This window comes from Bartonella sp. AC158YNML, assembly GCF_042196725.1.
Classification (GTDB): Bacteria; Pseudomonadota; Alphaproteobacteria; order Rhizobiales; family Rhizobiaceae; genus Bartonella.
Genome location: NZ_JBHIQU010000001.1, coordinates 173,014 through 288,356, shown reverse-complemented (window position 1 = coordinate 288,356; position 115,343 = coordinate 173,014). Strand labels below are relative to the sequence as shown.

The window sequence follows — 115,343 nt, the reverse complement described above, 5'->3', positions numbered from 1 at the left end:
CATCACGACCATCCAAAGAAGACCAACACTCACGTGAAGACCATGGGTGCCAACCAAAGCAAAAAATGCTGACCAATAAGCAGAAAGTATCTCCCGTCCAAAAAGCTGTAAACCTGTTGCAGGATCAATACCCGCATAAGCATTTGGATCGAAATAAAAAACCTCACTCAAAAGTTCATGAAATTCGTAAAGTTCCATACCAATGAAGCAACACCCCAATACAAAGGTAATAGCCATCCATAAACGCACACCACTGATGTTATTTTTATGTGCTTGTACCATTGCAAAGCCATAAGTGACGGATGAAAACAACAAGAAAGCAGTCTCAACCAAAACAAACTTTAAATCTATAAACTCACTGCCCGCTTTACCACCACCATAAGAAGCAGAAAAAACAGCAAAACTTGAAAACAGTGTCGAAAACAGGATTAAGTCTGAAAGAATATAAACCCAAAAACCAAACGTCATTACCGAGCTACTATCGTGGTGAAGTTCATCTATAGTACTCGCGTTATTCATTGTTACAGCACTCATACTGTCACTCCTTGTTCTTTAAGAACAGCCGTAAAGGCATCTTCAGTTTTTTGCACTTCTTCAGCTGGAATATAGTAACCATGATGATCACCTGTTAATGAATGACACACAAGCGTTGCAATAAAACCAATCAGTCCAACAGCAGCAAGCCACCAAATATGCCAAACAAGTGCAAAACCAACAACTAATAAGAAGAATCCCGCAATAATTCCAGCCGATGTATTCGACGGCATATGAATTTTTGTGAATCCACTTGTCGGACGTTGATAACCACTTTTCTTCATATTCCAATAAGCATCATCAGACTGTATCTTTGGAAGGAGGGCAAAATTGTAGGCAGGAGGCGGTGAAGAGGTAAACCATTCAAGTGTACGTGCATCACCCCAAGAATCATTCAACGTTACCGGTAGGTGACCTTTATGCTTAATACCATACCAAATCGCCAAAACAACCTGTAACACAAAACAAAGGATACCAAGCAAGATAATAAAAGCACCTAGAGCAGCAATAATAAACATCGGCTGCCAACTAGGTTCCATGTAATGCTGGAGACGACGTGTTGCACCCATTAAACCAAGCGCATAAACAGGGAAAAACGCAAGGTAAAAACCAATAAACCAACACCAGAAAGATGCAATACCTAGTATGCGATTTGGTTTATAACCAAAAGCTTTTGGAAACCAAAAAGCAAGCCCTGCTAAATAAGCGAAAACCACACCTCCAATAATTGTATGATGGAAATGCGCTATCAAAAAGAGCGAATTATGAAACTGCCAATCTGCAGGAACAATAGATAATAAAACACCAGTTAACCCACCACCAACAAACGTAAAGATCATTCCCATGCACCAAAGCATTGGAGGCTCAAAGCGAATCCGACCTTTATACATCGTGAGCAGCCAATTAAAGACTTTTACACCTGTTGGAACTGCGATGATCATCGTAGCAATACTAAAGAAGGTATTTACAGCTTCACCACCACCCATTGTAAAGAAATGATGTCCCCAAACAAGAAGCGAAAGAATCAAAATAACCACCATGGCCCATATCATGGAAGTATAACCAAAGAGGCGTTTTGAAGAAAAAGTTGAGACAACTTCAGACACAATGCCAAAAGCAGGAACAACCAAAACATACACTTCAGGGTGACCAAAAACCCAAACATAATTAATCCACACCATTGGATTTCCACCACCAACGTTAGTAAAGAAATTCATGTTCAAATAACGATCACATGCCAAGAGCGCAAAAGCAACAGTTAAGACAGGATAAATAACTACAATAAGAACATTACTGACAAAAGCGCTCCAACAAAAAATAGGCATTTTCATCATTGTCATTCCAGGAGCACGCATTTTAATCATCGTTGCAATAAAATTCACTGATCCCATTGTTGTTGCAATACCAGAAAGCTGAAGAGACCATAAATAATAATCTACCCCTGTATCTGGACTCGTTTGTAATTCTGTAAAAGGTGGATACATCAACCAACCACCACGACCAAAATTACCAACACCTAGGGATATATTAATCAAAATCGCCCCAGCTGCCGTAATCCAAAAACCCAGATTATTTGCAAAGGGAAAAGCAACATCACGCGCACCAATTTGAAGCGGTATAAGATAATTAAAAAGACCAAATAAAATAGGCGTAGCCATGAAAAAAATCATGATCGTACCATGCGCCGAAAAAATTTGATCAAAATGCTCAGGAGGTAAATAACCTGCTGTTTCACTCCCAAGAGCTAAAGCTTGATGCGTTCGCATCATAAGTGCATCCGCAAAACCGCGAACAAGCATAATAATTCCAAGAACTATATACATTATGCCTATGCGCTTATGGTCAACAGTTGTAATCCAATTTCGCCATAAAATTCCCCACCACCCAAGCGCTGTCAGAGCAACGACAGCAATTAAACCAACCAAAACAATCGCAATACATGTATACAAAACGATCGGTTCATGTGCAAGCGCATGAAAAGCACCTGCCGTAGGATCTGTAAGTCTTCCAAACATTTCTCAACCCATTTCAAATGAAATTTAAGTTTAAAAGAAACCTTATATTAAAAATATTAAAAGGGCTCTTTCTCTATTGACCCTTTAAATAACATCAGGATCAAATACTGAACACAGTGCACCCCATAGCGTCTGAGCAGCAGCACGTTTCATTAAATCTTCATTACACACCGTATTTTCATCGACACATCGATTAACAACACGATAGTAAAGCCGCTTCTCAACAGGTGCAAAATAACGAACTTCAGCATCTTTTTCCTTCGCAGCAATATCACCCATACGAGGCGCAATAGAAAGTTGACGATAAGATGTACGATCAAGTACTCGACCATTAGCCCGAGCTTTTACAATCCAATCCTCAAAATCCCGCGAAGACACAGAATGCCACTTAAACCGCATACCCGAAAAACCATCACCACTGTAATTTGCTGAGGTCCCTTTGAATACCCCTTGTTCTTCAGCGACCAAATGCAACTTAGCATTCATCTGCGGCATAGCGTAAAGAACCGTACCCAATTTGGGAACCCAAAAGGCATTGACAGAATTCTCTGACGTCAATTGCAATAAAACTTGACGTCCTTCAGGCGCGTAAATTTCATTAATCGATGCAACACCATATTCAGGATAAATAAAAAGCCACTTCCAATCAAGAGCTACAGCATCAATCTGCAATGGCTTTCCTTCACCCACCACCTCTACTGGAAGGGGATTTGTAGGCTCAAGCTTATAGGTATAATAAGTTGTTAATGAACCTAAAACCATTATGATTACAATGGGAATACTCCACATCAACGCTTCAATTTTATTTGAATGCGCCCAATCAGGAGAATAGTCCGCTTTCACATTCGATGCACGATATTTTATAGCTAAAAATACCACACTCACCATTACTGGAATGACAACGCAAAGCATAACAGCCACACAAACAACAATCAAAATTAACTGTTGACGTGCAACATAACCTGATGGCTGTATAACATCAATTTTACAACCAGACAAAAGCAGTGCTCCCCCTAAAATCACAAGCATCTCTAATTGTCTAACAAAGCTTTTCATCTTCATTTACCCCCGTCATACGCACTAAAAATTGTCATAATATAACACCTTAATATTGTACAGATTTGAAAATAATTATCAAGTGAATTCAATGCCAATACTACTCTTATCCAACGTTTGCTCTTTACCTATCACAATTTAATTATTTTGCTTAATTGTTTTGCAATATACTCAAGTGCAAACCGATATCCATCACCTCCACACCCGGTTATGATAGCGTCTACACCTGCAGATGTATAAGAATGGTGACGAAAAGCTTCACGCTGATAAATATGAGATAAATGAACTTCTACTTTCGGCCCTGAAAACATTTTTAGGGCATCGAGAAGTGCAACAGATGTATGACTGTAAGCCGCTGGGTTAATGATCAATCCAGAACTTGCCTCTATTGCTTCTTGTATCCATGCTACTAATTGCCCTTCACAGTTACTTTGATAAAAATTTATTATGATATCATTTTTTTTTGCCCATTCTCTGCATCTTTTTTCAATACCTTCTAGAGTTTCAGTTCCATAAATTCCTGGCTCACGTTGACCTAGAAAATTTAAATTAGGACCATTTAAAATCGTTATTATCTCTGACATAGCAAGCCTTTTCTTTCAGAGTCATCACTTATTAGAAAGATATTTAGCATGTTTTTTACAGCAATAAAGCTCCATTCTTAATCTCAAAAAATTCTGCGCGTCCTTTTAAGGCATCAAATAAAACACGATCTGTTCCTGTCATGAATGTTTGCACAGCTAAATCATCAAGAATATCAAATAAAGCAGCACGTCGATGCGAATCAAGATGAGCAGCCATTTCATCAAGAAGAAGAATGGGAGCCCTTTCCGACATCATACCTGTTAGACGTGCATGACATAAAACTAAACCTGTCAGCAGCGCTTTTTGTTCACCTGTTGAACAAGATGTTGCTGCTATATTCTTATCAGCATAAAAAACCTGCAAATCTGCACGATGTGGTCCTTCTAACGTCCGACCAGCAGCACGATCCATTGCGCGATTATGCCGTAATTGATCACAAAATTGTTCTTCAACTTCAGTTGCTGATATTTCACTAAGAGCTGTTTCTAAAAAACCATCAATTTGCAAAAAAGCTCGTGGAAAAGGTATATGAGACGGCATTTGTGTAAACATGTCATTTAAAAGCCGAATAACATCAACACGCGCCGCAGAAATAGCTGTCGCCAATTCTGCCATTTGCTTTTCTAAAGCATCAAACCAAGCACAATCTTCATTTCCATCCAAAAATAAGCGATTACGTGCACGCATAGCTCTATCATAATCGGCTATGCGACGCCTATGCAAGGGATCAATCGCTAAAACCATACGATCCAAAAAACTACGGCGCTCAAGTGAAGGACCTGTAAAAAGACCATCCATGGACGGTGTTAGGACACTAATATGACAATAATCTGTTAGGCAATCACCTGGTTCATTCACACCATTAATATGGACCTTTCGACTGTTATCGCTAACCTCCAAAGCTGTACCAATCTTTACTTCACCATAAAGAGCACATTCAAGACGTGCAAATACAACGAATCCTTCACCTCCGCCCTCTACAAAGCTAACATCAGAATAAGCAGCACGTCGCAAACCACGACCAGGAGAAAGAAAAGATAACGCCTCTAAAAGATTCGTCTTACCAGCACCGTTATGGCCAGTAAAAACCACATGCTGACCCGAAAAATGAATATTAAAAAAAGAATAATTGCGATAACGTAAAAGCTTCAGCTGCCTCACTGCCACTTTGTGCACACGACTCGCCATGCATTGCAAAACAATTGCCCCTAAACGCGAATAGGCATCAGCACATAGAGCACATCTGCATCATCATTATCACGAATCAGAGCCGGTGCTCCAGCCTCAGCCAACATAAAAACCATCTCATTGCTTGAAAGCTGCCCAGCGATATCCAAAAGATAACGTGAATTAAACCCTATCTCAAGCGGTTCAGATGTGTAAGTTACTGATAATTGATCTTCTGCACTGCCCGAATCAGGACTATTAACGATAAGCTTTAACTGTCCATGCTCAATCGTTAACTTAACTGCACGCCCCCGATCACTTGAAATCGTTGAAACACGATCAACTGCAGAAGAAAAACCCTGCCTATTAACAATTAATTCTTTATCATTTCCAAGAGGGATGACGCGCTGATAATCTGGAAATGTTCCATCAATTAACTTTGATGTAAAAATAACAGAACCCACAGAAAAACGAATCTTTGTCTCTGAAAGCTCTATACATACATCACCATCATTTTCTTCTGAAAGAAGTTTCTGCAACTCTCCTACAGTTTTACGGGGAACAATAACACCGGGCATTCCCTCAACTCCTGAAGGAGCTTCCATCTCAACTTGTGCCAAACGATGACCATCCGTTGCAACCAAACGCAGTTTCAAAACACCATCATTAACAACATGGAAGTAAATACCATTAAGATAATAACGGGTTTCTTCAGTAGAAATAGCAAATTGTGTACAATCAAGTAAACGCCTTAACCCTGATGCCGATAGAGAAAAGCGATAACCAAACTGCCCAGGAAGTGACTCTGGAAAATCTACCTTCGGAAGACATTGAAGCTGAAAATGTGCACAACCCGAAACAACAGATATTGTACTTGCTTGATTTTCATCAACGGATAATACAACTTCACTGCCATCACTCAGTTTCCGAATAATATCATAAAGCAAATGTGCTGGAACAGTTATTGCTCCAGCTTGTTCAACATTTACCGTAAAAGATTCTGTAACCTCTAAATCAATATCTGTTGCCTTTAACTGCACACGACCATTTTCTGCATCAATCAGCACATTCGATAAAATAGGAACAGTATTACGGCGCTCTACCACACGATGAACACGACCTAGAGACTTGAGAAATTGACTGCGATCAACTGTAATGCGCATAAAAGCCTCGTATGATTTACCAAAAACTATAAGAATTCTTTAGAATTAAAACGACAGATCCTCTTTAAAGAATCGCCTAATAGAGTTTATTAAACCTCTCTTAAAATGACAAGCCACTACTGCATAAGAAAAAACAAATCCTTTTATTAAATCCTTTAAAGTTTCTCCAAAGAAAGAAACGATAAACATTATACAGCCTGTTCTCCAATCAACCGCTTAAGCAATTCAAGTTCCTTAGCTAAGGTCTGATCACCACAAACCAAATCTTCAATTTTACGCACAGCGTGTAAAACTGTTGTATGATCACGCCCACCAAAACGGCGTCCAATTTCTGGTAATGAGCGAGGAGTTAATACTTTTGCTAAATACATCGCAACTTGCCGTGGCTTCACAACCGTACGTGTTCGGCGATTAGACAACAAGTCCTGTTTAGAAACATTATAATGGCGCGCTACCGTACGCTGAATTTCTTCAATCCGAATTCGCTTAGGTTCTCCAGGACGTGTCAAGTGACCTAATAACTCATCAATCCGTTCTAAAGATAAATTAGACTCAAAAGATTGACGAAATAACAACTGATTAAATGCTCCTTCAATATCACGTCCCGACCCTAAAACCGTTTTGGCAATATATTCCAAGATATCATCAGAGATTGATATCATGCCATCATCTTGTTGTGCCACCTTTAACCGCTGGCGCAACATTTGTAAACGCATTTCATAATCTGGTGCTTCAATTTCAAGTGCGACCCCTCCTTGAAGACGAGATCGAACGCGAAGATCAAGCGATTCTAATTCTGCTGGTGGACGATCTGCAGCGACAACAACTTGTTTTGCACTATCAAGCAACATATTAAGCAAATGGCAAAACTCATGTTGTATCGACTTTCCCTGCAAAAACTGCATATCATCAATAATCAAAAGGTCGATATCGCGAAGCTGTTCTTTAAAAGAAAGAGCATCATTATCACGAATAGCTGTTGCAAAACGCCACATAAAGTATTCAGCAGTTAAATAAATAACACGTGCAGATGTTAAACGCTTCAATGCAGAAGCCGCAATCGCTTGAAGCAAATGTGTTTTTCCCAAACCAACAGATGCATGAATAAAAAGAGGATTAAAACGCAAAGCGCTTTTATGCCCCTCCGCAATTGAACGTGCAGCCGCTAAAGCAACACGATTAGAAGCCCCCTCAACAAAACTTTCAAAAGTATAGCGAGAATCAAGTGGAGATCCAAAAACCCCAGTCTGAGAACTCTTGACTGAATGCTCTGCACAACTCTCAACAAAAGATGAAGCCGCCTGCTCCTGCAACACAACAGAAGGTGCACTTGTTTTACAAATGACTTCTCTTGAAACACGTTCCATACCGCGAACAATGACTTCAACACGAAGAATCGCCGAATTCTCTTGCTTCCATAAATGAGTCAAAAGAGAACCATAGTGATTATTAATCCATGAACGCAAAAAAGCAGTAGGAACAGAAAGCTTTACAAGAGTATGACTATATTCAGCAAGCTTTACACGACCAAACCAACTGGTATAAGCCTCAACACCAACCTGCACCTTTAATTGTGCCATAACACGGACAAAAGCCGCCGCACCTTCCTCCTCTGAAACAAGAGAGGGATCTATAGAAGCATTTTTACAAACAGTCCCCTCACCACCCATTATCCTATTCTTTATTATATTCTCTGCCGGCAGAATGTTCACCGAAACCCTTTTAAAGGAACTAGCTTTAGAGTTCAATTTATCCACCATCTTTCATCCTGATAAAAACAAAATTCTGTCCTGCCAAACAGCTAAAATAAACCTAGCGAAGGCAAAACGCCCTACCCCCAATAAGATTCCTCATCCTCCCCTAGGGTAGCCTCATTACAACCCCATTAACAAAGATGACCAATAAGATTTACTTGCACTCAACCGATATGATCCACCCTTCTAAAATGGTAAACATACCAATCATGAAAACTAAAAAACCATCAGAAAACCTATCCAACACAAAAGCTTCGAAAAGCCTAAACCAAAGCATCTTGTATCCAACAAAATACAGGATAATGCGCTGATATGACCCCTTCATGCTTTTTAGTCCTCATAGGAACCATACAAAACAGCAGAGGTAAAATGCAAGAGGTCAAAATACAATCAAAAGCCCCCAAAAAATGCTTTTAAAATGCTTATATCAATGAGGAATGAGAAAAATAATTGATTCAACTCATTTTTTTTCCGAATTTCTTAACAATTAAAGAATCTCTTCAGATTAAAAAAAAAAAAAATAAAATGCTTGACAAAAAAGACTCTGTAAAAATCCACAAAGCTTGTGGATAACCTTACTCCCTCTATAAACTTTCTCTCCTTTTTAAAGAAGAGAATCGTTGTCGATTCTTATTTTCAATGGAAGCTTTTTGAAACAAAAAACAAAAAGCCAGTGTCCTTACGGATACTGGCTTGTTTCCCAATAAAAAAGAAAAAGCTTAAACGCTGAAAGCCTTCAAACGTTTAGCTAAACGCGATACTTTCCGTGCAGCAGCATTTTTATGAAAAACCCCTTTAGAAACCGCACGCATAATCTCAGGCTCAAAATTCTTAAATGCAATTTCTGCACACGCCTTATCGCCACCAGCTAAAGCATCATCAAACTTACGCATAAAAGTACGAACGCGTGAACGGCGGGCCCTATTAACCTGTGTGCGTGCTGCAACCTTGCGCACCGCTTTTTGAGCAGAAGGTGTATTCGCCATAAATATAATCTCTCTTTCAATACCTCGGTAAAATGAGTCTCAATAACAACTCTACTAACAAAAGCAAAACTATAAAGTTGCTTATAACTGTATGGCTTATAGCGCAATCTCAAAGCCAACGTCAATTAAATTTTCAAAGATAGAGATAAAAAACGAAGCCAAAATCTTTTATCTGCAACTTTATAGTTCTATAGTTTAAAGACACTCCTCAACAAACAAAGGTATTTAAACGGCTAGCTTACGCAAGACATATTGCAAAATTCCACCATGATGTAAATAATCCAGCTCATCTTCAGTATCAACGCGGCATAACAATGGAACAGTTTTTACCGTACCATCAGAAAAAGTAATTGTCGCTAATGTCTTTTGACGAGGTTTCAAGTTATGAATCCCTTCAATTGTCACCTTTTCATCTCCCTTTAAGCCTAAAGATTTCCAACTTAGCCCCTCCTCAAAGACAAAAGGGACAATGCCCATACCAACAAGATTAGAGCGATGAATCCTTTCAAAAGACTGCACAATCACTGCTTTTATACCAAGAAGATTGGTACCTTTGGCTGCCCAATCACGTGATGATCCATTCCCATATTCAATACCGGCCAAAACGACAAGCGGAACACCTTCTTGTTTATACACCATTGCTGCATCGTAAATGGTTTGTTCTACTGCTGACGGATAATGAACCGTATACCCTCCTTCTTGACCATTTTCTCCTAGCATGAAATTACGAATGCGAATATTGGCAAAAGTCCCACGAACCATAACTTCATGATTCCCACGACGTGTTCCATACTGATTAAAATCCCCTACTTTAACACCATGATCCATTAAATACTTTCCTGCAGGAGAAGCTGCCTTAATGGAACCTGCAGGAGAAATATGATCTGTCGTGATTTTATCACCAAATAAACCTAAAATCCGTGCATCCTTAATATCTGGTAAGGCATTAGGAGTTTTCTGCATATCATCAAAATAAGGTGGATTGCGTACATAGGTAGATTGTTCATCCCAAGAATAGGTAGAACCCGTAGGGATCTGAACTTTTTGCCAATTTTCATCTCCCTTAAAGACATCTGCATATTTTTCAGCAAAAACCTTACGCGTCACATTTTCTTCGATAAATTCCTGTATTTCTTGAGAAGTTGGCCAAATATCTCTCAAGTAAATCGGTTGACCATCTGAATCTTCACCAAGAGGCTCCTTGGTTAAATCTTTACACACCGTCCCAATGAGCGCATGCGCAACAACTAACGGTGGTGAAGCTAAATAATTGGCTTGCACATCAGGGGAAACACGCCCTTCAAAATTACGATTTCCTGAAAGAACTGCAGCTGCAATGACACCATTGTCATTAATCGTTTTGGAAATAGCTGGATGCAAAGGACCAGAATTCCCAATACATGTCGTGCACCCAAACCCTACTAAGTTAAATCCTAACGCATCTAAATCTTTTTGTAGACCTGAATTTTGAAGGTAAGCTTCAACGACTTGTGACCCAGGTGCAAGAGAAGTTTTTACCCATGGTTTACTCTTGAGACCTTTTGCTACAGCATTTCGTGCCAAAAGACCTGCTGCAATGAGAACACTTGGATTTGATGTATTCGTACAAGAAGTAATTGCAGCAATCACCACATCACCATGACTCAGCGTATATTCTTCACCTTGGACCTGATAGCACTCATCTTGCCCAAACGTTTTTTTATAGTCTTCGACTAATGCTTTCTCAAAACCCTGCCCAACACTTTCCAATGCAATGCGTCCTTCAGGGCGTTTAGGACCAGCCATAGAAGGAACAACGGTTTCCATATCTAATTCAATTGTGTCACTAAAAATAGGATTAGCCCCCATTTCGTCATGCCACATCCCTTGTGCTTTGGAATAAGCCTCCACTAAGGCAATCCGATTTTCATCACGCCCTGTCATATTGAGATAACGCACTGTCTCCTTATCAATTGGAAAAAAACCACACGTTGCTCCATATTCAGGTGCCATATTTCCAATCGTAGCCCGATCAGCAAGCGTCATATGCTCTAAACCAGGACCAAAAAACTCAACAAATTTACCAACAACACCCTTTTGGCGTAACACTTGGGTCACCGTCAACACGAGATCGGTGGCGGTTACACCTTCTTTAAGTTTCCCTGTTAGACGAAAACCAATCACTTCAGGTAACAACATAGAAACAGGTTGGCCTAACATTGCCGCTTCTGCTTCAATACCACCAACACCCCAACCTAAAACACCCAAACCATTCACCATAGTCGTATGCGAATCGGTTCCCACACAGGTGTCAGGATAAACTGTCTCACACCCCTCTTCCTTCTTCATCCACACGCATTGCGCTAAATATTCTAGATTAACCTGATGACAAATCCCTGTTCCTGGAGGAACAACGCGAAAATTTTGAAAGGCTTGTTGCCCCCATTTAAGGAAACGATAGCGCTCACCATTGCGATCATATTCATGCTCAACATTTTCCTTAAAGGCCATGGGATTGCCAAAATCATCAACAATAACTGAGTGATCTATGACGAGATCAACAGGGATGAGAGGATTGATTTTTTCAGCGTTACCGCCAAGTTTGACCATAGCATCACGCATTGCAGAAAGATCAACAACCGCGGGAACACCTGTAAAATCCTGCATAAGGACACGTGCAGGACGGTAAGCAATTTCTGCCCCAGCACTCCCTTTGTCGCTTAACCACTTAGCAACATTGAGGATATCCTCTTTTTTAACCGTTCGACCATCTTCAAATCGCAATAAATTTTCGAGAATAACTTTCATCGAAAACGGCAACCGAGAAATACCTTCAAGTCCATTCTTCTCTGCTTCGATTAAGCTATAATAAGTATATTCTTTGCCACCAACATTTAACGTTCTGCGACAATTAAAGCTATCAATTTGAGTCATGACTGTCCACCCTCATACTAAAAACCACCCAATTTCTAGGAATGAACAACACAAACTACGAGTCAAGGTCGCAGCTTGAGCGCAGACGCAATACCTCCGCTATCCATTTCCCCCTCCACATTCTCATAGGCAAATGCGGAAATCAGCGCTGAAAACCATTCTACACCAGATATTGATGTAAGGCATTCCTTATAGAACTATTTCTAGAACTATTCTAGGTACAATTGCATAAAAAACGTGTTTTTTATTCTATAATGCAATAAAAATATGAAAATAAAAGCAAAATAGGCAATCACATGGTATTATCAGGAAAAAACTTAGCTGCTTACAGAAACGAGGAAATTCTGTTTAAAGGTCTTTCTTTTTGTTTATTTCCACAGCAACTTATGACAATCAGTGGACCAAATGGTATCGGAAAATCAACATTACTCAGAATCATTGTTGGTCTTCTTGAAGCTGCTGAAGGCCATATAATACTTAAAGATCATGAACAAATATACCCTGTCGCACCTGCGTGTCATTATCTTGGTCCTCAAAATGCTATGAAACCTCTCTTATCTGTCATTGATAATTTGCAATTTTGGGCAGAATTTTACGGTCAACACTTACGCTTTGTGCATGAAGCCCTTGCCGATATTGGTCTTTCTGATCTTGAACATTTACCCTTTAACACTCTGTCAACTGGACAACAAAGACGTGTCGCTATTGCCCGCCTTTTACTTTCCTATCGTCCTATTTGGATTTTGGATGAACCAATATCTGGTCTCGATAATCATGCTCAAAAACTCCTTGCCCGTATTTTCCAACGTCATCTCAATCAAGGTGGTATGATTATTGCAGCGACTCATAATTCCCTAGGTATTCCAGAAAACCATAAAATCGCTCTGGAAAAATTTTTACCTCTCTAGGAAAAAATAAAATGAAAGCATTATTCTGGCGTGATCTTAAACTATTATTAGCGCCACAAGCCTCTTCACTAACAGGACTATTATTTTTCATCGCTGTTGTTGTCATAACCCCCTTTGCCATTGGACCAGATCCCAAAACTCTTGCACAAATAGGACCAGGTATATTGTGGTTTGGAGCCCTTCTCGCAGGACTCCTTAATCTGAACAAACTGTTCCAAATTGATCGTGATGATGGCAATCTCGACCAATTTATCCTTTCAGGACAAAGACAAAGTTTTACACTAATTGTTTTTACTAAATGCCTTGCCCATTGGGTAGGAACAATGCTTCCGCTCATTTTTGCTACGCCTATTTTAGCCATCATGCTCCATTTAGATGTCACGCTAATTTTTACAACAATACTTACCCTTTTATGCGGAACACCAGCCATTATTTTTATTGGCGCTATAGGAGCAGCACTGGCAACCTCATTGTTGCAAAGTACCCTTCTTATTTTCATCATTATCTTGCCATGGATTATTCCAATTATGATTTTTGGTGTTTCAGCTGCTACAGCTCCAACAAACCCAAATGCCTCTTTTCTTACATCCCTAGCTCTTCTTGGCGCTTTTTCACTTTTTTTGAGTCTTTTTAGCTCTTTTGTGGCCGCTATAACACTTAAGCTGTTATCAGAATAATAAAAGATGATTGCCGCATAGCAAAACTATGCCTATTATGAATTTTATGAATGAAATAATGCGCACATATAAAATGAGGTCACTCCCTATAAGTTTTACCCGTTTCATGAAAATAAGCAAAATGATTTTGCCTTTGTTAGCCAGCATAACATTGTGTTTTCTTATCTTTGGGTTGATTCTTGTGATGCATTCCCCTGATGACTATCAACAGGGAATTACTGTTAAAATTATGTACCTTCATGTACCCTTTGCGTGGTTGTCTACATTCTGTTACATAACGATGAGTGCCGCGGCATTAGGAAATTTGATTTGGAAATATCATCTTGCTGATGTGGCACTCAAATGCGGGGCGCCCATTGGAGCAATTTTTACCGCCTTGGCTCTCATGACAGGAGCACTTTGGGGGAGACCTACATGGGGAACATGGTGGGTCTGGGATGCTCGGTTAACATCAGTTTTAATTCTACTTTTTATCTATCTTGCTATTATCCTGCTTGGACAAGCTTTCGGCAATCAAATAAAAGCCGCGCGTGCTACTGCAATTCTTACACTTGTTGGATTTGTTAATATCCCTATTATTAAATTTTCTGTTAATTGGTGGAATACATTGCATCAACCAGCATCATTGTTACGTGCTGGAGGACCAACAATCGACAATGCTATGTTATGGCCCCTTATAACAATGCTCTTTTGTTTCATCTTTATGTTTATTACGCTCTATTTGATGGCTATGCGAAATGAAATCAATCATCGTTATATCCAAATACTTCAGATGAAAAAATCCCGTCGTGCACAACAACAGGACTCTTCATCATGCTCCATCTAAATGGCATCCAAAGCGGACTTTTAGGAAATCTATCTCAGAAAATTGATTTTTTCCTTGGAACCCTTAAACACGAGCAAATTGTTGTTTTAAGCTATGTGCTTTCTGCAATATCCCTCTTCTGTCTTATTGGATATATTCTTTGCAAAGCCCTCTACCAAAAAAAAATTCTCCAACAGCTAAACAACAAAGAGCTGTCACAAAAAGAAAAGTATAATGAAAAACATCCTTCCAAAACTTAAAAAAAATATATCTTTGCCTGTTTTGTTTGTTCTTTTTGGACCATTTGTGCTTTTTCTTCTGCTCATGGTGTTTTTTTTCAATTTTATGGATAAAAAATACCCTCAAGATCCAGCTCTTCTCCCAAACGCATTGGCTAAAAAGCCTGCCCCCAATATCTATCTTCCTCTCCTTGATCAAGCAAGTTATCTCAATTCAAAACAGTTTAAAGGACGTGTCACATTGGTCAATTTTTGGGGTTCTTGGTGTTTACCCTGTCGCGAAGAGCATCCTCTTCTTATGAAAATTGCACAAGATAAACGTTTTGATCTAATTGGCATTAATTATAAAGATAACAAAGCAAATGCCCTGCGCTTTTTAAACAGTTTTGGTAATCCTTTTAAATTTATTGGCTTTGATGATTCAGGATATACAGCTATTGACTGGGGGGTGTATGGACCACCAGAAACCTTTCTCTTGAATAAAGAGAGTATTATTATTGCCAAACATGTTGGTCCCTTAACATGGCAAATTTATCAAAAAAAAATTCTACCAAAAATTGAACAAGCGATAATGACAGAAGATGAATAAAATATCGACATATTGATTTTAAATAAAAAACAAGAAAAACGAAAATTATGTTAAAGACTTATAGATCTTTTAACTGAAAAACCGTTCCTTTTTGAAAAGAAAAATTCTACTAGAATAAAAGCATCAATAGAAGAAAGTAATTTAACAACATCTAATTTCAAAGTATGTTTAAAATGTATAATATTTTTCCAAATTTTTCAAAAAAATGACTTAATTGTCAATTAAAGAAGCTTTTTGGAAAGGTTTTATTTTTAAAAAAATCGACGGCAGCGATAAGATGTGTAATGTAGCGTTACGCAACTAGCATCATTAAATTTATTCGCATAAATATTCAGCATATCTGAGAGAATAAAACGTAAGTCAAATTTTGATATAGAACTCACTTCGTTCGTACATACATCAATAAAGTGAGAGACTAACATCTCTCAAACTCTCTGTACATTCACAAAAACCATGAGCTCAAATCCGCATTTATCGAAGGAGCTAACAATCCTAGATTTTTAGGATAAAGGAATCATCTACGAAGGCACCTAATGGCATCCTTGATCCAAAATAAAACAGATTGTTTTGTCCTTCTCATGCGGTTCCCAAATCATAATCAAATAAAAAAATCTCTGTTGACGCTAAATTTAACCCTACAATGCATTCAATGAAATAAAAATTCACGTTTTAAAACTGAAAGGCTCTCACAAAGCTTTTTTTAGCCTAAAAGACAATTTTAATTTATAAAGATCATTTTAAAAAAACATCACAAACTAAAAAAGCACATTTTATTTATACACTCCTGAAAATGTCTTTCTTTGAAAGATTTTTGAAGGTGCAATTATATGTTTTATTTTAAAACGTAATTTTAAGATACAAAATACATATCGAAAAAACGATATTTGCTCGATTTTAGTAGCTATAAGAAACTTCTCAAAATATTATGATTTTGGATATATTTGTTTCTGTTTATTATAATAATTTCCCTTGCGGATCTTTTTTAAATTTAAACTCAACTGCTGTAACTTTCCTCCCAGTTTTGATGAACTTCCAGTCAATTTTCCATCCATCTTTTTGTTTAGTTCTGTAATGGCTGATTCAATAATACGACGTTTAATGTTATTAAAGTTTTGGCATTATTTTTCTGTGCAATCCATTAAAATACAAAAATCATCAATTGTATACTTGCAGTACCTGAATCTTTGAAGCGCGTTAATAATTCTAATAAACGCCATGAATAGATAGAATGGAGCGCTGAGACCTGTTTAAGTTGATAGGCTAATAAATTGCTTTTTGATATTCGTTAAATACGGTACTAATTTTAGCCACCAATAAAGTTCAACCCATCCTTCATCTTTTTGATAGTGTTCTTGCCTACCCCACCTCATTTTAACTTCTGTTGAAGAGATAGATTTACCTTTGCGAATGTAAGCGGGTTCATAAAACGCAATAGATCGTTGATATAATTTTTTAGAGGCACTTTGAAATGCTTCATAGGCAGTGCGCATTTAGTATTATTAGGTTTAGAAATAGCTATCATCATAATTCTTTTTTCGGATAGAGTTAGCCTGTATCCAGCACAGATTAATGCGTTTTGCATTGTGATTCATCTATTGCTACTGGTGCATTCTAGATTAACAATTTCATACTTATCTTTTTTAATTTAGGTATTTTTTCTTTCTATGTTTTGCATGAATGCGTCTTTTTTTAAGTGTGTATGTCGTGAAATTTTTATAACGTATTTTAATTATTTTTCTACTGTTCAACCTGTGGAAAACACTCGAAAAAAGATGCTTTTAATCATTACAAGATATTGATTTTAATAAAATTTACCATTTTTTTCTAGTAAATGAAAACACCGAATACTATGAGATTTTCTCAAATTTCTCTATGTTGAACTAAAAAAATGTTTAAGAAAAGGCTAAAAGTACCTTTTATGAATCGTTTAAACATGAAAATAATTGGCAATATTTTAAGTTGAAAAATATAATAATGCAGACTTGTAAGTAAGAACATCCGGTTTCACCATGCTATGCATGCCATTTTATAGAGCACCACCATCTTTACGCTTAATATCTTAATATAAAAGTTGTAAGTCATTATCATAACACACTTTGCCACATCTTGGATATTACGACACAGCCTTGGCACTTGAAACGATTCATAAGAGGCATTTTACGCCTTTTTTCGTGCTTTTACCCCCACGCCAACCCTACGTGTAATGTGCAAGCAAGCGATTCTAATTGATGCAACATAAAAAAGTTTGCAATGAGAGAACTCTACAATATTCAGAGCTCTAATTCAACATGCAAAACGATAAATTATCATTATAAACCAATTTATTAGTATATTGAAGGTCCTGTATGATGTAAATACTGATTGTCAAAGAAAGATCATTAGCATACATCGAAAAAAGCTAAGAAAAGAAATATTCTAGAGTTTCATAATAGCTGTGCTTAAACTTTTATGACGTGAATAAAATAAGCTTTTGTTGCAATCATCATTTTTTATGAAAAATATTTGATTATGTTTTTTCTTCTAGAAATTCTTGCGGTGTAAAACGATACGTTTTTGAGCAAAATTCACATGTGACTGAAATATAGTTATCTTTAACCATTTTATTGCGTTCATCAATAGGAAATCCTTCTAGGATTCCTTTAATTTTTTCGCATGAACAAGAACATTGATCGACAAGAGAAAAAGAATTAAAAACTCTAACACCTTGTTCATGAAAAAGACGAAACAATAACTGTTTACTACCCACTTGGGGATCTGTTAATTCTGAACTTTCAATCGTTTTCATGAGTATTTTAGCTTCCTGCCATTGGTTATCCAATTGGGTATGAGTTTTCGTTTCTTCTCGCTTTTGATGAGGAGCATCTATTTTATGATGAGACGATTCTTGGGGTAAAAGTTGGGTCAAAATACCTCCAGCTCGCCAACTTTTCTGCGGTTTTCCTTGTTGATCACGATTAATTAATATGGCAACAGCCAAACGAATATCGGTAGGAATTTGCTCTGATTGATCAAAATAAATACGAGAAGCTTCTTGTAAATTTGATCCCTCTAATGCAACTATCCCTTGATAGGGTTGCATGTGGGGACCTTGATCAATTGTGAAAGCTAAAGTTCCTTTTCCTAAAAGTATTTCTGAAGAGGTTTGACCATTGTCTATGGCTTGTTTAAGCTGTTCCTTATCAAAACGAGCATATCCACGTAAACTGGAAGGAGGCGAAAAATCGCACACCAACATATTAACCGGTCCATCGGAATGGGTTTGTAGAATAAATTTTCCCGTAAGTTTTAGAGAAGTTCCAATCAGAACCGTTAAAAGTAAAGCTTCTGCTAGAAGATAAGAAACCGGTTCAGGGTATTGATGTCTTGTGAGAATAGAATTTAAAGTTTCCCCAAGTTGTACGGCACGTCCACGGATATCAAGTTCTTCAACTTGAAAGGGAATAACACTATCATCTTCATGCAAGAAGTTGTTGTTGAGAGAGGCTTCATCCTTAGCTTGTTCACTCATAGCTTTACCTTTTTTATATAATTTGTTGTAGGGAGGCTATTGTGGAGAGAAAAATGCATCTTGTAAACACCAAGAAAGAATTGCTTTTTGAGCATGAAGACGATTTTCAGCCTCATCGAAGACAACGGAGTGCGGTCCATCAATCACAGAATCAACCACTTCTTCACCACGATGAGCAGGAAGACAATGCATAAAAAGAGCATCCGGTTTTGCTAATTTCATGAGAGCTTCATTTACTTGATAAGGCTGAAAAATAGAATGACTGCGAGCACGAAACTCTTGTCCCATGGAGACCCATGTATCGGTCATAATACAATTAGCATCTTGAGCCGCTTCTTGGGGATTATGGGTTAGCATAAGATGCGCTCCCCGCTCACGTGCCCAATGTACAAATTGTTCTTGTGGTTCACTGCCCTTTGGTGTGGCAACACGCAAATGAAAACCAAAAAGAGCTGCAGCTTCAATTAAGGAATGGAGCACATTATTACCATCTCCCATCCATGCAAATATTTTGCCAGCAATTGGCCCTCTATGTTCCTCATAGGTTAAGATATCTGCTAAAATTTGGCAAGGATGTGTATCATCTGTAAGGGCATTAATGACAGGAATTTGTGCATATTGTGCCAATTCGAGCATACGTTGATGTTTTGTTGTTCGTAATATCACGACATCCACAAAACGGGATAAAACTCGAGCCGTGTCAGCTATAGTTTCACTGTGACCAAGCTGCATCTCTGAGCCCGTGAGCATGATTGTATCTCCCCCAAGCTGGCGCATACTGATATCGAATGAAATACGGGTTCGTGTGGATGGTTTTTCAAAAATCATCGCGAGCGTTTTACCTATAAAAGGTTTTGAACCTTTTCCTGCTTTAAAAGATGCTTTAAGGATTTTTGCATAATCGATTAATGCACGTGCCATTGCTGGCGTTAAAATGGATAAATCCGTGAAATGACGAAGAGCATTTGTCATGTGTGTGATATTTGTCTGTCCTTATTTATTTTCGAAAGATAAGAAATTGCTTTTTCAATACGACGCAAACTTTCATCTATTTCTTCTTCCTTGATAATAAGAGGAGGCAATAAGCGCACAACGTTATTGTTGGCAGCAACACTTAAGAGATATTCACTTTCCAAGGCATTAACAACGAGATTTGAAGGCACAACACACTGAATGCCCATCATAAGCCCCATCCCCTGAACAGCGCAGATAATATCAGGATAGATATTGAGAATGTGCAAAAGTCCATTTTTTAATTTATCCCCCATACGCTGAACATGGTTGAGAAAACTTGGCTCTAACAAAATATCAAGAATACTATTTCCTACAGCCATTCCAAGCAAATTGCCTCCAAAGGTTGATCCATGCGTCCCAGGTGTCATACTTTTTGCAACTTTATCCGTTGCAAGGCAAGCACCTAATGGAAATCCACCTCCTAGTCCTTTTGCAAGGGTAAGAATATCAGGCGTGACATCACTCCATTCATAGGCAAAAAGCTTTCCTGTTCGTCCTACACCCGTTTGGACTTCATCTAAAATCAATAACAGACCATTATCATCGCATATTTTGCGCAAAAATCTTAAATATTCATGAGGGACCGTTCGTATTCCTCCTTCTCCTTGAATAGGTTCAATAAGAATAGCGGCGGTATTTTTATTAATAACGTTACGCAAAGCGGTTTCATCACAAAAAGGGACTTGAATAAATCCACCAGCTTTAGGTCCAAAGCCTTCAAGATATTTTTCATGCCCAGTCGCAGCAAGTGCTGCAAGTGTACGTCCATGAAATGCCCCTTCAAAAGTAATTATTTCAATGCGTGTTGAATGACCAGCGGCATAGTAATAATGACGCGCTGTTTTAAATGCGCATTCTAATGCTTCAGTGCCTGAATTGCAGAAAAAAACCTTATCTGCAAAACTATTTGCACAAAGCCGCGTAGCAAGAGCTGCTTGTTCAGGAGATTGAAAAAGATTGGAAACATGCCAAAGCTTTTCAGCTTGTATTTTGAGTGTATCAACCAATTTTGGATGTGAATACCCTAATGCATTAACAGCAATGCCAGATGTGAAATCAAGATAATGTTCTCCTTTATCGGAAATAAGCCATACACCATGCCCTTGTTCAAAATGCAAATTTCGTCGTGCGAAGCATTCATAAAGTGGTTGTACAGAGATGGTGTCCATCATAATTTCCTTTATATTTTAACCTTTTCAATATATATACAAAGCGACACTATAAATAAAACAACATGGTACATTTCGTTACGGTGCTTTCAACTTTCATTGCGATTAATGATTACACCTATGGAATAGATCATTACACCAATTGAAAAAAAGTCAATGAAGGTTCTACAAATAAGCATTTTGGAAAAAACCTTAAACAAAAGTGAAAGTTTAACCTATGATTGATTTGCAAGTTGGGGAAAACATTCTAAATAAACTCTTCAAGAGGTAAAGACTCTTGTCATAGAGTGAGTGCATATTGTAATTTACAATATAATAAGCAAGATGATGTGTTTTGATTTGTAAATCCACAGGTTGGATGATTTTTTTATGCTCACGTAGAGTGTAAAGTTCTTTCATTCAGCGTAATGAAAACATTATTTAAACATTTGAAGATGCAACGGGGGAGAGCATCTTAGTGACGTAATCGGAATGGAGTGCTGGTATGGGTTGGACATGTGAACGCGTTGAGCTTCTTAAAAAGCTTTGGAGTGAAGGATTAAGTGCAAGTCAAATTGCTGCTCAATTAGGTGGGGTCAGCAGAAATGCAGTCATCGGCAAAGTACATCGATTAAAGTTACCAGGACGTGGTAAGACAGCACAAGGAAGCACGCGTGCGCAAAAAACTCCCGTGGGAAGCAGCAGCCCATCATCTCCACGTGTGCGTCGCAACACATCCACGGTATCGCCAATAAACACATCAGCTGTAAGTATTGAAGAAACCGCTTTAAAGACAGAATTTGTAGTGGAAGATGTAAAAGAAGTTGATATGTCCACAAAATCCAATGTAGTTGTGCCTATATCACGTCAACTTAATCTTCTACAATTGAGTGAAAATACATGTAGATGGCCGGTTGGCGATCCATTATCAGCAGATTTTCATTTTTGTGGTGCAGATTCTGATGAAAATAGCCCTTATTGTGCCTTTCACGCTAAGCTAGCATTTCAACCAATATCTGAAAGACGTCGGATAAGAGTGTAATATCCTCCGATTGAATCTCGTATTCTACGCCTTCTGCGCTTCGTTATTAAATTTTAATTATTGAATTATTATGAGAAAGAAATTTGTTCTTTAATGAATGAAAAAATTTCTTCATGAAAGCATTCATCGTAAATTGTATCTTTTGATGCGAGTGTGTGGCTATGTGTTGTAAAATGTCTATTGTTGTTTATTTTTACGATTCTCTTTAATTCAGTTATACAGTTTTTAAAACTATCCATAGTAGCAATATCTTTTGAAGAACGTAGTTTCTTAATTTCTCATGTTTTTATTTTTCATATACTTAATAGATTAATGCATTGATTTATAAAACAATTTATCATTTTACATCCTGAATCAGATCCGCAAATATGATAAGACTCTCTCATTTTAAGTCTTCTTATATTGAATTAATAAAAACCTTTCGTTTGCACATCACAAACGAAATGAGAGCCGTGTAGAGTAAAAACACTTAAAGAAAAGCACACGGCTTATAAACTTTCTCAAGTACTAAGGGGAAATTCAAGGGCTGTCGCTATATTGGGAAGTGGTAAATCACGTTAGAATATCCAACCTTGCACTTTATATGTAAGTGTAAAGATGGTGGTGTACAATGAATTTTGTACACCTCATGGAGATTACTTTTTACACGCCCTTCCATAAAATGAATTTGAAAATATTAGGAGATATTTTTTTAATAAGCATGTGAATATGTAGTATAAGTATGTTCTGCCTGAAACATTCTGTTTTTCGTGAGTGCTGTTATCACATTAAATCTGTAAAAACAAAAGCATGAGGCAATGAGAGAGTGTAAAACAATGTCTTTATAAGAAAATTAAAAAATAAGGGAATATTGTATTTAAGGTTTTTGCGCAATATATGGGAAATAATTAATTATCGTTATTAATCAGTATATTATTACGTCTTTTCTATAACCTGTAACATACGAGATCTTATAAAATCAATATTGAACCTGAAACGACCTCAATAACATCACATTTCTTTTCCCGATACGAAACGGCGCAACCAAACATAAAGCGCACCTTCTCCGCCATGTTGACGCGCTGCTTTTTCAAACGCATGGACATAATATCGAAAAGCTGGTGTTGATAACCAATACGGAACAAATCTATACAAAGCTCCATCGCTCCCAACGGATCGTCCTTTTCCTGTAATCACAAGAACATAACGCAATCCTCTCTGCTGAGAGGATTGTAGAAATTTTTTTAAGAAAAAATAAGCTTCTTCCTGCATATAACCGTGGAGATCAAGACGCGCCTCAAGAGGATAACGACCTTGGGAAATTTTACGATGTGCAACATGATCAAAGAAATGAACCTTTTGTGCTTGTGTAACTGCCCTCTTTTCTCTTTTAATAATTGTCGAGGGTTGTTGATTTTCCTGAGACAATAAGGAGATTTGAGTTACAGGCTGTTTTTTATCATTAATATTTGCAATAGTTTCTGAAGTAGAAGAGAGCATCTTACCGTGAAGCGGTGTTATCGTACGACAAACCATCTCCCATAAAAGGCGATCTTGTGAAGCCAATAAATCTCTTTTTTGTCTCCATTTACTTGAGGACATTTTAATTTCTCATAAATCATTGAATGCTTATGGAAGAAAAACAAAAAGTATTTTAATTTTCATTTTCTGTAGCAAAAAGCTTCCAGTTGGGATCTGATGATAAACTATTGCGAACAAAAGTCCAAATATCCCTGATTTCTACAATAGCATCAGGATCACCGTCTATACGCTCGCCCTGTTCATTATAAGTAACAGAAATCATCTCACTGACAATACGTATCGTTAAAAGTTCGTCTTTTTCTTGTATTGCCGCCGAGACAAACTCGATCTTATTAATTCCAACAAAAGTAAACTCTATTCTTTCTTTGTTTTTTTCTCGTTGTTCAATCGCTGTACAAAAGTTTTCAAAAACATTCTGACAAAGCAAGCTTTTTAGTTGACTGCGATCACCTTTGGCAAAAGCTGTTACAATCATTTCATAAGCAATTTGTGCACCTTTTATAAAAAATTGAGGAGAAAAATGCGGGTCAATTTTACGCAGTGCTCGCAAATTTTTATTCAAAATACTTCCCTCTGGTGCAATTTCATCAATTTCACTAAAATTGCCTTTTTCTGAATTTTTCTGATGAGGGAACGAAACAATATTATCTGTCGTTTCTGTCTCATCTTGTTTTTTAGAACGTCGTGAATAAGGATCAAAGGGTGGCTTTTCAAACCCAATTCGTTTCCCTAATACATTACGGAGTTGCACAAAAATAACAACCATAATAACAAGAGCGATGACAAGTATAACGTCAAATTCCATAGGCGCTGTCAATCTCCAAAGATTAAGTCTCTAATAAACATTGCAGTCAATACCATTTATCAATAAATATGTAAAATAAGGAATCTTATCATTCAAATATTTTTATAGATTTTGTATTTAAACGGAGTTCTCTTAAGAATTTCTCCCCCTACTCATCCAGAAGGAAATTTTCATGTGATAAAACTTTATTCTATAAATCCTCGTTTTTTTGTTGTTATCTTTCTTTGCATTCTTTTAATCGAGATTGCTGGTTTTATCTTTGTTGGTCAAGAAATTGGTATTTTGGCAACCTTGAGTCTGGTTATTCTCACAACCATAGTTGGGGTTGTTTTATTGCGAATTCAAGGGATTAGCCTTTTAAAAAATATACAAACTGAACTTATCCAAGGACGCACATTAGAGAATAATATTATTAATGATGCTTTCATCATGTTTAGTGCGATTTTACTTATTCTTCCCGGCTTTGTAAGTGATCTCTTGGGAATATTACTTCTTATTAAACCAATTCGCTCTGTTGTTTGGCATTTCTTTTCATCATTAAAAAACAAAATGAATCAAAATACTAAAAGAAAAAATGACTCTGAAAAAATAATTGACCTTAACGCAGAAGATTACACAATTCATGATACGACAGAATCTCCATGGCGCAAAAATGATGATAACCATTGAAATGCCTAAAAAATCTGTAACAAACTAAAAAAATATTCAAGATAAAGAGCGCATTTCTTGCAACCTTTTGCAAGGCGTGATAACCAATCTGGTCTTTAGATCTAAAATAAATATACATATTATAATGAGAGAGGTTCGTCGTATGGCCGAAGGTGAAATGAATAACAGTGGTGGAGAGCCGGTTTTTGCTGTATTAACTCAATATTTAAAAGATTTATCATTCGAAAACCCTGGTGCTCCTCGTTCATTGCGTGCACGTGAAAAGTCACCACAAATTGATATCAATATTAACGTCAATGCTAACCCAATTGGTGATGATAATTATGATGTCGTTTTGTCTCTCTCCGTTAAAGCCAATGATGACACTGAAACCTTATTTCATGTAGAACTGATTTACGGTGGTGTTTTCCACCTTAAAAACATTCCACAAGAACATGTTATGCCACTGGTCTTTATTGAATGTCCCCGTCTTTTATTTCCATTTGCTCGCCAAATTATATCTGATGCTACTCAAAGTGGTGGTTTTCCACCTTTGTGGATTGACCCTATTGATTTTGCAGCACTCTTCCAAAAGCGTCTTTCTGAAGAACAAAAGGACAGTCAAATACAGCCCTCTTAAAAAAATTATTTTTTTTGCTATCAAAAAGCCCCTTGATATATTATTGGTATATTAGGGGTTTTTTTTCCTTTAGATGACTTTTTCGGCATGATAAGCCGCAAGCATTGCAATATTGACAACATCTGTATCGCTTCCACTAAATGGTACAATTTGGACAGATTTTTCCAATCCAATTAAAATAGGACCAATGATGGTTGCTTCACCAAGTTCTTGTAACATTTTGCTGGCAATGGAAGACGCGTGATATCCAGGCATAACTAAAATATTAGCAGTCTCTGTTAATCCCATAAATGGGTATTGCTGCATCAATTTGGAATTGAGCGCCACATCAGCGCTTATTTCTCCATCAAACTCAAAATCAACCTTGCGTTCGTGCAAAATATTAATTGCATCCTGAATTTGCTGCGTCGTCTGCCCTTTCATGTAGCCAAACGTAGAAAATGCTAAAAATGCTACCCGTGGTTGATATCCAAATCCACGCACAAACGAAGCTGTTTGTTCCGCTATATCAGCAAATTCTTCAGCATTAGGATTTTCATAAACAGCTGTATCGGCAATAAACACAGTTCGGCCACGGCAAATGGCCATTGAAATACCAATCAATCGTTCTTTTGGTTTTTCATCAATTGCCCGACGTATATCGATCAACGCTGTTTCATAATTGCGTGTCACCCCTGTAACCATTGCATCAGCATCTCCTAGTGCCACCATACACGCAGCAAAATAATTGCGATCATTATTGATACGACGATGACAGTCACGCAACAGCCAGCCTTGACGCTGCATCTTTTTATAAAGATAATTCGCATAAGCATCTGTACGGCAAGAAAGCTTGGCATTTATAATAGAAATACCTTCACGCTCCAAATCAATTCCAGCGATAACAGCTGCTTCTCTTATTTGCTCTTCCCGACCAACCAAAATCGCTTGTCCTAATTTTTGATGAACATAAGAAACGGCTGCCCGCATAACTTGTTCTTCTTCACCTTCTGCAAAAACAATTTGTTTTGGCGCTTGACGAACGTGGTTATAAACCCCACGCATTATCGAAGAAGTAGGATCACGCCTCGCATTTAAATCACGCTCATAGGCCTCTAAATCATCTATGTTCTTTTGTGCAACACCGCTTTCCATTGCTGCTTTTGCTACCGCTATTGAAACAACTGTGAACAAACGCGGATCAAAAGGAACGGGAATGATATAATTAGGACCAAATTTTAATCGCTTTCCACGATAAGCTTCTGCAACGCTGTCAGGTACTTCCTCATGCGCTAAATCAGCAAGAGCTCTTGCCGCAGCAATCTTCATGTCTTCATTAATAACTGTTGCACGCACATCAAGCGCACCACGAAATATATAAGGAAAACAGAGAACATTATTAATCTGATTTGGATAATCGGAACGCCCTGTTGCAACAATAGCATCATGACGCACTTGCATAACCTCTTCCGGCGTAATTTCTGGATCGGGATTGGCCATAGCAAAAACGATCGGCTGCGGCGCCATGGATTTTACCATTTCAGGGGTAAGAGCACCTTTAGCAGAAACCCCGAAAAATATATCTGCTCCTTCCATTGCTTCCATAAGCGTACGTTTATCCGTTCGAATAGCATGCGCAGATTTCCACTGATTCATTCCCTCTTTACGACCTTCATAGACCACGCCCTTTGTATCACATAATATGATATTTTCAGAACGAAAGCCCATTGCTTTAATCAGTTCAATACAAGCAATCCCAGCAGAACCAGCACCATTACAGACTAACCGCGTGTTTTGCATATCGCGCCCTGTTAAAGTCAAAGCATTGAGAACACCCGCAGCAACAATAATCGCTGTACCATGTTGATCATCGTGAAAAACAGGAATATTCATCACCTCGCGTAGGCGGCTTTCAATCATAAAGCACTCAGGTGCCTTAATGTCTTCAAGATTGATTCCACCAAAAGAAGGTTCTAAATGACGCACCAAATTGATAAAACTTTCCGTATCATTTATATCAATTTCTAAATCAATGGAATCAATATCCGCAAAACGCTTAAACAGCACTGCTTTGCCTTCCATGACCGGCTTAGAGGCAAGGGCACCTAAATTGCCTAACCCTAAAATAGCTGTACCATTTGAAATAACAGCAACAAGATTGCCTTTTGCTGTATAATCGTAAGCGAGTGCTGGATTTTGAGCAATTGCCTTAACTGGAACTGCAACACCTGGTGAATAAGCAAGTGCTAAATCATGCTGTGTTGCCATAGACTTTGTTGCAACAATCTCAAGCTTTCCTGGTCGACCACGACTATGAAAATCTAGAGCTTCTCTTTCGCTCGCACTGTAAACAGTTTGAGACATTTTCTGATCCTGCTCGCTCTTTTTCATCTCACTTTATTTTCTCCAAAAACAGTGTAAATTTTGCTTGATAATGCGTATAGTTATTAAATTTGATTCATATGTTAGAAATCGCTATTCTTGCCTTAGCAAATCTGATGATACGTTGCAATTTAGAGATAAATAAATATCGAAGTAAACAAAAAAGAGTAAAAACTTCACTTAAAGGAAACAGGCCTCGTACAAATGGATAAAAAAAACAATCATAAAAATAATTTAATTCCACAGCCTGCCTCCTCATCTGCTTCCTCTCAAGAACGTCTTACACCTATGATGGAGCAGTACATAGAAATCAAAGCCATCAATCATGATTCCCTTCTCTTTTACAGGATGGGGGATTTCTATGAATTATTTTTTAATGATGCAATTGAAGCGGCTCAGGCTTTAGGAATCACACTCACAGCACGCGGAAAACATTTAGGACAAGATATTCCTATGTGTGGTGTTCCCGTTCATGCGGCAGATGATTATTTGCAAAAACTCATTGCTTGTGGTTATCGCGTTGCTGTTTGTGAACAAATAGAAGATCCTGCTGAAGCGAAAAAACGTGGCTCAAAATCTGTTGTTCGGCGTGATGTTGTTCGTCTTGTAACACCTGGAACAATAACAGAAGAAAAACTCCTTGATCCAACGCGTGCAAATTATTTGATGACGCTTTCCCGTATAAAAACCAGTGATGGAGAAGAGTTTGCTCTTTCTTGGATTGATATCTCAACAGGCATATTTCGTGTAACAGAAAGCCGCCAAGAAAAACTTTTGGCAGATATTATGCGTGTGGATCCACAAGAAATCATTGTTGCTGATTCCTTTTTTCATGATAAATCTCACAAATCGCTTTTTAATGTTCTTGATCGTATCGTTTCACCTCAACCTGCTTGTCTCTTTGATGCACTCACCGCTGAACGCGATATTTGCAATTATTTTAAACTCTCAACTCTTGAGGGTGTTGCCGATTATTCACGTTCCGAACTCTCTGCAATTGTGGCGGCTATTCGTTATATCGAAAAAACACAAATCACGCATCGTCCTCCCCTCATGCAGCCTGAGCGCCAAAATGAAAGTGCGACTCTTTTTATTGATGCTGCAACCAGATTAAGCCTTGAACTTATTCGTACGACATCAGGTCAACGGGATGGAAGTTTATTAAAAGCGATTGATCGCACTGTAACAGGAGGAGGGTCACGCCTTCTTATTGACCGCCTTATTGCTCCCCTCACCACTCCTTCAGCGATTGATACGCGTTTGGATTCTATCGATTTTTTTCTACGTAATCCTTCTCTTGCAGAAGCGATAAAGCTTATTTTAAAAGGGGGACCAGATATGCCCCGCGCCGTTTCACGTTTGGCTCTTGGACGAGGAGGCCCCCGTGATATGGCGACAATCCAACGCGGTTTTGAAATCATTCGTGAACTGCATCAACTCCTTAATAATGAGCTCCTATCTCAAGAAATAAGTGATGTACAGCAGATATTCTCAAACTTACCCACAGCTTTATACATTCATTTAGAGCAAGCATTAGCTGATGATCTCCCACTGCTTAAACGTGATGGGGGATTTATTCGCTCCAATTATCATAAAGAACTCGATGAAATGCGGGCTTTACGTGACGAATCTCGCCGCGTTATCGCTGAACTTCAAGCGAAATATGCCCAAGAAACAGATATTAAGACGCTTAAAATAAAGCATAATAATATTCTAGGCTATTTCATTGAAGTAACCAGTACACAAGCATCTGCTCTCACAAATAATCCACAGGCTAAAGCACGTTTTATTCATCGCCAAACAATGGCAAATGCTATGCGTTTTACGACAACAGAGCTTGCTGACCTTGAAAGCCGTATTGCCCATGCTGCCAACCATGCATTGACGCTTGAATTAGAAATCTTTGATATTCTCGTTCAGGAAATTACCGAACAAGTTGACTTTATTCGTAAAGCCTCTGAAGCACTTGCAATTTTAGATGTCTCTGTCGCTCTAGCACATCTTGCTGAAGAACAAGGATATTGCCGCCCTAAAATTGATCATTCACTGACCTTTCATATTACAGCAGGACGCCACCCTGTCGTCGAGCAAGCACTCCGCAAACAAGCCGCAGAACCCTTTATTGCCAATAATTGTGATCTCTCTGTACAAAAAAATCAACAGTATGCAGCAATCTGGCTTTTAACTGGACCTAATATGGGAGGAAAATCAACTTTTTTGCGGCAAAATGCTCTCATTGCTATTATGGCACAAATGGGGTCATTTGTTCCAGCAACTTCAGCGCATATTGGCGTCGTTGATCGCCTGTTTAGCCGTGTTGGTGCTTCCGATGATCTTGCACGAGGGCGCTCAACCTTTATGATGGAAATGGTGGAAACAGCAACGATTCTCAACCATGCAAGTCACCACTCCCTTGTTATTCTTGATGAAATAGGACGTGGAACATCAACCTTTGATGGACTATCTATTGCTTGGGCAGCCGTTGAATATCTCCATGAAGTTAACCATTGTCGTGCTATTCTTGCTACCCATTTTCATGAAATGACTGCGCTTACCGAAAAACTTGATAGACTGCATAATGTAACCATGAAAGTCAAAAATTGGGATGGTGATGTGGTTTTCCTTCATGAGGTCATACCAGGAGCTGCTGACCGTTCCTATGGTGTACAAGTTGCAAAGCTTGCTGGACTTCCCCCAGCCGTTATTACACGAGCGACAGATGTCCTCCATCAACTAGAACAAGGTGAAATGGCTGGAAAAGGGCATAAACTCATTGATGATTTACCCCTCTTTTCTCTTAAAGCAACATCTCCTGTCAATGAAGAAAGAAACAAACATTGTGTTCTTCACGAAGCTTTAAAAAATATCCATCCTGATGAACTCTCTCCTAAGCAAGCTTTAGAAACAATTTACCACCTCAAACAGCTTGAAGAGAGTACCCCCCTATAGAAAACAGATGTTACTTTTTATTAAATAAGCTTTCTTAATAGGAAATAAAGTGTCCTTTTTTGATATGTTTTGGTACAAATATTTGTTTACCTTATTCCTATTGCTTTTCTACGCAATATATTTTGATAAGTAGAATGCATCTAGAGGAAAAATCCTATGCATTATATTTCATATTTCCTTAGATCAATCTTGACGTTTATACAAAAAAATTGATCCACATCGATTCTTTTTACAAGACAATCATTTTTTGCAACGATTATCTTGAATTCTCCTCCACCTTGCCAACATGCATGTTTAATGAATTACGCTTTTTTACGCTCAATATTATCTTACTCATAGCAACAGCGTTGGTTTAAAGCTGTCTGTGTGTATCATACTACCCCATTTTGCATGATAAATTCACGTGCAATAGATTACGCTTTTTCTTTATATTTCAAATGATAAAGAACTCTTTTACTGTTTCCACATGAATCATATAATTAAGTATATCAATGATATTCTAATTGCATTTTATTTTCCTAAAAAAAGCTTTTGAAATCCTTCCCAACCTTAAACGACGAAGATTTCCACTCGAATTTGATCTGTAAACAGTCCCAATTCTAGCGGCTTCCTCTTAAGCTTCCCACTCATGTAATTAACTTACACAAGGACTTGACAAACAAGCCTAAGAATATTCACAACTCACGTTAAAAACACTTAAATGTTGAAAGCTTTCTTATATCCCACGTCTCAATGACAGTGTTTTATAGCCCAACAAAATAATATCACCAGTACAATAAATATCTTTCATAAGATGAGTAATAAGAGATCATAACCTTGCATAAAACTAGAATATGATATGAAAAGCGCTTGATACGACCTCACCTGTCTTACACAACTACTAAAAAAAATCCGCAGCAGCTTTTATAAATTTTATGCATCGCCTTTTAATCATACTTACGATAACTCAAAATATCCTGATAAGCTCATAAACTTATCCGCTTAGAATATCGTGCAAAAGATACCAAAAAATCTCTTAGAGGACTATCTTTCTTTTATAAGTCAATACATTGATTTATAATTAAAGTTTAGCGTTATTGAACTTGAATTAGCCCCCCCCAAATATCGTAAGATTCTTTCATTTCAAGCCTGTTTATCTTAAACCAATCAAAATCACTTGCTTGCACATCACAAGCGGGATGAGTGTGTGGGAAAAACTATAATACAAATGCCTCTTATGAACCCCAAGGATTGTAGCAACATCCATGAGCTGGCAAAGTGTGTGATGGTGCCGGCTTGCTTCTTCTCAAGCGTAAAGATGGGGCTGTTCAATGGATTTATCGTTATACCATTCATAGGTACCGTCGCAAAATGCGCTTGGGAGCATTGAGAGATGTCTCTTAAAACGCATCCTTTATCTCATCAAATATTACGAACTGCACCCTTTGAAGCAGATGTGGTCATCGCTGCATAAGCTTTGAGAGCCTTTGAAATTTTACGCTGACGCTTCTCAACCGGTTGCCAAGCACCTTTTCCTTTTGCTTCCATCTTAGCACGACGCTGCCTCATTTCAATGTCATCAACCAATATATGAATGCTACGATTTGGAATATCAATTTCTATGATATCCCCCTCTTCTACCAACGCAATTTCTCCTCCTTCAGCAGCTTCTGGTGAAATATGTCCTATCGAGAGCCCTGAGCTCCCCCCTGAAAAACGTCCATCCGTAACAAGTGCACAAACCTTGCCCAATCCTTTAGATTTGAGATAACTCGTTGGATAGAGCATTTCTTGCATTCCAGGTCCACCACGAGGACCTTCATAACGGATTAAAACAATTTCACCTGTTTTAATCTTATCCGTTAATATAGCTGAAACAGCTGAATCTTGGCTTTCAAAAATTCTTGCTGGACCTTTAAAGGTTAAAATTGACTGATCAACACCTGCTGTCTTTACAATACAGCCATCTTTTGCAAGATTTCCATAAAGAACTGCCAATCCTCCATCTTGTGAATAAGCATGTTTCCTATCGCGAATCACACCTTTTTCACGATCAAGATCAAGAGTCTCATAGCGACTAGATTGGCTAAAAGCGGTTTGGGTTGGAATGCCACCTGGAGCAGCACGATAAAATGCACGAACTGTTGGTTCATTGGTTTGTTTTACATCCCAACGGTACAAAGCTTCTTTCATCGTTTTTGCGTGAACCGTATAAGTTGACGTATCAATGAGTCCCGCCGCATCCAATTCGCCTAAAAGCCCCATAATACCACCGGCACGATGAACATCTTCCATATGCACATTCGCAACAGAAGGAGCAACCTTGCATAAAACAGGAACACGACGTGAAAGATGATCAATATCCGTCATGGTAAAATCCACCTCACCTTCTTGCGCCGCTGCTAAAAGATGCAGTACTGTATTGGTTGATCCTCCCATGGCAATATCAACGGTCATTGCATTTTCAAAAGCCTTGCGTGAAGCAATAGAGCGTGGCAAAACTGTTTCATCATCTTCTTCATAATAACGCTTGACCAATGTAACAATCTGTTTTCCAGCTTCTTCAAAAAGCATCCGTCGATCTGCATGTGTTGCTAGCATTGATCCATTTCCGGGAAGCGAAAGCCCCAATGCTTCCGTTAAACAATTCATAGAGTTGGCCGTAAACATTCCTGAACAAGAACCACATGTAGGACAAGCAGCGCGCTCCATTTCAGCAACTTCTTCTTCTGAATTCTGTTCTGAAGCTGCTGCGACCATGGCATCAACCAAATCAACCATTAGATCTTGATCTTTCCATTTAATCTTACCTGCTTCCATAGGACCGCCTGAAACAAAGATTGTTGGAATATTCAACCGTAAAGCAGCCATTAACATACCAGGCGTAATTTTGTCACAATTAGAAATACAGACAAGTGCATCCGCACAATGTGCATTAACCATATACTCTACAGAATCAGCAATAATTTCGCGTGAAGGCAAAGAATAAAGCATTCCATCATGCCCCATCGCAATTCCATCATCTACAGCAATAGTGTTAAACTCTTTCGCAACACCACCAGCAACGGCTATCTGTTGTGCAACCAATTGCCCAAGATCCTTTAAATGGACATGTCCTGGTACAAATTGTGTAAAAGAATTCGCAATCGCAATAATGGGTTTACCAAAATCTGCATCTTTCATCCCTGTTGCACGCCAAAGACCGCGGGCTCCTGCCATATTACGCCCGTGAGTCGATATTCTTGAACGGTAAGAAGGCATTATTTTTTTCCCCTCAAATAATTCCATTTTTCTTGTTGTGCTGTAACTTCATTATAAAAACAAGAGCTTTAGTATTCAAAAGAGAAAAATACCTTGGACTGAGACATTTGAAGCACAAAATTAAAAGATTTGCATCAACTTCCTCATAAAGCTTTTGTTTTTTCTATTCCTTATCAATCAACATCTCATCTCTGCGTAACTCTATGTTTGAGAAAAATGTCAAGACGATTCAGTGCAGTATGAACTGTTCTAGATTTTTGTATGCCAGATTTGATGGCTATATTGCGTATATCTATTTGCGTAATTTCTGAAATTGGAAAGAATATAAAGGCATCGTGGTAAAAATCTATCATCTCCTTACAATTCAGCTTTACACCTTTCAAAAGCTTCCATAGTAATATCTTTTAAATAATGATGAGGCGCTGTCTCATACTTTTGTTTTTCACACTCTTCAATGGAGTTACCCCCTTAGGAAGAACAAAACACACCAAACAAAATACACTTGTATTGCCAATTTACGCATTCGTTTTAAAGAAACATTTCTCACTGCGCTCGAACTCAGTTCATGACAGCGCCCATAAAGGTATAACGGCCCTCGTGAATAATATAAACTTATGAGAAGCATCCTCACCACTTATGAAGAAGAAAACAAACACCATCATACATTTTACTCATCCCCAATGTTGCGAAGTCCTTGGCAATTAAGACAATTAAAAAGAGAGATTTTTATTCCTTTCTTCAAGTGTTTTTATCCACATGGCTCTCCTTGCTTATGACATCAAGCAAGTGACTTTAATTGTTTTAACATAAGAAGATCTCAAATGAGAGAACCTTATGATATTCGGGACTCTCATTCCAGTTGTAAAAAAATTAATTATGAATATAAATCAATGTCTTATATCATTATACCCTTTATGAGAAAAACGAATAGAATTTATAAAGAACTCCGTTTTTCTCGTAAGGAAATCTAGTGCAGAGTTACAATTTGTAGTTCATGCTCATTGGCTCCAGCAAGAGCGATAGAGCGTTCATCGGATAAAATGATAGGATAACCTGTTTCACCAAAGAGAGCCCATATGGTAATGCCTGGGGTCATTGGTGGAAGATCAGGAAAGTTTTTAGCCAAGTCATCTGTACAAACTTTTTTTAAATAGGCAATTTGTCCCGCATCAGAGTAGGCTGTGTTCTGAAACGATAAGTTTTGTTTATGTTCTCCCATTTCACGGTTCCTTTACGCCTTAACTTTTATGACTCACCACTACTGACTTTAATTGGAATCTGTTTTATTTCTTTTTTTAATCTTGGTTGATACAGATTAATTGATAAAAGACCATTTTTCAACTCCGCATTTGTGACATGCATCCCTTCCGCAAGAATAAAGATTCGCTGGAATTGTCGCGCAGCTATACCGCGATATAAATATTGATGATTTTGGTTGTCTGTTTGTTTACCATGAATAACCAATTGATTATCATCGAGCAAAATATTAAGATGATTAATCTTAAATCCAGCAACAGCCAAAGTTATCCGGATATGATTTGCATCATCGTTTTTATGTAAACGTTCAATGTTATAGGCTGGGTAAGCTTCATCAGCTTTACCGATACGTTGCAATGTTTTTTCTACGGTTTCAAATCCTAAAAGAAAAGGATTGGAGAAAGGCGTCACATGTGTCATTCATGAGTATCCTCTTTGAAAAGCGGCGTTACTTGACCAAACTCTATACAAAGTGTTCGCTGCATTCCTCTCATATGGCGAGCGTAAATGATAACTTCAAGAGAGAAAATTAAGAGAGTTCAATGACTCAACGTACCATAAAATTATCAAAAGCGCGAAATTTATCTAGTATATTATATAATAAAGATGAAGTTGCAGAAATATTTCGCCGTTTTTCTGTGCAACGCCCAGCGCCTAAGAGTGATCTTATCTATACAAATATTTTTACGCTTTTGGTGGCAGTTGTACTTTCAGCTCAAGCGACAGATGTAAGCGTTAATAAAGCGACAAAAGAATTATTTCGCCTTGCTGATCAACCGGAAAAAATGGTTGCATTAGGGGAAGAAGAAATAGCACTTCATATCCGTTCAATCGGTCTTTGGCGAGCAAAAGCACGCAATATTTATGCACTTTGCAACTGTTTAATTAATCAATATGGCGGTCAAGTCCCTGATACGCGTGAAGCACTTATGTCCCTCCCTGGAGTGGGACGAAAAACGGCTAATGTTGTTTTGAATGTTGCTTTTGGTCAACCTACATTGGCAGTAGATACACATATTTTTCGCTTAAGCAATCGTCTTGGTTTAGCGCCTGGCAAAACACCAGAGATTGTCGAAAAAAAATTATTAAAGATTATACCGATCTATTATCTTCGTCATGCGCATCATTGGCTAATTTTACATGGACGCTATATTTGTCAAGCACGTCAAGCAAAATGTGCGCAATGCATTATTGCCGATTTATGTAAAGCCGCAAGCAAAACAAATGCTATTCCGGCACCTCTGGTTGAAATTCAAGGCAATGGAGCGCCCATTTTTTTATAATACGGTCTTGCTATTTTGTGTATACTAGCTTATGAGAACATTTTTGGAACCGCCCGGCAGGGCATGCCGTGGCTGTTTAAATGCTTGTTCAAGCGTTGGTCCGCTTGATCAAATAAAATGTTTGATTGAATCAATTAATGTATGGAGTAGCAAAATGCCCAAGATGAAGACCAAATCATCCGCTAAAAAGCGGTTTAAAATCACTGCGTCAGGCAAAATTAAAGTAGCAGCTGCTGGTAAGCGCCACGGCATGATTAAGCGTTCGAATAAATTTATTCGCGATGCACGTGGAACAATGGTTTTGTGTGAACAAGATGCTAAAAAAGTCATTCAGCATTATTTGCCGAATGGTATTTAAACCTTACGCTTTTGATTTTGAGGAGATTATAATATGGCTCGTGTGAAAAGAGGTGTGACAGCACACGCTAAGCACAAAAAAGTTCTTAAACAAGCTGAAGGCTTTTATGGTCGACGTAAAAATACCATTCGTGCTGCTAAAGCAGCAGTTGATCGTTCAAAGCAGTATGCTTATCGTGACCGCAAAAATAGAAAGCGTACTTTCCGTGCTTTGTGGATTCAGAGAATTAATGCGGCTGTTCGTGCAGAAGGTTTAACTTATGGACGTTTTATTGATGGCTTATCAAAAGCTGGTATTGAAGTTGATCGTAAGGTTCTTTCAGACATAGCAATCCACGAGGCGGAAGCATTTTCTGCTCTAGTCGCTTCAGCAAAAAAAGCTTTAGAATATTTAAAAGACACAACACCTAATGCTTTTGAAGGCGCTGTCAAGTAAGCCAGTCGTGTTCTCTTAAAGCATTTATTTATTCGAGGTCCCGTGCTGGCTATTGCGAGTGCGGGTTTTTCTTTATTAGAAAATAGGCAAAAATATGAATGATATTGAGCGTCTGGAACAAGAAATTTGTTTAGCCTTAGAGGCAGCAGGTGATGAACAAGCACTTGAAACAGTGCGTATTTCAGCATTGGGTAAAAAAGGTAGTATCTCTGAAAAATTAAAAGAATTAGGAAAAATGGATGCTGGCGAGCGCCATAAAGTTGGACCTGTTCTTAATGGATTAAAAAATCGCATTTTAGAATTATGGGCACAAAAGCGTGATCTTCTGAAAAGACAGGCACTGGATGCCCGTCTTTCTCGTGAAACAGTTGATGTTACCTTGCCTGTTCGCTCTTCACCTATAGAAAGGGGACGCATTCATCCTATTTCACAAGTGATTGAGGAAATTATTGCCATTTATACGAAGTTGGGTTTTTCTCTTGCCGAAGGTCCAGATATTGAAACAGATTATTATAATTTTACAGCATTGAATTTTCCTGAAGGGCATCCAGCGCGTGAAATGCATGATACCTTCTTTTTTGATGTTGATAAAATGGGAGAGAGAAAATTATTGCGAACCCATACATCACCCGTACAAATTCGTACACTAGAAAAACAAAAAGCACCGATACGGATCATTATTCCTGGAAAAACTTACCGCATGGATTCGGATGCAACGCATTCTCCTATGTTCCATCAGGTAGAAGGTCTTGTCATTGATAAAACCTCCACCATTGCCCATATGATGTGGCTACATGAAACCTTTTGTAAAGAATTTTTTGAAGTTCCCTCTGTAAAAATGCGTTTTCGTCCCTCTTTTTTCCCTTTTACCGAACCATCTATGGAAGTGGATATTCAATGTGATCGTTCTGGTTCAGAAATAAAATTTGGTGAAGGACAGGGTTGGTTGGAAATTTTAGGATGCGGAATGGTGCATCCTCATGTGTTGAAAAATGTTGGTTTAGATCCCGATGAATATCAAGGCTTTGCATGGGGAATGGGCATTGATCGTATTGCCATGTTGAAATACGGTATGCCTGATTTGCGGGCTTTTTTTGATGCTGACCTGCGTTGGTTAGACCATTATGGCTTTCGTTGCTTTGATATGCCTGCTTTTTTTCCTAATAGAAATGTGTGATCTTAGTCATCGCTTTCATGTGAGGTTTTAAAATGAAGTTTACATTGTCCTGGTTAAAAGATCACTTAGAGACAAATGCATCTTTGGATGAAATTTGTGAAAAATTAACCGCTATCGGTCTTGAGGTTGATCACGTTGATGATCGATCTTCTTTAAAAGGTTTTGTGATTGCAAAAGTTTTAACAGCAATAAAACATCCTGATGCCGATAAACTTCAAATTTTATCAGTGGATACAGGAACTGCTACACCTGTTCAAGTTGTCTGTGGAGCACCAAATGCACGAGCAGGTCTTATTGGTGTTCTGGCACTACCAGGCACTTATATTCCAGGACTTGATGTAACATTATCTGTAGGAAAAATCCGCGGTGTTGAAAGTTTTGGGATGATGTGTTCGCAAGCGGAGCTTGAATTAACAAATGAGCATGACGGGATTATCGAACTTCCAGAAGATGCACCTATTGGAGATTCATTTGCAGCTTATGCTGGTTTAGATGATCCGATCATTGATATTGGTTTGACTCCCAATCGTTCCGATTGTACAGGTGTTCGCGGTATTGCCCGTGATCTTGCTGCCGCTGGAATGGGAAAATTAAAAGAATTATCCTTGTCAAAACTTGAGCCTTCTTTTGAAACACCTCTCGATGTTTCATTAGATTTTTCGCAAGGTTCATCATTATGTTTAGGTTTCGCTTGGCGTGAAGTACGCAATGTTCAAAATGGCGAATCACCACAGTGGATGCAACAGCGTTTGAATGCAATTGGTTTGAGACCGATTAATGCGCTTGTTGATATGACCAATTACATCAGTTTTGACCTTGGTCGTCCACTCCATGTTTTTGATGCAGATAAAATTAAAGGTAATTTGTGTGTACGTTGTGCTCGTGAGGGAGAACAGCTTCAAGCACTAAACGGAAAAGTCTATCATCTGGGCGCTAAGAATTGTGTCATTGCAGATGACGAGGGGGTTGTTTCGATTGCCGGTATCATGGGCGGTGAAAGAACGAGTTGTGATGAAACAACACATCGCGTGATTATTGAATCGGCGCTTTGGGATGCGCAAAGCATTGCACAAACAGGAAGAGCATTAGGTCTTATCAGTGATGCACGTTATCGATTTGAACGAGGTGTTGATCCGGCTTTTATAGAAACAGGGCTTGAAACTGCAACAGAATTGGTCTTACGTCTTTGTGGTGGTGAAGTATCTAAAAAAAGAATCGTTGGCTATCAGCAACAAGAAATCAAACAGATCGCTTTTCCTTTTTCTGAAATTAAACGTTTAACAAATTTGGAAATAGAACCTGAAAAAGTCAGCTCTATTTTAACAAAACTTGGATTTTTCGTTGAAGGAAAAGGAGATGTCGTTACGGTAAAAGTACCATCATGGCGCCCTGATATTATGGGTAAAGCCGATTTGGTGGAAGAGGTCATGAGAATTTATGGGTTAGATAAAATTAAACCTATTCCTTTGGAAAACTTTGCAGAAGGAAAAGATCAAATTTTAACATGCGCACAAATTCGTTCACGTGCTACACGTTTGGCTTTAGTACAACGTGGTATGAAAGAAGCGGTAACATGGTCTTTTATTTCTGAAAATCAAGCTCTTGCTTTTGGAGGAGGTCAAGAAGAGCTTAAATTAGTTAATCCTATTGCTGCTGATATGTCAGTAATGCGTCCTTCCCTTTTACCTGGTTTGATTATGGCGGCACAGAGAAATGCTGATCGTGGTTTTTCCGATCTTGCTTTGTTTGAAGTATCCAGTATTTATGAAGGCGACGCCCCTGATAAACAACACCGCGTTGTTAGTGGAGTTCGTCGCGGAACAGAGCAATTTAAAGGGGCAGGGCGTTTTTGGAATGGAAATGCAACCGTCGTTGATGTTTTTGATGCCAAAGCAGATGCTTTAGCTGTTTTAGAAGCATGTGATATGGATGTTGGGAAAGTGCAGATTGAAGTTGGAGCACCTGATTGGTATCATCCAGGTCGTTCAGGTGTCATAAAACTTGGATCAAAGATTATTCTTGGTTTTTTTGGTGTTTTTCATCCTGCTACATTAGAAACGTTAGATGTCAGTGGTCCTTTATGCGGCTTTGAAATTTTTCTAGACCGAATTCCAGAATCAAAGAAAAAAACGACCAAAAGCCGTCCTCCTTTGAAACTCTCACCTTTTCAAATGGTGCGGCGTGATTTTGCCTTTATAGCGGATAAAACTGTTGCCTCTTCTCTTATTATTCGGGCGGCAAGTGGAGCTGATAAAAAACTTATTCATTCAGTGCAGGTTTTTGATATTTTTGAAGATTTAAGCTTTGGTGAAGATAAAAAATCTGTTGCAATTGAAGTAACTATTCAGCCCATAGAACGGACTCTAACAGATGAAGATTTAGAAAAGCTTGCCTCAAAAATCGTGGATAATGTTACCAAAATGACAGGTGCATATTTGCGCTACTGAGTATTCTCATTTTTTATGAGATATTTTACATGAAGTGGGAGCTTGTTTGAGTACTCCCTTTTTGTTTAGCACTCAAGAGCTATAGAGCTTCTTGAAAGGGGATCTTATTACCAAAACAAGCTGCTTAAATCATCAGTTTTTTCAATATAAAAAAACTGTTTTTAAACATCTTGAAAAGTTATTTTTTCTCTTAATCCTTCATTGCAAATGTAAAAGATAACTGCTATTGCTAAATGATAATGCAAATTATTTGCAATAAAAAGAAGGCATATAAAGGAAAGAGAGCATCAATGAACGTAAGAACATTTTTCACCGTAGTTTTTGGAAGTGTTATTTTTTTTACACCCAATTTTGCTTTGTGTGCTGGTAAATTTAAAGCTGTTACGACATTTACTATCATTGCTGATATGGCACGCAATGTAGCAGGTGATGCCGCTGATGTTGAATCCATTACAAAACCAGGTGCGGAAATTCATGAATATCAACCCACCCCACGCGATCTTATGCGTGCTCAGGGAGCTAACCTTGTATTGTGGAATGGTTTAGAGTTAGAGCTTTGGTTTGAAAAGTTTTTTCAAAATATCAAGGATGTTCCAAGTGTTGTTGTTTCAAAAGGTATTCTACCCATTAAAATTGGTGAGGGCCCTTTTAGCGGTAAACCCAATCCTCATGCGTGGATGTCACCAACCTCTGCTTTGATTTACGTTGATAATATTCGCGATGCTTTTGTAAAATATGACCCTGAACATGCTGAAATTTATAAAGAGAATGCTGAAATTTATAAACAGAAAATTCGTGCAACGATTGATCCAATTAGAGCTGAATTAGAAGCCGTACCGCAAGATAAGCGTTGGCTTGTGACCAGTGAGGGGGCTTTTAGCTATTTGGCGCGTGATTTTGATCTAAAAGAACTTTATTTATGGCCCATCAATGCTGACCAACAAGGAACACCACAGCAGGTCAAGCATGTTATTGATATGGTTCGCAAATACAATATTCATGCAGTTTTTTCTGAAAGCACTATTTCCCCTGCGCCTGCTAAGCAGGTTGCCAGAGAAACAGGGGCTAAATACGGTGGTGTTCTCTATGTTGATTCTCTGAGTGAGAAAAATGGTGAGGTCCCCACTTATATTGATTTATTACGTGTCACGAGTGGGCGTATTAGCAAGGCTCTAGCAGAGGGAGTAAAAAGCCAATGACGGAATGTGGAATATTTGCCCAAGGGGTAACGGTAACTTATCGTAATGGACATACAGCTTTACGCGAAGTGAATTTTGAAAGTCCAAAGGGTTCTATTACGGCATTGGTTGGTGTTAATGGATCCGGTAAGTCAACGTTATTTAAAGCGATTATGGGGTTTGTACGCCCCTCAAAGGGAAAAATTCGCATGTTTGATTTGCCCGTTGATGTAGCTTTGAAAAAAAATCTTATTGCTTATGTTCCTCAAAGTGAAGATGTCGATTGGAATTTTCCTGTCTTGGTTGAAGATGTTGTATTGATGGGGCGGTACGGTCATATGAATTTCTTTCGCTATGCCCGTACACAAGATTATGAAGCCGTTCGTATTGCTTTAGAACGTGTTGATATGCTGGCTTTTGCTAAGCGCCAAATTGGAGAACTTTCTGGTGGACAGAAAAAGCGTGTTTTTCTAGCACGCGCTCTTGCACAAAAAGCAAAAGCTATTTTATTAGATGAGCCGTTTACAGGGGTTGACGTTACAACAGAAGATAAAATCATTGCTTTGTTACAAGATCTTCGTAAAGAAGGAGCTGTGATCTTGGTTTCAACTCACAATTTGGGCTCTGTTCGTGAATTTTGTGATCATACGGTTTTAATAAAAGGAACAGTGTTAGCTTCCGGATTAACTGAAAAAATCTTTACAAAGCAAAATCTGGAAAAAACTTTTGGAGGGTCTTTGCACCACCATATTTTTGATCTTCAAAGCACAAAAAAAAATGATGTTTTCATGGGAAGAAAGCAGTCTGCAGTTTGTGAAGATATTGAAAGAGTGGAGCACGTTGCATGATTTCTTGGTTGCTTGAGCCACTGAGCTATCAATATATGGTGAATGCAATGTGGGTTTCTGGGTTAGTTGGGTGTGTTTGTGCCTTTCTTTCGGCTTTTTTGATGTTAAAAGGTTGGTCATTGATTGGTGATGCACTTTCCCATTCGATTGTTCCTGGTGTAGCAGGAGCTTACCTTTTAGGGTTACCTTTTTCACTCGGCGCTTTTTTTTCTGGTGGTCTTGCAGCAGCAGCAATGCTCTTTTTTAACCATCGAACAAAACTTAAAGAAGATACCATTATTGGGCTCATTTTTTCTTCCTTTTTTGCCTTTGGGTTATTTCTCAAATCATTAAAACCAATGGCTGTTAATATTGATACGATTGTTTTGGGAAATATTTTAGCAGTTAGTTCAACAGATATTCTACAATTGGCTTTTATCGGCTTTTTTTCTTTGCTTATATTGCTTTTGAAATGGAAAGATCTTCTTGTTTCATTATTTGATGAAACGCATGCGCACGCCATTGGATTAAACGTAAAGTTTTTAAAGATTCTCTTTTTCACATTGCTGGCCGCTTGTACGGTTGCTGCCATGCAAACCGTTGGAGCGTTCTTAGTCATTTGTCTTGTTGTGACACCTGGGGCAACAGCCTATCTTTTAAGTGATCGTTTCGTAAATGTCTTGATTATTGCAGTTATAATTGGAACATTCACAAGTGTCTTGGGTGTTTATGTAAGTTATTTTTTGAATGCGCAAACAGGTGGGGTTGTAGTACTTTTTCAAGCATTTTTATTTATTTTGGCTTTTATTTTTGCTCCTAAACACGGATTTATTGCTGCACGCTTACGTATAAATGCGGCAAAAAAGGGTGTGATATTATCATGATTGATCAATTACTGCTTCCGTTTCAATTTTCTTTTATGCTTAAAGGTATGCTTATTACCATGATTCTTTCTGTTCCAATGGCAATGCTTTCCTGCTTTCTTATCTTAAAAGGATGGGCACTGTTAGGCGATGCCATTTCCCATGCAGTTTTTCCCGGTGTTGTTGTTGGTTATATGACAACACCATGGGTAATCGCATTTTTAACTTCTTTGCCATTTGCTTGGATTCAGCATATGCGTCCCGAGAATATTACAATGACTTTGATTACTTGCGGTGCTTTTGTTGCAGGAATGGTGTGTGCACTATTAACGGGTTTTTTAGGAAGCAATAGCCGTATCAAACAGGACACGGTGATGGGTGTGGTCTTTTCTTCAATGTTTGGTTTAGGGCTTGTTTTAGCCACCTCTATTTATAGTAGCTTAGATTTAAATCATATTCTATTTGGTAATCTCTTAGGTGTTAACTGGCTTGATATTATGCAGACAGCAATTATTTCTATTGTTGTCACTTTTATTTTAGCAGCAAAATGGCGTGACTTTATGCTGTATATTTTTGATTCAATTCAAGGTCGTGCAATGGGATTGCCAATATCTCTACTCCATTATACCCTTCTAACAATGATTTCTCTTACAATTGTTGCGGCTTTGAAAGCTGTAGGTATCGTGCTCGTTATTTCTTTACTGATAGCACCAGGAGCAATTGCCTATCTTGTCACAAAGCGGTTTTCTTTTATGTTAATAATCGCGATACTTGTTGCCGCTTTTTCTGGTTTTTTAGGGATTTATCTCAGCTTATTTATCGGCTCTGATTCTGCTTCCACAATTGTGTTAATCTTAACATTGATTTTTATTGCTATTTTCATGATGATTTTCTTTCGTCAAAACACAGTTCAAGAAACTTGAAGATAATAAAATTCTCGCATATCAGCCATGCATTTTTATGTATTGTCTCTCGTGCCTATTTTAGTTAGAGACTGGATCGCCAGGTTATTTTCCTCCTAATGCCTAGCAATTGAATGCAGTGTATATTCTCCCCCCAAGACTGCATTTTAATTAAGAGGCTGCATTGATTTATTCTGCAGCCTTTTTATTTTTTTCTAAAACTTTTTCTCATTTCTTGAAATCATTTAAAATGATTATCATATTGCGTAAACTATTCGGTATTTTCAAGGAACTTATGACAGAAAAAATGCTTACGCATGAAGTGATAGAGAGTGATTGTGCACTCAAACATCTGAACAATAAGAAAATAGATACAGTGTTTTTATGTAGAGTTTTGCGTAGAGGAAAATAGTACGAGACGAATGAAAAAAGACTTGAAGATATCGCACCCTTTGCGTATCTGCTATTATATAGCAGGGTGGGCAATGGTTATATTAGGTATTATCGGCGTAGTATTACCTATTATGCCAACTGTGCCTTTTTTGTTGGTTGCCTCATGGTGTTTTACGCGTTCTTCTCCACGTTTTCATCAATGGTTGAATAATCATCGTATTTTCGGTCCCCCTATTAAGCGATGGGAAGAAAAAAAAGCAATCTCTCCATTCGTTAAAGTTTTTGCAATGATGAGTATGACAGGTGGTTTTTTATCCTTTTTCTTGATGATACATCCTCCTTTATGGTTTTCTTTATTCACTGGGGTTATATTATTGTTGATTGCTGTTTATATTGTAACGCGTCCATCTTCATAATGATGGCAAATACTTTATGAGATGCTCTTTTTAACTTTGACTTATTTGTAAAAACTATTGAGAGAGCGGCTTTTCAAGTTTTAGATATCACCTCTCCATATCCAAGATACCTATGAAATAACAAGCTTTTTTAAAGAAACTAATCAATGATACGTTTGTCAAATAATTTTTATGAGAAAAAACTATGTACAAACACGAAGTGTCCATAAAAAGTTTCTTTGTAAGACATGATGGATCACATTCATGAAGAGAAGCATTACTTTGTGAGAAATGCTCGTATGGATCTCTATATATACATCTATATTGAGAAGCCATTAGATGTTATAGTCATTTCTTTCTAACAAGACATCTTATTTGTTTTGATATCTCTTGATGAGGACTTGATAGAATACAAAGCTTACTCAACACCATCTATTTTTATATTTATACAGTTAAAAGAAGTCGGTCTATTATATCAATCTTAATGTTGCATCTGTTTTTAGCTTAAAGATAATTTATAAAAACAACAGAGTTCTTTTTAAATGGTTTTATGCATATGCACATCCTTTTAATAATATGCGAATGAATAAATTTTTTGACTTTGCATAAAGCTTATTCAAAATAAAAATATTATTGCACTCTCTGTTTTTTTAATGAGCCCATGCCATTAAAACTAATGCATTGATTTATATAGATAATCTTGCGTTATTCATATTGAATTAGAACCCCGAATATCGTAGAATTCTCTCATTGCAAATCTATTCCCTGTTGAATCAATCAGAATCACTTGCTTACACATCACAAACGGGGATGGCGTGTGGGTAAAACTGTATAAAAAGAAATACCCCCTACCTAATGAGCTGTTTCACGTGCTAAAGGCTGTCGCAACATTGGGGGCTGGCAAATATATAATGATGATGCCGGCTTGTTGCTTCACAAACGTAAAGATGGGAATACTCAATGGCTTTATCATTATACCACTCATGGTCGGCACCGTAAAACAGGCCCAGGTGTCTTAAGAGATGTTTCTTTAAAACAAAAGGTTCTCCAAATCGTGTTATTTACATACTTATTTTAACGAAATATTTCTCAATGCTTTACTCATTTTATGATGGTAGGCCCATACATGGATAAAGTAATTTTTCCTGTAAAGTGTATAAAATCCATTGAGCACTATCATCCTTGCCTTGCAAAATGCAAACCAATAGTCACCATGCTATTTGTTATTCTCCAATGTTTTCTTATCAATTTCTAATGTTGCAATAGCTCTTAACACTTAAGAACATTCATAAAAGCTATTTTATAGTTTTTATCCACAAAGACTTCCGCTTATGGAGTAACAAGCCAGCCCTATCATTATATTTGCCAACTCCCAATGTTGCGACAGATCTTGCATTAAGACAGTTCATAAGAGCCATTTTTAGTCCTTTCTTATATAAATTTATCCACACGACAGCCCCGCTTGTAATGTGCAAGCAAATAGTTTTGATTGATTCAAAATAAGCAGGTTTGAAATGAGAGAATCTTACGATGTTCGCGCGCGCTCATTCAACATGCAAAACAATAATATCCCATTATGCCGTAAAACAATGTTATTTATGACAATAATATAAGGCATGTAAGTCTCCTTGGTATGTTAAGTATTTTTTTATGCGTAGTGAATATTTTTAATTCTTACTCGTCGGACTTTATGTAAGTGAAGCGCATGCAGGAGAAGTCAAGCGGAATCCGCTCAACAAGAAGCCGAACTTTTTACAGACCAGCAAAGGTTAAGAACCTTCATCCTTATAAAGATCAACCTTATCAATAATATGATGAGTTAATATATCCCGTTTTAAAGAGCTGGAAATTAGGTCGTTATAGATCTAGAAACGCGTTTCATTACCAAAAAAATTGAGATAACGTTGTACTTCTTCTGGATTACCGATAGTTTTTTCAGCATTATCTGAAAGTTTTACAGCTGGCCGACCACTGGCATGAGTCACCTTACAAACAAGGGAAAGAGCATCAAGTGTTGCAATTTCTTGAGGTGCACAACCCGTAAAGTCGTTGGTAAGATCAGTTCCCCATCCAAAACTCATGCGCACTCTTCCATGAAAATGATGATAGGTTTTTTCGATTGTATTGACATCAAGAGCATCAGAAAAAATTAAAAGTTTTTCGCGTGGATCTTTTCCTTTTTCTTTCCACCATTGAATAATACGTTCGCCACCTTCAATAGGGGGTGCACTATCAGGTCTAAACCCCGTCCAATCTGCTACCCAATCTGGAGCATCGCGTAAAAATGCTTCTGTACCAAAGGTATCTGGTAAAACAATGAGAAGATTTCCACCATAATAACGGTTCCAATCTTGCAAAACTTGATACGGAGCTCTGCGTAATTCATCATCGTTGTTGCTAAGAGCAGCAATAACCATGGGTAATTCGTGAGCATTGGTTCCAAGAGCTTCTAAATCTGTATCCATGGCGAGAAGGACATTAGACGTTCCAGTAAAAGAATTACCAATGCCTTCTTTTAATGCTTCCACACACCAGCGCTGCCATAAAAAAGAATGGCGGCGCCTTGTCCCAAAGTCAGATATTTTAATATCAGGCAATTTTTTGAGACGTTCAACTTTACTCCACATTTTTGCTTTAGCACGCGCATAAAGTACATCAAGAGCAAAACGATCTAACTTTTTCATAGCAGTACGTGAACGTAATTCGCTGATAATCGCAAGAGCTGGAATTTCCCACATAGAGCTATGCGCCCACGGACCATGAAACTGAAGAATATATTGGCCATCTTTACGGGTTAATTCATATTCTGGTAATTGAAAATTCTCAAGCCACTGAAGAAAATCAGGTTCAAAAATTTGCTTTCGTCCATAAAATGTATTACCAGCGAGCCAGATCATTTCTTTTTTTGAAAAACGCAAACTAAGAGCATGATCAAGTTGGGCACGTAATTCACTCTCATCAATATCATCAGCAAGACGTATTGTTTTAGAGCGGTTTATAAGGGAAAAAGTAACATTGACAGTGGGATAAAGTCCCCAAATCATCTGTACCATAAGAAGCTTATAAAAATCCGTATCGAGAAGTGAACGAATAATGGGATCAAGTTTCCAAGTATGATTGTAAACACGTCTAGCAATATCCGGATGATTCATAACCTTTTTCTTTCAGTCTCATCGAATCTAAAATTATTATGCACCAACACGGTTAATATAGGCGACGCAAGGACTATAACAACTCTACAATTTTGGGCAAGAATAAAAAAGCCTGTTCTCTTTTTTCGTTTTTAAGATTTAATAATACGTAAAATTTCATGCTGACCTGTTTTTTGTAACTTTATCCCTGTATGAACTTCAGTATATTCTTTGCCATTAACATAGAGCATATTTTCAGATCCCCATTTTACTTTAATAGTATAAATGGCATCACAAAATTTCATTTTTGCTTCATATTTTGGCCAAATAGAAGGTAAATGTGGCTGTAAAAATAACAAGTCTCCCTGACGTTGTATTCCAAGAATCGCTTGTGTTGCGGCACGATAAAACCAACCAGCTGAACCTGTATACCAAGTCCAACCGCCTTGACCACATCGTGGTTCAACAGCATAAATATCTGCCGCCATCACATAAGGTTCAACACGATAAGTTTCAGGATCTTGTCCATGATTAATAGGGTTAATCGCAGAAAATAAAGCATAAGCTTCATCGTTTTGTCCCATTTCAGCCAATGCTAAAATACTCCAAATGGCACCATGCGTATATTGACCACCATTTTCTCGAATTCCTGGAGGATAACCTTTTATATAACCAGGCTCGAGTGTACTTTTATCAAAAGGCGGCCAAAAAAGGCGAATGAGTCCACCTTTTTTATCATAGAGATGTTTTAGCATTGATGTCATTGCTTGTTTTTGACGTTCAAGCGATGCCATTTGAGAAATGACAGCCCAAGATTGAGCAATGGTATCAATTTGACATTCATCATTGATTTTAGAGCCAAGAGGTGTTCCATCATCAAAATAACCACGTCGATACCAAGCACCATCCCAACCGTTTTTCTCTAGGGATTTTGTTAAATGTTCAAGATACGTATTCCATATTTGCATATGGTCATTGTCACCACGTTTTTTTGCTAAAGAGATAAATGCTTGTAATGTGTACCCAAGAAACCATCCTAACCAAATGCTTTCGCCTTTTCCTTCCGCACCTACCAAATTCATGCCATCATTCCAATCCCCACCTAAAATAAGAGGGAGACCATGTGGTCCGCAGCGTTTAATGGCAAGGTCTAAAGCTAAAACACAATGTTCATAAACTGTTGTAACCTTTGAGGATTGGGTGGGTTGAAAATAAGCATCCTGTTGCCCACTTTTGAGAACATCACCTTCAATAAAAGGAATGAGCGTATCAAGAAAGGCATCATCGCCAGTGGTATTGACATAAAGAGCTGTTGCATATGCAAGCCAAACGATATCATCAGAAATCCGTGTACGAACACCAGCATTTGTATCAGGCAACCACCAATGTTGCACATCCCCTTCAAGAAATTGGTGCGCTGCAGCATTTAACAATTGGTCATGGGCCAATTGTGGTTCCAGCAATAACAAAGACAAGCTATCTTGTAGCTGATCACGAAAGCCAAATGCACCACTCGCTTGGTAAAAGCCTGCGCGTGCCATGATGCGGCATGCATAAATTTGATAGGGAAGCCAGTGGTTGACCATAAGATTAAAAGAAGAGTCAGGTGTTTTGACTTGGAAAGGAGAAACAAAATCACTCCATTGTTGTTTTTGTTTTATGAGCAGAATTTCAAAATCGCTTGCACGTGCTTGATCAAGTAGTTTTTCAGCTTCTTGCCTATTTTCAGCACTGCCAAGATAGAAGATGATTTCTTTTGTTTGCCCTGGTAAAAGATCAATATCATAGGCAAATGCTGAACAAGGATCACATCCTGCTGCAATGATATTCGAAAGAGCACCAGCTTTACGGATCGCATTTGGATGTGTTACGGTTCCCGTTGCACCGATAAATTCAGCGCGATTGGTCGTCGTACTGGTTGGCATTTCGGAGGCTGATAAAAATGTGACTTGTTGAGATTTTTCGATGTGATAGGGATTTTGAATAAAATGCGCCCCCCATCTAGCCTCATAAGAAAAAACAATAAAGGGGGCATATTTGGTACGAACATTTCCCAAAACCCATTCAACATAATTATAAAGGCGTAAACTGCGTGGTTTTTCCCCTTTATTCGTGAGAATAAGACGTGAAAAGCGAATAGGTTTTTCAGGATCAAGTGTATGGGTCAGTTCTAATGCAATTTCTGAATGTGTCGATTTAAAAGTTGAGAATCCAAAACCATGACAAGCATCATAGACAACATTTTCATCACATTCTACGGTAGAAACGGGTGAAAAACGTTTTAAAGACTGGTGATCAACCAAATAAAGTGCTTCTCCTGGCCGGTTAGACGTTGGATCATTCGCCCAAGGAGTTAATTGATAATCGCGACTATTATTAACCCAAGTAAAAATTGCACCTTCAGCAGAAACATGAAAACCAAACCTGTGATTAGCAATAACATTAATCCACGGATGCGGGGTGGTGGTATGCCCATGAAGACGTATTACATAATGATTATGCTGATTAAAACCACCGTAACCATTCCAATATCTTAGATCTTCTCCATTCGTAGGGAAAGAAGATGGTTTTTGTTGGCTAACAAGACCAATGGAAGCAAAAAGATTTTGTTCCGTTTGTGGTGTAACTTGCCTTCTTTCATTATATTTCGAAGAGTCTAATTGTTCATAAGATCCTTGATAATTTTTACGGATTGCGAGATCAAAATCATTCTCATCAAGCCGTTTAAGCTGTTCAGATAAAGAGCCATTTTGGGCATCAAGAACAATACGCGCTGATGCAAGAAGCGTTTTAAAACTCTGTTCACTTATTTGATCGCGCCGAAGCGTGAAAATATGTTGGCATCCATCTGCTTCTTGCGTGTGGCGACGATAAGATTCACAGACCCATTCAAGAGCACGTTGTGTATTTTGTATATAGGAAAATGCTTGTTCATTGAGAATGACCAAATCAACAATAAGACCGCGCATACGCCAATATTCGTGTGCTTTAAGAAGCTCACGCAGTACAGTTATATTTCCCTCGTTATTTAATCTAAGAAGACAGAGTGGATTGTCTCCTGAAATGGACATGGGCCAAAGATCAGACTGTTTTCCAAGCATTTTTTCTAATATTTCAGAAGGAAGACGCCATGTGCGGTCTGGATAGATAAGCGGTGTTGCATATTTTTGATAAACAATAGCTTCTTTAAGCTGGGTTCCACTCTGATACAGTGCAACTTGTGAGCGCGTCCATGCCATTGAAAGTTCTTTTTGAAACATATCAGGTTGTCGATAATGTTTAATATGATTATGCAACGCTTCTTTTGTATGAGCAGCAAAAGTCCAAAAAATAAGTTCTGCTTTGCCATGGGCTGGAATTTGTACACAGCAGCGCAATGACATAATAGGATCTAGAACACAACCTTGACTGTTACTAAAACGAGTATTTTGGTCAAATGCAGCGGGACGATGAATAGATCGCCCCCGACCAATAAACAGAGAGCGATCTGTTTCAGCTTCGGTCTCTTGGAGAGTATCTGTTGTACTAGAAACAAAATGAGCAATATAAATATCAGGGTCGCTAGGTGAGCGTTTACGCCTTTTGGCAAAAATTGTTTTGCCTTCCTCAGCAATTTCTGTCTCTATAAACATACGAGAAAAAACAGGATGAGCACTATCTACGTCCATTGTTGCGAGTGCCAGTTCACCATAAGAGGTAACTTCAATGAGTCGATCTTTATTTGTCGTATTCATCAGTTGAAGACGTCTCCCTTCACCACATCCTTCAGATGTAATAAGACATTCAAGTGTTGATTTAATACCATCAACTATTTTTGTATATTCAGCCTTTTCATCTGTAAAAATGCTGATAGCTTCTTCTTCAATAACGCGTGTTGGTTCACCAGTAACAGACCACCAGCGTCCACTATGCGTATCACGTAAGAAGAATAAAGTACCTTGTTGATCTTCTGTTGCATCAGGAATAAAGCGCGTAATCGCATAATCGTGCCAACGGCTGTAACCAGAACCATTAGCTGTTAACATGGTAGAATAAGAGCCATTAGACAAAAGCAAAGTTGCTCGTGGTTTGAGCAACGGATTTTTAATAATACGCAAAGGGGCAGCGTCAAATGCTTGAGACTTATTGCGCATACTATTAACAGCTTTGGTATGAATAATAGGAATAAAATGGGGTGCTCTTTCTTGTAAGAGCAATTGAGTTGCTTCAATAACGGGATTACGGTGAAAACGATCACGCATTCGCCCTTGAAAAATAACATTGTTAAGAGCAAGGATAGACATGCCATGATGGTGCGCATAATAATTGCGTACAACAGCATATTTTTCCCCTATCTTCACGCGTGAAGGGGTAAAATCGACAGAATCATAATAACCATATGTTCCTAAAGCTCCAAGATCACGGAGTCGTTTTAAATTAGCGACAGCGCAAGAAGGTGCATATTGTGCCGCTAGAAGACTGGCATAGGGAGCAATGACAGCATTGCGTGAGAGTCCACGTTGGAGGCCGAGACTTGGAACACCAAAATGAGCATATTGATAGTTCATTAAATGATCGCGAGCATTAAATGCGGCCTCTGAAATACCCCATGGCGATTCTCGTTTATGGGCATATTGTATTTGACATCGAATAATTAATCGATTTGTTTGATCTAGTAGAGATCCTAACGGTTCATGCATCACAAGAGAGGGCATAAGGTATTCAAACATGGAACCAGACCATGATAGGAGCGCACCTTTCCAACCTATCGGTACAAGGAGTCGACCAAGATGAAACCAATGTTTAAGTTTTATATCTCCCTTTGCGATAGCAAAAAAGCTTGCAAGACGTGCTTCTGAAGCAAGCAGATCATAACAATTTTCATCGAGTTTGTTTTCTTGCACACGATATCCAATGGATAAAAGGTGCCGTTTAGGCTGTTCTAAAAAGTCAAATTCCATCTCAAAGGCTATTTGCCGTGCTGCTATAGCCAACTGGTTTAGTTTTTTACATAATTTTTCAGTATCACAATTATCAGTAGCATCATGATGATGAGCGTTGCAGGTGTCGAGAAGGCATTTAGCCCAAGAGAGCGCACGAGCAGATTCTATCGTTTGAATTTTTTGATCAAATTCACCGACTAAGTGCACAATATCGTGGGCTACCTGTGAAAGGTTCATGATGTGAGAAGGGATCGTATTTTCTTGTTCTAAAAAAATGAAGACAGAGTCATGAAAACGAGTAATTTTTTCTTCGATTCTTTGGCGTAAAGGGCGTAAACTGAATTGATGATCTGGAATTTCTTTGACAGTCTCATCAAGAATAGTACAAACATCCAATAAGCCTTCTCGGTCACTTTGAAAAAAAATATGAGGTTTTTCAGCCCATTCACTTAAAGCAGAAGAGAGTGTTACCAAATGACCGGCAAGGTTTCCTGAATCAACGGTTGATACATAAGTAGGTAAAAGAGGTCTGAGTGTATCCGTTTCATACCAATTATAGAGATGACCACGAAACTTTTCCATTTTTGCAAGAGAGCGTAATGTACATTCAATACGGGTGATGGTCTCTTCAACACCAATCCAACCAAAATCACGTGCTGCAATAATAGAAAGGAGATAAACCCCGATATTCGTAGGAGATGTACGTTGAGCTATAAGAGGTTCAGGATCTTCTTGAAAATTATCAGGAGGCAAATAGTTGTTTTGTGCATTGACAAAAGTTCCATAATAAAGCCATGTCCGCCGTGCAATAGAACGGAGTTTTTTTTCATCTTTTGAAGAAAGATAAAGGCTATCTTGAAAGGTTGAAGGTTGACTCACAATCCAAGCAATAAAGGGTGAAAAAAACCATGCTATCCCAAAAGGTAAAGCAACCAAGCTTGCAAAACTATCAGAAAAAAGGGGGAGTGCTATAGTAAGAATACCAATAAGCGATGCTGGTGCCATTGTAAAAACATAGAAACGCAAACTATTGGGTATTGATTTTGTTGCGGCAGAAGTTTTCCATTCAAGAAGATGCTGTTTTGAAATCGTCATACGATAGAGTGTACGAATAATCGCATCGGTCATAAAATACGCCGAATGCGCAAGAAACGTCGTTTTAAGAAATATATCAGCGCTTGTAAGAGCAATTTTGTTCCAAATTAATTGAAAATGTCCACGCAAAGAATGATCTATATTGGATGAAACAAACGTTTTTAATACACATAGAATGGGTGAAATGAAGGAGCTAAACAACAAGAATATTTGCCAGACGATTGCACTCTTTAATGGCAAAAGAGTCCATCCTGAAAATGCTGCGATTAACCACATAAGTGGCGTGAGAGAACGACGTAAATTATCCTGCATTTTCCAACGTGTTACAAAGCTTATTTGACGAGGGAAAAAAAGATAAGGTAAAAGTTGCCAATCACCACGGATCCAGCGATGATACCGCATAACATCAATATTATAAGCTGTCGGATAATCTTCAATAATTTCTACGCTACTTACAAAAGCAGTACGAGCATATCCCCCTTCTAAGAGATCATGACTGAGAACAGTATTTTCTTTAATTTTTCCGTAAAGTGCTCGTTCAAATGCATCAATATTATAAAGCCCTTTACCGATAAAGGTGCCTTCTCCTAAAAGATCTTGATACGTATCAAAAACAGCAAAAACATAAGGATCAATACCACGGTTGGTAGAAAAAATGCGTTGGAGAATTGATGTTTTTTTTTCTGTTGTAAGAGAAGGAATAATGCGTGGTTGTAAAATGCTATAGCCCTTTACAACCTTTCCACTTTGTGGATCAAAAATGGGATGATTGAGTGGATGGTTAAGCTTTCCAACAAGTTGTGTGACGCTCTCTGGAGTAAGACGTGTATCACAATCCAGAGTCATAACAAAACGGCAATCCAGAGGAAGATGTGGACCGGGGGGATAAAAGCTCGTGTTTTTATCGCCTCTTAAGAGCCGATTGAGTTCATGAAGTTTTCCTCGCTTTCGTTCCCATCCCATCCAACATTTTTCGCTTGTATTATAAAGGCGTCGGCGATGCAAAAGAAAAAAAAGCGGAAATTCATCACGAGGATAACGACCATTGAGTTTATCAATATTCTGTTGCGCATAGTGCAATAAATCAAGATCATCTTGCGTTTCTCTCAAGGGAGAATCCGCCCAATCTGTAATGAGTGCAAAATGAATGGCTCCTTTAGGATTGGAAAGATAGTGCACTTCAAGATTGTGTACTTGCTCATCAATATCATCGCGTGATGTCATCAAAGTAGGTACAACAACGATTGTCCGTGCATATCCCGGAATACCTTCTTTATATTCATAACCAATAAGCTTTCTTGATGGGACAAACCACGAAACAACAGTATTAAAAAAGGAAAAAGTAGCATCCATAGCAGGAAAAATCGCCAATATAGTAAAGCAAAGGGACATCCATGGTGTTATGCCAGACACTTGTAAAAAAGCGTAAATTGCAAGCAAAAGAGCAAGCGTTAGAAAAGAAATGGGAACGACGATGACTCTTAGTTTTAGGCAACAGAAAGTGCGTGCCCATTTTATGAAAAAAGGTGGGGTATATCCACAAGCCTTTTCAAATATGCCACGACCATCATCGACAAGATACCACCCCACACAAGAATGATGAGGCGTATCTTCAGAAGTGGAATTTGCTATTTCTACGACTTTATGTGCAACTTCCAGTTCACTAAGAGGCGAAAAGCGTGCAACTTTTTCAATGACTTGTCGATAAATATTGCGTGAGTGAGAATCAATTTCAGAAAATTCACTATTTTTACGTAAAATAGAATCGACACAACTTACTGTTTCAAACCATACTGTCCAATCAACATCATCTATAGCTTTAAGAGCACGGATAATATTGCCCATGGTTACACCATCTGCTGCTTGTCGGGTGTGTTCATCTGCTGTTGCAATCTCTAAGCTACTGCCTTGGCTTTCCAATTGTTTTTCAAGCCAAGTTAATGCTACGGTTGAATCGACAGATGCACTGCGCAAGCGATAAAATAAATGCGCTGAAAAGGTTGGATCAATAGTAAGTGGTTGATACTGCGTAAAAATAGAATGGAGTTTTGGTTTATTTTCTACAAGAGAAATTTTATCAGCCACTTGACTAGCAAGATGACGCATATGCCGCGCTTTTTCAATACGGACTGAAAGACGACGGACATTTTCAATGAGCAGCATCTGCATCACAGAAGGAAGAGCCCACAATTCACCAATTGTGAGCGCACAAACTTCTTGAAATCCATTAATCATAGCAGTCAGTGTTTCTTGTGAAAAGCTACTATCAGTATGCGCGATATAAAGCCAAGTTAAAATAAAAATTCGTGGTATTCCTGCTTTTTGTCTAGAAAGAGGAAGTTGCTTTATAAAGGACTTGGGGAGGTTACGGCGTAGCTGTTGTATGGTTTTATCAATGGCGTAATGATTATCAATGAGCCATTGAGCAGACGGTGCGATGGTCTCATCATTGTGGGCAGCAAAATCACTGGTATGAAAGGCATGAAGAATAAGTTTAGCATTTTCATTCAATCTCTTGCGAAAATCTTCTACTCCCTCATATTCAGGGAGTAAAATTTCTTTACCAGAAGCTATATCATGCCCTAAATTATAAAGATCTTCCTGTACTTTATAAATTGCACGAAGAGGAAAATCTGTATTAGTAAAATGATCTTTTCCCTCTGTTTGAGAAAAAAGTATTTTATGAAGGGTATTATGCACGCCATGTCCCATTGTTATTCAATTACATCGTTTTTTATTTAAATTGTAAGCATTTTATCTGAATAGTGAACCGTTGATAGACAAAAAAACAAACTTTTTGTTTTTATTTGCAAGCATTTGCAATTTTTGACGCAATAATTAAAAAATAAGCAGACAATTTCTTTAGAAAATAAAAAGGTCACTCTTAAAATGAGTGACCTTAATAACAACATCAACTTTAATGATTGATAATTAATCTTGTTCTTGTTTTTTCAAAGCTGCACCCAGAATATCACCAAGAGAAGCACCTGAGTCTGTAGAGCCATATTGTGCAACAGCTTCTTTTTCCTCTGCAATTTCTAACGCTTTGATTGATACTGAAATTTTACGTGTTTTTTTATCAAATGCTGTTATGCGAGCATCAACCTTTTGCCCAATTGCAAAACGCTCAGGACGTTGCTCATCACGATCACGCGCTAAGTCAACACGCCGAATGGTTGTCTCAAGGTTGTGGTCAATCAATTTCACATCAATGCCATTGTCGTTAACAGCAGTAACTTCACATGTTACAACAACACCTTTTCGCAATTCACCAGAAGCGGCGGCCTCTCCAACTTTATCGCTAGAAAGCTGCTTAATTCCAAGAGAGATACGCTCTTTTTCAATGTCAACATCAAGAACCACAGCTTTAACGATATCGCCTTTATTGTAAGTATCAATGACTTGTTCACCAGGACGGTTCCAATCAAGATCAGACAGATGAACCATACCGTCAACATCGCCTTCAAGCCCAATAAAGAGACCAAATTCTGTTTTATTTTTAACCTCTCCTTCAATTTGCGAATTGACAGGAAATTTATTGGCAAAAGCTTCCCATGGATTTTCAAATGTTTGCTTTAAACCAAGAGAAATACGCCGTTTAGAAGGATCAATTTCAAGAACAACCACTTCTACTTCCTGTGATGTAGACAGAATTTTTCCAGGATGAACATTTTTCTTTGTCCAACTCATTTCAGAAACGTGGATTAGCCCTTCGATTCCCGGTTCAATTTCAACAAAACCACCGTAATCAGTAATGTTGGTAACAGCACCCGTAATTTTTTTACCAATCGGATATCTGACACTGATGCTTTCCCAAGGATCACTTTCAAGCTGTTTCATTCCAAGAGAAATACGGTGCGTATCTTGATTGATGCGAATAATCTGAACTTTAATCGTTTGACCAATTGTGAGAACTTCAGATGGATGATTAACACGCCGCCATGCCATATCTGTGACGTGTAAGAGACCATCAATCCCACCAAGATCAACAAAAGCACCATAGTCTGTGATATTTTTCACCACACCTTCAACGATTTGGTTTTCTTCAAGATTTTGTACGATTTCTGAACGTTGCTCGGCGCGACTTTCTTCTAAGACAGTGCGACGTGAGACAACAATATTGCCACGACGACGATCCATCTTCAAAATCTCAAAGGACTGTAAATTATGCATGAGAGGTGAAACATCACGAATGGGACGAATATCAACTTGGCTGCGAGGCAAGAAAGCTATGGCACCATCAAGATCGACTGTAAAACCACCTTTTACTTGGTTAAAGATAACGCCATCAACGCGCGCCCCAGCGTTGAATTTTTCCTCCAAACGGACCCAACTTTCTTCGCGCCGTGCTTTTTCACGCGATAAAACAGCTTCACCCATCGCATTTTCAATGCGTTCAATGTAAACCTCAACTTCATCGCCAACTTGCAAAGAACCATCTTTTGCTTTAGCTCCAAATTCTCTGAGAGGAATACGTCCTTCGACTTTAAGTCCAGCATCAATAATGGCCATGTCTTTTTCAATTGCAATAACACGGCCTTTAACAACAGACCCTTCATTAAGATCATTAGTTTGAAAAGATTCTGTTAAAAGGGCTTCAAAATCCGCTGTTGTGGGATTGTATTGTGACATAAGAACTCCTAATATATACCTTATGTTATAAGGTATGAGCGCTAGGTTAGTGTTAACATAAGCAACTTCCTGCCTTTTTCCTTGAATACAGGAAGAAAAGTTAGCGCTAGGCCGGAAGTCACCTTGACGAATTTATCCAATTATATGCATTTTTATGATTGGATCAATAAAACTACATGCAATTTCAAATGTTGCTTCTATACTCAATTCTGACGTATCAAGCAAGTGGGCGTTTTTTGCTGGTTTTAGTGGGCTTTGTTTGCGCGTTATATCGCGACTGTCTCGCTGTTCAAGTTGAGCGAGAATTTCATGATAATTTGCCTGAATACCTTTTTTTAAAATCTCTTGGTAGCGGCGTTTGGCGCGTATTTGAATATTGGCTAGAATATAAAACTTGATATCAGCATCAGGACAAACAATAGTTCCAATATCACGCCCATCCAGTACACTTCCAGGTAAAGTTTTGGCAAAATCCCGTTGTTTGTCGATAAGAATTTTGCGTACAGAAGGGTTAAGCGCTATTTTTGAAGCCGCTTCACCAAGTTCATGAGAAGAAAGAAGAGCAGGATTTAAGGTATTAAAATCAAGTTCTTTAGCATAAATAATAGCATTACTTTCATCATGAAGAGATAAATTTTGTTGTAAAAGCGCATAAGCAACACCACGATAAGTGAGACCAGTATCGAGATGATGAAGATGATAATGTGCAGCAATTTTGCGCGCTAAGGTTCCTTTGCCTGAAGCTGCTGGTCCATCAATAGCAATAACAAAAGGCTTCAAGCGATTTTTCCCCCAAGTTGTTTTATAAAAGAAATAAATTCTGGAAAGCTCGTAGCGATCATTCGTTTATCATCAATGGTAACAGGTTTTTCTGATGCAAGCCCAAAAATGAGAAAACACATAGCAATTCGATGATCAAGATGTGTGGAGACATGGCCACCACCCAAACTTTTGGCAGAACCTTTTCCATAAACAACAAGAAAATCTTGACCTTCTTCACAGTCTACGCCATTAATTTTTAATCCTTGAGCAACAGCAGACAGCCGATCTGATTCTTTAACACGCAATTCTTCAATGCCTAACATAACTGTTTTGCCTTCTGCAAAGGCTGCTGCTACTGCCAAAGCAGGATATTCATCAATCATCGATGGAGCACGTTCTTTGGGCACCGTAACGCCTCTAAGGACCGATGATTTTATCCGTAGATCAGCAACATCCTCTCCACCTGTTTGACGTCGGTTCAAAAAATCAATTTGAGCACCCATTTCCCACAATGTTTCGATAAGTCCTATTCGAGAGTTATTTATCAAAACATTTTCAACGGTGATATCAGAGTCTTCTACAAGAAGGGCTGCGATAATTGGAAAAGCAGAAGAAGAAGGATCCCCCGGAATATGAATTGTTTGTCCAGTAAGATGGGGTTGACCATTAAGATGAATCAAACGCGCACCTTCGTTATCTTTTTCTATTTCAAGTTGCGCACCGAATGCTTTTAACATTTTTTCCGTATGATCTCGTGTCAGAACAGGTTCAATAACAGTTGTAGTGCCGGCGGTATTGAGTCCAGCAAACAGGATTGCTGATTTAATTTGGGAGGAAGCTATTGGAACACGGTAGCGAATCGGATTAGCCATTTTCGGTCCATAAAGCGTTAAAGGAAGGTGATCATCGTGCGTTGCCTCAATTTCAACCCCCATGAGACGCAGTGGATCAAGGATACGTCCCATTGGACGTTTAGAGAGAGAAGCATCACCAATAAAAGTTGTTTTCATATGATAGGGACCAACCAATCCCATAACCAAACGAGCACCTGTTCCAGCGTTGCCAAAGTCTAAAGGTTTTTGCGCAGCTAAGAGGCAACCATTTCCTGTTCCTCGTATGATCCAAACTTCATCTTTTTTAATAATACAGGCGCCCATAGCTTGCATAGCAGCAGCTGTATTGAGTATATCAGCGCTTTCAAGTAATCCGTGGATATATGTCTCACCACTTGCTAATCCTCCCAATATAAGAGAGCGATGGGAGATTGATTTATCTCCTGGCATTTGAATTTTTCCAGAGAGACTACTCGATTTATAGGCGGTTATAGGGATTGCTTTTTGCATGGAAATTCTATTTAATTCTATCTAACTTTTATGAAATTATGCATCCTTTAGCACATGCTTTAAAGGACGTCATGAGAAAATCTATGCGGAGCAATGTATTTATCTTTGACAAAGGCATTATTTTTCGATTAAGCACCATAAAATTCATCTTTTAATGGAATAATAGTTAATCAAAGAGGCACGGCTTATGGCAAAACAGGAACTCGGAACTAAACGTGTTGATCCAGAAACAGGAAAAAAATTTTACGATCTAAATCGCGATCCTATTGTGTCGCCTTATACAGGAATTTCTTATCCACGTTCTTATTTTGAGGTTGCGGCAGCTGAAGCAAACAACGAAGAAGAAGTTGATACTGAAGAGCTTGATACAGCACTTGAAAAATCTGCTTTTATGCTTCTTGAAGAGGATGATGAAGATTCTAAAGATGACGATCTTCCTGATTTGGAAGATAGTGATGTAGATCTCGGTGATGACGATGATACATTTTTATCTCATGATGATGACGATGATGAGGAGGATGTTACTGATATTCTTGGAGGTGGTGTTTCTAACGATGACGACACTTAAAAGAAGTAAAAGAAGGCATCTTTTCTATTGAATGCAAATTCTTCTTGATCTTCAATTTTTCTCGCTTTAAAAGGCATGGGTTGTATATTGTTCTTTTGAGAAAGTTTGTTTTTATAGGGGCTATAGCTCAGCTGGGAGAGCGCTTGCATGGCATGCAAGAGGTCAGCGGTTCGATCCCGCTTAGCTCCACCAAAAGGGTTGGCTTTTCTGTCAAGAGAATCAGTTATAGAATCTGTGCATCTTTAAAAGATTTATGTGCTCTGTAACCATTGTTCCAGTAGCGCGTTCCTTGCTTTAATGCTATCATTATGCGTTCCTAATCATTTGTTGGATTGTAAAGTTTTACTTTACATAACAATGGAAAGGATCATTTTTTATGCTTTACACAGAAATAAAAAAGGAGCTGTTTAACTGACACCTATTTTAAAGGACAAAATTTGAATCCTTCTTCACTACAAAATCATAATCTGTTGATTATCGATATCCTTTTAAAAGATAAGAAGTACCTAAATAAAGATTTGGGAATAGAAGATTAAGATATACTTTCCAATTATTGCGAATCAGGACTTTTGTTGAATATTTTTAGTCTTATCAGATGTTCTAGCAATTTAAAAAATTATCCCCTTGAGTAGCATTCACCAACTCAATACTGAAGCATGTTAAATCTTAAATAACATATTGTTATCATTATAAATTATTTATATTATTAAGTGATAACTCTAAACAAAATAAACTTCTCTCACCATAAGCTATAACGCATTGAATCAATAGGATTCCTTCCTTACACATCACAAACGATGTTGGAGGTGTAGGAGTAAAGCAGTGCCATCATTATACTTTTCAATCCCTAATGTTGCAAAAATTCTTATATTTGAGAATGTTCATAAGAGGTATTTTTGCTCCTTTCTTTCGGTGTTTTTATCCACATGCCAATCGCGCTTATGTACAAGCCAATGGTTTTTCTTGGTTAAACATCAAGAGATCTGAAATGACAAAATCCTAAGCTATTCAAAATTCTTAATTCAATATGAATAAAGGTATATTACTGTTATAAAACAATGATTTTTAGTAAAAACCGTTTAAGAAAAGAATAAAAATGCCTCTCATAAATAGTCTCAAATGCAAGCGCTATCACAACATTGAAGGCTTATTTGTTTTTTCATAGGCGTTACAGAAAAATCCTTCCTAGAATATTCTGCTCTGTAAAGTTATATATACTTTACAGTCCTATAAATGATAGTGTTTTACAACACTACAAGATAATTTTTTTAATTAATAATAGGGCAGGAAAGATGAATAGACACGCTTCATTCTATACAATACTCAATATACACTTAGGTTTCTGAAGAGCTTTAGCACTCCCTTTATACAAAGAAAAGTTTTTATGAAACGATACTCTTTCATTTAATGCATTTCTCGTTTTTTATATTGAACTTTTTACCTCTTTATAATGCTGGAATTGCATTTGTTTTGATTGCTATTTTATACACTTAATAAACAGAATATTCAGCCAATAATGCATATAATGAAAATAAAAAAGAGATTATATTCCTTCCTTCAATAATCTCTGGTATTTCACCCAGTGCTCAATGCCAGCGCTCTAAATGGAAGATCGTTTCTATTGTCAACTCTTTGAACAAAGGGGGAAAATATAGAGAGTGCGCTCAAATATATCGTGCATTGCAAAAGCTTTCTGTCGCTTGAGTTTATTCTATTCAATAACAATTTATTTTATTCTAAAACCGGAAAAACGAGATAACCTTGTCGCACCATAAGAAATTTTGCTCTCAAATAATTTCACCACATCAATTCTCTGATTGAGATTTTCAAAATCCTCCCTAACGCCATCCACATCTCTTTAATTGCTGTTCATAGAGCTTCGATATTCTCGCCATGCGCTGTGCTGCCTGTGAAAGTGCAACAGTGACATGCCCGCCACTACGCGCATAAGCACCATGTCCCATATGATAATTTAAATAAAGGCTATATGCATCATCAAACCTCACGCCATTGCGTTGAACACTTTGGCGATGATACCAAGCAACAAAATCAGCAGCATCTGCGAAATTCGTACGCCATGCAAAAGACTTTCCTGTAGAGCGAAGATACATTGCCCATGTACTGTCAAGCGCTTGAGCATAACCATAAGCTGTCGACCGACGCTTCCATGGGATAAAACCAAGTAGTTTTTTGCGTGGAGGACGTGCATTATGACGAAAACTTGATTCCATATTAATGGTTGCAAGAATAATAGGCATAGGAATCCCATAGCGCATTTCTGCCTTTTGAGACGCCTTTCCCCAATTATCAAAAAAACCATTTTTTTGTGCTAAAATAGCGCAAGCATTGTTTGTGTGAGTGGGAGTGGTTGTTGCACAGCCCCCTAGCAGAAACACCAATGCCCCTAAAAACAAAAGGTGTCGCATATTCTCTATTCCTCTCGTTTAAGAAATAAAACAAGATAGAGATACTAAAAAATGATTACCAATCAATAAAGAGCGTGATCTAACTTGTGATATTTAAGAAAATTGTTTTGCGTTATTCCTCATCAACTAAACGCAATGTTTGTGACTGAGCGGATGTTGTCATTTTTGTTGGCTCAGAGTAATTTTCTTTTAATTCGAAAGTTTCAATGCGATTTGCCCGTTTCATAATTTTGGAAGATGATATTAAAATTCCCTCTATATCTTCACCTGCTTTGTAAAAGTGCTTCTGTAGGGCGCGAACACGCATATCCATTCGTCCAAAATCTTCCATCAGTTTTGCCACTTCCGATTGAATTAAATGCGCTTGTTCACGCATCCGCGCATCTTTCATAATGGTTTGTACAACCTGGACAGAGAGCATCAACAAAGATGGTGAAACAATAATCACATGGGCTCTATTGGCTTTTTGTACCAATGCCTCAAAGTCCTCATAAATTGTTGCAAAAATTGATTCCGATGGCACAAAAAGGAAAGCAGTGTCATGGGTTTCTCCAGGAATTAAATATTTCTGCGCAATATCACGGATATGGACTTCCATATCGGTACGAAATTGGCGTTCTGCCTCTTGACGCTCTTGCGTTGATGCGGCTTTACGCATAGCATTCCAAGCCTCTAGAGGGAATTTAGCATCAACAACAAGAGAAGGTGCTTTATTGGGCATATGAATAAGACAATCTGGGCGCTTTCCGTTGGAAAGAGCAGCCTGAAAAGCATAGGCATTTGCTGGTAAGGCATCAGCAATAATTGCTTCCATCCGCCCCTGACCAAAAGTACCACGTGTCTGCTTATTACTTAAAATGGATTGCAACTGAACAACTTGTCCCGTAAGCGATTGAATATTATTTTGTGCCGCATCAATCACTGCTAAACGTTCTTGCAAACGATTCAAATTTTCATAAGTGGATTTAGTCTGTACCTGAAGTGTTTGACCTAAGCTTGTTGTCATTCCATTGAGTTGCTCACTAAGCGATTTATTCAATTCAGCTTGCCGTTGACCAAAAATTTCCGCCATCGTTTGCATTCGCCCTTGCATTTCAGCTTGTGTTTTTAGCAAGGTAGCCATCTGCATTTGTGCCTCACGCGCACGTTCAGCAGTTTCTTGTTCCAAAAATGTTCTTTTTCGATGAGAATGTATCAGCATAAAAAATGCCAAACAGACAAGTGTAAATAAAAGTAAAACGATTAATTTAGAAAAAAACTCACCAGTGAGTATAGAAAAAAACGAATCAAACATAAAAGGTAATATAACGCTCTTATGGTAAAAAAATGCAAGAATCCGTTATTCAATATTGACCAATAACAAACCTTTGATTAATCTCTTCTTATGCCAATAAGATCTTTAGTTATTTTACCTGATCCGATTTTACGGGAAGAGTCCAAACCCGTTGAGCAGGTCGATTCAGCTCTCCAAAAGCTCGCAGATGATATGTTGGAGACCATGTATCATTCTAAAGGTGTTGGTCTTGCTGCTATTCAAATTGGTATACCACTACGTATGTTGGTTATGGATGTCTCTGGAAATTCTGAAGATGAGCAGAAAAAACCGCTTGTTATTATCAACCCTGAGATTTTATGGCTTTCAGATGAGCGCAATATTTATAAAGAAGGTTGTCTTTCTATTCCTGACTATTTTGCGGAAGTTGAACGCCCTAAACGTCTGCGTGTTCGCTATCAGGACCGTGAAGGAAAACAGACAGAAATTGAAGCAGATGATCTCTTGGCGACTTGCTTACAGCATGAAATTGATCATTTAAATGGGCGTCTTTTTATTGATTACATTTCAAAGATCAAACGCGATATGGTGATACGAAAATTTAAAAAACGCGCAAAAGAAAAAAACACACAGGAAGCAGTTTTGTAATGGCATTACGGTTAAGTTTTATGGGAACACCAGATTTTTCTGTTCCCATTTTACATGCTTTATTGAATGCTGGTCATGATGTTGTCGCTGTTTATAGTCAACCCCCTCGTCCAGCAGGACGTCGGGGGCTTAAATTAATCCCCTCAGCTGTTCACACGGTAGCAAAAGAAAAATCTATTCCTATCTTTACGCCTCAAACACTTAAAACAGCCGAACAACAAGAAAAATTTGCAGCACTTTCTGTTGATGCTGCTATTGTCGTGGCTTATGGACTCCTGTTACCCAAAGCTATTCTCGAAGCACCGCGTTTTGGTTGTTTTAATGCCCACGCTTCACTCTTACCACGTTGGCGTGGTGCTGCACCTATTCAACGAGCAATTATGGCCGGTGATAAGGAAACAGGTATCATGATCATGAAAATGGATGAAGGACTTGATACAGGACCTATTGCTCTTTCTCGTTCTCTCCCTATTACTGATAGCGCCACCAGCGCTGAGCTTTCAAATAAACTTTCAAATATAGCCGCAGAACTTATGATAGAAGCTCTATCAACTCTTGAAAAAGGACAACTTAAACTGACCCCACAATCAGAGGAAGGCATCACCTATGCAGCCAAAATTAGGAAAGAAGAAACCCGCATTGATTGGACAAAACCTGCAGAGTTTATTCATAGGCATATTCGCGCGCTCTCTCCCTCTCCTAGTTGCTGGTGCAATATGAATATCGGTGGACGAGAAGAACGCGTAAAAATTATTGAAAGTCGCTTAACAACAGGAGCTTCTTTTGAAATTGGGAGGATAGAACCAAATTCTTTGATTATTCATTGTGGACAAGGACGGATAGAAATAACCTCTCTCCAAAGATCTGGCGGTAAAATTCTTGATAGCGCAACATTCTTGCGAGGCGCTCATATTTCTGCTGTTTTTTAATATGCCACGTTTTAAACTCACTCTTGAATACGATGGTTCAAATTATGCTGGTTGGCAGCGTCAAGTGGAGCTTCACACGATACAAGGAACTCTTGAACAGGTACTCTTTTCCTTCAGTGGACAACAATTGACCATAACAACAGCAGGACGAACGGATGCAGGGGTGCATGCCACGGGACAAGTTGCCCATGTTGATTTTGAAAAAAACTGGCCCCCCCATACTGTGCGTGACGCACTCAATGCTCTTTTACGTAAACAGGGAGAAGCGATTTCAATCCTAAACGTACAAAATGTCCCTGATGACTTTGATGCACGATTTTCCGCTGTAAAGCGCCATTATCTTTTTAAAATTCTCAATCGCCGCTCTCCACCAGCTCTAAATGCCAAACGCGTATGGTGGATACCAAAACCTCTTAATGCTGAAGCTATGCATGAAGCTGCGCAAAAGCTTGTTGGACAACATGATTTTACAACTTTCCGTTCAGCACATTGCCAAGCCAAAAGCCCTATTCGTACCCTTGAACGCCTTGATGTTCAAAGAGAAGGAGAGGAAATCTTCCTTTATGCACAAGCTCGTTCTTTTCTTCATCATCAAATCCGTTCATTCGCAGGAAGCCTCATGGAAGTGGGTATTGGACGTTGGACAACACAAGATCTTGAAGCAGCTCTTCACGCTAAAGATCGCAAACGCTGTGGTGTTGTTGCCCCCCCCTCAGGACTTTATTTAACCAAAGTAGAATATTAATGATCCTTCAAGCGTTAACGCCTCAAAAACTGTTAAGGCAGCATATAAAAAGAACGAATTTCTTCAAACGCTTCTGCTGCTGTATTGACAAATTTCACAAAATTAACATCACTGGGAGAGATCGTACCTTGTGCAGATAGATACTCAAAGTTGATAGCATTGCTCCAAAACTCTTTGCCAAACAATAAAATTGGTACCTGTTTCATACGCCCCGTCTGTACTAAAGTTAACGTCTCAAACAGTTCATCCAGAGTCCCAAATCCTCCAGGAAAAATGGCTAATGCTTTCGCTCGTAATAAAAAATGCATTTTTCGCATCCCTAAATAGTGAAAATTAAAACACAAATGCGGCGAAACATATGAATTAGGCTCTTGCTCATGCGGTAAAATAATATTCAAGCCAATTGTTGGAGCCCCAACATCACAAGCACCACGATTTCCCGCCTCCATGATCCCTGGTCCGCCCCCCGTAACAACCACAAATTCACGATATTCTGTCGTAGCAGAATAGAGTGAGCACAAACGCGCAAACTCTCTTGCTTCATCGTAATAATGTGACATAGCACGCAAATTTTTCTTTTGTGTTTCATTTTTTGCTGCCCACGCAGCTTGCCTAGGTTCAGGAATGCGCGCACCACCAAACAAAACAACTGTCGATTGAATATTATATTCTTTAAGAGTTATTTCCGGCTTTAAAAATTCAAGACCAATACGTTGTGAGCGCAGCTCTGGACGCATCATAAACTCTTGATCGATATAGGCTAAACGATAAGTAGACGAACGCACCTGTGCTGAATTAGAGACTTTATGTATTTGTTGTAGAGCATCCTTCGTATGGAGAAGTGGTGTCCAGTTTTCTTGCTCTGCTTTTCTTTTTTCTTTACAGCCTTTTTTCATGCACCTGTCCTACTTCCTCATCGTTTTATTGACTGAAAACATTTCTTCGCGTAAGTCATAGAGAATAAATCTTGAAGCTTTCAACTTGTTTAACGGAACTATGTTCATGATCAATCTCACACAACTTGAAATCATTATCGAAAAAGCATTTGATGATCGTGATTCTATTGATACTACCACAAAAGGTGAAATTCGTGAGAGTGTCGAACACGCATTGAATCTTCTCGATAAAGGTGCAATTCGCGTCGCAGAACGGCAAAAAAACGGACAATGGCATGTTCATCAATGGTTGAAAAAAGCTGTTTTGCTCTCTTTTCGGCTTAACCCTATGCAAATTATTGCTGGTGGTGTAAATGGAACACATTGGTGGGATAAAGTTCCTTCAAAATTCTCTGGTTGGCAAGAGGCAGATTTTAAAAGTGCTGATTTCCGTTCCGTTCCTGGAGCCATTGTACGTCATTCTGCTTACATTGCACCCAATGTTATATTGATGCCATCCTTTGTCAATCTCGGCGCCTTTATCGATGAAGGAACAATGGTTGATACATGGACCACCGTCGGTTCTTGTGCTCAAATTGGTAAACATGTTCATCTTTCTGGCGGTGTTGGTATTGGAGGTGTTTTGGAACCCCTGCAAGCAAATCCAACAATCATTGAAGATCACTGCTTTATCGGTGCACGCTCTGAAATTGTTGAAGGCTGTATTATTCGTGAAGGCGCTGTTTTAGGAATGGGAGTCTTTATTGGAAAATCAACAAAGATTATTGATCGTACAACAGGTGAAATTTTTATTGGTGAAGTACCAGCCTATTCAGTGGTCGTGCCAGGTTCTCTCCCTGGAAAACCATTACCAAATGGTGAAGCAGGCCCAAACCTTTATTGTGTTGTTATTGTAAAACGCGTTGATCAAAAAACACGAGAAAAAACATCCATTAATGATCTTTTACGTTCTTAGACACAAGATTAATGCATAATAATATTTTCTCGTTTTTTAACTTGAATAATAACCTCGAATACAAGGATTCTCTCATTTCAAATCCTTTCATAGTGAATCAATCACTATCATTTCCTTGCTCGTCACAAACGTAGTTGGCGTGTGGGTAAGAAACACTTCAAGAAAAGAGTGAAATACCTTTAATGAATTCTCTCTATCGCCAAGAGCTATCATAATATTTTGAGCTGAAAAAGAGTATGATGGGTGCGCTTTGCACCTTTCTGACGCATAAAGATGTGGCGCCAAATGGGTTTCATGTAATTTACAATGAATTTCACGTTATATTTTGTTGCAGCCCCCGTTGTGAAATGGAGTTTGATGTATTGAGAGATGTTTCTTTGAAACAAGTGCACAAACGTGCAACACAACAAATGTATTTTGTTTAAAGCATTCTGTTTTACGTGAGAAAGTGACACCATTCGCAATACACAAAAACATGAAGCACAGTGCGATTCTATTTAAAAGTGTTCTTTAAGCACCTGAACCAATCGACAAAAGCAAAAGCGCAACCAATGAGAGAAAATATTCCTTTTTCCATTATTTATTCATTTTGAGCGCTTGGATAAATGCCGATTGTGGAATTTCTACTTTTCCAAATTGGCGCATCCGCTTTTTGCCTTCTTTTTGCTTTTCCAAAAGTTTGCGCTTACGCGTAACATCACCCCCGTAACATTTCGCTGTTACATCTTTACGCAAAGCACGAATTGTTTCGCGCGCTATAATTTTACCACCAATAGCCGCTTGAACTGGAATCTGAAACATATGCTGGGGAATAAGATCTTTCAGTTTTTCACACATGGAACGCCCGCGCTTTTCTGCAATCGTGCGGTGCACAAGCATAGACAATGCATCTATAGACTCTCCATTTACCAAAATAGACATTTTAACTAAATCCCCTTCTGCATAATCTGTCATTTGATAATCAAAAGAAGCATAACCCTTTGAGACTGATTTTAGCCGATCATAAAAATCAAAAACAACTTCATTCAGTGGTAAATCATACGTTACCATAGCACGGGTTCCAACATAGGACAAACCAACCTGTACCCCGCGCCGCTCTTGGCATAGCTCTAAAATTGACCCAAGATAATTATCAGGAGTCATGATTGTCGCTCGAATCCATGGTTCTTCTATGGAAGAAATTTTAACCACATCAGGCATATCTGCTGGATTGTGCAACTCTTTAACAGAACCATCATTCATATTCATGCGATAAACAACCGAAGGTGCTGTCGCAATTAAATCCAAATTAAACTCACGCTCTAACCGCTCTTGAATAATTTCAAGATGCAGAAGTCCCAAAAAGCCACAGCGAAAACCAAAACCCAAAGCCGCGGACGTTTCCATTTCAAAAGAAAAACTCGCATCATTTAAGCGTAATTTGCCCATGGCTGCACGCAAATCATCAAAATCGGCAGCATCTATTGGAAAAAGTCCACAAAAGACAACCGGTTGCGCCGGCTTAAAACCAGGCAAAGCATTTTCACAAGGACGACGCTCTTCAGTAATCGTATCCCCAACCCGTGTATCTGCTACCTCTTTGATAGAAGCAGTGATAAAACCAATCTCACCTGGTCCTAATTCATCAACTTGTACCATTTTAGGTGTAAAAACCCCAACGCGCTCAACTGGATATTTTGCTCCTGTACCCATCATACGAATGGTTTGGCCTTTTTTTAAAATACCATCTATCACCCGTACCAAAACAATGACACCAAGATATGCATCATACCAGCTATCAACCAACATTGCTTTCAAGGGATTTGCAACATCGCCTATACGTGGAGGTGGTAATTGTGCAACAATTGCCTCCAAAACATCAGGAACACCCAAACCTGTTTTTGCTGATATTTCTACTGCTTGAGATGTATCAATGCCTATCACATCTTCAATTTGTTCTTTAACACGCTCAGGTTCTGCTGCCGGAAGATCAACTTTATTGAGAACAACAACTAACTCATGGGAATTATCAATGGCTTGATAAACATTTGCTAATGTCTGCGCCTCTACGCCTTGGCTTGCATCCACCACTAACAGAGAACCTTCACAAGCTGCCAATGAACGCGAAACCTCATAAGCAAAATCCACATGACCAGGTGTATCCATAAGATTTAAAATATAGGTTTCACCATTCTTTGCCTTATAGTGTAAACGTACCGTTTGTGCTTTAATAGTAATTCCACGTTCACGCTCAATATCCATGGAATCGAGCACTTGTTCTTTCATCTCACGTGTTTCAAGCCCACCTGTTATTTGAATCAAACGATCAGCTAAAGTGGATTTGCCGTGATCAATATGCGCCACGATGGAAAAATTACGAATATAATTACGATCTATTGTCATATAAGGCGATTTAGCAAAGAATAATACAAAACGCAAAGACCAATTATGCTCCGGCTTCTATCAAAAGAATATAAACCTAAAAAGCTTCTCAAAACACAACTTTTCATAGCCTAAAAAATGAGGCTTTTGTTTGCTAAATTAAATCCAAGGGTGCTAAAATGACCTTTTCACATCTTGTTTGATAACTCATATGCTGGCATTATATAGTAAGATATTGATTTATAAATATAATTTAACATTATTTATATTGAATTAGAACCTTGAGTACCGTAAGATTCTCTCATTTCAAATCTGTATATCTTGAATCAATTAAAATCACTTGCTTGCATATTACAAGCGGCATAAGTGTGTGGATAAAATTTTATATAAGAAAGAACTAAAAATGGCTCTTATGAACCCGTTTTAATGCAAGAGCTGTCGGCAACACCCACGAACTGGCAAATAGTGTGATTGTGCCGACTTACTTTTTCATAAGCGTAAAGATGTAGGTGCTCAATGGATTTACCGTTATACTATTCATAGGCACCGTCGTGAAATGGGATTGAGAGCGTTAAGAGATGTTTCTTTAAAACAAGCCCGTGAATATACAACGCAATGATGGATGCGTATATCACTAAGGCTTTCAATAAAATGCACAAGAAATGCTTTTTTATTTGTACGCAATAATCTGTTTTTTTCAGCAATCTTATAAAATAAAATAGATATTGAGAGAGATAATTTTTTTCTCAATGTTTAAAACTTTAGAAATTGGCTTTATTGAGTAAAGTTTTTATGCCCTTTTATACAACGCCTTTCTTCTTTTATTAAAGATAAAAAACATCAAATCTCTTCTATTAATTTGTTAGTGCTTTGATTTATAATGACTATTTATTGTTTTGCAATTTAAATGAAACCCCTGAATATCGCGAGCCTTTTTCATCTTAAGCTTGCTTATAGTAAATTAGTCAAATTTTTTACACATTACAAACAGAACTGGACAAACAGGACTGGTGTATGGATAAAGCCGTTTAAGGAATGATTAAAATACCTCTTAATAAACTCTTTCAAGTACCAAAACTTGTCGTAATGGTAATTAATAAAGAAAATAATGCTATTAACTTTAATTTTTTATTTTAAGTAAAAATGGTGATATTTCATGGCCTTTATACATTTCACATGGACCATCAATGGGTACAATATCCATTGAGAAAATATGTCTTTTAAAAAAGTGCGTTAATGTACACCATTATGGGGGCTGCTTTGAGCGTTTCTATTTTGCATGGGAGTTAAAGAATAAAAGGAATAACGTGCGACAGTGCATAGTTTTCATTATTCAAAAATATTACCGTAGATGTTTTTGAAAGTTGTTAAAGCCGAATTTAAAAATGATCATAAAGATGCGTATTAATTTTCACTTTTACAACTTAATGCTTAGCTCAATGAAGTTTGTTTTTCCTTTTCAGAGGTTAGAAAACAGATAGAAGCATACTCTTGCTCCCATTTGGCATGCAAAAGCTGGAATAATTTATAGAATTCTTAATCATCTTAATATTAAAAAAACTTTAAAAATGAAAACTCTACAAGCAAAAATCTCGTGCAATAAAATCATAATAAAAAAATGTATAGCTAATCAATTTTTTTAATTGCTTTATTTTTTTTACGCCATTGTGAAGGTTGTAATTCAGCCACAATGATCCCAATCAGAATAAGCAAACCGCCCAATAAAGCTAAGGGAGATAAATGTTCTCCAGCCAAACGCCCAACAATACCAGCCCATACCGGTTCACCTGCGTAAATGAGTGTCGCACGCGTAGGGGAAATAGACTTTTGTGCCCAATTCATAGCTAATTGAATGATGGCACTCATTAATGCCAATCCTATACCAATATTAAACCACACCCACGAAAATTCAGGGATGCTTTCACCCATCAAAGGCATACAAGCAAATGAAAAAAAACCACTAAAAAATAACTGAATAATGGTTACACGCCGACTATCAACCTTGTTCGCAAAAATTCCGATGAGTATGACTTCTCCAGCAATCGCTAATGCACCTAACAAAGTCAAAATTTCACCTTTTGAAAAATCAAAACTTCCAGGCTTTTGTCCTGAAATGAATACAAGCCCAATAAAAGCGAAAACAATACCAATCCAACGTGCTAAACGGGGAGGTTTTTTAAACACAATCCATTGCAAGATTGGAACCATCGGTACATAAAGCGCTGTGATAAAAGCCGACTGACTACTAATAATCGTTTGAAGTCCAGCTGCTTGAAAAGCATACCCCAAAAACATGGCTAAACCAATCGCCATCCCAGCAAAAACTTCATAAACAGTTATCCTTTTTATAGAGCGCCAAAAAATTGCCCCACATATAAGAGATGCAACAATAAAACGAAATCCAACAAAAAATAAAGGACCGCTATAGCGTACAGCAATGTGAATGACTAAAAATGTAATGCCCCACAATATTGTCGCAGCAAATAGTGCCAATTCTGGTTTACTTAATAAAGGATATTTAAACTGTTTTATACTTTTCATGAAAAGCCTTCTCCTTCAATTTTCCGCACAATTTATGAAACAATAAGCGTTCCAATTCCCTGTTCGGTAAACAGTTCTAGTAAAACAGGATGAGGGGTTTTACCGTTTAAAATGACAACACCTTCCACACCATTTTGAAGGGCTTTTATACAAGTCTCTACTTTTGGGATCATGCCTCCTGAAATTGTTCCATTTTTGATAAGTTTCTCAGCTTCAGAAACTGTCAATTCTTTTAAAAGTTTACCCTGTTTATCCAAAACACCAGGAACATCAGTGAGAAATAAAAGGCGTTTAGCCTCTAATGCACCAGCAATAGCTCCAGCAAAAATATCAGCATTAATATTGTAAGTTTTACCATCGCGTCCTGGAGCCACAGGAGCAAGAACTGGTATCATTTCAGAACATGCTAAGAGATCTAGCAATGTGCGATCAACTTCAATAGGCTCACCAACAAACCCCAAATCTAAAACACGTTCAATATGAGAATCAGGATCAATGACAGTTTTATAAGCCTTTTCGGCAAAAACCATATTGCCATCCTTGCCGCATAATCCTATTGCCCATTCACCCTCAGCGTTGATGAGAGCAACAATTTCTTTGTTTATGGATCCCGCTAAAACCATTTCAACAACTTCAACAATCCGTTCATCGGTTACCCGTAAACCGTTTTCAAATCGTGATTCAATTCCCATTTTCATTAAAATTTTAGCAATTTGAGGTCCACCACCATGAACAACAATAGGATTAATCCCTGATTGCTTTAATAGAGCAATATCACGCGCAAATGCTCGTCCCAAAGCGGGATCACCCATAGCATGGCCGCCATATTTTACCACGACCGTTTCATTTTCATATTTTTGCATATAAGGTAAAGCAGACGATAAAAATGCTGCTTGTTTTTCCAAAACATCTACATCATCGTTTTTAGCATCATCCATCAATAGAGCCTCCTCATCACTTTTTACCATCTCTTAATGAAACTTAGAAAAAGTGAAAACAATAAAACCAAGCTTTACTCTATCCATCCCCCTGAAAATCGTCAATTTTCTTTTAATTTACGAAGATGAAACACAAAAAATGTCCTTTAAAAATTGACCGTAAAAAATTAAACAAAATAGGTGTCAAAAAACGTCATTACTTTATGATCTTATGTATAAAATTGAAAAGCAAAATTTTGAAAATTTTTTAAGCGACGCCCTATATTCAATTCATTAATTTATACCTATGGATACTTAACAATGAATAGAAATATATACAACCATTGATTTTATAAGATAAAAGCAAAATTTTCTTATCATAATAAAATTAACCTATCGCCAAGATAAGAAACTACTCAACCGCTTTAGTAACCTATCTCAATTTTTCTTTAATGAAATTGTCAAACGAAGTTCGACCGGAGACTATAACTTTGGTTTTAAAAATTTGACTTTTTTCAATCATTAAACATGAGAAAATGTCAATTAAATATCCCTTTATGAAGAATTATAATGCGTTGATTTATAATAATAATTTATATATTTATAGCGTAAAATCCTAAATGAGAAGTCTGAATATAAGAATATTTTGTCATTTTAACTCTCACATTTCAAATCAATAAAAACCGTTGGCTTGTACGTTACAAATGAACTTGGTATTATAAATACTATAGAAAGCTTAAAATACCTCTTATTAATGCTCTCAATAGCAAAAGATGCAGCAATGTTTGAAACGAGGAATGATAGTGTCAACTTACGCATACATGAGCGTAAAAAGAGTGGTGTACAATGAAGTTTTATACCCTTTCAAGCACCATCGCATGCAATCGGGGTACATCCATTAGGAAATGTTTCTTCAAAACAAGCGTATAGATTTGTAACACAATGATCTTCTGTATGGGCGTAAGAGATTTACCTCTATTAAAGATCGCGAAAACAAAAGCGTGAGGGACTATGTATTCCATTATTAAATACTACTTTGAATATTTCTGAAAGGCGCAAAGCTAAGTGAAAAAGAAGTGGCAAAGCTGGAATTTTCTACTTTTATGCTTTTATATTCTCCTCAACTTTAGCTATATCCTCGTTGCAAAAATTACTTAAACAGATATATACAATACTCTTGTTTCACTCCTACATAAAAAAGTTGCAACAGTAAAGAACATACTGAACTGCCTTAACATTTATCCATTTATCTCAAACATACTGCTCCATGAGATCTGAATTGATTTACAGATAACAGCAAAAGCAAGCGCTTTATTAAAATACAAAACCAAATCCACAATCTAAAAAGACATGATTACTGCTAAAAGCTGAGATGAAGCATGTAAAAGTTATTTTGAATAAGAATAACCCGTATTTTAAGGAAAGCAGTGGTTTAAGGCTATGAAAATGCCAGAAATAAAATCGGTTATAAGAAGTTGATACTTTATTTGAAAAAGATGAATTGCCTAACAGCTTATTTAGCGTTTCTTGGCAAGCTGCTAACTATTTTATAGTTTTATTTATAGAGCCTTTAAAAAGAAATTTTGAGTGAAAAAATAAATACAAAAAATACTGAATGCATAAAGACAGCCATCATGACACCGGCAATATTTATTATCAATCACTCAATTGCGTTCTTATATGGATAAGCCCTTTTTAAAATGTCATAGACATTCAAAAATAAGACTTATCCATAAAACTCATGAAATATAAAAACTATCAGCAGCAGGAGTTTATCCTAAATTAGCTGTCTCTCTCTTTTCTTTTTAAAGAAAAAAATGCTTTTCAAAGATAATGAGACAATAGAACACTTAATGAAAATAACTTTCCCACAGTTCTCTCTAATTATTCTGAGAACATTCACATATTTTAACCAGAAATATTTTCAAAAAATTCTTTCATCCGTGAAAAAAAACCATGTGATTGCGGTGAATTTTCATGATTTGAGAGCTTTTCAAATTTTTGCAACAATTCACGTTGTTCTTGCGTTAATTTCTGCGGTGTCTCAATCGTGATATGGATGTAAAGATCACCCCTTGCTTGCTGACGGCGCAACATGGGCATACCTTTGCCTCTAAGGCGGAATTGACGTCCATTTTGTGTTCCTTCTGGGATCTTAACACGTGCTTTAACACCATCAAGGTCGGAAACTTCAAACTCTCCTCCTAAAGCAGCTGTTACCATTGAAATAGGAACGCGACAGTGAAGATCTGCTCCTTCTCGCTGAAAAAACTCATGCGGTTTAATGGAAAGAAAAATATAAAGATCACCATTGGGGCCACCACGAATACCAGCATCACCCTCACCAGAAAGGCGAATACGCGTTCCATCTTCAATACCAGCTGGAACATTTACGCTCAATGAACGTTTTTTCTCTATACGCCGTGTCCCCTGACATTTGGGGCACGGATCGGTAATAGTTTCACCCCGTCCATGACATGTAGGACATGTTCTCTCAATAGAAAAGAAACCTTGCGCAGCACGCACACGTCCAGATCCATGGCATGTTCCACAAACTTGTGGCTTAGAGCCCTTTCTCGCTCCTGATCCTTCACAAACATCACACGTAACGGAACTGGGAATATTAATTTCTGCAGTTTTTCCTGAAAATGCCTCTTCTAAAGTCACTTCCATATTATAACTCAAATCTGCACCACGTTCGCGACTATCACCACGCTTACGGTGGGTCCCTCCCATAATCTCACCAAAAAAGTCTTCGAAAATATCCGCAAATCCACCACCAGCAGCAAAACCACTAAAGGGATTTGCTCCCCCTTGACCACCACTATTTTCAAAGGCCGCATGGCCAAATCGATCATAAGCAGCACGCTTCTGGGGATCTTTAAGAACTTCATAGGCTTCGCCAATTTCTTTGAATTTTCGCTCTGCCTCTTTATCCCCCGCATTGCGATCAGGATGATATTGCATTGCCAACTTACGAAAAGCAGATTTCAACTTTTTATCATCACATTCGCGAGTCACGCCAAGAATTTCATAATAGTCAACCTTCATCATGTATTCCTGATAATTTTTCTGTCATCCAACTTTATGGATAATATTGCTTTTAATTTATATTTTTAGCAACAAAGTTGCAACTTATCTCAAATAATAAAGCCCAGCCTTATATTTCAAAGGCCGGGTTTATAAATTAATCAACACATACGCTGACACTATTTCTTCTTATCATTAACTTCTTCAAAATCAGCATCGACAACATCATCATTCTTTGTTTCTGTTTCAGTATCCGCGCTCGCTGCTTGTGAAGCTTCATACATAGCCTGTCCAAGTTTCATACTGACTTCTGCTAATTTTTGCATCTTTGTTGCTATCTCTTCCGTATCACTGCCTTCAAGCGCAGATTTCAAATCAGAGATTGCTGTTTCAATCTGTCCCTTTTCTTCAGCTGATACTTTATCGCCATATTCATTGAGCGACTTTTCAGTTGAATGAATAAGAGCCTCCGCTTGATTTCTAGCTTCAACACCTTCACGGCGTTTTTTATCCTCAGCCGCGTGCTCTTCTGCATCCTTTACCATTTTTTCAATATCAGCATCACTTAAACCACCTGATGCCTGAATACGAATTTGATGCTCTTTCCCTGTTCCCTTATCCTTGGCCGAAACATTAACAATACCATTCGCATCGATATCAAAAGTAACTTCAATTTGAGGTATACCACGTGGTGCTGGAGGAATACCAACAAGATCAAATTGAGCCAATAACTTATTATCACTTGCCATTTCCCGTTCACCTTGGAAAACACGAATCGTTACAGCACTCTGGTTATCATCAGCTGTCGAAAAAACTTGCGATTTTTTCGTCGGGATAGTGGTATTGCGCTCAATAAGGCGTGTGAAAACCCCACCCAAGGTTTCAATACCCAAAGATAAAGGTGTTACATCTAGCAACAACACATCTTTGACATCGCCTTGCAATACACCTCCTTGGATGGCAGCGCCCATTGCAACCACTTCATCAGGGTTAACGCCTTTGTGTGGATCCTTACCAAAGAAGTTCTGCACAACTTGCTGAATCTTAGGCATACGTGTCATACCACCCACTAAAACAACTTCGTCAATCTCACCAGCCTTTAATCCAGCATCTTTCAACGCAGCTTTACAAGGTTCGATGGTACGCTGCACTAAATCGTCAACGAGAGATTCAAATTTTGCCCGAGTCAATTTCATTGTTAAGTGCTTGGGACCTGATTGATCTGCCGTGATAAATGGTAAATTAATTTCTGTTTGCTGTGACGAAGAAAGCTCAATCTTTGCTTTTTCTGCTGCTTCTTTTAAGCGCTGTAAAGCGAGTTTATCATTTTTCAGATCAATTCCTTGCTCTTTTTTGAATTCATCGGCAAAATAACCAACCAAGCGCATGTCAAAGTCTTCACCCCCTAAAAATGTATCCCCATTGGTTGACTTAACCTCAAAAACGCCATCTCCAATTTCAAGGACTGAAATATCAAATGTACCACCACCAAGGTCGTAAACAGCAATTGTTTTTCCATCCTTTTTGTCCAAACCATAAGCTAAAGCAGCAGCAGTTGGCTCATTAATAATCCGTAAAACTTCAAGTCCAGCAATTTTACCTGCGTCTTTCGTGGCTTGACGTTGCGCATCATTAAAATAAGCAGGAACCGTAATAACGGCTTGTTCAACTTTTTCACCAAGATAAGATTCTGCTGTTTCCTTCATCTTTTGCAAAATCATAGCTGAAATTTGTGACGGAGAATATTTCTTTCCCGCCTCTTCAACCCATGCATCACCATTGTCACCTTTAACAATTTTATAAGGAACAAGCGCTTTATCTTTTTCAACCATAGGGTCATCAAAACGGCGCCCTATCAAACGTTTAACTGCAAAAACTGTCCCTTCAGGATTTGTCACCGCCTGCCGTTTAGCAGGTTGCCCAACAAGCCGCTCCCCCCCATCAGTAAAGGCAACAACGGAAGGTGTTGTTCGCGCTCCTTCTGAGTTTTCAATAACTTTTGCATTTTTGCCATCCATAACAGCCACACAAGAGTTCGTTGTCCCCAAATCAATACCAATTACTTTTGCCATATTATAATCTCCATTCAGCAAGCTACCTCAACCTTTATAAAGCATCTTTTTAAGACAGCTCCTCATAACACTTAAAGCCCATATATTGCTTCAAGCAACATAAAATAATAATAAACTGCAAGTCGCAACAAGCCTTGCTGCCTCGTATATAAGAACAGGCTTTTATTGCTACAAGAGAATAATGAGAGAAACATCTCCAAAATAAAAAATTTCTTTTAAAATAGGCACTCTAATGACCTATAAATACCATATTTATGAAAGACTTGAGATTATAATATATTTTTTTTGCAATTCTCAAAAAATATATCTTTCTATAAAAATTAAAAAATAAAAAGAGTGATTGCACTTTTGTTCTTTATCTCCCACCTTTAATAAAAAATACTCACATAAAAGCTTTTTAAAAATATCGCTTAAAGGCGAATAACTTATATCATAAATATTATAACCCTTCCTTAAACTAAAGTAGATGTCATATCTTATGAAGCTATTTTTTACGAGACTCTTTCATAGTGTTAAGCAGCGCTTTTCCAAATACGCATATCAGTAAAGACATTCTCTATCAATCTCCTCTCAAAAACTCCTCTTCTAATGGCCTCATTGTTCACTGCTATTTGAAAGCTGTGCTCTAAATCCACCTAAAAAGCTTTTTTACTTGTATAATTCTGAAATTTAAAAACATATAAAAATGCACAAAGATATCGCAATATTAAGCTTTGATAAAGTATATGATCGGTTTGTTTTGTCTATATTAAAAAAATAGTGATGCATTATAAATTTTATAATGTTTACAAATACTATTATAAGACAAACACGGAAGCATTGAGAAATTTTTTGTCGTTGTAAACTTTACTGTCTTCTTTTAAAATCGCGAAATTCTATGATTTCTATTTTTATATTAAAATCAATTTAAGTTTAATAATTCTCTCTTTTATTTTAAATAAGAACTCTGCTAAAATAAAAAAGTACATTTAAAATGTGAATTTTATGAAGGAGGGTGAATCAATGATGACATCTATTATTAAGAAAATAATAAATCTCATCTTTAAGAATACAATACATGCACAATATCCATACAAAAAAGTTATCATAAATATTGTGTGTGCTCTTCTCTTTTCTGCTATAATTTTGCCAGCAAATGCTCAACAATATCAACTTGGTGACATAGAAATTCTCAATCCTTGGACACGAGAAACGCCTAGAGGTATAAGGATTGGTAGCGGTTATCTCTACATTATTAATCATAGTAATACCCCAGACCGTTTGGTTTCTATTTCAACAAACGGCGTAAAAATAACAGAGATCCACTCTATGGCAGTTGTTAATGATATTATGAAAATGGAAAAAATGCACAATGGCATTGAAATTCCAGGAAATGGCGAAATTACGCTTAAGCCTGGTGGTGATCACATTATGTTTATGGGACTTTCACAACCATTCAAGCTAGGTGATAAAATTAGTGCAAAATTGACATTTGAAAAAGCAGGAACTATTAATGTTGATTTCTCTGTAAATGCTATGAAAGCGATATCACCTTCTAAATCCATTCCTGCTCATTAAACTCCTTTTATTATAAACATACATGTTATAAAAATAAGGAGCGTGAAATTTTTTCATGCTCCTTATGTTTTGTTTAATGCCATCAGTCAAAATTATTCCTTTTAAGTATGGCCAATTTCAGGAATACGCAAAACTTGCCCAGGATAAATTTTATCGGGAGATTTTAGCATTGGCTTATTGGCTTCAAAAATAAATGTGTTTTTATCACCTTGCCCTTTTCCATAAACCTCTTCAGCAATTTTCCAAAGATTATCACCAGATTTAACCTCATAAAAGTGAGAAGTCTTTCTAGGCGTCGTATCTATAACCTTTAATTGATCTACACCTACAGAAGAGATACCTTGTGAATTACCAACAACAAGAAGTGCTTTTTCAAGTGTTGCTCTATCTGAAACCTCACCGCTTAAAATAGCTTTGCCATCTTTAACTTGAACATTTACTTTTTCTGTACCGAGTTGAAAATGATCAAATGCTGCCTTAAAATCTTTTTCTGTTGGTTCATGATCACCAATACCTAACTTTTCCCCTACAGTTTTAATAAAATTAAAAAATCCCATTATGACCTCCTTTCGTGTAACAGAAACAAATTTTTGTGTATATATCGCCACATTCTTTTCTTTGCTCTTAAAACACATAGGCGGATTTTTTAAACTTCAACAATCAAAACTAAACCTGTTCAATTCTGGGACAAAGACACTAATAAACTATGCACTAAACTTTGATAAAAAAGCTTTTATGAAAATTTTCTCTCAAACGAAGGGATCTTAATAGACGTAGAAACATTATAAATTATGAAAGCAAAACAAGATTTTACAGTAATGACAAAAGGGTTTTTACTTTGCTACAATTTGTATCATATTTGTTTTGCAAAAAAAATGTGAACTCCCATATAAACAAGTGTGGGTAATTTGCTACCACAGCAATAGAAAGGTCTAAGAAACCATGAAAGATACACCAACAATCACGCAAACGATTGTACTTGTTGATGATGATCGCAATATTCTGACGTCTCTATCTTTTGCGCTTGAGACAGAAGGATATCGGGTTGAAAGTTATACAGATGGAGCATCTGCACTCAAAGGTCTCACACTTCACCCCCCACACTTAGCTATTTTTGATATTAAAATGCCCCGAATGGATGGAATGGAGCTCTTGCGCCGTTTGCGTCAAAAATCTGATCTCCCAGTTATTTTTCTGACCTCTAAAGATGATGAAATTGATGAATTATTTGGTCTCAAAATGGGCGCTGATGATTTTATTACGAAGCCTTTCTCTCAACGTCTTCTCATTGAACGTGTGAAAGCTATTTTACGCCGTTCCAATGCACGTAACCAACCGCCTTCTACAGGAACTGCTTCCACCTCTTCTCTTAAACGTGGAGATCTTGTGATGGATCAAGAACGCCACACCTGTACATGGAAAGATAAACCTGTTATTTTAACTGTTACAGAATTTTTGATTCTGCAAACCCTAGCACAAAGACCAGGAGTTGTAAAAAGTCGTGATGCTTTAATGGATGCTGCCTATAGTGATCAAGTTTACGTAGATGATCGCACCATTGATAGTCACATTAAACGTCTGCGTAAAAAGTTTAAACAAGTGGATGATGATTTTGCAATGATTGAAACACTTTATGGTGTAGGTTATCGTTTTCACGAGGTATAAAACTACTTTGTCGCAAAAATTTGAACGGCAATCAAATCGATGACAAACAATTCTCAACTGGAAACTCTACAAAAAACCGCTCCTAACGGCATATCCTCAACGTCATTTCTGATGTTTGCTCGTTTGCATCTTCGAACACAACGTCTCTTCAGACAATTGCTTTTTTCCAGTCTCACACGCCGCATTGTTATATTAAACATTGCCGCCCTTGCCGTTCTGGTTACAGGCATTTTATACCTTAACCAATTTCGCGATGGTTTAATTGAAGCAAAAATTAAAAGTCTATGTACCCAAGGAAAAATTATCGCTGGGGCTATTGCTGCTTCTGCAACCGTAGATACAAATTCTATCCTCATTGATCCCCAAAAGCTCTTAGAATTACAGGCTGGAGAAAGCATTACACCTGCCCCTCAATCAACCGACTCTTGGGATTTCCCCATTAACCCTGAACAGGTTGCCCCTCTTTTACGGCGTCTCATCACACCTAAAACGACAAGAGCACGTATCTATGATCGTGATGCTACTCTCCTTCTTGATTCACGCGTTCTTTATTCTAGTGGAGAAGTTTTTAGCTATGATTTACCTCCAATAAAAACAGAACAAAACATGTGGGATCACTTCACTTCATGGTATTCACGTATTTTTTATGGCAAAGGTATCATTCTGGATAGAGAACAAACAAAAACCAGCGGTATTGCTTATCCAGAAGTGTATCGAGCATTAAACGGATCTCTTGCTACCGCCAAAAGACGCAACAGACAAGGTCAATTAATTGTTTCTGTTGCCGTTCCTGTTCAACGCTATCGCGCAGTGGTTGGAGCCCTTCTTCTTTCAACCACTGGCTCCGATATTGACAATATTGTAAAGGGTGAAAGACTGGTTATCTTTAAAGTTTTTGCCGTTGTAGGCAGCGTACTTTTGGTCCTTTCTCTCTTTTTAGCCCATACGATTGCCCATCCATTAAGTAAATTATCTGCCTCGGCTAATCGAGTGCGTAATGGCAATAATCAGCGTGTAGAAATTCCTGATTTTTCAATGCGTGAAGATGAAATTGGTCACCTTTCAACCTCTATTCGTGATATGACCAATGCGCTTTATATGCGGATTGAAGCCATTGAACGCTTTGCTGCTGATGTAAGCCACGAATTAAAAAATCCTCTCACCTCCCTACGCAGTGCTGTTGAAACACTCCCTCTGGCTAAAAATGAAGAAGCACAAGAGAAATTGCTGGAAATTATTCAACATGATGTGCGTCGTCTTGATCGATTGATTACGGATATTTCTGATGCATCGCGGCTCGATGCAGAACTTGCACGAGAAACCGCAGAGATCGTTGATATGACACCGCTGCTGGAAAGTCTTGTTCATGCAGTTCAGGAAGTATACCGTAATACACAAACTATTGATGTAAGCCTTAATATTATTCCACGTCCTCATGGAAAAGCCTATCTTGTATTGGGACATGAACTCCGTTTAGGACAAGTGATTTCAAATCTTCTTGAAAATGCACGTTCCTTTATTCCCCGTGATCGTGGCAAAATTTGCATCACTATGAAAAGTCATGCTTCAACTCTTATTTTAACCATTGAAGACAATGGCCCAGGTATTCGTTCAGAAAATATTGAACGCATTTTTGAACGTTTTTATACAGATCGACCAAATGAAGATGCTTTTGGACAAAACTCTGGACTTGGTCTTTCTATTAGTCGGCAAATCATCGAAGCCCATAATGGGACAATTACAGCCGAAAATATTATTGATCCCGCACTTGGGAAGAATAAGACCGGTGCACGTTTTATTATTATACTTCCGCTTGCAAAATAAAGCTTTTATCTAAAGTAAAAGACATGAAAACAAAATGTGAAATACTCCACGCAAACTGCCTTAAACTGGGCGAAAAGGGGCTGCTAATTATAGGGCCATCGGGATCAGGAAAATCAACCCTTACCCTTTCTTTAATCGACCGTGCTGAGTGGTCAAAACGTAAAGCAAAGCTTATCAGTGATGATTATACAATGTTGCGTGCGGAAAATGGAAAGCTTCACGGATACACTCCTGATAATTTAGAGGGCGGCATCGAGATTCGTGGTGTTGGTCTTTATATGATAGAATTTGAAAAGCACACAACTATCGATTGTGTTATTTCTCTCGGTCCTGAATATGAACGTTTTTCCACAAATAAAACTTTTCAATTTGAAAATTTGCACATTCCTCTTTTAAAACTACCCTCTCTTCATGAAGCCGATTGTACAGCCATTTGTCAAGCTATTGAAGCATTCTTGTTTAGAAAAATGTGGCGTAAATCTGTTTAATTTTTTTCTAAAAATAAAAAAATCACATTTTTTGCCTTTTTTTTGCAAATTTTTCTTGGCAGCAAGACAAAGCCTTGTAAAATATCCTTCCCACCAATATGGTCGGATCTTATTAGTTAACAGGAGTTTGCGTAAATGATTGGACTCGTGCTTGTAACGCACGGTGAGCTGGCTGTCGAATTTTTACATGCCGTGGAACATGTTGTTGGAGCACAAGAAAAGTTCGCAACAATATGCGTTTATCCCGATGACGATATAGATCAGCGCCGAGGTGATATCATAGCCGCAGTAACCGATACAGATACAGATCATGGCGTCATCATATTAACAGATGTGTTTGGTGGAACACCATCAAATATAGCTATTCCTGCTATTGAAAAAGGACGCGTTGAAATGATTGCGGGTGTTAATTTGCCCATGCTTATTAAACTGATTTCTATTCGCAAATGTCCTGATATTTCATTATCAGATGCGTTAAGAATAGCACAAGAAGCGGGACGTAAATATATTAATGTGCCAAGTATGATTTCATAGCGGATAATAAAATACCAATGCTTTCCAAAGATACCCTCCCATGTATAAGTCGTCATTTCAATATCTGTAATAAACGTGGGTTGCATGCACGTGCTTCTGCAAAATTTGTACAAACTGTTGACAATTTTAATGTTACTGTTGAAGTTGAAAAGGATGGAAAAATCGTTGGCGGATCATCAATTATGGGACTTATGATGTTAGCAGCCTCATCTGGTTGCAACCTCACCATTCATGTTTCAGGACCAGAAGCAACAGATGCCCTTAATGCTCTTGAAAAGCTCATCAATAACAATTTTGGAGAGGACAATTAGTACCTCTGACTATAAAAAGGATGATTATCCTTGTAGAATAGAAATTTTTCATCACTATTTTGAATTTTTATTGTTTTTTCTACTTTTATAACAATATTCATATCCTCTATGGATTGGCAGAATTGTCATAAACGTTAAATATTTTTAGTAATTTTGTTATGCAAAATTTTTTCTTCTTTTCCTAATATTATTTGGCCAATTTGAATAGTTTTGCGCATTATAGCTATCCCCCAACTTAATCGTATAATTAAATCTTTACAGAAAAGAGAACTCTTCACTTTGTCTTAAATATATTTTATTTTAAGCTAAAAAAGATGTTAAATTGACCTCCTCCCCACACCTCAAAGGGTAGGGCTTCTTACCAACCACTGGCCTATCAACAATCCAGCTTCTCTCTCGGTGGGTTCCTCCTGCTAACTACTCGTGTAGTCCACTTCATAGGCTCTCCGGACAAGCCCTGCCTTAAAATACTGATCACGATATCTAAAAACATTTAATATATAAAGCTTATAATGCCTTATATCACTGCTCTAAACAATGGTGTTTTACGGCATAATAGGATAATTTCGCATATCAGAAATCTATCAATTTTTATTATTTTTTGCTAACTTTGTAGCCTTTATAGTGCACGAGTAATCTTTCATTGCCCATTCTTGTGATGCAGATCATGAAAATGCAATTCTTATTGGTATCATAACCATTTTCTTAAAACGAATAAGCTTTGTCCATTCATAATTATGGTGAGCATTTTTAGATATTTTTTCTATATTATTGCCTTATCTTCTATGGTAGAATGCGATTCTTATTTATTGCGCTTAGCGGTAGCATCTTTTCATTATAAAGAAGATAATATTATGGACCGTCTATTTGGTGCTCTTCAGATTCCTCAACAAACGATCCAACAACTTGTATCATTGCAAAATGGCTTATCAAATGCGCAGTGGATTAACCTGCAAAATTTTCATATCACTTTATCTTTTTTTGGTGAAATTGAAAGTACTACAGCAAAAACACTTATGTACGCCTTTGACACAATAAAGCTTCCTCCTTTTATGCTACAAATAGAGGGTTTTGATATTTTTGGTTCAGAAAATGCTTCTCCCTCTCTTGTTCTTCGCGTTAAACCTTGTGAAGCTCTCAATCTTTTACATAAAAAGATGCAATATATCCGAAATAAATTAGAGTTAAAGCCTGATGAAAGGCAATTTACTCCGCATATTACTCTTGCGCGACTAATCGATACTAAACCTGAAGACCTTGTTCCTTATCTGTTCTTTCGAAGGAATTTTTCATTTTATCCTTTTGAGGTCGATCATTTTGTTTTATTGTCATCGCCATCCCCCTCAAGCAATGCTGTATATCTTGTAAAAGGAAATTGGCCACTTCAAAGATAAAAGGGTGTTTGTAACACCCTTTAAAGCTCTTTGATTGAGAAAAATCCCACAACACATGCGAAATTGCAGAGAATGCTGCATTTTACATTGGAAACTTGTTATTGATGTATTTTAAGCCGAACCATCTTCAACAGAAGTTTCTTTTGCTCCTCCTTTGGCTACACCCACTATAGCTGGACGTAGCACTCTCTCTCCAATAATATAGCCTGCCTGAACAACTTGTTGAACAGTATTATCTGGAACATCAGCGTTAGAAATTTCAAACATCGCTTGATGAAAGTGAGGGTCAAATTTTTGCCCCTCTGGATGAATTTTCTGCACCCCATGACGTTCTAGCGCTACCATCATGGCACGTTCAGTCATTTCAACGCCTTCTGCCAATGATTTCAAACCAGCATCATTCTCCCGTGCACCTTCTGGAATCGCTTCCAAAGCACGATTGAGATTGTCAGAAACAGATAACATATCCCGTGCAAAATTAGCAATGGAATAAGCTCTCGCATCTGCCACATCACGCGCAGTACGACGTCGAAGATTTTCCATATCTGCAGCAAGACGTAAAAGCTGATCTTTCAGTTCTTTATTTTCATTCTGCAAAGATGCTAAAGGATCACCGATCTCATTGCTTTCTTCTTCAACGTCTCCATGTGATTCTGTTTTATGTGTTTTTAAAAATTCATCGGCCGCTTGTTTAAGTGTATTACGATCTGCTGAATTTTTTAAATCGCAATTTTCAAATGAAGCGTCAGTAAATTTGTTTTTTTCATCAGACATAAAAATTTTATTCCTTCATAAGATTTGTTATTCTCGATATCGAAATTTTACAGACAAAAATCAAGGGGTATGGATGTATATTAATACAATGAGCTTTTATAGCACAAATACTTACCTGCATTGTTTTAACGCAATAACTGTGACACAAGTTGAGCTGTATAATCAACCATGGGCACAATCCTTGCATAATTAAGCCGTGTGGGACCAATAACGCCTAAAGCACCAATGACTCTTTGTTGTGAATCACGATAAGGTGCTACAACTAAAGAAGAACCAGAAAGTGAAAATAGCTTATTTTCTGAACCAATAAAAATTCGAACCCCCGAACCTTCATCCGTTAAATCAAGAAGCTGTGCCATACTCTCACGTGTTTCAAGATCATCAAACAAATGGCGCAACCGTTCTAAATCTTCTTCTGCTTTTACATCTTCAAGCAAATTGCTGCGCCCGCGAACAATGAGGTGTATTTTATGATCAGCATCTTCTCCTCCCCAAAGAGCTAATCCCGTTTCAACAAGATGATGCGATAAATCATCAAGTGCAGCCCGTGTTTCTGCGCATAAGCGGGCTATTTCCCCTTTAGCTTCACTTAGTGTGCGCCCTTGAATATGGGCATTAAGAAAATTCATTGCTTCTGTCAATTGTGCATGGGTAACCCCTTCGGGTAAATGAACAATACGATTTTCAACTTCACCTTGTTGAGTCACCAAAACAGCAAGAGCATGCTCCCTATCAAGACGCACAAATTCAATATGTTTCAATGTTCCTTCTTGTTTTGTTGCTAGAACAAGCCCTGCCCCACGTGAAAGATCTGAAAGAACACGGCTTGCTTGAACAAGAAAATGTTCAACCGATTGCACATGACCAGCCTCTTTGACTTGCATTTCAATATTTTCTCTCTCCTCATTTGGCAAATCACCCGCTTCCATAAAGGCATCAACAAAAAAGCGCAAACCTGATTGTGTCGGCATTCGCCCCGCAGAAACATGCGGTGCATAAATCAAACCAAGATGTTCAAGATCACTCATCACGTTACGAATCGTCGCAGGTGATAATGTCTGTTGCAAAAGCCGCGAAAGATTACGTGACCCTACAGGTTCTCCATCATTAAGATAAGCTTCAACAATATGGCGAAAAATATCACGCGAACGCTCATCAAGATATTTTAGTTCATTATCAATAGTTTTGTGTTTCATCACAATTGTTTCACTATTTTTAAAATCCTCATCTCTTATATAAGTTTTGCCAAGGTTTGGTCAAATAGTCTAAAGTAGTATAAAAACATATTATCCTATTGAGCTGTAAAATGCTACCTTTCAGAGTGATGCTTGATAAATTACGCAGGAAATATTTTTTGTTAGAGTGTATGAGAAATATTTAAGATAAGAGTTGATCTGTAAAGTGGTCTGCTGTAGGGACTTGTCAAAAGAATCTAGATTGATTAAAAACCGCTGTAAGTAGAAAATTTTACCCTTTAGAGCAAGCAGAAAATTGGAAATTTACCATAAAAATGCTATCATAAAAAAGACATGTCTTTCCTATCTTTGCAAGGTTATCTTCGTACAAGATAAAAAATTTTATTGAAACAAAATATCATAAAACATGTAAAATAATCATATCATGTAAAATCAAGCAGAATGTGTGTGTATGAGCATTTAAGCCGGTTTTTAGCACAAAAATAATTCCCCTTTCATTTTTGGAGAAATCTATATGAGAAGCATAGCAGATAAAAAACTTGTCATTGCTACACATAACACCGGAAAATTGCATGAAATCACTACTTTAATTACGCCTTTCGGTTTAATAATACAATCGGCAAAAGAAATGGGCTTGCCAGAACCAAAAGAAACAGGAAAAACATTTGAAGAAAATGCTTATATTAAAGCTTTTTCAGCAGCAAAAAAGACAGGACTTCCTGCCCTCTCTGATGATTCAGGCTTAGAGGTAGATGCATTGGAGGGTGCGCCAGGCGTTTATACCGCTGATTGGGCAATTCAAGCCGATGGTACACGTAATTTTCCAAAAGCTATGAAAAAAATAGAAAATGAACTCCAAAAAGTCGGAGCACGAGAAAAAAACCAACGGAAATGCCGTTTTATATCCGTCATTTGCATTGCATGGCCTGATGCTCATGCAGATTACTTCCGCGGATGCGTTGAAGGAACGTTCATTTGGCCTCCACGGGGAGACAAAGGCTTTGGTTTTGATCCTATTTTTTTACCCGATGGATATGAAAATACCTTTGGAGAAATGTCAACAGAGCAAAAACACAACTGGAAATGTAATGATATTCCCCCTCTTTCACATCGCGCACGTGCTTTCAAACTTTTGGCAGAAAACCTTTTGACATTCTCATGAATGAACCTTTTGGCATTTACATTCATTGGCCCTTTTGTGCAGCTAAATGTCCTTATTGTGACTTTAATTCGCATGTTCGCATCCATGGTGTTGATCAACCACGTTTTGTCACCGCCTTTAAGCGCGAAATAGAAACGCAATACCACAAAATAGGCCCACGCCATATTACAAGTATTTTTATTGGTGGAGGAACCCCTTCTCTTATGGAGCCGCAAACTGTCGATGCCCTATTGCAAGCACTTGCAAAAAAATGGGTAGTCGATGATAAAGTTGAAATTACATTAGAAGCTAATCCATCCAGTGTGGAAGCAGAGCGCTTTCGTGGATACCGTACGGCAGGTGTTAATCGCTTATCTCTAGGAATACAAGCGCTCAATGATAAAGCATTGCGCAAACTTGGCCGACTCCATAATGTGGAACAAGCTCTTTGTGCCATTACTTTAGCGCGACAAATTTTTCCACGTTTATCCTTTGATCTCATTTATGCCCGCCCTGAACAAACTCTTGAAGAATGGAAATCTGAACTTGTACAAGCAATTGATTTAGCAGCAGACCATCTTTCTCTTTATCAATTGACAATCGAAGAAGGAACTGCCTTTAAACGGCTTCATGATGCAGGAAGACTTATCCTTCCCCCATCAGAGCTAGCAGCAGATCTGTACCATCTTACTCAAGAAATAACCGCACTGCATGGACTTCCTGCCTATGAAATCTCAAACCATGCAATGCCCGGTGCCGAATCAGCACACAATCTTCTTTATTGGCGTTATCACCAATATGCAGGCTTTGGTCCAGGAGCACATGGACGTTTCATTGAGCACGCACCGAATCATTCCTCTTTCTGTTCAAAAACATCATTATCACACCTTAAAAACCGTGAACGTTATGTCACAATAAATGAAAAACATCCCGAACAGTGGCTTAATTTGGTAGAAACAACAGGACATGGCTGTATTGAAACGGAACATTTAACCACTGAACAACAGGCAAATGAAATGCTCCTTATGGGATTACGCCTTTGCGAAGGCTTAGAACTTATACGCTATGAAACCTTAAGCCCTAAACGTATCCCAATGGAAAAACTGATCGATTTACAACACCAAGAATTGATAGAAATGGTGGATAACCAACGCTTAAAAGCAACAACCAAAGGACGTATTGTTCTTGATCACATCATCAGCCAACTCGCAAACTAAAGTTTTTATAACAACATACTTATTTTAATCATAATTATCATTTTTCATAGCAAAAGCGAGACTAAAATATTGTAAGATTCCCTTATTTTAAATCTGTTTATAGTCAATTAATTACAACCATTCGCTTACACCTTAAAAATAGGGAATGTGGATAAAAACTATAAAAAAGAGGCAATACCTTTTATGAACACTCTCAAATGAAAGCTATCGCAATATTTTGAGCTGGAAAGTGTATAGTGGTCTAGCTTTTTTCATAAGCGCAAAGATGATGCAATACTATAGACTTTATACACTTCACGGAAAATTCTATATTACATATTCATAAGAACCATTGTAGCATGAATATGATAAAAACTGAGAGATATTTCTTTAAAACAAGCACATGAATATATAACACGATGATTTTTGTTCTTTATGAGATCGTGGCACTATTAAAGAACCAAAGACATAAGCATGAAACAATCTCTATTATTTACTCTAGATTCTTTTGAAAACTGTAAAATCGCATGAAAAAGGATAGTAAAAAGGTACATTTATTTTTACCTTTATGCTTTTATATCCTCCCTCAATGAGACTCTATGTCTGCTTGTGAAGAAGCAAAGCCGAGCACCAGCACATAACTTTACCAGCTCGTGGGTGTTGCGACGGCCCTTGGCACTTGAGACGGTTCATAAGAGACATTTGTATTCCTTTCTTCTATAGTTTTTACCCACACACTCATCCCCGCTTGTTATGTGCAAGCAAATGATTTCTCTTGATTTAAGATAAACAGGTTTGAAATGAAAGAATCCTCGAATATTAGGGCTCTTACCCAACATGCAAAACAATGAATTATTCTTATAAATCAATGTGATGTATCTTAAGAGATTACAAAAACAGATATACATGCAACATTTTACCTCACCCTGACATATAAAAACTGTTGTAACAAAGAAAATTGTGAACCAATATTTGAGACATGCCGTTGTGTGCTTGGTATTGATTTATAAGGTAACAGCAAAATCACGAATTTTATTAAACATACAATGCTATAAAATCACAAATATACTAAATATGAATCGGCATTGCTTCGTTGGCGAGCAAAATGGTATTCGTTGCATATCACCTTACTTGTATGTGTACATGCTTATGGCTATCTATACACGTCCTTTAAGGTTATTTTATAACTAATTGAAAATAATAATATAGGACAATCCTTGGCTAAAAAAGTCAATGTGATGCTACAGAAGAATTTCTATATATCTTTATCATCAAAAATATTAAAGCTGATTGGATAAGCTTACTTTCTATCTCATAATGATTTTTTCTACAATAAAGGTTCTTTGGAGTAACAAAGAGTATGGCAAAATATATGGATAAAATAAACTTGAAGCGTATTTCTATAGGCTTTATTTTAAAAGAAGTTCATTGAAACAAGGAAAGCATTTTATGAACATGCAGAAATCATATAAGACATGTGGTATGAATGAATGCATTTACGTTGTACGAACTTTTTACAATAGCAGCATGTTTTTGTGTGTCTTTATGGCTCCAATCTGTCATCACACAATGATGATATAATATTCATTGTTTTCCATATATGATTGCGTGTGACTTCCTTTCTACACTTTAAAGAACGAATATTTTCAATCCAATATGGTCTAAACAGTTCTGCTTCTTCAAACAGGTCTCTTTTGGCTTTTCAATTATGTAATTCACTTAACTAAAGACTCTACAGGCAAGAATCCCAACTTAAGAATATTCATCACTTACTCTAAGACTACTTAATATATTAAGTTTTACGAGTCTCGTATCACCACACCTTATCTTATGGCACAACAAGACAAAGGTATTTTTGAACCAACAATTATTTCTTTATGCAAAAAAATCAACAATAAAACGCTCATAAATAGCAGTGAGCGTTTCCACGGCTTCAAGAGATACACACTCATCTACCATATGCATCGTTTGCCCTGGTAAGCCAAACTCAACCACTGGGCAATAGTCCTTAATAAATCGCGCATCTGAAGTACCACCAGAAGTAGAACATTCTGGTATACTCCCTGTCACACATTTAATCGCATTAGATACAGTTTGAATGAGTTTATCATTTTTAGTCAAAAAAACATCCCCTAAACTTGGAATCCATTCAAGCTGATAAGAGGGATATTGATCACTATTGTTTTTTGCTTGCACCAAAGCAAGGCGCTTTTCAATTTCCTCCATCAGTGTTTCTTTTGTCCAAAGATCATTGTAGCGTATATTAAAACGAACCGTTGTCTGCGCTGGAATAACATTGACTGCTAAGTTACCGGTATCGATGGTTGTTAGTTCTAAATTACTCGGTTGAAAATTCTCTGTCCCTTTATCTAAAGCTGTTTGTGTCAATACTTGAATCAGCTTACTTGCCAAAGGCAAGGGATTGGCAGCCCGTTCTGGAAAAGCAACATGGCCTTGGCGACCTTTCACGATAATGATACCAGAAATCGATCCGCGACGACCAATTTTGATAATATCACCAACAGTCTTTACACTTGTTGGTTCTCCCACAAGAGCCGCAGTCCATTTTTCGCCTTTTTTTTCTGCCCATTTGAGAAGTTTTACCGTACCATTAACGGCAGGTCCTTCTTCATCACCTGTAATTAAAAAGCTTACCCTTCCTTTAATGGACTGTTTCTCAAGAACTCGCGCTAGAGCCGCAATAAAACAAGCGATACCACCCTTCATATCAACAGCACCCCGCCCATATAATTTCCCCTGATCTATAACAGCTTCAAAAGGTGGATAAGTCCAATCTTCCAATGCGCCTGGCGGTACGACATCCGTATGACCCGCAAACATAAGATGAGGTCCTTCACTTCCCATTTTTGCATAAAGATTTTCAACATTATCTGTATTTTTATCCTTAAAAATAGGGCGATCGACGTGAAATCCCATTTTTTTCAAAAATTGTTCCAAAGTTGATAAAGCCCCTGCTTCATGAGGTGTAACAGAAGGACAACGAATAAGTGCCTGTAATAGCTGAAGTGGATCTGTAAGAACAGACATAAGGTCCCTTCCCATTTTTTTATAAGTCATCGGAACTTAGAGTTATTACGCTGAATTACAAAAAAGATAAAGCAAAAACATTGAAGACACTCAGCAAACCAAGCAGGGGAGAACAATCGTGCTGAGAACTTCAATGGCTTCCTCATTATGATGCATGAGCAAGCACACACTCAACAAAACACTCAACAAAAAGTTCCGTTAAATATTGCCTTCATTTGAAAGTTTTTTACGCCTCTAATTTATATGAATCAAAATTAATTGCATGCAGTCTAGGAGCATTTTCTTTCAACCAAGCTCGATATGTTTTACTATCAGGACATAGCTCTTCACAAAGAGCCCAAAATCTTGGTCCGTGATTCATTTCAACAAGATGAGCAACTTCATGGGCAACAACATACTCAACAACTTCTTTTGGTGCCATAATAAGGCGCCAAGAAAAAGAAAGACGCTTATCGATTGAACAAGAGCCCCAACGACTTCTCGTATCTTTATAACAAATGGATTTGACTTTACGTTCTACCTGATGAGCATAAAGTGCCACCAAAGGTGTTATAATAAGCGCCGCTTGTTTTTTTAAAACGTCAGCAATGCGTCTTGGAAGATATTCTAATTGACCATAAACAATAATTTCAGGCCCTTGCTCCGCATCTGCTGTAACAATTTCTGTTACTCCACGTCCCTTTCTATGCTTTATGGTATGAGAAACGCCCAATAAAGGTATTGTCGCCCCTTCTTTGAGATAAGCATTTTCAGGAGAGACTTGTACACGAGCAAGACGTGCCTCAATCCAAGACCGATGTTTTTCAATAAAATTTTCAACCGCATAGAGATTTATCGCTGGTGGTGTTGTTACACAAATCTCCTGATTTCTGGCATCGATACGTAAGGTAAGACGGCGCGCATACTTATTTTCCCGCACCCGTACAGGTACAGAGCGATCAGAAAAAATAAAATGCTGTTTAGAAATGCTCATATATTTTTATCTTCATCATTAATAAATAAATATACCCCTTATTTTGCATTAATCTGATTAATAAAAGATCTCAATACTGTTTCAAGGCAATCTAAATCTTGTGGACGAGAAAAGCGATGATCTGCATCACGAACAAGTGTCAATGTTACATCATGGAGAGGTAAATGATCAAGTAAAGTCAATGTATGCTGATAGGGAATATCTTCATCTTCCATCCCTTGTAGAATATGGACAGGACACCCAACATCAATGCATCCTTTCATAACACAATTTTCGCGTCCATCTTCAATCAATGTTTTTGTAAAGGGCATTGGCTCTGTATCATCAACTGCAGGTCGTTCAATATAGCCTTTTTCTTCCAAAACCTTCCATTCTTCTGGGCCTAATTTTGGTTCCACCAATGTTTGTGTAAAATCAGGCGCTGGAGCAATCAATATCATGCCAGCAAGCTTCTTATTTTTCTGTGCTAGCATCATAGCAAGCCTTAGCGCAATCCACCCACCCATAGAGGAACCAATCAAAATTTGTGGACCCTCACAATAGGTTTCAAAAATCGCTAAACTTTCCTTAACCCAACGCGAAATTGTTCCTTGAAAAAAATCACCTTCAGATTCTCCATGTCCAGAATAATCAAAACGTAAACAAGACAAATCATTCTTCTGAGCAAACTGATCAACTAACGTTGCCTTACTTCCCAACATATCGGATTGATAGCCAGGAAGCCAAACCAAACCTGGAGATTGGCGCCCCTTGCGATAGCGTACCGCAAGTGCGGTGTTCTCAAACGAAAAAAACTGACAAGGAATATTTTGATCCATGATTCTTTATCCTCCATAAAACAATTTCTTTAAATTAAGAGAAAAACTTTTATAATCTAAATCATTCCAAAAAGTAATAAATCAAATAATGAAAAAGATACGAATTATTGTTGTTTTTAGGTGCATAATTGTATATTAAATTAACTGTAGTTGAATCAAAATTTAAGGAGCATAAACCATTCGTAAACCGTTTAAAATGACACCTACCCAAAAAGACGGACCACGTTCAAATCAGGATATTCGGGTACCTCATGTTCAGCTTATCAATGATGAGGGACAACATCAGGGAGTTGTTGCGATACAAGAAGCTCTTGCTATGGCTGCAGATGCGGGACTTGATTTGGTTGAAATTGTACCAAATGCGGAGCCACCTGTATGTAAAATCATCGATTTGGGAAAATTAAAATATCAAACCCAAAAAAAAGCTGCTGAAACACGTAAAAAGCAAAAAGTCATCGAAATCAAAGAGATTAAGATGCGCCCAAATGTTGATGTCCATGATTATGGAGTCAAACTCAAGGCTGTTCATCGCTTTATTGATCATGGTGATAAAGTAAAGATTACTTTGCGTTTTCGTGGTCGTGAGATGGCTCACCAAGATCTTGGATTAAAGCTTCTTCAGCGTGTGAAAGAAGATACAAGTGAAATTGCCAAAATCGAATTGGAGCCAAAGCTTGAAGGCAGGCAAATGATGATGGTGATAGCACCTAAATAGTTTTGCATTGGAATAATATTCGCATGCAACTCATCAAAATGATGTGTATAGTGTTATTTAGAAGCACCACATAGAGTTTTTGTGGTGCTTTTAAGGTTTTATAAATGTGTATAAATCCTTTTAACAGTTTAACAGTGCTTGATTGATTTATAAAAAGAATTCGTTATTTTGCATATTAAATGAAAAAGCTCAAACATCGTAAGGTCTTATTATTTCAAGTTCTTTCTATATGAATCCGACAAAATAATTCTGCTTGCACATCACAAACAGAGATAATGCATACATAAAATTATTAAAAAAAGCAGAAATGCCTTTTGTGAACCATTTGAAGTGCCAAAGGCTATTACAATATGGAAATTAGTAAATAATAATGATGAGACTCGCCCGTACTTTTTATTTAACTAAAGATAGTAATAAACAACAAATTTTCGTTATACTTTTCACAGAAACCTTGCACTATATTCTTCACTCTCACCGTCGTGAAATTGATGGATGAACCTTGAAAGAAAAGGCTATTTTTGTACAAAAGGTTTATGGATTTTTTTAATCTAAGAGTGCTTCAATCTTGCATAAAACAACAAGAAAATATAGAAGCACTTTATGGACAAAAAACAAATTTCCTCTTTTGATAAACATCTTATTATCCGTCTTTTGCGAGAAAATTTTCACAAACATGCGCGTTGGTACAGTGCAGCTATTTTCTCAATGATCATCATTTCTGGTACAACTGCAACTAGTGCATGGATGATGCGTGATGTTGTTAATCAGATTATTGATGCGCAAAATTTTCCTATGATCGTTTTGATTTCTAGCATCATTGCTTTTATCTTTATTCTCAAAGGAGTTGCAACTTTTTCCCAAACTTATTTTCTAAACAAAGCAGGCAATAGTATCATTGCTGAACAACAACGCAAAATTTTTGCCCGACTTATGGAACAAGGAGTTTCTTTTTATCATAATAACACTTCATCTGATCTTCTTGTTCGCGTAACCCACAATGCTACAGCTGTACGTAATATCATTGATACTATTATCACAACTTTTGTACGTGATTTGCTTTCCGTTAGTGGTTTGTTGCTTGTCATGTTTATTCAAAATTTTATGTTAATCGCCATTACTTTACTCGTAGGACCACTAGCTTTTTTAGGCGTTCGAATGGCTTTAAAACGCGTTCGCCGACTTATGGAAAAAGAGCTCCTTTCACTTGGTGAAATTATAAAAATCGTACAGGAAACTGCTGTTGGTATTCGAGTCATTAAGGCTTTTTCACTAGAAGAAGTCATGAAAAAAAGAATGGACAAAGCCATTTGTGATGTTGAAAAACAAACAAATAATATTGCAACACTCGAAGCTATTACCAATCCGATTATGGAAACGCTCACAGGTGTTGCCATTGCTGGTATTATCTGTTTTTCCGGTTACCTTGCAACCCAACGCGCAGGTGTTCAAGGTGAATTTATGTCCTTTATTGTTGCTTTACTTTTAGCTTATGAACCCGCAAAAAGACTAGCAAATGTACGTGTTAAAATTGAATCTGGATTGGTCAATATCCGTACGATGTTTGAAATACTTGATCGTCCCCTTACCGTTATAGAACATAAAGACGCTAAAGATCTTAATAAAACACAAGGAGCTATTCGTTTCGAACATGTTTCTTTTGCCTATACTGATAACAAAATAGTATTAAAAGAAATCAACCTAGAAATAGAAGCTGGCAAAATGACAGCATTAGTGGGGCCATCCGGTTCGGGAAAGTCAACCCTTATTAACCTTATTATGCGTCTCTATGACCCCATAAAAGGACGAATATTGATTAATGATCAAGATATCCGCTACACGACATTTCGCTCTCTGAGAAACCTAATGGCCTATGTAGGACAGGATACTTTTCTCTTTCAAGGAACTGTTAAATATAATATCGGGCTTGGAAAAGAAGGAGCTAGTGATGATGAAATTATCGAAGCAGCAAAAGCAGCTAATGCTCATGGCTTTATTATGAGTTTGCCAAACGGGTATGATACACAGATAGGCGATAATGGCTGTAATCTTTCAGGGGGCCAAAAACAACGACTCGCTATCGCTAGAGCAATGATTCATGATAGTGAAATTTTGATTCTTGATGAAGCAACAAGCGCTCTCGATTCACATACCGAAGCACAAATTAATGAAGCTATTCATCACCTTACCAAAGGACGCACAACGATTATCATTGCTCATCGCCTTTCAACAATTGCCCGTGCTCATAAAATTGTGGTCATACAAAATGGACAACTAATTGAACAAGGTACTCAAAAAGAATTGCTCGCAAAAGAACATGGGTTTTATAAAAAACTTCATAATATCCAGTTCAAAAAACATACCCCCTAATTTCTAGATCCTTAAATAAGATTTGAAATAAAAAATGGATAGAAGGTAATGCTTCATTTATAAAAAAAGACTTGTTATCAAGAAAAAGTATTACTTCAATCAAGAATTGGCAAAGAATTTATGGTTTATTGAAAATAAACTTCTTGGATTTAAATGAAACCTTTACTCGCTATTTTGTTGAATGCAATTAACTTTAACCACGAAACTTCAAAAACCCCTTCCCTTCCTCAAATAAGTGTTGAAACATTCATAAGTGTTGTGAATCCCTGAAAGAGAGAGCATCAAGGTTTGAAAAAATTGTTACGGAGGAGGAATCTGGATTAATACAACCTTTATCCGTGTTTATCCCTGCACTGATAATTTTTTTCTCCACACATTTTAAAGGACAAAGATTCTACCCAATCTGATCTGTAATAATCTAGATTTTTATTGAGTTCATTCCGCTTGATAACAACTTATGTGATTCACTTATACAAGGCTTACCCTAAAATATTTACCACGTGTTTTCAGAATACTGTGTCAAAATTACATATCTTATATCACCTCACCTAAAATGTCGGTCTTTTATAGTACAATAGAATAAGCTAACAATTATAAATTGTGTTGTAAATTATAAATACACTCCGTGTAAGAAAAACATTGAAAAATAAAAGAGGTTTTATTACAAAATTTCTTTACTGTTGTAGCTTTCTTTAAAGCAAGCTTTGCTGTTTTTTCTACATCTAGAAACTAAAATGATATTCCTCCAATACCTTAACTGCTTGAAGAGTTTACAAATGCACAACGTTAATGCTTATATAAGGCTATGATTCAATATGCAAAAAAACAGATGAAAAACAAAATGACATTCCTCTTTCTTTTAATCGCTAAAATAGAAAAATACGACATATAACTCTGATAAATATTTTTACAAAAATACCTTTCGACATACATCTTAACACTTATTTATAATCATAATTTATTATTTTACATCTCAAATAAAAAATACGATGTAATTTGCTTATTGCAAATCTTCTTTATATTGAGGATGAATCAATCCGAAGCACTTGTTGTGTGCCATAAGAGACATTAGCGTGTTTATAAAAACTCTTAAGATCAGCAATAAAAATACCTCTATGCTTTCAAGTGCAAAGGTTATCGTCAACATGACAAGCTAAAAAATAGATAATAATGCCGGCTTATATCTTTAATAAATACTTATACCTTTATTAATAACGGTAGTATGGATTTTATACCATCCATAAGAGGTATTTTATACCATTTCACAAGCAATCTTATGAAATAGGCTCAAGCGCATACTGAGAAATGCTTCTTTAAAACAAGCACATGAACTTGCAACACAATAGTGTTATATTTTGGAGTGTTCCGTTTGGGAGGCTATTCGTTATAGGAAAAGTGATCTTATTAAAGAACATAATCAACAAAAATGTGAAATAGTAAGTTTCATTACTTAAAAAATATTGTTTTAAATGCTTTTGGAAATAAAATTGGCACTCTATAAATTCTACATTATACACTTCAAAAAATAGTATGAAATGAAGTTGAAAACTCAAGTAAGGTATTTCTCTAAAATAAGTATACAATAGTAAATTATCCTCCCCTTCCCACACCTCAAAGGATAGAGATTCCAACCAGCCATCGGACTGTTAACAGTCTAGCTTCTTTCGGCGTGTCCTACCTGCTGACCACTCACACGGTTTACTTTATAAGCGCGACAGATAAGCTCTGCCCTGAATATTAATCACGATATCTAAAAAACACTTAATATGTAAAGCTTTTTATGTCTTATATCACCGCTCTAAACAACGGTGTTTTACGGCATAATAGGATAATATACAGTTCTTCGTGAAGATTTTGTCTCTTTAGAAGAATGTCATAAACAAAAAAACAAATATTTCAGATAGTTCTCTTCACGCCTCAACAAAAATCCTCTTCTTTGAGAGGATTCCTAACCTATGCTTCCTTCCTCAGACTTAAAAATGAGAGACAAAAAACGAAGAAATTGGTTTTTTGAAAATTTAATCTTTAATAATCTTTTTCATAAAAGAGACCAATACTAGAATTTTGTTCACTTCCTATGGCTCCTTTAGCTTTGAGATGACGCGAAATATCCAAATTAATTGTCCCTTTCGTCGTTCCATCAGAACCTGCTTCAAAGCCTAAATAAATATTATTGTGTATGTAGCGTCCAATACGTAAACCTGTCTTACCCTTTTCATTAACCATAACATCAAGATCATCAAGCCCAATTTTAGTTCGTAAAGTATTCAATAAAGATGTATTAGAAGCACCCGCAAGATCAGCTGCTGCCGCCGCAAGTTGAGCAATCTGAAATGGTGATAGTTCATTGAGAGAGCGATTAAAAATCAAACGTGCTAAAATCTCATCCTGTGGCAAACTCGGTTGTGAAGAAAAATTAATATCAAGATTATCAATTGTCCCACTTACAGTTACAGTGACACGAATATCACCACTGGTATTGTTGGTTACAAAATAAACCGTAGGATTAAGATTACCGCTAAAACTCGCTTGTCCTTGATCAAAATTAAGACGTTGCGAAAGAATATCAAAACGTCCACGAATCATTCTAAATTCACCAACTGGATGTACATCATTCAATGGACCCGCGAGATTAATGCCTCCTCCCAGTTCAGCATCTAACCCTTTTCCGCGTACAAAAAATTGATTGCGTGCTGTAACGCGCATATTTGATATCACAACAGATGAAGATTCTTGCGTGACAATACGGCTTTTGGTCGTGTTCTTAACATCAGCACGCTCAAGTGTTGTTTGAATCGATTTGGTTAAATTCTTATTTCTGACATCAAGAAACTTAGCACTTTTAAAATGATCAGGAACCAGAATTTCAGCTTTTTCAACGATAATATCACCACCAATAACAAGATCACTTAAAAAATGGCCCGTCATTGTCATCTTACCTGACAATGTTGCAAGAATCATAGAACCATCATTATAGTTGGCATTATCAAGATGAAAGATCAAATCTGCCTCTAGATCATTAGAGATACGACCTGAAGCAGAAATCCCCCCCCCATCAAACGAAGAAGCTGAAGCTTTCTCTATAAGAATATGATCGCCTTTTAATTTGCCTTCAAGTGTTACATTATTCAATCCTACATTGGTTTGTGAATCAAAAAAGCTTCCGTCGTCTATAGAAATATTTCCTATCAATTGTGGCTTTGATAACGCACCATTAAGAGCTGTATCAATTCTTGCTGTACCCATTATATATGCACCACGCTTGGCTAATAAGAGATTAACAAAATCAAGAGGCATTATCCCTTTAATGTTTAGTTTTGCCTCTAAACCATTGACGGAAACAGGACCATTGATGGAGAGATCTAACCCTTTATCTCCAGTAGCTACCATATTCTCGATATGCAATGTCAATTTTTTGTAAGAACCATGAGCATTTATATTGACCGACATCGGTCCTTTAGGCGTCATAGTGGTTAAACTTTTACCAGAAAACTCGAAATGAGCATATGGATCCTTTATTGTTCCACCAATATCAACCTTGCCTATCACCGCCCCATCAAACGCTTGTCCTGTAATAAAACTATTCGCCAAGCGCGCAGATACATTTTGTAAATTAATATGAAGATCAAGCTTGGCTTGATCTAAAGATACACGTCCTTGTGCCTGTGCTTGCACTCCTTCTCCTATTAAATTTGCATTCAAAGTAAGGTTTTGATCTATGGTTTTTCCCGTAGCAGAGAGAGAGAAAGGCATAATTTTTTTATCTTGAAAAGCAACGGTTGTCAGTCCTTCACCTTTTATATCGTAAGTTATATCAGGTTTTTTTAAATGACCACGAATCATAACCTGCCCTGTTACACTCCCTGCTGCTCCAAGATCGGATTTCCACAGATTGACTAAAGTAGCAGGAAGCGCATTCATTGTAAGTTGTAAATTCAGGGTATCTTGAATATTCCCTGCAAGGATGATATTGCCTCCATTTATTGCAATTCCTAATTCATTGATTGTCATTCCATCTTTATCAAAAGCAATTATGGATGGCTTCAGCAATGTTGCATGAAAAGTATGTTGTTTTAAATCCACATTTTCAATTTGCACTTTTCGTTTTATATTGTCTGGAAGTTCCTCAACCATTAAACGACCAGAAAGTTGTGCATTGAGAGTATCATGCAACATCGCTTGGACAGTAAAAACCGTTTGTCCATTATTTCTATCGGCGTGAACATTTAAACGATTGACCATTATCAACGGTGTTTGAATATGTTCTGCATTGATAACTCCTTCAAACTGAGTCATGCTAAAAGGATCGAATATGTCAGCATCTATTGCCAATTTTTTTATTTTATTCTTGGCAAAACTCAAATGGTTAACAGACGCTTTCACATTGATTGTTTGTCTGCCATTTCGTTCATCAAAAATAAAATCTCCTTTTACTTTTCCACTACCATCCTGCAAAAATAACGCTGAAAGCACTGAAATATCATCGGCATCAATATGCAACGCTCCTTTCACAAAACCTCCAAGTTGTTGAGAAAGATCACCGGTTATTTTTGCATTTCTCCCTCTAATATCGATATCTCTAAGTTTTCTCATCTTCTGAGAATTTTGAAAAGAAGCAGATAAATACAACGGCTTTTTAGCAAAAGTTCCTTCACCTTTTACAACTCCTGTTAAAGAAGTAATCGGTGCTGTATTATCCATAAGTGCCTCTATGTTAAACGTTGTGTTTTGAAGTTTCTTCCCCACAAAGAGTGCTTCAGCCACATGAGCACGTGTATTGAGTTTTATATGGCTATTGCGCCCCCTCACCGTACCTTGAATTGTAAGTGCACCACTTATCTTCGGATCTAATTGAGCTAGATCAAATACTTGAGCAGATAAGTCCATTTTAGCACTTTCATCTGAAAAATAACCATCAGCCTTTATGTTTGCATATTGATTTTTCAAATTTAAATGACGCAAAATGAAACCCTTCGTATTTCGAGCAGCTCCACCTGAAAGAGTGATATTATTTTTGAATAAACGATCAAAAGGCTGCACACCTATTTGCATATTGTTAGCCATTCCTGATAATTTGAGATCAAAAATGCCACTCAATAAACCGATAGTTCCTTTGGCTTTAATATCTGCACTACCAGAGAGCGATTGCTTACTGAATACTTCCAAAGGAGCTAATGTTTGAGCTTTTAAACCAAGATCGCCTTTAAAAATAAAATGCTCCATTGTCCCTTTTAACCAAGAAGAAAAACCCTGAGACGTTATACTAAAATCATGAATCAAAATTGGTTTTCTAGAAACAATATCCGTATCTAGATGCACATGAACCACTTGGCTTAAATTTTCTACTAATGACCCCTTAATCTTTTTAATCCCTTGAAGCTTACCATTAATCTGAATACCAACATGACGAGAAGCTGCATCATCAAGATTTTCACTCACTCCCCCCATATCAAAAATCGCATCATGAATATAAATATTTTTATTGCTTAAATGACGTACAACGAGCTGCCCATTCCAAGATTGTTGCCCTTCACGACCATAGTCAATGTTCAAAGAAATATTCTTCGCATGCTTATGTGCCTCTGATACTGATAAATGAACAAATCCTTTTTCTTTCTCAAGAGCCATTTTTCCATCAACAAAAAGCCGCCGCAAAAATCCATCAGCTGTTATTTCAGCATTGGATAAAACATTCATTTCTTTGCTCTGAATAACCATCTGATCAAGATGCATCACACCTTCTCTTGTCCTTCTTGCTTGTGCTTTCAACGTTACATCAGACTCAAAGATGTCACGATATTGAGAAGGCATTAAAGGGTTCAGTTTGCCCACTAGTTTCGTAGACAAACTATGTCCTTCTGCAATATTTGCAAAAATAATATTGCCTTCTAAAACAGAAGAATGATCAGCTTCCAACGAAAGTCTAACAACCAAATCATCAAAAGTACCTTCACCTTTAATGGCGAGATTTAATGCTGGATGTTTTTCAATGTTGAAAACATTCGTTAAAATGCCATTTTGTGGCTCATTAGCAGAAATATCAATTTTGGCTGTACGATTGCTATCAGATATCTTCGTTAGAATAGAAAAAGAGCCAGGTGCATCTAAACGATGTGTCTCTATATCAACATTAAAATCACCACTATCTAAAGTGACATTGCCTTCTAAAGACATATCAGCAGAAAAACCAAAAAGATTCTGTTCAAACGTTATATGTTGAGCTGTAAGCGCATTGATAGAAAGAGCAAGTGGCAATTTTGGGAAAGAAAACTTACCCATCTCAAGGGAAGAAACAAGAGAAGAATTGCCTTGCGGTTTGCGTAAAAACGTAACTTGTTCTGCCGAAAGTTGATTAATATCCATCCGCCCTCTCAGCAATGCTAGACGATTCCAATCCATTTTAGCATTGGTAATTTTAAGCCAAACTCCTTTTTTATCACTGATAGTAATAGCATCAATAGACGTTTGAGAAGACAGTGCCCCTTGCATATTGTGTAAACGAACTTGACGATTAGGCGCTGAAAGCTTGCGTTCAATTAAAGAAACAAACCATGAGCGATTATCTGTTTTCATCTCGTTAGAGAAAAGATTTCCTCCCCTTTGCGTAAAAACAAAACTCCCCACCACAAAACACAAAAATCCAAAGAAGAAAACTGATAAACGTACACCTTTTTTCATTAAAATGCTTGTCCTATACCCACATAAAAACCAATGCGAGGATCGCCCTGCTCTCTCTTTAAAGGAAAGGCTAAATCAACGCGTAAAGGACCAAGACCCGTCATATAACGACCTCCTATACCAGCTCCCCATTTAATTTTTTGAGAAAAATCAAAATTCGCCTTTTTCCCTGCGATACCTCCATCAAGAAAACTCACAAATCCTATCTTATCATTTAAAGAAACACGCAATTCTGCCGATCCCTCAATAAGTGACCTTCCACCAACAATAGCATCATTTTCTGTTTTGATACCAATATTACGGTAAGCATAACCACGAATAGAGCCCCCACCACCAGCAAAAAAAAGCGTATCCGCAGGAACCTGTGCTGTCTCATTCCCCAAAATGGTCCCAAGCTTTGCCCGCGCAGCAAAAACAAAACGATCCCTTTCATCTAACGCCCAATAAGAACGACATTCTGCCGTTATTTTTGTCACAAAATTGCTAAAACGCATTTCATAAAAAGGCTCAATCAGAACTTCACCATACAAACCTTTTGTCGCATTGAGCTTATTATTACGACTATCGTAAATCAAACCACTAGGAAATCCAATTGTTGTAAAATTACGGTTCCCAAAATAGATATCACGTGAATAACTATTCGAAACTTCTACAGCAGCCTGTCCCGATAGATTACCATTGAAAATATGCGTAATACCTAATTTCCCTTTTATCGCTTTTGTCGTATAATTTTCTAGAATATCTTGCTGTATTTTTAATTCTGATCTGAAGTCCGTATTAGGAGTAAATACACCAGGCTTTATAAATGTGCCACCCAAAAGATAATCAAAATTTTTAAAATTATATGATTGCTTTTTATCGCTACCAACACCACTTATTTTCGTCTCAACTTTAAGGACTTCTGCATGACCAAAAAGATTGTTATGCATCCAATAAGCTTCAAAACCAGCACCATCTAATGTTGAGTAGCCGCCACCTATACCAAAACGACGCGGTTTGCGTTCTTGTACAACAAGCGTAAGTGGTAAACGTCCATCAGGATTAATTGTATCAGCCTCATGTATATTAATAGCACGAAAAATACCAAGGCGCGCAAGACGCTCACTAGCCTTGGTTAATGCATCAGAATCGTATTGCTGTCCTGGTTTCAATCCTGTCATCCATGCGATATAAGCTGAATCTACACGTGGTTTATTACTTATATTGCGCACACTTAAAGGACCATAATAAGCCTTTTGTCCAGGATCAACAATAATCCGTCCTTCTACACGCAATGCAGCATGGTCAGCCACAATCTCCCTCTTTATAACTTTAGCTTTAGGATAACCTTGTTGGCGCCATCCTTCTACCGCCCATTTTTCTGCTTTCAAAATAGTTTCAGATTTGGCAATAGCTCCAACTTTATAGTCCAATTCTTCAATTGTGGGTATTTTATGCTTTTGATGTTTTGCAAACAGAGCAACTTTATCAATATTTGCAATACTAAAAACATATTGTGGACCAGCATTAATCGTAATAACAATATTAGATTGTACTGGAAGTTGAGTTACCGGACTTAAATCAGCAACTTCTAAACCATTAATTTTAATACTAATAACACCACCGTAGCGTCCATCAGCATAAAGAGCAGAAAGAATTACCCGATAATCTGAACGCGCTTTGGCTAACAAACCAGAAGAACTAGCAGATGATTTTTCTTTATCAGCAACAAGAGAAGAGACAGATTTAACTATTTTTACACCTTCTAATGGTGCCCCTGGCGGAGCAACAACATCAACTTTATAAAATCGCTCTGTACTTTTGACATTATTTGAAGGAGAATTTGTTTTCTTTTGACCAAAAAGAGAGAGACCCAAAAAATCAAACGCCGCAAGTGGCTGTGGAAAAGCAAAAGCAAAACACAAGCCCATAAATACACAGCGCACAGTTCCTGATTTTAATAAAATTCTTGTCTGGTATACCATAAAATCAGATACCTTTAATACACTTTGCATCTACTACGCTTTAAATAATATACAAATAAGAAAGGTAAATATAATTACTTTGCATATTTTACACGTTTTATCACATCAAAGAACGATCTGCGATACATAACGTAACCCACCCCTTATATCTTCACAAAATTTTGCACTGTTGCGTAACACGAACAGCCTCATTCCTTTTTCCTAACACATTTATTTAGCTTATTATAAATGTTTATAACTGTTTTATTGCACAACATATTATCATGGTTAAATTTGTACAAATAACTTACCATGAAAACGCTACAAAACTCTGCGTATTGTATATAGATTTCTCTATAAAAAACCATAGAAATGCTTCTTGATTTTTATGTATAGATATGATTGTCTTTCCCAAATCTCAAGGGGGGAAACAACTACAATGATCGCACATATTACAACTGTTGCTTTTCGCGGTCTAGAAGCCGTTCCTGTCGATGTACAGGTTATGATTTCATCCGGTAAAATAGGAATGGCTATTGTTGGATTAGCTGATAAGGCAGTTGCAGAAAGCCGTGAACGTGTACAAGCAGCCCTCCACGCTTGTGGACTTTCTATGCCTACTAAACGAATTACGATTAATCTTGCACCAGCTGATTTACCTAAAGAGGGATCACATTATGATTTGCCAATTGCCGTAGGCTTAATGCTTGCTATGGAAATCCTCCCTCCTGAAGTAGCACAAGACTATGTCATTTTAGGAGAATTATCATTAGATGGTTCACTTACCGCTGTTCATGGTGTGTTACCAGCCGCCATGACAGCTTTATCACTCGATAAAGGACTGATTTGTCCTTTTCAATGTGGACCTGAGGCAGCATGGGCAAATGCAGAAATAAATATTCTTGCCCCAGAGACTCTGCTCACTATAGTCAACCATTTCAAAGGAACCCAAATTCAAAAACGTCCACAACCGCGCCAATATACTATCGAAACTGAGCTTCCAGATCTTTGCGAAATCAAAGGACAAAAAACAGCCAAACGTGCCTTAGAAGTTTGTGCTGCTGGACGCCATAACCTTTTGTTTGTAGGTCCCCCTGGTGCTGGAAAATCTATGCTAGCGCAACGCTTACCTTCCATTTTGCCACCTCTTGATAGCCGTGAGCTTTTAGATGTCTCTCTGATTGCTTCTATTACAGGAGAAACGGTTCATAATACCATTTCACTTCATTGCCCCTTTCGTTCCCCACATCATTCTGCGTCCATGGCCGCAATGATTGGTGGAGGGCTTAAAGGACGACCGGGAGAGGTCTCCCTTGCTCATAATGGTGTGTTATTCCTTGATGAATTGCCTGAATTTTCTCCACAGGTTCTTGATTCTCTTCGTCAACCTTTAGAAAGTGGGGAGTCAGTTATCGCCCGCGCTAATCACCATATTAGCTATCCTGCTCGATTCCAACTTATTGCCGCAATGAATCCTTGCCGTTGTGGTATGGCAGGCGAAAAAGACCATGTTTGCCCTAAAGGGATACGCTGTCAAATCGATTATCAGTCCCGTATTTCTGGTCCTCTGCTTGACCGAATTGATTTACGGATTGATGTCCCTGCTTTGACGGCTATGGACCTTATGCAACCAGAACAATCAGAAAAAAGCTGCGACGTTGCCAAACGCGTCGCACGGTGCCGTACCATTCAAGCTAAACGTTTTTCAACAATGGGGTTTGATCATATTCGTACCAATGGCGATTGCCCTGCCAAAATTATAGAACAGATTGCCATTCCTGATAAAAGTGCGACCATACTCTTACGAGATGTGAGTGAAAAAATGCACCTCTCTGCACGCGCTTATCATCGCATTCTCAAAGTTGCACGCACAATTGCTGATCTTGACGGATCAGATACTCTTTCACGCTATCATCTCGCAGAAGCTATTTCCTATCGACTAGGCGCAGAAAGATTAACAGCCCTTAACTAAAAAACTACTCATCAATAAAAACTTATTGGAAAATAACGCAAATAAAGTTCTGTAAGTTTACCATCCTCTTCTAAAGATTTCAGCGCATAATTGAGTATATCAACCAATTTTTCATTCTTTTTTGCAACAGCAAGCTGCATTCCTTGCCCCAATAACTGTGGCGCCATATATGCCCCCCCAACAAAATGACAGCAATTCGCGGTTTTTGAATCATTTAGCCATAAAGATAAAGCAAATCCATCATCAAAAATAAGATCAATTTTACGCTCCTGTAACGCTTTATAGAGCTCCGCCCTGCCTTTAAATTCTTGTCCTTTGGCTTCAGGAAAATAGTGATGAAAGAGCTTTTCGTGAACACTTTTAGATAAAACACCACTGGTTAAATGTACCAATTGATCACTTATTGACTCATCGAGATTTAAACGTCGAGTAGCAACAAATCGCGCTGGAAAACGCAAATATGGCTTTGTAAAAACAAGATCTTGCTGGGTTTTATTTGTTTCTTTTAAACCTGCAATAATAACTTCTGCACCACCATTGTTAACATGTTCTACAAGCTCTTTCCAAGGAACAACTTCTACTTCACAAAACTTCTCTAATTCTAATTTTGAGCAAATAGCACGCAATAAATCGATATTATAACCTGCAAGATGCCCCGTTTGATCAAGAAAATTAAAAGGAGGAAAATCAAAAGTTGTTACAAAACGCAAACGAAAGATATCCGTTGTATCAGGTTGTACCAAATGTTCATGCGAATCAAAAAAAGAAGGCAGCCTTTCAGCTTCTGCGTAAGAGGAAAATAGAACCCCCCCTGCTACAAATAAAATACGAATAAAAATATTGTATGGATTATTGAATAAAAGATACCGTAGACGCAATTGAAGATGTTTTACATATATAGATTTTTTTATTTTCAAAATCTCTCCCCCATTTTCAAAACTAAGATGCAACTCTCCTTAGTTATTATCTAACGCACTTCACCAAAATATCTGGCGTTTAATAAATAAAATTCTTGCTATTTTTTAAAACTGTTAAAAAATTTAACAGTTTTCATATATTTTTTTGAAACCATTGAAAATACTTCTTAAAAAATTGCGTGAATAAGCCGCACAATAGCGTTTTATTTTGAATAAGAAATGTAACCTCCATGGACAGGAATAATACAAACAAATATACACAATATTCTCACCTCAATTTAACATACAAAAAGTTAAAAAACTTAGAGAACGCGTAATATTAACTTCATTAAGATTGAAGATTGATTTATAGGTAAGAAAGTAAAAGTCTCGTTAGTGTAACATAAAGATGCACAACTAATTTTGAAATATTATGCATATGCAAAAATAAACAATAATACTACTCTTTACATAATTTTAAAATTTACGTTTAAAGTTTACGTAAAGCATAATTGGCCTCGTCCTCAAATTTTAAAGGAAAAGGATTCGTACCAACGCTGTTCTGTAAACAGTCAGCTTCTCTCGATAAATTACGCTTTTAATTTCTTTAGTCTTCTCATTGTGATTCACTTAACTAAAGGCGTTCAAGCCCTGCCCTGAATATTCACCACGCACTGTAAAAATACTTAAATATACCAAAGAGGTGCTTACTTGTCTTATATTATCACCCTAAATGACGGTATTTTACTGTATAATTGTGTCATATCATTTCATCATTCTTTCCATTATATATCGACAGATATTGAATCTAGATCTGATATACGGTAAATGTTTAATGTGGTTATTCCATAAATAACTTATCAGAACATTGAGCTTTAAAAAAGCGGATAAAATATTGAAATTGAACACAGGAATGGACTAACTTATGAGTGATGAAATAACCTCACCGGCAAAAAGCCATGACTATGATGCGGCTTCTATCAAAGTTCTCAAAGGTCTTGATGCTGTACGCAAACGTCCTGGGATGTATATCGGTGACACTGATGATGGATCGGGGTTACATCATATGGTCTATGAAGTTGTAGACAATGCTATCGATGAGGCTTTAGCCGGTCATGCAACTCTTGTAAACGTCACACTCCATGCTGATGGTTCTTGTTCTGTTCGTGATAATGGACGTGGAATTCCGACAGATATCCATCCAACAGAAGGTATTTCTGCAGCTGAAGTTATTATGACACAGCTTCATGCCGGCGGAAAGTTTGATCAAAACTCTTATAAAGTTTCAGGCGGATTACACGGTGTTGGCGTCTCTGTTGTGAATGCACTCTCTGTTTGGCTTAAATTGCAAATCAAACGCAATGGTAAAATTCATGAAATATCATTTACCCACGGGGTAGCTGATGCTCCATTAAAAGTTGTTGGCGATTGCGATCAAGAAAGTGGAACAGAAATTAGATTTTTACCAAGCTCTGAAACCTTTACTATGGTTGAGTTTGATTTTGAAACTTTAGAGCGTCGTTTACGGGAATTAGCCTTTCTAAATTCTGGGGTTCATATTCTGCTTGTTGACGAGCGTCATGCTGACATTCAATCAGTTGAATTACATTATGAAGGCGGATTAATAGAGTTTGTTAAATATATTGATCAATCAAAAAAAGCGCTCCTAGACACGCCTATTTACATTGCAAGTGAAAAAGATGGTATGAGCGTTGATGTTGCCCTATGGTGGAATGATTCCTACCATGAAAAGGTCTTGTGTTTTACCAATAATATTCCTCAGCGTGACGGTGGAACTCATTTGATAGGCTTTAGAAGTGCTCTTACGCGCCAAATTAATGGCTACGCTGAATCTTCAGGTATTGCCAAAAAAGAAAAAGTGAACCTAACTGGTGACGACTGCCGTGAAGGATTAACAGCTATTCTTTCTGTCAAAGTTCCTGATCCTAAATTTTCTTCACAAACAAAGGACAAATTGGTTTCTTCTGAAGTGCGCCCTATTGTTGAAAATTTGGTCAATGAAGGGCTTTCTATATGGCTGGAAGAACATCCTAATGAAGCAAAGCTTCTCATTAGTAAAGTGGTGGAAGCTGCAACAGCACGTGAAGCAGCACGCAAAGCACGTGAACTCACAAGGCGAAAAGGAGCGCTTGATATCACTTCTCTACCAGGAAAGCTTGCCGATTGCCAAGAACGTGATCCTGCAAAATCAGAAATCTTTATTGTTGAGGGGGATTCAGCTGGAGGGTCAGCAAAAAGTGGGCGTTCACGTCAAAATCAAGCAATTTTACCCCTTCGTGGTAAAATCCTCAATGTTGAACGAGCACGTTTCGACCGCATGCTCTCATCTGATATGATCGGAACACTTATTACAGCTCTTGGAACTTCTATCGGTAAAGATGAATTTTCACCCGATAAATTACGTTATCATAAGATTATTATCATGACAGATGCGGACGTTGATGGAGCCCATATTCGTACGCTGCTGCTCACTTTCTTTTTTAGACAAATGCCCGAGTTAATTGAACGTGGACATCTTTATATTGCTCAACCACCTCTTTATAAAGTATCGCGTGGAAAATCTTCTCAATATATTAAAAATGAAGCAGCATTTGAAGAGTTCTTGATTGATACTGGACTAGAAGAAACAACGCTTGAGCTTTCAACGGGAGAAGTTCGTGCAGGAGCTGATTTGTATCAACTCGCTAAAGATGCTCGTATATTACGTCAACTTTTAAATGGTCTTCATACCCGTTATGACCGTAATATTGTTGAACAAGCAGCAATTGTTGGCGCTTTTAATCTTGAAGTCTTTGCAACACAAG

At 37.6% G+C, this 115,343-nt stretch carries 78 protein-coding genes, 1 tRNA gene and 5 pseudogenes (2 of these 84 only partly in view); 41 read left to right on the top strand and 43 right to left on the bottom strand.

The annotated features are described in order from the left end of the window. The 9 genes from ACFIM1_RS01100 to acnA all read right to left on the bottom strand — a co-directional run. Nucleotides 1-534, bottom strand: partial view of a cytochrome (ubi)quinol oxidase subunit III gene (locus tag ACFIM1_RS01100; RefSeq protein WP_375606191.1) — the 5' portion only. It extends 135 nt beyond the left edge of the window; the window shows 534 of its 669 coding nt (coding positions 1-534); its start codon is at nucleotides 532-534; its stop codon lies off the left edge, out of view. Further along, nucleotides 531-2,549, bottom strand: coding sequence for a cytochrome o ubiquinol oxidase subunit I (gene cyoB / locus ACFIM1_RS01095; RefSeq protein WP_375607850.1), 2,019 nt, complete (start codon nucleotides 2,547-2,549; stop codon nucleotides 531-533). Before cyoB ends, ACFIM1_RS01100 begins: the two co-directional genes overlap by 4 nt. 84 nt (nucleotides 2,550-2,633) lie before the next feature. After that, a complete protein-coding gene (cyoA, locus tag ACFIM1_RS01090) occupies nucleotides 2,634-3,605 on the bottom strand; it encodes a ubiquinol oxidase subunit II (RefSeq protein WP_375606229.1) in 972 nt (323 codons plus the stop codon). A 131-nt stretch (nucleotides 3,606-3,736) separates the two neighbouring features. Beyond that, nucleotides 3,737-4,189: a type II 3-dehydroquinate dehydratase gene (aroQ, locus tag ACFIM1_RS01085; RefSeq protein WP_375608945.1), complete on the bottom strand. Its 453-nt coding sequence runs from the start codon at nucleotides 4,187-4,189 to the stop codon at nucleotides 3,737-3,739. A 55-nt stretch (nucleotides 4,190-4,244) separates the two neighbouring features. After that, on the bottom strand, nucleotides 4,245-5,378 hold the full coding sequence (recF, locus tag ACFIM1_RS01080; RefSeq protein ID WP_375607852.1) for a DNA replication/repair protein RecF: 1,134 nt from the start codon (nucleotides 5,376-5,378) through the stop codon (nucleotides 4,245-4,247). 20 nt (nucleotides 5,379-5,398) lie between these two features. Beyond that, on the bottom strand, nucleotides 5,399-6,520 hold the full coding sequence (gene dnaN, locus ACFIM1_RS01075) for a DNA polymerase III subunit beta (RefSeq protein ID WP_375608947.1): 1,122 nt from the start codon (nucleotides 6,518-6,520) through the stop codon (nucleotides 5,399-5,401). 188 nt (nucleotides 6,521-6,708) lie between these two features. Continuing rightward, a complete protein-coding gene (gene dnaA / locus ACFIM1_RS01070) occupies nucleotides 6,709-8,280 on the bottom strand; it encodes a chromosomal replication initiator protein DnaA (RefSeq protein WP_375607854.1) in 1,572 nt (523 codons plus the stop codon). A gap of 713 nt (nucleotides 8,281-8,993) precedes the next feature. Next, complete coding sequence (gene rpsT / locus ACFIM1_RS01065) at nucleotides 8,994-9,260, bottom strand: 30S ribosomal protein S20 (RefSeq protein ID WP_375607855.1); 267 nt, start codon at nucleotides 9,258-9,260, stop codon at nucleotides 8,994-8,996. 225 nt (nucleotides 9,261-9,485) lie between these two features. Continuing rightward, nucleotides 9,486-12,173, bottom strand: a complete 2,688-nt coding sequence (acnA, locus tag ACFIM1_RS01060; RefSeq protein ID WP_375608948.1) for an aconitate hydratase AcnA — start codon at nucleotides 12,171-12,173, stop codon at nucleotides 9,486-9,488. 296 nt (nucleotides 12,174-12,469) lie between these two features. On the opposite strand from acnA, the gene ccmA reads away from it, so the two are divergent. From ccmA to ACFIM1_RS01035, 5 genes are read left to right on the top strand one after another with little or no spacing between them, the layout of a single operon-like run. Next, on the top strand, nucleotides 12,470-13,081 hold the full coding sequence (gene ccmA, locus ACFIM1_RS01055) for a heme ABC exporter ATP-binding protein CcmA (protein WP_375608949.1): 612 nt from the start codon (nucleotides 12,470-12,472) through the stop codon (nucleotides 13,079-13,081). Nucleotides 13,082-13,092: 11 nt separating this feature from the next. Beyond that, nucleotides 13,093-13,758: a heme exporter protein CcmB gene (gene ccmB, locus ACFIM1_RS01050; protein ID WP_375607858.1), complete on the top strand. Its 666-nt coding sequence runs from the start codon at nucleotides 13,093-13,095 to the stop codon at nucleotides 13,756-13,758. Nucleotides 13,759-13,804: 46 nt separating this feature from the next. After that, nucleotides 13,805-14,584 carry a heme ABC transporter permease gene (locus ACFIM1_RS01045; protein WP_375609052.1) on the top strand — a complete coding sequence of 260 codons (780 nt, stop codon included), beginning with the start codon at nucleotides 13,805-13,807 and terminating at the stop codon, nucleotides 14,582-14,584. Continuing rightward, nucleotides 14,572-14,823 carry a hypothetical protein gene (locus ACFIM1_RS01040; protein ID WP_375607859.1) on the top strand — a complete coding sequence of 84 codons (252 nt, stop codon included), beginning with the start codon at nucleotides 14,572-14,574 and terminating at the stop codon, nucleotides 14,821-14,823. Before ACFIM1_RS01045 ends, ACFIM1_RS01040 begins: the two co-directional genes overlap by 13 nt. Then, nucleotides 14,798-15,391 (top strand): DsbE family thiol:disulfide interchange protein, encoded by a 594-nt coding sequence (locus ACFIM1_RS01035; RefSeq protein WP_375608950.1) that lies wholly within the window; start codon nucleotides 14,798-14,800, stop codon nucleotides 15,389-15,391. Before ACFIM1_RS01040 ends, ACFIM1_RS01035 begins: the two co-directional genes overlap by 26 nt. A 954-nt stretch (nucleotides 15,392-16,345) precedes the next feature. On the opposite strand, the pseudogene ACFIM1_RS01030 reads toward ACFIM1_RS01035, so the two are convergent. The 5 genes and pseudogenes from ACFIM1_RS01030 to ACFIM1_RS01010 form a co-directional block, all read right to left on the bottom strand. Next, nucleotides 16,346-16,494, bottom strand: a pseudogene (locus ACFIM1_RS01030) (hypothetical protein); the annotation flags it as partial. A 144-nt stretch (nucleotides 16,495-16,638) separates the two neighbouring features. After that, nucleotides 16,639-16,973: pseudogene (locus ACFIM1_RS01025) on the bottom strand (replication initiation protein). Nucleotides 16,974-17,897: 924 nt separating this feature from the next. Next, nucleotides 17,898-18,899: an Hsp33 family molecular chaperone gene (locus ACFIM1_RS01020; RefSeq protein WP_375608951.1), complete on the bottom strand. Its 1,002-nt coding sequence runs from the start codon at nucleotides 18,897-18,899 to the stop codon at nucleotides 17,898-17,900. A 36-nt stretch (nucleotides 18,900-18,935) separates the two neighbouring features. After that, nucleotides 18,936-19,871 carry an ornithine carbamoyltransferase gene (argF, locus tag ACFIM1_RS01015; RefSeq protein WP_375608952.1) on the bottom strand — a complete coding sequence of 312 codons (936 nt, stop codon included), beginning with the start codon at nucleotides 19,869-19,871 and terminating at the stop codon, nucleotides 18,936-18,938. After that, on the bottom strand, nucleotides 19,868-21,082 hold the full coding sequence (locus ACFIM1_RS01010; protein ID WP_375606227.1) for an aspartate aminotransferase family protein: 1,215 nt from the start codon (nucleotides 21,080-21,082) through the stop codon (nucleotides 19,868-19,870). Before ACFIM1_RS01010 ends, argF begins: the two co-directional genes overlap by 4 nt. A gap of 484 nt (nucleotides 21,083-21,566) precedes the next feature. Here ACFIM1_RS01010 and ACFIM1_RS01005 point away from each other — a divergent pair, with 484 nt between their 5' ends. Then, on the top strand, nucleotides 21,567-22,103 hold the full coding sequence (locus ACFIM1_RS01005) for a GcrA family cell cycle regulator (protein WP_375606180.1): 537 nt from the start codon (nucleotides 21,567-21,569) through the stop codon (nucleotides 22,101-22,103). A 990-nt stretch (nucleotides 22,104-23,093) separates the two neighbouring features. Here the strand turns inward: ACFIM1_RS01005 and ACFIM1_RS01000 are convergent. Then, nucleotides 23,094-23,684 (bottom strand): Smr/MutS family protein, encoded by a 591-nt coding sequence (locus ACFIM1_RS01000; RefSeq protein WP_375607863.1) that lies wholly within the window; start codon nucleotides 23,682-23,684, stop codon nucleotides 23,094-23,096. Between the two features lie 52 nt (nucleotides 23,685-23,736). Continuing rightward, a complete protein-coding gene (locus ACFIM1_RS00995) occupies nucleotides 23,737-24,429 on the bottom strand; it encodes a Tim44/TimA family putative adaptor protein (RefSeq protein WP_375606178.1) in 693 nt (230 codons plus the stop codon). Nucleotides 24,430-24,603: 174 nt separating this feature from the next. On the opposite strand from ACFIM1_RS00995, the gene ACFIM1_RS00990 reads away from it, so the two are divergent. Both ACFIM1_RS00990 and secB read left to right on the top strand, forming a co-directional pair. Further along, nucleotides 24,604-25,098, top strand: coding sequence for an FxsA family protein (locus tag ACFIM1_RS00990; protein WP_375608953.1), 495 nt, complete (start codon nucleotides 24,604-24,606; stop codon nucleotides 25,096-25,098). A gap of 142 nt (nucleotides 25,099-25,240) precedes the next feature. Further along, on the top strand, nucleotides 25,241-25,717 hold the full coding sequence (secB, locus tag ACFIM1_RS00985; protein WP_375606176.1) for a protein-export chaperone SecB: 477 nt from the start codon (nucleotides 25,241-25,243) through the stop codon (nucleotides 25,715-25,717). A 69-nt stretch (nucleotides 25,718-25,786) separates the two neighbouring features. Here the strand turns inward: secB and ACFIM1_RS00980 are convergent, their stop codons facing one another. Continuing rightward, nucleotides 25,787-28,087 carry an NADP-dependent malic enzyme gene (locus ACFIM1_RS00980; protein WP_375608954.1) on the bottom strand — a complete coding sequence of 767 codons (2,301 nt, stop codon included), beginning with the start codon at nucleotides 28,085-28,087 and terminating at the stop codon, nucleotides 25,787-25,789. A 195-nt stretch (nucleotides 28,088-28,282) separates the two neighbouring features. Here ACFIM1_RS00980 and mutS point away from each other — a divergent pair, with 195 nt between their 5' ends. Together mutS and ACFIM1_RS00970 are read left to right on the top strand one after the other, a co-directional pair. Further along, nucleotides 28,283-31,027, top strand: coding sequence for a DNA mismatch repair protein MutS (gene mutS / locus ACFIM1_RS00975; protein ID WP_375608955.1), 2,745 nt, complete (start codon nucleotides 28,283-28,285; stop codon nucleotides 31,025-31,027). Nucleotides 31,028-32,284: 1,257 nt separating this feature from the next. Continuing rightward, nucleotides 32,285-32,407 (top strand): annotated as a pseudogene (locus ACFIM1_RS00970) (integrase); the annotation flags it as partial. Between the two features lie 21 nt (nucleotides 32,408-32,428). Here ACFIM1_RS00970 and ilvD read toward each other — a convergent pair. The 3 genes from ilvD to ACFIM1_RS00955 all read right to left on the bottom strand — a co-directional run bounded on the left by ilvD (nucleotide 32,429) and on the right by ACFIM1_RS00955 (nucleotide 35,944). After that, nucleotides 32,429-34,267: a dihydroxy-acid dehydratase gene (gene ilvD, locus ACFIM1_RS00965; RefSeq protein ID WP_375607865.1), complete on the bottom strand. Its 1,839-nt coding sequence runs from the start codon at nucleotides 34,265-34,267 to the stop codon at nucleotides 32,429-32,431. 967 nt (nucleotides 34,268-35,234) lie between these two features. Then, complete coding sequence (locus ACFIM1_RS00960; RefSeq protein ID WP_375606172.1) at nucleotides 35,235-35,486, bottom strand: DUF1150 family protein; 252 nt, start codon at nucleotides 35,484-35,486, stop codon at nucleotides 35,235-35,237. Nucleotides 35,487-35,512: 26 nt separating this feature from the next. Beyond that, entirely contained in the window at nucleotides 35,513-35,944 is a 432-nt protein-coding gene (locus ACFIM1_RS00955; RefSeq protein ID WP_375606171.1) for an Hsp20 family protein, read from the bottom strand. A 122-nt stretch (nucleotides 35,945-36,066) separates the two neighbouring features. Between ACFIM1_RS00955 and nth the strand changes: the two genes are divergently transcribed. The 11 genes and pseudogenes from nth to ACFIM1_RS00900 form a co-directional block, all read left to right on the top strand. Further along, nucleotides 36,067-36,807 (top strand): endonuclease III, encoded by a 741-nt coding sequence (gene nth, locus ACFIM1_RS00950; RefSeq protein ID WP_375606170.1) that lies wholly within the window; start codon nucleotides 36,067-36,069, stop codon nucleotides 36,805-36,807. A gap of 154 nt (nucleotides 36,808-36,961) precedes the next feature. Beyond that, nucleotides 36,962-37,165 (top strand): 50S ribosomal protein L35, encoded by a 204-nt coding sequence (gene rpmI / locus ACFIM1_RS00945; RefSeq protein ID WP_183193590.1) that lies wholly within the window; start codon nucleotides 36,962-36,964, stop codon nucleotides 37,163-37,165. Nucleotides 37,166-37,198: 33 nt separating this feature from the next. Next, nucleotides 37,199-37,600, top strand: a complete 402-nt coding sequence (gene rplT / locus ACFIM1_RS00940) for a 50S ribosomal protein L20 (protein WP_012754515.1) — start codon at nucleotides 37,199-37,201, stop codon at nucleotides 37,598-37,600. Between the two features lie 94 nt (nucleotides 37,601-37,694). Continuing rightward, a complete protein-coding gene (gene pheS, locus ACFIM1_RS00935) occupies nucleotides 37,695-38,777 on the top strand; it encodes a phenylalanine--tRNA ligase subunit alpha (RefSeq protein WP_375606169.1) in 1,083 nt (360 codons plus the stop codon). A 32-nt stretch (nucleotides 38,778-38,809) separates the two neighbouring features. Further along, nucleotides 38,810-41,224 (top strand): phenylalanine--tRNA ligase subunit beta, encoded by a 2,415-nt coding sequence (gene pheT, locus ACFIM1_RS00930; protein WP_375608956.1) that lies wholly within the window; start codon nucleotides 38,810-38,812, stop codon nucleotides 41,222-41,224. Nucleotides 41,225-41,514: 290 nt separating this feature from the next. Then, a complete protein-coding gene (locus ACFIM1_RS00925; protein ID WP_375608957.1) occupies nucleotides 41,515-42,423 on the top strand; it encodes a metal ABC transporter substrate-binding protein in 909 nt (302 codons plus the stop codon). Continuing rightward, on the top strand, nucleotides 42,420-43,250 hold the full coding sequence (locus tag ACFIM1_RS00920; RefSeq protein WP_375607867.1) for a manganese/iron ABC transporter ATP-binding protein: 831 nt from the start codon (nucleotides 42,420-42,422) through the stop codon (nucleotides 43,248-43,250). The genes ACFIM1_RS00925 and ACFIM1_RS00920 overlap by 4 nt, the downstream gene beginning before the upstream one ends. Beyond that, a complete protein-coding gene (locus ACFIM1_RS00915) occupies nucleotides 43,247-44,113 on the top strand; it encodes a metal ABC transporter permease (RefSeq protein ID WP_375606165.1) in 867 nt (288 codons plus the stop codon). The genes ACFIM1_RS00920 and ACFIM1_RS00915 overlap by 4 nt, the downstream gene beginning before the upstream one ends. Next, on the top strand, nucleotides 44,110-45,015 hold the full coding sequence (locus tag ACFIM1_RS00910) for a metal ABC transporter permease (RefSeq protein WP_375608958.1): 906 nt from the start codon (nucleotides 44,110-44,112) through the stop codon (nucleotides 45,013-45,015). The genes ACFIM1_RS00915 and ACFIM1_RS00910 overlap by 4 nt, the downstream gene beginning before the upstream one ends. 401 nt (nucleotides 45,016-45,416) lie before the next feature. Further along, entirely contained in the window at nucleotides 45,417-45,803 is a 387-nt protein-coding gene (locus ACFIM1_RS00905; RefSeq protein ID WP_375607869.1) for a YbaN family protein, read from the top strand. A gap of 848 nt (nucleotides 45,804-46,651) precedes the next feature. Further along, nucleotides 46,652-46,821 (top strand): annotated as a pseudogene (locus ACFIM1_RS00900) (integrase); the annotation flags it as partial. Nucleotides 46,822-47,077: 256 nt separating this feature from the next. Here ACFIM1_RS00900 and ACFIM1_RS00895 read toward each other — a convergent pair. The 6 genes from ACFIM1_RS00895 to aroA form a co-directional block, all read right to left on the bottom strand. After that, the gene (locus ACFIM1_RS00895) at nucleotides 47,078-47,200 is read right to left on the bottom strand and encodes a hypothetical protein (protein WP_375609058.1); all 123 of its coding nucleotides are present in this window, start codon (nucleotides 47,198-47,200) and stop codon (nucleotides 47,078-47,080) included. Nucleotides 47,201-47,647: 447 nt separating this feature from the next. Beyond that, a complete protein-coding gene (gene pncB / locus ACFIM1_RS00890; protein ID WP_375607949.1) occupies nucleotides 47,648-48,934 on the bottom strand; it encodes a nicotinate phosphoribosyltransferase in 1,287 nt (428 codons plus the stop codon). 131 nt (nucleotides 48,935-49,065) lie between these two features. Further along, nucleotides 49,066-57,630: a GH36-type glycosyl hydrolase domain-containing protein gene (locus tag ACFIM1_RS00885; RefSeq protein ID WP_375694470.1), complete on the bottom strand. Its 8,565-nt coding sequence runs from the start codon at nucleotides 57,628-57,630 to the stop codon at nucleotides 49,066-49,068. A gap of 231 nt (nucleotides 57,631-57,861) precedes the next feature. Further along, on the bottom strand, nucleotides 57,862-59,562 hold the full coding sequence (gene rpsA, locus ACFIM1_RS00880; protein ID WP_375608960.1) for a 30S ribosomal protein S1: 1,701 nt from the start codon (nucleotides 59,560-59,562) through the stop codon (nucleotides 57,862-57,864). A 132-nt stretch (nucleotides 59,563-59,694) separates the two neighbouring features. Further along, nucleotides 59,695-60,342 (bottom strand): (d)CMP kinase, encoded by a 648-nt coding sequence (gene cmk, locus ACFIM1_RS00875; RefSeq protein WP_375608961.1) that lies wholly within the window; start codon nucleotides 60,340-60,342, stop codon nucleotides 59,695-59,697. After that, on the bottom strand, nucleotides 60,339-61,667 hold the full coding sequence (gene aroA / locus ACFIM1_RS00870; RefSeq protein WP_375608962.1) for a 3-phosphoshikimate 1-carboxyvinyltransferase: 1,329 nt from the start codon (nucleotides 61,665-61,667) through the stop codon (nucleotides 60,339-60,341). Before aroA ends, cmk begins: the two co-directional genes overlap by 4 nt. 187 nt (nucleotides 61,668-61,854) lie before the next feature. On the opposite strand from aroA, the gene ACFIM1_RS00865 reads away from it, so the two are divergent. Then, complete coding sequence (locus tag ACFIM1_RS00865) at nucleotides 61,855-62,235, top strand: TIGR02300 family protein (RefSeq protein ID WP_375608963.1); 381 nt, start codon at nucleotides 61,855-61,857, stop codon at nucleotides 62,233-62,235. Between the two features lie 116 nt (nucleotides 62,236-62,351). Further along, nucleotides 62,352-62,427, top strand: a tRNA-Ala gene (locus tag ACFIM1_RS00860). A gap of 1,646 nt (nucleotides 62,428-64,073) precedes the next feature. On the opposite strand, the gene ACFIM1_RS00855 is transcribed toward ACFIM1_RS00860, so the two are convergent. Both ACFIM1_RS00855 and ACFIM1_RS00850 read right to left on the bottom strand, forming a co-directional pair. Next, a complete protein-coding gene (locus ACFIM1_RS00855) occupies nucleotides 64,074-64,661 on the bottom strand; it encodes a hypothetical protein (RefSeq protein ID WP_375606157.1) in 588 nt (195 codons plus the stop codon). Nucleotides 64,662-64,773: 112 nt separating this feature from the next. Further along, entirely contained in the window at nucleotides 64,774-65,955 is a 1,182-nt protein-coding gene (locus ACFIM1_RS00850; protein WP_375606156.1) for a DNA recombination protein RmuC, read from the bottom strand. Nucleotides 65,956-66,045: 90 nt separating this feature from the next. Here ACFIM1_RS00850 and def point away from each other — a divergent pair, with 90 nt between their 5' ends. The 3 genes from def to truA are packed head-to-tail and all read left to right on the top strand — an operon-like array spanning nucleotide 66,046 to nucleotide 68,256. Next, nucleotides 66,046-66,582, top strand: coding sequence for a peptide deformylase (gene def / locus ACFIM1_RS00845; RefSeq protein WP_375606155.1), 537 nt, complete (start codon nucleotides 66,046-66,048; stop codon nucleotides 66,580-66,582). Next, a complete protein-coding gene (gene fmt, locus ACFIM1_RS00840) occupies nucleotides 66,582-67,511 on the top strand; it encodes a methionyl-tRNA formyltransferase (protein ID WP_375606154.1) in 930 nt (309 codons plus the stop codon). The genes def and fmt overlap by 1 nt, the downstream gene beginning before the upstream one ends. Before the next feature lies 1 nt (nucleotide 67,512). Then, nucleotides 67,513-68,256, top strand: a complete 744-nt coding sequence (gene truA, locus ACFIM1_RS00835) for a tRNA pseudouridine(38-40) synthase TruA (RefSeq protein ID WP_375606153.1) — start codon at nucleotides 67,513-67,515, stop codon at nucleotides 68,254-68,256. Nucleotides 68,257-68,288: 32 nt separating this feature from the next. Here the strand turns inward: truA and ACFIM1_RS00830 are convergent, their stop codons facing one another. Continuing rightward, entirely contained in the window at nucleotides 68,289-69,152 is an 864-nt protein-coding gene (locus ACFIM1_RS00830) for an LOG family protein (protein WP_375606152.1), read from the bottom strand. A gap of 106 nt (nucleotides 69,153-69,258) precedes the next feature. On the opposite strand from ACFIM1_RS00830, the gene dapD reads away from it, so the two are divergent. Next, nucleotides 69,259-70,107, top strand: coding sequence for a 2,3,4,5-tetrahydropyridine-2,6-dicarboxylate N-succinyltransferase (gene dapD, locus ACFIM1_RS00825; protein ID WP_375608964.1), 849 nt, complete (start codon nucleotides 69,259-69,261; stop codon nucleotides 70,105-70,107). A 576-nt stretch (nucleotides 70,108-70,683) separates the two neighbouring features. On the opposite strand, the gene lepA is transcribed toward dapD, so the two are convergent. Next, nucleotides 70,684-72,489 (bottom strand): translation elongation factor 4, encoded by a 1,806-nt coding sequence (gene lepA, locus ACFIM1_RS00820; protein WP_375609053.1) that lies wholly within the window; start codon nucleotides 72,487-72,489, stop codon nucleotides 70,684-70,686. A 448-nt stretch (nucleotides 72,490-72,937) separates the two neighbouring features. On the opposite strand from lepA, the pseudogene ACFIM1_RS00815 reads away from it, so the two are divergent. Next, a pseudogene (locus ACFIM1_RS00815) lies at nucleotides 72,938-73,081 on the top strand (integrase); the annotation flags it as partial. A 1,013-nt stretch (nucleotides 73,082-74,094) separates the two neighbouring features. Here ACFIM1_RS00815 and ACFIM1_RS00810 read toward each other — a convergent pair. The 4 genes from ACFIM1_RS00810 to dnaK form a co-directional block, all read right to left on the bottom strand. Beyond that, nucleotides 74,095-75,009: a DMT family transporter gene (locus ACFIM1_RS00810; protein WP_375608965.1), complete on the bottom strand. Its 915-nt coding sequence runs from the start codon at nucleotides 75,007-75,009 to the stop codon at nucleotides 74,095-74,097. 32 nt (nucleotides 75,010-75,041) lie between these two features. Next, nucleotides 75,042-75,947 (bottom strand): acetylglutamate kinase, encoded by a 906-nt coding sequence (gene argB, locus ACFIM1_RS00805; RefSeq protein WP_375606149.1) that lies wholly within the window; start codon nucleotides 75,945-75,947, stop codon nucleotides 75,042-75,044. A 1,887-nt stretch (nucleotides 75,948-77,834) separates the two neighbouring features. After that, nucleotides 77,835-78,977, bottom strand: a complete 1,143-nt coding sequence (gene dnaJ / locus ACFIM1_RS00800; RefSeq protein WP_375606148.1) for a molecular chaperone DnaJ — start codon at nucleotides 78,975-78,977, stop codon at nucleotides 77,835-77,837. A gap of 158 nt (nucleotides 78,978-79,135) precedes the next feature. After that, nucleotides 79,136-81,028, bottom strand: a complete 1,893-nt coding sequence (dnaK, locus tag ACFIM1_RS00795) for a molecular chaperone DnaK (RefSeq protein WP_375607944.1) — start codon at nucleotides 81,026-81,028, stop codon at nucleotides 79,136-79,138. A gap of 1,002 nt (nucleotides 81,029-82,030) precedes the next feature. On the opposite strand from dnaK, the gene ACFIM1_RS00790 reads away from it, so the two are divergent. After that, a complete protein-coding gene (locus ACFIM1_RS00790) occupies nucleotides 82,031-82,585 on the top strand; it encodes a copper chaperone PCu(A)C (RefSeq protein WP_375608966.1) in 555 nt (184 codons plus the stop codon). 101 nt (nucleotides 82,586-82,686) lie between these two features. Here the strand turns inward: ACFIM1_RS00790 and lysM are convergent, their stop codons facing one another. Continuing rightward, complete coding sequence (gene lysM / locus ACFIM1_RS00785) at nucleotides 82,687-83,142, bottom strand: peptidoglycan-binding protein LysM (RefSeq protein ID WP_375607986.1); 456 nt, start codon at nucleotides 83,140-83,142, stop codon at nucleotides 82,687-82,689. Nucleotides 83,143-83,527: 385 nt separating this feature from the next. Here lysM and ACFIM1_RS00780 point away from each other — a divergent pair, with 385 nt between their 5' ends. The 6 genes from ACFIM1_RS00780 (at nucleotide 83,528) to thpR (ending at nucleotide 88,801) form a co-directional block, all read left to right on the top strand. Further along, a complete protein-coding gene (locus ACFIM1_RS00780; RefSeq protein WP_375607942.1) occupies nucleotides 83,528-84,250 on the top strand; it encodes a response regulator transcription factor in 723 nt (240 codons plus the stop codon). A gap of 39 nt (nucleotides 84,251-84,289) precedes the next feature. Next, the gene (locus ACFIM1_RS00775) at nucleotides 84,290-86,074 is read left to right on the top strand and encodes a stimulus-sensing domain-containing protein (protein WP_375607941.1); all 1,785 of its coding nucleotides are present in this window, start codon (nucleotides 84,290-84,292) and stop codon (nucleotides 86,072-86,074) included. A 23-nt stretch (nucleotides 86,075-86,097) separates the two neighbouring features. Continuing rightward, nucleotides 86,098-86,562: an HPr kinase/phosphatase C-terminal domain-containing protein gene (locus ACFIM1_RS00770; protein ID WP_375608967.1), complete on the top strand. Its 465-nt coding sequence runs from the start codon at nucleotides 86,098-86,100 to the stop codon at nucleotides 86,560-86,562. Between the two features lie 135 nt (nucleotides 86,563-86,697). Continuing rightward, on the top strand, nucleotides 86,698-87,096 hold the full coding sequence (locus ACFIM1_RS00765) for a PTS sugar transporter subunit IIA (RefSeq protein ID WP_375608968.1): 399 nt from the start codon (nucleotides 86,698-86,700) through the stop codon (nucleotides 87,094-87,096). Between the two features lie 17 nt (nucleotides 87,097-87,113). Next, nucleotides 87,114-87,407 carry an HPr family phosphocarrier protein gene (locus ACFIM1_RS00760; protein ID WP_375608969.1) on the top strand — a complete coding sequence of 98 codons (294 nt, stop codon included), beginning with the start codon at nucleotides 87,114-87,116 and terminating at the stop codon, nucleotides 87,405-87,407. Nucleotides 87,408-88,261: 854 nt separating this feature from the next. Then, nucleotides 88,262-88,801: an RNA 2',3'-cyclic phosphodiesterase gene (gene thpR, locus ACFIM1_RS00755; RefSeq protein ID WP_375608970.1), complete on the top strand. Its 540-nt coding sequence runs from the start codon at nucleotides 88,262-88,264 to the stop codon at nucleotides 88,799-88,801. 111 nt (nucleotides 88,802-88,912) lie between these two features. Here thpR and grpE read toward each other — a convergent pair whose 3' ends face one another. Both grpE and hrcA read right to left on the bottom strand, forming a co-directional pair. Further along, the gene (grpE, locus tag ACFIM1_RS00750) at nucleotides 88,913-89,575 is read right to left on the bottom strand and encodes a nucleotide exchange factor GrpE (protein ID WP_375608971.1); all 663 of its coding nucleotides are present in this window, start codon (nucleotides 89,573-89,575) and stop codon (nucleotides 88,913-88,915) included. Between the two features lie 125 nt (nucleotides 89,576-89,700). Beyond that, entirely contained in the window at nucleotides 89,701-90,771 is a 1,071-nt protein-coding gene (gene hrcA / locus ACFIM1_RS00745) for a heat-inducible transcriptional repressor HrcA (RefSeq protein WP_375608972.1), read from the bottom strand. A gap of 514 nt (nucleotides 90,772-91,285) precedes the next feature. Here hrcA and rdgB point away from each other — a divergent pair. Beyond that, nucleotides 91,286-91,933 (top strand): RdgB/HAM1 family non-canonical purine NTP pyrophosphatase, encoded by a 648-nt coding sequence (gene rdgB, locus ACFIM1_RS00740; RefSeq protein WP_375608973.1) that lies wholly within the window; start codon nucleotides 91,286-91,288, stop codon nucleotides 91,931-91,933. Next, nucleotides 91,930-93,129: a radical SAM family heme chaperone HemW gene (gene hemW, locus ACFIM1_RS00735; protein WP_375607934.1), complete on the top strand. Its 1,200-nt coding sequence runs from the start codon at nucleotides 91,930-91,932 to the stop codon at nucleotides 93,127-93,129. Before rdgB ends, hemW begins: the two co-directional genes overlap by 4 nt. A 1,854-nt stretch (nucleotides 93,130-94,983) precedes the next feature. Here the strand turns inward: hemW and dapE are convergent. From dapE to ACFIM1_RS00720, 3 genes are all read right to left on the bottom strand, one after another. Beyond that, nucleotides 94,984-96,156 carry a succinyl-diaminopimelate desuccinylase gene (gene dapE / locus ACFIM1_RS00730; protein ID WP_375608974.1) on the bottom strand — a complete coding sequence of 391 codons (1,173 nt, stop codon included), beginning with the start codon at nucleotides 96,154-96,156 and terminating at the stop codon, nucleotides 94,984-94,986. Nucleotides 96,157-96,382: 226 nt separating this feature from the next. Further along, on the bottom strand, nucleotides 96,383-97,129 hold the full coding sequence (locus tag ACFIM1_RS00725) for a M48 family metallopeptidase (protein ID WP_375606135.1): 747 nt from the start codon (nucleotides 97,127-97,129) through the stop codon (nucleotides 96,383-96,385). A gap of 38 nt (nucleotides 97,130-97,167) precedes the next feature. Then, complete coding sequence (locus tag ACFIM1_RS00720) at nucleotides 97,168-97,947, bottom strand: alpha/beta hydrolase (protein ID WP_375608975.1); 780 nt, start codon at nucleotides 97,945-97,947, stop codon at nucleotides 97,168-97,170. A gap of 196 nt (nucleotides 97,948-98,143) precedes the next feature. Here ACFIM1_RS00720 and infC point away from each other — a divergent pair, with 196 nt between their 5' ends. Together infC and ACFIM1_RS00710 are read left to right on the top strand one after the other, a co-directional pair. After that, complete coding sequence (gene infC / locus ACFIM1_RS00715) at nucleotides 98,144-98,662, top strand: translation initiation factor IF-3 (protein WP_026500140.1); 519 nt, start codon at nucleotides 98,144-98,146, stop codon at nucleotides 98,660-98,662. A gap of 600 nt (nucleotides 98,663-99,262) precedes the next feature. Continuing rightward, nucleotides 99,263-101,029: an ABC transporter ATP-binding protein gene (locus ACFIM1_RS00710; protein WP_375608976.1), complete on the top strand. Its 1,767-nt coding sequence runs from the start codon at nucleotides 99,263-99,265 to the stop codon at nucleotides 101,027-101,029. A gap of 2,025 nt (nucleotides 101,030-103,054) precedes the next feature. Here the strand turns inward: ACFIM1_RS00710 and ACFIM1_RS00705 are convergent. Beyond that, on the bottom strand, nucleotides 103,055-107,707 hold the full coding sequence (locus tag ACFIM1_RS00705; protein WP_375608977.1) for a translocation/assembly module TamB domain-containing protein: 4,653 nt from the start codon (nucleotides 107,705-107,707) through the stop codon (nucleotides 103,055-103,057). Then, on the bottom strand, nucleotides 107,707-109,671 hold the full coding sequence (locus tag ACFIM1_RS00700) for an autotransporter assembly complex family protein (protein ID WP_375609054.1): 1,965 nt from the start codon (nucleotides 109,669-109,671) through the stop codon (nucleotides 107,707-107,709). The genes ACFIM1_RS00705 and ACFIM1_RS00700 overlap by 1 nt, the downstream gene beginning before the upstream one ends. Nucleotides 109,672-110,089: 418 nt before the next feature. Between ACFIM1_RS00700 and ACFIM1_RS00695 the strand changes: the two genes are divergently transcribed. After that, nucleotides 110,090-111,622 (top strand): YifB family Mg chelatase-like AAA ATPase, encoded by a 1,533-nt coding sequence (locus ACFIM1_RS00695; RefSeq protein WP_375608978.1) that lies wholly within the window; start codon nucleotides 110,090-110,092, stop codon nucleotides 111,620-111,622. A gap of 11 nt (nucleotides 111,623-111,633) precedes the next feature. Here the strand turns inward: ACFIM1_RS00695 and ACFIM1_RS00690 are convergent, their stop codons facing one another. Beyond that, nucleotides 111,634-112,539 (bottom strand): transporter substrate-binding domain-containing protein, encoded by a 906-nt coding sequence (locus tag ACFIM1_RS00690; protein ID WP_375608979.1) that lies wholly within the window; start codon nucleotides 112,537-112,539, stop codon nucleotides 111,634-111,636. 904 nt (nucleotides 112,540-113,443) lie between these two features. Here ACFIM1_RS00690 and gyrB point away from each other — a divergent pair. Further along, a protein-coding gene (gyrB, locus tag ACFIM1_RS00685) for a DNA topoisomerase (ATP-hydrolyzing) subunit B (RefSeq protein ID WP_375608980.1) crosses the window boundary here: on the top strand, nucleotides 113,444-115,343 show its 5' portion. The gene runs 533 nt beyond the window's last position; 1,900 of the gene's 2,433 nt are visible here — the first part of the coding sequence; its start codon is at nucleotides 113,444-113,446; its stop codon lies off the right edge, out of view.

Bases quoted from the DNA above. Each gene is read 5' to 3' on its own strand.
- cyoB (WP_375607850.1), bottom strand. From the start codon at position 2,549: ATGTTTGGAAGACTTACAGATCCTACGGCAGGTGCTTTTCATGCGCTT.
- cyoA (WP_375606229.1), bottom strand. From the start codon at position 3,605: ATGAAAAGCTTTGTTAGACAATTAGAGATGCTTGTGATTTTAGGGGGA.
- aroQ (WP_375608945.1), bottom strand. From the start codon at position 4,189: ATGTCAGAGATAATAACGATTTTAAATGGTCCTAATTTAAATTTTCTA.
- recF (WP_375607852.1), bottom strand. From the start codon at position 5,378: ATGGCGAGTCGTGTGCACAAAGTGGCAGTGAGGCAGCTGAAGCTTTTA.
- dnaN (WP_375608947.1), bottom strand. From the start codon at position 6,520: ATGCGCATTACAGTTGATCGCAGTCAATTTCTCAAGTCTCTAGGTCGT.
- dnaA (WP_375607854.1), bottom strand. From the start codon at position 8,280: ATGGTGGATAAATTGAACTCTAAAGCTAGTTCCTTTAAAAGGGTTTCG.
- rpsT (WP_375607855.1), bottom strand. From the start codon at position 9,260: ATGGCGAATACACCTTCTGCTCAAAAAGCGGTGCGCAAGGTTGCAGCA.
- acnA (WP_375608948.1), bottom strand. From the start codon at position 12,173: ATGACTCAAATTGATAGCTTTAATTGTCGCAGAACGTTAAATGTTGGT.
- ccmA (WP_375608949.1), top strand. From the start codon at position 12,470: ATGGTATTATCAGGAAAAAACTTAGCTGCTTACAGAAACGAGGAAATT.
- ccmB (WP_375607858.1), top strand. From the start codon at position 13,093: ATGAAAGCATTATTCTGGCGTGATCTTAAACTATTATTAGCGCCACAA.
- ACFIM1_RS01045 (WP_375609052.1), top strand. From the start codon at position 13,805: ATGAATGAAATAATGCGCACATATAAAATGAGGTCACTCCCTATAAGT.
- ACFIM1_RS01040 (WP_375607859.1), top strand. From the start codon at position 14,572: ATGCTCCATCTAAATGGCATCCAAAGCGGACTTTTAGGAAATCTATCT.
- ACFIM1_RS01035 (WP_375608950.1), top strand. From the start codon at position 14,798: ATGAAAAACATCCTTCCAAAACTTAAAAAAAATATATCTTTGCCTGTT.
- ACFIM1_RS01020 (WP_375608951.1), bottom strand. From the start codon at position 18,899: ATGAGTGAACAAGCTAAGGATGAAGCCTCTCTCAACAACAACTTCTTG.
- argF (WP_375608952.1), bottom strand. From the start codon at position 19,871: ATGACAAATGCTCTTCGTCATTTCACGGATTTATCCATTTTAACGCCA.
- ACFIM1_RS01010 (WP_375606227.1), bottom strand. From the start codon at position 21,082: ATGGACACCATCTCTGTACAACCACTTTATGAATGCTTCGCACGACGA.
- ACFIM1_RS01005 (WP_375606180.1), top strand. From the start codon at position 21,567: ATGGGTTGGACATGTGAACGCGTTGAGCTTCTTAAAAAGCTTTGGAGT.
- ACFIM1_RS01000 (WP_375607863.1), bottom strand. From the start codon at position 23,684: ATGTCCTCAAGTAAATGGAGACAAAAAAGAGATTTATTGGCTTCACAA.
- ACFIM1_RS00995 (WP_375606178.1), bottom strand. From the start codon at position 24,429: ATGGAATTTGACGTTATACTTGTCATCGCTCTTGTTATTATGGTTGTT.
- secB (WP_375606176.1), top strand. From the start codon at position 25,241: ATGGCCGAAGGTGAAATGAATAACAGTGGTGGAGAGCCGGTTTTTGCT.
- ACFIM1_RS00980 (WP_375608954.1), bottom strand. From the start codon at position 28,087: ATGAAAAAGAGCGAGCAGGATCAGAAAATGTCTCAAACTGTTTACAGT.
- mutS (WP_375608955.1), top strand. From the start codon at position 28,283: ATGGATAAAAAAAACAATCATAAAAATAATTTAATTCCACAGCCTGCC.
- ilvD (WP_375607865.1), bottom strand. From the start codon at position 34,267: ATGCCTTCTTACCGTTCAAGAATATCGACTCACGGGCGTAATATGGCA.
- ACFIM1_RS00960 (WP_375606172.1), bottom strand. From the start codon at position 35,486: ATGGGAGAACATAAACAAAACTTATCGTTTCAGAACACAGCCTACTCT.
- ACFIM1_RS00955 (WP_375606171.1), bottom strand. From the start codon at position 35,944: ATGACACATGTGACGCCTTTCTCCAATCCTTTTCTTTTAGGATTTGAA.
- nth (WP_375606170.1), top strand. From the start codon at position 36,067: ATGACTCAACGTACCATAAAATTATCAAAAGCGCGAAATTTATCTAGT.
- rpmI (WP_183193590.1), top strand. From the start codon at position 36,962: ATGCCCAAGATGAAGACCAAATCATCCGCTAAAAAGCGGTTTAAAATC.
- rplT (WP_012754515.1), top strand. From the start codon at position 37,199: ATGGCTCGTGTGAAAAGAGGTGTGACAGCACACGCTAAGCACAAAAAA.
- pheS (WP_375606169.1), top strand. From the start codon at position 37,695: ATGAATGATATTGAGCGTCTGGAACAAGAAATTTGTTTAGCCTTAGAG.
- pheT (WP_375608956.1), top strand. From the start codon at position 38,810: ATGAAGTTTACATTGTCCTGGTTAAAAGATCACTTAGAGACAAATGCA.
- ACFIM1_RS00925 (WP_375608957.1), top strand. From the start codon at position 41,515: ATGAACGTAAGAACATTTTTCACCGTAGTTTTTGGAAGTGTTATTTTT.
- ACFIM1_RS00920 (WP_375607867.1), top strand. From the start codon at position 42,420: ATGACGGAATGTGGAATATTTGCCCAAGGGGTAACGGTAACTTATCGT.
- ACFIM1_RS00915 (WP_375606165.1), top strand. From the start codon at position 43,247: ATGATTTCTTGGTTGCTTGAGCCACTGAGCTATCAATATATGGTGAAT.
- ACFIM1_RS00910 (WP_375608958.1), top strand. From the start codon at position 44,110: ATGATTGATCAATTACTGCTTCCGTTTCAATTTTCTTTTATGCTTAAA.
- ACFIM1_RS00905 (WP_375607869.1), top strand. From the start codon at position 45,417: ATGAAAAAAGACTTGAAGATATCGCACCCTTTGCGTATCTGCTATTAT.
- ACFIM1_RS00895 (WP_375609058.1), bottom strand. From the start codon at position 47,200: ATGGCTCTTATGAACTGTCTTAATGCAAGATCTGTCGCAACATTGGGA.
- pncB (WP_375607949.1), bottom strand. From the start codon at position 48,934: ATGAATCATCCGGATATTGCTAGACGTGTTTACAATCATACTTGGAAA.
- rpsA (WP_375608960.1), bottom strand. From the start codon at position 59,562: ATGTCACAATACAATCCCACAACAGCGGATTTTGAAGCCCTTTTAACA.
- aroA (WP_375608962.1), bottom strand. From the start codon at position 61,667: ATGCAAAAAGCAATCCCTATAACCGCCTATAAATCGAGTAGTCTCTCT.
- ACFIM1_RS00865 (WP_375608963.1), top strand. From the start codon at position 61,855: ATGGCAAAACAGGAACTCGGAACTAAACGTGTTGATCCAGAAACAGGA.
- ACFIM1_RS00855 (WP_375606157.1), bottom strand. From the start codon at position 64,661: ATGCGACACCTTTTGTTTTTAGGGGCATTGGTGTTTCTGCTAGGGGGC.
- ACFIM1_RS00850 (WP_375606156.1), bottom strand. From the start codon at position 65,955: ATGTTTGATTCGTTTTTTTCTATACTCACTGGTGAGTTTTTTTCTAAA.
- def (WP_375606155.1), top strand. From the start codon at position 66,046: ATGCCAATAAGATCTTTAGTTATTTTACCTGATCCGATTTTACGGGAA.
- fmt (WP_375606154.1), top strand. From the start codon at position 66,582: ATGGCATTACGGTTAAGTTTTATGGGAACACCAGATTTTTCTGTTCCC.
- truA (WP_375606153.1), top strand. From the start codon at position 67,513: ATGCCACGTTTTAAACTCACTCTTGAATACGATGGTTCAAATTATGCT.
- ACFIM1_RS00830 (WP_375606152.1), bottom strand. From the start codon at position 69,152: ATGAAAAAAGGCTGTAAAGAAAAAAGAAAAGCAGAGCAAGAAAACTGG.
- dapD (WP_375608964.1), top strand. From the start codon at position 69,259: ATGATCAATCTCACACAACTTGAAATCATTATCGAAAAAGCATTTGAT.
- lepA (WP_375609053.1), bottom strand. From the start codon at position 72,489: ATGACAATAGATCGTAATTATATTCGTAATTTTTCCATCGTGGCGCAT.
- ACFIM1_RS00810 (WP_375608965.1), bottom strand. From the start codon at position 75,009: ATGAAAAGTATAAAACAGTTTAAATATCCTTTATTAAGTAAACCAGAA.
- argB (WP_375606149.1), bottom strand. From the start codon at position 75,947: ATGGATGATGCTAAAAACGATGATGTAGATGTTTTGGAAAAACAAGCA.
- dnaJ (WP_375606148.1), bottom strand. From the start codon at position 78,977: ATGAAGGTTGACTATTATGAAATTCTTGGCGTGACTCGCGAATGTGAT.
- dnaK (WP_375607944.1), bottom strand. From the start codon at position 81,028: ATGGCAAAAGTAATTGGTATTGATTTGGGGACAACGAACTCTTGTGTG.
- ACFIM1_RS00790 (WP_375608966.1), top strand. From the start codon at position 82,031: ATGATGACATCTATTATTAAGAAAATAATAAATCTCATCTTTAAGAAT.
- lysM (WP_375607986.1), bottom strand. From the start codon at position 83,142: ATGGGATTTTTTAATTTTATTAAAACTGTAGGGGAAAAGTTAGGTATT.
- ACFIM1_RS00780 (WP_375607942.1), top strand. From the start codon at position 83,528: ATGAAAGATACACCAACAATCACGCAAACGATTGTACTTGTTGATGAT.
- ACFIM1_RS00775 (WP_375607941.1), top strand. From the start codon at position 84,290: ATGACAAACAATTCTCAACTGGAAACTCTACAAAAAACCGCTCCTAAC.
- ACFIM1_RS00770 (WP_375608967.1), top strand. From the start codon at position 86,098: ATGAAAACAAAATGTGAAATACTCCACGCAAACTGCCTTAAACTGGGC.
- ACFIM1_RS00765 (WP_375608968.1), top strand. From the start codon at position 86,698: ATGATTGGACTCGTGCTTGTAACGCACGGTGAGCTGGCTGTCGAATTT.
- ACFIM1_RS00760 (WP_375608969.1), top strand. From the start codon at position 87,114: ATGCTTTCCAAAGATACCCTCCCATGTATAAGTCGTCATTTCAATATC.
- thpR (WP_375608970.1), top strand. From the start codon at position 88,262: ATGGACCGTCTATTTGGTGCTCTTCAGATTCCTCAACAAACGATCCAA.
- grpE (WP_375608971.1), bottom strand. From the start codon at position 89,575: ATGTCTGATGAAAAAAACAAATTTACTGACGCTTCATTTGAAAATTGC.
- hrcA (WP_375608972.1), bottom strand. From the start codon at position 90,771: ATGAAACACAAAACTATTGATAATGAACTAAAATATCTTGATGAGCGT.
- rdgB (WP_375608973.1), top strand. From the start codon at position 91,286: ATGAGAAGCATAGCAGATAAAAAACTTGTCATTGCTACACATAACACC.
- hemW (WP_375607934.1), top strand. From the start codon at position 91,930: ATGAATGAACCTTTTGGCATTTACATTCATTGGCCCTTTTGTGCAGCT.
- dapE (WP_375608974.1), bottom strand. From the start codon at position 96,156: ATGTCTGTTCTTACAGATCCACTTCAGCTATTACAGGCACTTATTCGT.
- ACFIM1_RS00725 (WP_375606135.1), bottom strand. From the start codon at position 97,129: ATGAGCATTTCTAAACAGCATTTTATTTTTTCTGATCGCTCTGTACCT.
- ACFIM1_RS00720 (WP_375608975.1), bottom strand. From the start codon at position 97,947: ATGGATCAAAATATTCCTTGTCAGTTTTTTTCGTTTGAGAACACCGCA.
- infC (WP_026500140.1), top strand. From the start codon at position 98,144: ATGACACCTACCCAAAAAGACGGACCACGTTCAAATCAGGATATTCGG.
- ACFIM1_RS00710 (WP_375608976.1), top strand. From the start codon at position 99,263: ATGGACAAAAAACAAATTTCCTCTTTTGATAAACATCTTATTATCCGT.
- ACFIM1_RS00705 (WP_375608977.1), bottom strand. From the start codon at position 107,707: ATGAAAAAAGGTGTACGTTTATCAGTTTTCTTCTTTGGATTTTTGTGT.
- ACFIM1_RS00700 (WP_375609054.1), bottom strand. From the start codon at position 109,671: ATGGTATACCAGACAAGAATTTTATTAAAATCAGGAACTGTGCGCTGT.
- ACFIM1_RS00695 (WP_375608978.1), top strand. From the start codon at position 110,090: ATGATCGCACATATTACAACTGTTGCTTTTCGCGGTCTAGAAGCCGTT.